Below are 85,128 nucleotides of genomic sequence, written 5' to 3' on the forward strand. Positions count from 1 at the left end.
GCAACCGCAACGGCACCTGGACGGCGGCCAACCTCAACCTGACCCCGTACTCCGGCGGGGGCGACGGCCGGCCACGCCGAGGACTCTTGACACCGGGGGAGTCCGATGCCCTACCATCCATGATCCTGAAGGCCATTGAAGGCCGTCGTTCGACCGTCGGAGGGCGACCGACCGCATGCGATCAGCCGATGAGACACCGTTGGAAGAAGACGGACCGGGCCTCGACCGCCGACACCTGCTCGGCCTCGTCACCGCGGCGCTCGCCGCCGGCATCATCCCCGAGGCCTGGCTCGCGGAAGCGGCGTACGGCGCCACACCGAGATGGAACCGGCCGTTCGACCGGTGGGTGCCGATCACCTCGACGTTCGGGCCCCGCCGAGACCCGATAACCGGCGAGACGAGGCAGCACAACGGCACCGACTACAGCTTCTCCGGAATCCTCGGCTACCCGATCCGTTCGATCGCGGCCGGCACCGTGAGCGGCGTCAGCTACAACGCCAGCGGGCTCGGCCACAACGTCACCATCACCCACGCCGACGGCTGGCGGAGCGTCTACGGACACATGCGGGCGGCTCCCGTGGTCGGGACGGGCACCCAGGTCGCCGCCGGCCAGCACGTCGGCAACGTCGGCTCGACCGGCCGTTCGACCGGCCCGCACCTGCACCTCGAGGTCGTCCACCCCAATGGCGGGAGAGTCGATCCCGAGTCGGTTCTCGCCGGAGCCCCGTTAGCCGGGGCACCCGGAACTCCCCCTGAAATCCTCACCAAGGACGGACTCATGTACCTCATCTGGAGCACCGGCGGCACCGGCTACCTGGTCACCCCGAACCGTGTCATCGGGCTGCGGTCGATGGCGCACTACAACCTGTTCAAGCGGATCATCAACTCCAACCAGGCCGCCGACCAGCCGGAGGTCTTCAACGCGCTGGAGATCGACCAGATCAAGGCGTACCTCGCCGGGACGGTGCCCGCCTGACACCACCCCCGGCACCCGAGTGCCGGCGGCGGGCCTACCGCCCGGGCGCGGGCACCTCGTGCAGCGCGCCGTTGTCGGAGCCGGCGAGCAGGGACCGGCCGTCGGGAAACCACCACACCCGGTGGACCAGTGGTGGGGTCGGCAGTTCGTGGACCATCTTGCCGGCGTCGAGGTCCCACAGGCGGATCGCGTCGAGGTGCGGGGCCGCGAACACGCCCTCGGCGGACAGGTCGCCGCATCCGGTGAACTCCGGCGTCTCGATGCGGTCGTGCCGGACCGTGCCGTCGGACAGGTCGGTCACGGCGAGCCAGTGCCGGCACGACGGGTCACGCCTGTTCGGGTACGAACACATCTCGACCAGCGTCGACCGGCGCGGGTAGAGGTGGTGGGTACGGGCGTACGGCCGGCCGGTGTACGTCCGCCACCGGCCGAGGCGGTGCGCGACGGTGTCGTACTCGACGGCGCCGAGGTCGCCGCGCAGCAGCAGGCGGTGCTCGTCGAGCGGGTCGGCGGCGTGGACGGTCCACTCCAGCGCCGACCGCTCCACGACGGACAGGGTGGTGGCGTCGAGCAGGCACAACGCGCCGGAGCCCCGCTGGGCCGCGCGTACCGCCGCCAGCACCAGATCGCCGCCGGCAAGCGGTCGGATCAGCGTCACGTCGTACCGTAACGGGGCGCTCTGCGCCGCGGTCGTCGCCGGATCGTCCAGCGACCACCGTTGGACGCAGCCGCCGAAGCCGGTGTAGAGGTCGTCGCCGGCGAGGTGGACCGCCTCACCCGGCCGGTCGTGGCGGGCGCCGTCGATGACGGCGACCGGGTCGGCCCGACCGCGTGACCACACGTACGCCCAGCGGTCCCCGGCGACCGTGGCGAACCGGTCACCGTCGAAGGAGACGTCCCGCACCGGGCTCTCGTGGCCGGCCGGCGGCCGGGGGGCGCCGCCGTGTGCGCGGAGCAGTCCGACCCGCGCGTCCCAGCCGAACGCCACGAGTCGCGGCGTGACCGCGTGGACGAGCACCGGCCCCCGTACGGGCCAGGTCCGGCGGACCGTACCGGATTCCGGGTCCCGGTCCTCGACCTCCGTGTACCCGGCCCAGATCAGCCGGTCGCCGGCGAGGGCGACCCGCGACGCCCAGCTCATCTTCTCCGACCACACCACCTGTCCCGTCGCCGGGGCGACGGCGGCGACCAGGTGGCCGTCGTGGGCGAGAACGAGCCCGCCGGGTGTGACGCCGAGAACCGTGGCCCGGTGCTTCTCGAAGGTGTGGAGCACGATCGCCTTCGGCACGGCCGTCGAACGCCGGGTGCCGGTCGCCGACCCGGTCGCGGGCGGCAGGGGCCAGGCGAGGAGCCGGTTGCCGGCGGCCGCGACCACGAGATCGCCGCGTACCGCCACCGACCCCACCGCCGCGCGCGGGCCGCTCAGGGCGTACCGGACGGTGCCGGCCACGGCGTCGACGACCAGCACCCTGCCGGTCCGGCCCTGGGCGGTGCCGACGACGACGATGGCGCCGTCGTCGGAGACCGCCGCGCACAACGGTGTTCCCGAAACGTCGACGTGCCGGGCCTGCCAGGTGCCGGTGTCGAGCACGACGAGCTTGGCGGACCTGCGGCCCGGCATCGCCACCGTGCCGCCGCCGACGGCCAGCCGGTCGTCTTCGACGGCGGGCACACCGACGGGCACGGTACGCACCCGAGCCAGGTCGCGGATCCGGTACACGCCGAGCGTCGACGGGTCGTCGGCGGGCGCGGCCACGACCAGGTCGCCGACCGGCACGAAATCGAGGACCGCGTCGCCGGCCACGATCGCGCCCGTGTCGGTGTCCATGGCCTGCAGGAGCGTGCCGGGGGCGGGCGCGTATCCGTTGTGGAGCAGCAGGGTTCGGCCGTCGGCGGCGAACATCGCCCGGAACGAGCGGGACAGCGGACGGAACGCGTCCGAGCCGTAGGTGTGCATCCCGGCGACGGTAGCAACGGCGCGCCTGTCCGCTGTGGACGGAGGCTGACCGGTCCGGCTGACTGTTCGGATGCCTGACCGCCGGGTTCAGGTGGCAACTATGCGATGGGCCTGCGGGCTGCTTCGTCGACGAGTGCCTGGAGCCGGTCCCGGCAGCGCAGCAGAAGGCCGGTGATCTCGTCGATGGTCACCGCGTCCACCCGGCCGCGCTCCGACCACATAGCTCGAACGGCCCGCTGGCTCTGCGTCAGATACAGTTCTGCGGAGTCGAGCAACCTGCTGAACTCGTTGTGGTGGTCCGCGGAGGCGAACTGGACCGAGCCGCGTGCGGCCAGCAGGGACGCCCCGGGGGCGGCGAAGAGAGTGGCGGGATCGTCGCCTGCCTGATCGGCGGCAACCCGCGCGAGGACATATTCAAGTTCGGCTGCGGCCAACGTCAGCCTGCCGACCGCCAGGACCGTCTCCTCGGTGAGCCGCTGCATCGGCCCACCGTATCGGAGCGTCGGTCCATGCGTCATCGCGGCCAAGGTGCCTCTGCGGCGCGTTGGCCGGTTCCTCACCGGCTGGCAAGGTGTGTCCGGTTCGAGTTCGCCGTACGCCGGCGTTGCCGGTCGACCGCTTGGCGAGCGCGTCGCGCGCGGTTGTGAGAGGTTGGAGTGGCCCGGTGCGGCCGTAGCGGCCCGAGGCGCCGGTCAGCCGTGACCCGGGCGTCCGGACCGGCGCCGGAAATGTCTGAGCCGAGCCCCGGCAAAACTTGATTGATTCCAGAAGAGTGGGCTATGTTTGCCGCATGACGTCCGACTTCGAGGCTCAGCTGCGGGCGGTCTCGTTGCGCGTGACTCGGCCCCGGTTGGCGGTGCTCGCGGCGCTGCGCGACCACCCGCACGTCGACACCGACACGGTGATCGCCCTGGTCCGTGCGGAGCAGCCCACGGTCTCCCACCAGACGGTGTACGACGTGCTGCGGGCGCTCACCGACGCCGGTCTGGTGCGGCGGATCCAGCCCGCCGGCGCGGTCGCCCGGTACGAGTCCCGGGTGGGGGACAACCACCACCACGTCGTGTGTCGTTCCTGCGGCGTGATCGCCGACGTCGACTGCGCTGTCGGCCACGCCCCCTGTCTCACCGCCTCCGACGACCAAGGCTTCGCGGTCGACGAGGCGGAGGTCGTCTACTGGGGCATCTGCCCCGACTGTGCGACCGAACCTACCTCCCAGTGAATGGCCAGTCGGAAGGAAACAGATGAGCGACACCCATGAAAACACGCCTGCGAGCGCCCAGGGCGTGGACCAGAAGGCGGCCGCCGGCTGCCCGGTCGCGCACGACTCGGTGACCGCGCACGGCAGCGAGAGCGAGAACCCGGCGATCGACTCGCCGACCCCGAAGACCGGCGGGCGTCCGCGTACCAACCGGGACTGGTGGCCCAACCAGCTCGACCTCTCGGTGCTGCACGCCCAGTCGGCCAAGGGCAACCCGCTGGGGGAGAACTTCAGCTACGCCAGGGAGTTCGCCAAGCTCGACGTCGAGGCCCTCAAGCAGGACATCGTCGAGGTGCTCACCACCTCGCAGGACTGGTGGCCGGCCGACTTCGGTCACTACGGCGGCCTGATGATCCGGATGAGCTGGCACGCCGCGGGCACCTACCGCATCCACGACGGTCGCGGCGGCGCCGGCGACGGTGGCCAGCGGTTCGCCCCGCTCAACAGCTGGCCGGACAACGCCAACCTGGACAAGGCCCGCCGGCTGCTCTGGCCGGTCAAGCAGAAGTACGGCCAGAAGATCTCCTGGGCCGACCTGCTCGTGCTCGCCGGCAACGTCGCCCTGGAGTCGATGGGCTTCAAGACCTTCGGGTTCGGCTTCGGCCGCGAGGACGTGTGGGAGCCCGAGGAGATCTTCTGGGGCCCGGAGGACGCCTGGCTCGGCGACGAGCGCTACGTCTCCGAGAAGGAGATGTCGATTGGCGTCGGGGCGACCGAGATGGGTCTCATCTACGTCAACCCGGAGGGCCCGCGCGGTAACGCGGACCCGGCCGCCGCGGCGCACTTCATCCGCGAGACCTTCGCCCGGATGGCGATGAACGACGAGGAGACCGTCGCCCTCATCGCCGGCGGCCACACCTTCGGCAAGACCCACGGCGCCGGCGTCGCCGACGACCACGTGGGTGCCGAGCCCGAGGGCGCCCCGCTGGAGGCGCAGGGCCTGGGCTGGCTGAGCACCAACGGCAGCGGCAAGGGCGCGGACACGATCACCAGCGGTCTCGAGGTGACGTGGACCGACCTGCCGACGCAGTGGAGCAACCGCTTCTTCGAGATCCTCTTCGGCTACGAGTGGGAGCTCACCACGAGCCCCGGTGGCGCCAAGCAGTGGGTCGCCAAGGACGCCGAGGCGATCATCCCGGACGCCCACGACCCGTCGAAGAAGCACAAGCCGACGATGCTCACGACCGACCTGTCGCTGCGCGTCGACCCGGCGTACGAGAAGATCTCGCGCCGCTTCCTGGAGAACCCGGACGAGTTCGCGCTGGCGTTCGCCAAGGCCTGGTACAAGCTGCTGCACCGCGACATGGGCCCGGTCAGCCGCTTCCTCGGCCCGTGGGTGCCGGAGACCCAGCTGTGGCAGGACCCGGTGCCGGCCGTCGACCACGAACTGGTGGGTGACGCCGACGTCGCCGCCCTCAAGGCGAAGGTCCTGGAGTCCGGCCTCACGACCGCCCAGCTGGTCTCCACCGCCTGGGCCTCGGCCGCCAGCTTCCGCTCCACCGACAAGCGCGGCGGCGCCAACGGCGCGCGGATCCGTCTCGAGCCGCAGCGCGGCTGGGAGGTCAACCAGCCCGAGCAGCTCGCGACGGTACTGAGCGCCCTCGAGGGCATCCAGCGCGAGTTCAACGAGGCCGGCGGCGCGAAGATCTCGCTCGCCGACCTGATCGTGCTGGCCGGCTCGGCCGCCGTCGAGAAGGCGGCGCGGGACGCCGGCGTCGAGGTGACCGTGCCGTTCCGCCCGGGACGCACCGACGCCACCGCGGAGCAGACGGACGTCGAGTCCTTCCGGGTCCTCGAACCGCGCGCCGACGGGTTCCGCAACTACCTGCGTGCCGGGGAGAAGACCCAGCCGGAGGTGCTGCTCCTCGACCGTGCGTACATGCTCGACCTGACCGCGCCCGAGATGACGGTCCTCATCGGCGGCCTGCGCACCCTCGGGACCAACCACGGCGGTACGGCGCACGGCGTCCTCACCGACCGGCCCGGTGTGCTCACCAACGACTTCTTCACCAACCTGCTCTCCCCGGGCACGCGGTGGAAGGCGTCGGGCTCCGACGAGCACGTGTACGAGATCCGGGATCTGGCCACCGACGAGGTGAAGTGGACCGCGACCGTGGTCGACCTCATCTTCGGCTCCAACTCCCAGCTGCGGGCCCTTGCGGAGGTCTACGCCAGCGAGGACGCGCGCGACAAGTTCGTGGCGGACTTCGTCGCGGCCTGGACCAAGGTCATGGAACTCGACCGGTTCGACCTCGCCTGATCCGACCGCACCCGACGAGCCCCGGTCGATCCGTCCAGGATCGACCGGGGCTCGCCCGTGCATGGGTTCGCTGAATCGCCGGGGGCGACGCCGACCTGGCGAGGTCGCGGGAGCTACGCCGGCGCGGTTTCGCAGGAGGAAGCGCCCCGGTCGGGGCCGGTGGTGGCGGTCAGGCGCGGCGGTGCAGGTAACGGGCGCGTCGTCCGGCGTCCTGGAAGCCGAGCCGTCGATAGAGGGCGGCGGCCGGGTTGTCGTCGTTGACGCAGAGCCACGCCTCCCGGGCGCCGTCGGCGGCCAGCGACCGCAGCGCGATCGCCACCAGGTGGGCCCCGACCCGCCGGCCCCGCCAGGCGGGAACCACGCCCACCTGGTCGATCCAGTTGTCGATGACGTTGAGGAAGCCGACCGCCGTGCCGTCGGGACCGCGTGCGATCAGCGACAGGTCCGGCCGGTACGCGTCGTCCTCCCGTAGCTCGTCCAGCCACTCGTCGGCCACCGGCTCGACGAATCCGGGCCGGTCCGCGAAGGACGCCCGGTAGGTCGCGAACAGTTCCGAGTCCAGCGTCACCGGCCCGGTGGCCACGCCGTCGGGGTGGGTGACCTCCGGCAGGGCGGTGAGCTCGTGCCGTAGCACCCACTCGGTGAAGGTCCGCTCGAAGCCGCGCGCCGTGAACAGGGCGTCCGCCCCCGGGCTCCACGACTCGGTGGTCGACAGCAGGTCGGCACCGCCGGCCTGTTCGTCCGCCCAGCTCAGCAACCGGCTACCGACGCCCTGCCCGCGCCAGGTCGGATGCACCAGGCCGGTGCTGGTGGCCGGCTGTCGGTCGGTGCCGACACCCACGGCCGCGATCAGGCCGCCGTCGTACCAGGCGCCGAGGGTGCGGGCCTGGAGCAGCCGGGCCCGCAGCAGCGCAGAACCGGTGAACAGCGGCAGCCCACCGTCGACGGCCAGGCATGCCTCGGCCAGGTCGGTCAGCGCGGTGAGGTGCTCCTCGCCGAACTCTTTCCAGGTCAGCACGTCCACGTCCGGGTCCGTCATCATCCTATGCCCTTCACTGCCGCCGATTGCCCGCCGGCCGGCCCTGGCGGCTGACGCCGGGCCGGCGCGACGGCGCCGTTGGGCAGTAAGTAGGCGTCCCCACCGGTATCGCTGTCAACGCGGTTTCAGCCCGTCCGCGCCCGGGAGCGACAGCAGGAAGACGGACTGTCGGCGAGTTGTCGTGCGGCTGGCCCGTGTCTACTGTGCGGTGATGTTCTCGCGACTCTTGACGGTGACCATCGACGCGCACGACGCGACTCGCCTGGCGCGGTTCTGGGCCGGCATGCTCGGCCGGGAAGTCGTCGAGGACGCGGATGGTGCGCTGTTGCCCGGCGACGATACCCAGCTCAGCCTCCGGTTCGTTCCGAGCCGCACGGAGAAGGTGGGGTTGAACCGCATGCATCTTCACCTGACCAGCGCCAGCCGCGCCGACCAGGAGCGCATGGTGGCGACGGCGCTGGGGCTCGGCGCCGGCCACCTCGACGTCGGGCAACGCCCCGAGGAGGGGCACATCGTCCTGGCCGACCCCGAGGGCAACGAGTTCTGCGTGATCGAGCCGGGCAACGCCTTCCTCGCCGGATGCGGCCTGCTCGGAGAACTCGCCTGCGACGGCACCCGGGAGGTCGGCCACTTCTGGAGCGAGGCACTGGGCTGGCCGCTGGTGTGGGACCAGGACCAGGAGACCGCGGTCCAGTCACCGCACGGCGGCACGAAGGTCGCGTGGGGAGGCCCACCCGTGGCCCCGAAGGAGGCGTGGAACCGGCAGCGCTTCGAACTCGCCCCGGTTGAGGGCGACCAGCAGGCGGAGGTCGACCGGCTGGTCTCCCTCGGCGCCACCCGGCTCGAGGTGGGTGCGGACGGCGCGGTCATGCTGGCCGATCCGGACGGCAACGAGTTCTGCGTGAAAGGGAACTGATCTAGCGTGGCGCGGGTGCTGACGAGGGCAGTTCGGCGGCCACCGTTCCCAGCAGTGCCAGGGCCTGGGCCGAGTGGCTACCGGCCTCGGCCTGATAGACGATCAGTTGCGGTGGCGCGCAGCGCGCCGAGGCTGGACTGCGCGACCTGCGCCCATCGGGGGTAGAAGGAACGAGCTGCGGGGCTGAGGAAGACGAACCGGACGAGATTGGGTTCGTCCGCCTCGAACGCCTTGGCGAACAGCGCACGCCCAGCCGGTTACCGGCCAACACGTCCATTCTGCGGTCAATGATCAGCGCGGGGGTGTGCAGCCAGCCGTCCATCAGGCGCAGCAGGCTCGGCCGTACGGTCTCCCGGGTTCCCCTGTGGACGGGGCCGCGGCTGTTCCGGGCCAGCAGGTGCAGGTGCGCCATCTCCTCGGGATCGAGTCCCAGGGTGCGGGCCAGGGCGTCCAGCACCTGTTCTATCGCGAGGGCAGCGCGGCCCATCGGCGGGCTGTCGCCACGCGCGAATCCGCCCGGCCTTCTCCTTCGTGAGTCCGTGGCGACTGCCCGGCTCCATGGAGGTGCCCCTGAGGGCGGGGTGTGGGGTGACCTGGTGAGCCTGTGATCGGGAGGCCGTGGTTACCGCAGCGCATTCGGCAGACGATCGACGGGGTAGCCCGGGGAGCCGGACATCCAGAAGAGGGAGCAGAGCCGATGCCACGTAAACCGATCGACATCACCCTCCCCGGCCTGTCCGGGAAGCGCGCCGTCGTCACCGGCGCGAGCGACGGGATGGGGCTAGGGATGGCCGTACGGCTGGCCGCGGCCGGCGCCGAGGTGATCCTGCCCGTCCGTAATCCGGGCAAGGGCGAGGCCGCGATCAGCACGGTCCGGCAGGCCGTGCCCGGGGCGAAGGTCTCGTTGCGCAGCCTCGACCTGTCCTCGCTGGAGTCGGTCGCGGCCCTGGCCGACGCCCTGCGCGGGGAGGGCAGCCCGATCCACATTCTGATCAACAACGCGGGCGTGATGCGACCGCCGAACCGGCAGACCACGGCCGACGGGTTCGAACTGCAGTTCGGCACCAACCACCTCGGCCACTTCGCGCTGGTCGCCCGGCTGCTCCCGCTGTTGCGCGCCGGCGGTGCCCGGGTGACCTCGCAGGTCAGTGTCGCCGCGCGTCGTGGCCGTATCAACTGGGACGATCTGAACTGGGAACGTTCGTACGACGGCATGCGTGCCTACAGCCAGTCGAAGATCGCGTTCGGGTTGTTCGGCCTGGAGTTGGACCGCCGCAGCAGGGCGCACGGTTGGGGCATCACCAGCAACCTCTCGCACCCCGGGGTTGCCCCCACCAGCCTCCTGGCCGCCCGCCCCGAGCTCGGCCGCAGCCAGGATACCCCCGCGATACGCCTGATCCGGGCGATGTCCGCTCGCGGCATCCTGGCGGGCACCGTCGAGACCGCGAAGTTGCCCGCGCTCATGGCCGCGGCCGACCCGGGTGCCAAGCCCGGTGTGCTCTACGGGCCCAGCGGCCCCGGCAACCTGGGCGGTCCGCCGGCCGAGCAGCGGATGTACACGCCGCTGCGTAGCACCGAGGAGGCCCAGCGCGTCTGGCAGGTGTCCGAGCAGCTCACCAGGACGTCGTTCGTCACGGTCTGACCAACCGGTCGCCCGACCTCTCCCGAAAAGCCACACGGGTCCTCGTGGTCGGCGCGACCCCGTCGCCACCCTCGGCCGCTACACGTCCCGGGCTGTCACCACTGCCCAGGCCAGGGATGAACCCTGAACTGGGTCGGGGGGATACCGCACCGGAGGTCGGCACTCCACCCGCGGCTACCTCAGCCTTGCCGCTCTCATGGGCGCACCGTCACGACTCCTGCCGGAGCCCCGGGCGTGGCGCCGCGATCAAGGCGACCGTCTCCATGGGCAGCTCGGCCCTCCGTTCGATCTCCAGGCCGGCCCGGTTCAGCAGCGCGGTGATCCGGTCAACGGTGCGGTGCCCGCCGCCGGTGGTCATCAGCAGGTGCAGATCCCACAGCGCGGGCAGGACGGTGGGGGCCTCATCGTCGACGAAACGGTCGAGGAGCAGCAGTCGCGACGAGGAGTCGACCATGGCGCGACGGCAGTTCTCGAAGACCTTGACGACCGCATCGTCGTCCCAGCCGGCCAGAACCCGACAGAGGATGTAGACGTCCCCGCCCTGGGGGACGCCGGTGAACATGTCGCCCCCGACCAGTTCGACACGGTCGAGTCCGACGGCGGCGGCTAGATGCTCACCCGCCTGGGGCAGCATGTGTTCGCGGTCGAAGAGCGTGCCCCTGGCATCCGGTGTGGCGCCGAGGATCGTGGCGAGCAGTTGGCCGCCTCCGCCACCCACGTCCACGACCATCTTGCCGGAGAAGTCGAAGATCTCGGGTACCTGGTGGAAGAACATGCTTGCGGCGTTCAAGGTGTGCTGGAATCGCCGGGCGGTGGCCGCGTCCTCACCGAGGTATTCGTAGAACGGTCGGCCGTAGGCGGCCTCGAAGCCCGAACTGACCGTGCTAATCGCGTTATGGGCGTGCCCCCAGGCGGAGTAGAACTCCTCGCCGTAGAGCAGGCACATGCCGCGCAGGGACTGAGGGCCGTCGAGCAGTGCTGCGCTTACGTCGGTGTTCCTGTAGCCGGTCGACTCATTGCCCTCGAATACGCCCATGGCCACCAGAAGGCGCATCAGGCGGTGAATGCCATCTTCATCTGCCCCGGTTGATTTGGCCAGTTCGCCGCGAGTGGTGCGGCCGGCCTTGATGTGATCCGGCAACCCGAGTTTGACCGCGGTGTAGAGGGCCTGTGCCCGCCAGCCGCCGGTGATCATTTCGATTACGTCTCGAGTGGCCTGCAAGTCGACTGTCATTCCGCCCCGCAATAGCTGGTATCAACGTTCATCACTGTATCGCAATGGCGAGCGCCGGCGGAAGGGTCTCACCGCCCGGGGTGAACCCGACAAGTAATCCGACCGTCTACTGTGAACACCTGGTGACACTGTCTGGGTGCAGGGTTGGACGACGATTGTCGTAGGGCTTCGTCGTGAGCTGCCAATCCGCGCAAGAAGGGTCATCGCGTGACGACTGCTGACGCACGCGTCGGGCTGGCCGACCCTACGGCGTTGGTGGCTGCCGCCGCCGCGGAGCAGACGGTCCAGTTGATCGGGCTGCCGGAGGCTACCCGCACCGCACGCCTGATGGAGTCCTGGAGCAGCGGTACCCGCCGGATGTGCTGGTGGGTAAGGACTACGTCCGCCCCACGAAGCGTGGTGCGGGAATGCACTATGCGTACAGCGTTCCCCGGGCGACGACGACGGCGGACCCCGCCACCTGGACCGACTCGATCCGTTCCGGAGTTCCCGTGGCCCGAGCCCGCATTGTCGAAGGACGGCCGATCTCGACGCCTTGACGGATCTCGATCCATTCCCCGAAAGGGATCAGACCGTGCCGGGCCAGGTGCACCGCGAGCGAACCGGCGGCCGAGCCGGTGGCCGCGTCCTCCACCACGCCATAGGCGGGCGAGAACATCCGCAGTCTCCATCGCGTGCCCGATCCCGCGAAGCAGTTGGCGGCCATGTCGGGCAGCCTGGCGAGAATCCGTTGGTCCGGCTCCACAGCGGAGAGCGTGGCCACGCTACCCAGGCCGACGAACACGTGTCGCGGCCCGTTTCGGTAGACCTCCACCGGCAGGGTGCAGGCGGACGCCGCCAGGCCGAGACCGGCGAGCAACTCGTCCGCGCGGTCGTAGGGCTCCCACGTGGGGATGGGTTGCCACATGCTGGCCGTACCGGCCCGGCCGCCGCCGGCACGCTCGAGATCGAACGCCACGGTGCCCATGGCGGTCTCCATCCGGATCCTCGGCGCCGGGTTCGACTCGCCGAGCACAATGGCAGTGCCCAGGGTCGGGTGCCCGGCGAACGGCAGCTCGTTCACCGGGGTGAAGATCCGGACCCGCACGTCACCGTCGTCTTCCGCCGGCAGGACGAAAACGGTCTCCGACAGGTGCATCTCCTGCGCGATCTGCTGCATGCGCTCGGGAGAGAGATCGGCGGGATCCACGAAGACCGCGACCGGGTTACCTTCCAGCGGAACTTCGGTGAAGACGTCGGCCACGACGTACTCGTACGTACCCATAGGTCCCCTTCTCGAAGGTCAGTGGGTGTCGGGCAGGGTGGTATGCCTGCCTCCGGTGTTGCCGCGGCCGGTGCGCACCGGCAGGCCGGCGAAGACAGCGACGCTCAGTTCGGTGTTCTTCGCCGGGTCGACCGTCCAGAGCAGCGACATGCCTTCACTTCTTGGGTAGGTGATTGGGCGGCTTTCAGGTAGGGATCCCGCCACGCCTGATCACTGGCACCTCGATCCCCAGTGCACGCAACTGCTGGAACGGGTTCATGAACTCGCGGTTCTGCTTGATCTTTCCGTTCTCGAGCAGAAAAGAATGGATGAAGTGGTTCCTGTAGTAGCCGGGCGGGTAGTCGGGATAAAGGATCTGGCCTTCTCCGTCACACTCGACCCAGAACCTGTTGGGGTCCTGCGTGTCGAAGATCTCCACGTTCTTCCATTCCCAGTCGGGGAACATCCGCAGTGACCATTCGCCGTGCGCCTTGAGTTTCTCGTGGCCCTGGGAGGCGACCGGTTTGCCGGTATCGCTTGTCCACAGGCCGGCGCTGCCGTCCTCGGTGAAGAGCAGGTATCGCGTCAAGCGGTTCTCGCCCTTGCGGCTCATGTAGTCCGCGACGACGGCACGGTTGCGGTCTCTCAGGTCGAGGTCGGTGGCGAACGCCTCGGACTGGGTGTGGTTCGTCGTCAATTCTGGATCCTTTCGGCTCGTGAATGCGTGGATCGGTGTGCTGGTTATCGTCCGGCGTTCGGTGTCGGAGCCGGAGTTGGAGCCAGGAGATGGTGCGCTGTCCCGGGGCGCGGTCAGGGCTGCAGCCGGCCGGTACGCCAGCCCGTTCCGTCGCGTTCGTACAGCAGCCTCTGGTGCAGGCGGCCGGGGTCGGCCTGCCAGAACTCGACGGATCCGGGTTCGAGCAGATAACCCAGCCAGGCGGTCGGGCGAGGCAGCGGCAAGCCAGCACGGGCCAGTTCTTCGGCCCGTCTCCTCAGTTCGTCCTCGTCCAACAGGGGTGCGCTCTGGTGTGAAGCCACCGACATCGGGTGCGTGCTGACCGGCCGGGCGGCCCACAAGGCATCAGCTTCCTCGTTGGGCAACGCATAGGCCGGACCGGTCACGATCACCTGGCGGCCGGCCTCGCGCCAGTAGAAGACGCCGGAGGCCCAGCCGTTCTCGGCCAGGTCCCGGCCCTTGCGGCTGTTGGCGTGCGTGGCGAACACCAGACCCGTGTCGCGGACCTTGAGGACCTGCACGATCCGGTTGGAAGCGTGGCCACGGGCATCTGCGGAGGCCAGCGCCAGCGCACCCGGCTCACGGACGCCGTCCGCGACCGCGCGGTCGAACCAGGCCCGGAGCAGGCCCATCGGTTCGGCGGGCGGGATGGAGAACTCATCGGTGCTCAGGGGGTGGGTAGATGTGCTCACTACGACTTCTTCACCGGCTCGAAGGCCAGGCCGCGGTCGAGCAACCCGCCGGAGTGGACACCTTCGATGATGGCCTCGACGTCGGTCTCCATCCGGTGATTCGGCGGGTGTCCGATGAGCTCGGTGGCCCGGTTCGGGGGCATCGGCGCCGTCAGGTCAGCTGTGGACTCCCACAGCGTCACCGCACCCCAGCGGTTGGCCTGCCGGTCGGAGATCCAGAACTTCAAACGCAGTCCGTGGATCCGCTCCCACGGCTGCACGCCCTCTTCTCGCAGGTAGACGCGCAGGGAGTCGATGGTCTGGCCGGACCCGGACAGGTCCCACCAGGAAATGCTTGCTTTCATACGTTCAGTACCTCCTCGGTCTGCGTCAGCGGCGCCAGCAGCTCACCCAGAACGCGTTCGCCGTCGCGGGTGAGTACCGACTCAAGGTGGAACTGCACCGAAGCAAAGTGCGGCCCACGTAGGGCATGCACCTCGCCCGTGCCGGCGTCCAGGCTGGCCTTCACCTCGCCGATGCCAGGACACTCCAACTGCTCGGCTCGTCCGTAGGCCTCGTAGGAGTTGTAGAAGCCCACCTGTTCCCGCGAGCCGAACAGGTCGATCTCGCGCTGGGTGCCCTGGTTCGGGACCGTCCGGCGCCTCAGCCGGAGACCGAGGCGCCGGCACAGCAACTGGTGGCTCAGGCACACCGCAAGGAACGGGATGCGCCGGGACAGCAGGTGCTCGATCGCCGACGTGAGGTGGGCCATCCTCGGCTCATCGGCGTCCCGCGGGTCGCCGGGACCGGGGCCCAGGACGACAAGATCGTGGTCGTCGAAGCGGTGGGGCGCGTCGAAGCGGTCGAGTCGCACCGTCAGCCCGATGGCCCGCAGTTGGTGGGCCAGCATCGAGCTGAAGGTGTCCTCGGCATCGATGATCAGCGCCCGGCGGCCGCTCAGCGCCGGGTGTGGCTGTGCTCGCGAGCCGGCGTCGCTGAGCCAGAAACGCGCGATCGTCGCGTTGCGCCTGCCCAGCGCCTCGCGGATCCGCGGGTTCCCGTTGAGACGCTCGTTGGCACCGAGCGCCGAGAGCAGGCCGGCGGCCTTGGTGCGGGTTTCGGCGACCTCGGCGGCGGGGTCGGAGTGCCGGACCAGGGTTGCCCCGACCCCGACCTCGACGCGAGCGCTGTCATCGAGCTCCGAGGTGCTGATGTCGGCGGTGCGGATGAGAATGGCGGAGTCCATCGTCCGCGCGCCATCGGCGTCACGGCCGATGAGGGCCGCGACGCCGCCGTAGTACCCGCGGCCGCGCGGCTCGTAGCGGGCGATCACCCGGCAGGCGTTCTCCAGCGGACTGCCGGTCACGGTGGGCGCGAACATCGTCTCCCGCAGGATGTCCCGGGGATCGAGGTCGCTGCGCCCCTCGATGACGTACTCGGTGTGCGCGAGCCAGGCCATCTCCCGCAGGAACGGACCCACCACCCGGCCACCGCCCTGGCAGACCCGGGCCATCATCTTCAGTTCCTCGTCCAGGACCATGTACAACTCGTCGGTCTCTTTGCCGTCGGCGAGGAAATCCATGACCTCCGACAGGACCGGCCCCGTCGGCGGGTAACGGTAGGTACCGCTGATCGGGGTCATCGCCGCGACGCCGTTTCGCAGGCTGACGTGGCGCTCCGGTGTGGCGCCGACGAAGGTCCGGGTGCCGGTGTGCACGAGGAACGTCCAGTAGGTACCGGTCTCCCGGGTGAGTAGCCGACGGAACAGGCTCAGCGCGCTGCGCGTGGAGTAGCCGGTGATGGTGGTGACGAACGTGCGTTTGATGACGAAGTTCGAGCCCTCTCCGGCGCCTATCTCGTTGTCGAGGACCGCGCGAACGATGTCAGCGTAGGCGTCGTCCTCGGTGTCGAACCGTCCGCCGGTCAGGGCGATCGGCTCGTCCGGGAGGTGTCTCAGCGCCTCGGTGGTGGAGATCTGGCCCTGGTCCGTCACCGACATCGCGAGCAGCGGTGAGCCGTCCGCGGTGGCGGCGAAGCCGCGCTCGGTGATCTGCCGGTGAGGCACCAGGACCAGCGCCTCCTGACGAGCCTCGCCGGGCCGTCCGGCCTGGTCGGCCAGCGGGATGTCAGCGAGCCGGGCCGGGGTGCTGACCCGGCCCAGCAGGATCTCCAACCGGTCCGGGCCCAGGGTCTCCGGGCGGTGCAGCAGGGCGAAGGCGCCCGGATCGGGTCTCAGCACGTGCTCAAGCAACCGCTGCGGCTTCATGCGAAGACCTCCCCGGTGGTGGTGACCACCGAACAGCGGGTGGCCGCGTAGTCGAGGGCCAGCCGGTGATAGTCGGCGGAGAAGTCGCCGAGAGCGTCGGCGACCAGGAACGACTGGATATCGTTGGTGAACGCGTCGAGGGCCGTCGCCAGTACACCGACGTGTGCGTACACCCCGCAGACGATCAGCTGGTCGCGGTCCTGCTCGCGCATCTGTGCCAGCAGGTCCGAGCGGAAGAACGCGCTGTAGCGCCACTTGGTGAGCACCCGGTCCGGTGGCCGCGGTGCGAGCTCGGCGACGATCGACCGATCGAGGGGGTCGACGCTCATCCCCGGGCCCCAGATGTCCTTCAGCAGGCCGCGTTCCTGCTCGGTCATGCCACCGGGCTGCGCGGTGTAGAACACCGGGATCCCGAGCGCGGCGCAGCGCTTCCTCAGTCGCACGCAGTGGCGCACCAGCGTGTCACGCACCGCCGGGGGAAAGGGCGCGAGGAAATAGCGCTGCATGTCGTGCACGAGTAGTACCGCCCGGCGTGGGTCGGGGGTCCACTGTGCGGTGCTGACGGGCAGCTCACCGCTCGTGGGAAGTGGGTAGGCGGGGATCGGCGCTATGCCCGGCACGGTGTCTCCTCGGCCTGCTTCAACATCATCGCGTCTGCCAGGCCGAGACCACCGCTACCGCCTGGCGAGGGTTGAGGCGCGGGTCGCACAGCGTCGTGTATCTCTCGTCGATCCGGTCGGTGTCGTGGTGGACGTCGACGCATTCGGTCACGTCGTCGGGGCTGGTTTCGAGGTGTATTCCCCCCGGTGTTCCGCCGGCTGCGCGAACCGCGTACTGGAACGCCGTGACCTCCCGGATGATCGCCTCCACGACTCGGGTCTTGCGTCCCTCGGCGGTGGTCACGGTGTTGCCGTGCATCGGGTCGACCAGCCAGATCGCCGGGTGTCCAGCGGCACGCACGGCGCGGACCAGTGGGGGTAGCAGATCCATGGCCGCGTCAGCGCCCATCCGAGCGATCAGGGTGAGCCGGCCCGGTTCCCGTTCCGGATCCAGTCGCGTACACAACGCGAGCAGGTCGGCGACCGTTGTACGCGGCCCGATCTTGCACGCAACGGGGTTGATGACATTCGCGAGTAGCGAGACGTGCGCTCCCTCGACCTCGCGGGTGCGTTCACCGATCCACGGCCAATGGGTGGAAGTGAGCGCGGCCCGACCCTGCCGGTCCCGGCGTAGCATCGGGATCTCGTAGTCGAGCAGCAGAGCCTCGTGACTGGTCCACACAGCCGGCTCGATCCGCGCCTCCGGCGTCGGGGCGAGGTGGCCCATGAGTTGGCTCGCCGCCCAGTATCCCGCCAACATGCGTAGTGGATCGGGCCGCCGCACCTGTGGGTCCGGCTCGGGGCCGTTCACCATGTGCCCTCGGTACACCGGGATCTCGACGCCGTCGACCCACTCGGTGCGCGCCGACCGGGGCTTGGCGTACTGGCCCGCGATCCGGCCCACCCGTACCACGGGCTGGTGCGTGACAGCGCTCATGACGCCGGCGAGCACGTTGAGGAGCCGGGTCTTCCGTTCCACGTCGCCCGCGGTGCGTTCGGCGGGGTCCTCCGCGCAGTCACCCGCCTGCACCACCTGCGCCTGGCCGGCGGAAACTCCGGCGAGCAACCCTCGGAGCCTGCTCAGGGATTCGACCTCGACGAGTGGGGGAAGGGTCGCCAGCACCGCCCGGACGTGCTCGACCTGTGCCGGGTCGTCCCATTCAGGCTGCTGCCGCGCAGCCAGGGGGTGCGAAACCTCGAGCGAGGTGGCGTTCAACTTTTCTCCAAACCACGAACATGCCGGCAACTCGTTATTCGCGCATCAATGGGGTGGCCCGCCGGCGATGGCCTCCGGCCGGTCCATCAAGGTGGCATGGATGTAATGCCGCATACCGTTCGGTTGTTCACGAACGATGTCGCCGAAATTACCAGTGCGTTTCTGAACCGTCCCGGTCGACGATCGCTGCTTCGGGATCCTGGAGGGCGACGATCCCGTCCCGGTCCTTGGCGGCGATCCTTTCGCTCAATAGTTTGAGCAGCGCCTCCGGGTTGGCGGCGCCTTTTGCGAGGGTGTCGGCCGGGGTCGTGATGGCAGTCGAGCCGCTCGTGGCCGGCGACATCTGCGCGTGATGATGCCGACCGCGAACGTGCGGGTGACTTGGTTCATGACATCTTCCCTGAACTGGAGATGGCAGTCAGGTGAATGCGGCACGTTTATCCAGTGCCGCCCTGTTTGCCATCCCGATCTCGTTACGGGATTCATATAACAGCGCGTAACCGGCTCGTGTCAAGGTCCGGAGAGCTATGACGAGTGTCAATGTCTTCCTTTATTTGGTAGAGAGTCGAAGCCTAATGCCCGCATGGCGACTCCCACCTGCGGGAACGCGGTTCCGGAAAGTTCTGCCCCAGCGTGGGGTCCGCGCCCCGGCGCCATGTGGCTCGGGTTCCTACAGTTGCGGATCTTCACGGCTCGAATGGCTTCTGGGCGCTTTTCCTGTATGCGCAGTGTCGACAATCCGCCTAAATCGCAGGCAGTTGCACGGTCTGTGCGAGCGGATCACGCAAGTCGGCGATGGTCGCGTGGGTGGGCAGGGGAAGGCTCGGTCACCCGGGCCTGCCGGCTGTTGAAGGCCTGCCCGTCCGGGCTCGTCAGCTCGGCATCCGCCGTGATGTCGAGGACGGTCGCGGCTTCTGCGTGCAGAGCCGCGCGAAACGCGTGGGCGAACATGCATGCGGTGACGGTGTGATGCCAGGCGGTCCATGTGCGGACCTGATGCTGGTCGATGCCGATGAGGCCCTTGCCTCGCCCGTCACCCTCCTTGATCCTCTGTGGGGTCTCCGCGATGCGCCGCAGGACAGGCGCGGACGCGCGGTGGCGGGCGTGGGCGAGGAAATACGTGACTTCGCCCGGATCGCCGACCGAGCGCCGTACCAGCAGGGTGTGCGTGAACCCGTCGGCGGGGATCTCATCGCCGACCCGCAGGTTTCCGTCGAATCTGATCAACGCCCAGTCGTAGGAGCGATCGTCTTCACCGCCCCGCACGCGGGTTCGGGGCTGCCAGGCGCTGTCGGCGATCCGGGTGAGCAACTGGTCGACACGGGTCACCGGGACGTTTCCGGGTGCGACGCTGATCTGCGTCAGCGGCAGGGCTGCCGACACGGCTACCACGTACGGCAATGACCGCTGCGCACACCAGTTGCGGACCCGCGGATGCTGCCCGTACCCGTCGGCCATGGTGACCCACCCGAACGGGACGGCCGCGTCGGCCGCCTCGGTCAACAGCTCGACGGCCTGGTCGTGTTTCGTGGCGAACCCGACACCCACCGGAATGCCGGCCTCGCGGCAGCGCCCCGGATCGTCGGTCCACTGTGTCGGCAGATGAAGGCGACGACCGATGTACGCGTGCCCGGCCCGGCCGGCGTACGACAGCATGACCGCGACCTGGCAGTTCTCGATCCGATTGGTGGCGGCGCAGTACTGCGGGGCCACCCCCACCGACTTGTCACCCTTCTTCGGCAGCTGGGTCTCGTCGATGATCAGAACCCCGTTCGGATCACCGAGACGCTCCACCACATAGGCGCGGACCTCGGCCTCAAGAGCGTCGGCGCTCCACGCGCCCCGCGACAGCAACGCCTGCATCCGGCCCGGCTGGGTGTGCCCGGCCCGCTGGGCCAGGGTCCAGCAGTTCTTCCTGTCCAGGTCCGACAGCAGTCCCTCGATCAGATCATGGAACACCTCTCGAGGCTCCGGCCGGGCGAACAAGTGCCCCACCTTGCCCGTCAGCTCCCGTAGCCGCAGCTCCCAGCCCGACATCAGACCAGCCATCCCGCGAAAGTGCCACCCCGGCGGCGCCCAGACGTGACGCCAGCGCGCCGTAGTGCGTGATCAGTTTATCTGTATCGATGGCGTAGGCGTTGAGGTGGACGAGGTTTTCCAGGGACATGCCGGCCGCGGTGGACACGGCCTGCCTCGGGGCGCCTACACCGTCGCGGTGGGCGGCGTAACGGTGTCCTCGCGGGTGGGCAGGGTGCGCGAGGTGCCGTAGGTGGTGCCGGCCCGGTCGCGTTCCAGCCAGCCGGCGTCGACCAGCATCCGCCGGGCGCCGGCCACGTCGTCGGTGACCGCGGACAGCCGCCGGTTGATCTCCTCCTCGGCGCACGGGCCGTCGAGGTCGAGGAAGCGGGTGAGCATCTCGGACAGCAGCTCCCACCGCTCCGACAGGGGCGGTGGGAAGGTGGTCAGCCGGCCGTGCGAGAAAAGGTTGCGCACCTCCGGATACACCACGAGCAGGCGGCTGATGGGCTGCTGACGGTCCAGGTCCGCGGCGGCCTCGCGCAGGGCGTCGAGCCGGGCCCGGTAGGCGCCGGTCCCGGTGCCGGTCACCACGCCGATCGCCTTGAGCCGGGCGAGCGCGTGCCCGGCCTTCGGCACCGGGACGTCGAGGGCGTGCGCCAGTTCGGCGACGGTCGTGCCGTCCTTGCCCCGGCGGACGAGTTCGGCCAGCGCCCGCAGACGCCCGGGGTCGGACAGCTGGGCGAGGACCTCCGCGGCGTGCGCGGCTTCGGCGGACATCCGGTCATTCTGCCCGGCCTCACCACGGCCGGCGACCACGTTTCATACCGGGCGGGGCAGCGCGACCGCCCTCCACGGTGAGCCCCAGGGCGGGGTCACCGCGGCCCGTACGGGTCGGAAGGTCCTTCGAGCGCGAAGACCGCCAATGGTCTGACCTGCCGATACGACGGTCAGGGCGCTTGCTTGTTTCGTCCCCTGTGGTTGGTCGGGCGTTCGGCGGGTGCGACGAGCATCCTCCTGCTGCCGTCTGTCGGTGGAAGCGTCAGGGTGAACACCGCGCCGGCACCGGGCGTGCTGCTCACCCTGAGATCGCCGGCGTGGGCCTGCGCCAGCTTCCGGGCGATGGCCAGTCCGAGTCCGCTGCCGCCGGTGGTACGGCTGCGGGAGGCGTCGGCTCGCCAGAATCGGTCGAAGACGCGTGGCAGATCCTTCGGCGCGATTCCCGTTCCGGTGTCCGCCACCTCGGCGCCGTGTGGGACGGGCCGCAGGGTGACGACACCGCCCGGGGGAGTGTGCCGGATGGCGTTGGAGACGAGATTCCCGATGATCTGTCGCAGCCGGTCCGGATCGGCCGCGACGTACGCCGGTGGCCCGTCCGGAAGGGACAGCGTGACCCCGGCGTGCGCGGCCGTTCCGCGATGGGAATCGGCGACCTGTCTCAGCACCTCGTGCATGTCGCAGGCGACCATGTGCAGCCGCAGGTCGCCGGCGTCCGCGGCGGCCAGGTCGCGCAGGTCGTCGATGACCCGCTGAAGCAGCACCGCCTCCTCGAGGAGCAGGTCGACCAGGGTCCGATCGATCAGGGCCAGCCCGTCCTGGGCCGCCTCCAGCCAGCTGCGGATGTTGGTCAGCGGCGTGCGCAGTTCGTGCGCGACGTCGCCGACCATCTCGCGTCGGCGCCGCTTCACCGCGATCCGGCGGGCGTCGAGGTCGTTCAGGGCGGCGGCGAGGTGGCCGATCTCGTCCCGGCGGTCGACCGCGACGACCGGGAACCCGCCGGTGTGGGCCGCGGCCTCGGTGAGCCGGGTCAGTGGCCGGACCAGCCGTCGCCCGGCCACGATCGTGATCAGCACGGCGGCGGCCAGCACGGCCGCGGTCACGGCGACGATCCGGGCCGCGTTGGCGGGGGAGAGGTCGAACGCGGGCGGTGGGGCGGCCGAGGCCGGATCGGTCACGAACAGGAGCGCGGCCGGTGCCACGTACGGGCGCAGCTGCGCCTGCCGGGTCTGGAACGCGCATTCGCGTAGCCGCTGCCCGGCCGGCGGGGCGGCGGCGGTGAGGCCGAAGTCGTCCGGGCTGAACCAGATGCGGATTCTCGATCTGGACGCACCACACCGCCGACGCGACGAACTGTTCACGCGGGATGCCGCCCGGTGGTCGGCGTTGTGGAGCGAATGGACGGCCTGGAACCTGTCACCCAGTTCGCTGTTCGTCTATGCCTGGAATCCGCGCCTCCGGGACGCGGTCGACCCGTTCTCGGCGACCGGGGCACGCACCGTGGAGATCGCCAGGTCGGCGGCTTCGGACGACTTCGTGGGCGGGGGTTGAATCGGCCCGTCGCGACCGCGCCCGGCCCGGTCCGGGGCATCCGGCCGGAGACCTTCTCCCTCGAGGTAGGCGAACAGCGCCGACGCCGCCCGGAGACGGCGCCAGCTCAGCTCGTCCAGGTTCCGCAGGCGGGCCTCCAGGGCCGTCCGGGTACGGGTCGAGTCGCCCTGGTCCATGGCGTCCATGACGGCCTTCGCGGCCGGCAGCGGATAGCCGGAACCGCGTAGCATCGCGATGACCCGGGCCCGGACGAGTTGCTCCCGGTCGTAGAGGCGGTATCCGGTCGACGGTTCACGCGCCGGTGCGAGAAGGCCGAGTTCCTCCCACACCCGCAGCGCCGACGGCCGTACGCCGGCGATCGCGGCGGTGTCCCCGATGCGTAGCGGTCTGGACGTCCGCAGCACCGCCGGTGGCTCCTGGTCGAACGTCCTGAGCAGTGCCTCCGCCGCGGCGCGTTCGTGATCGAGTTCGGCGTGCCCGCGGTCGACGGCGGCCAGCGCGCCGGCGGTGTCACCACTGTGTACGGCGCTCAGCACGGCGATTGTGGTGTGCCAGCCGTATCCGTCGAGCAGGATCCGCGCGACCGTCAGCGCCCGCGCGTGCCGGCCGGTGAAGACGCGGTAACCGTTGGCGGCGCGTTCGGCCGGCGGGAGGAGTCCGACGTCGACGTAATTGCGGATCTGCTGCACGGACAACCCCGCCGAGCGGGCCAGGTCGACGCCGCGCATTCTGGATTCGCCAATTGAGGGTTTCATTCGCTCGAACCGGTGACCGGACCGCTGTTTAAGTGGATTGTCATTGTGGTCATTCGGTAAAAGTATCAAACGGTACTTGAATGATATCGTCGATGTTCCTGGTCGTTGTCGAACAGGAGGTCCGACGGGTGTCGTCGGTTGTTGTCGAGGATCTGTCCATGACCTACCGGGTGCCGGTCCGGCAGGCCGGATTGATGTCCGCCCTGCGGTCGGTGGTCCGGCGGCGTTACCGGGATGTCCACGCGGTGCGTGACGCGTCGTTCCGGATCTCCAGTGGCGAGGTCGTCGGATTCGTCGGCCCCAACGGGGCGGGGAAGACGACCACCATGAAGATCATGTCGGGACTGCTGCATCCGACGGCGGGTGAGGTGCGGGTGCTCGGCTTCACGCCGTGGCAACGCAGGACCCCGTTCCTGAAGCAGATCGCGCTTGTCCGCGGTAGCCAGCCCACCGGCGGCTCCCAGGAGTTGACGCTCCTCGACGCCCTGCAATACCAGCGCGTGCTCTACGAGGTTCCGGCCGCCGACTTCCGCCGAAACCTCGACGAGCTCTGCGAACTGCTCGCACTCGGCCCGTTGCTCGAACGGCAGCTGCGTGCGCTGAGCCTGGGCGAGAAGATGCGGGCCGGACTCGCACTGTCCCTCTCGTACCGGCCGAAGGTGCTGTTCCTCGACGAACCGACGCTGGGCCTGGACGTGTCGGCGGCGACCACGATCCGTCGGTTCCTCGCCTCCTACGCGACACAGACCGGGGCGACGATCCTGCTCACCAGCCACTACATGGCCGACGTCGAAGCCACCTGCCGTCGCCTGATGCTGATCGACCACGGCAGCGTGCGGTACGACGGTCCGCTCGGGCAGCTGTCGGCCCGGCTGTCCCCGTACAAGCTGGTCCGGATCAGCGCGGCGGACGCGACCACGGAGGTCCTCGCCGAGATCGCCGAGGTCGTGTCGACCTCCGGCATGAGCTGGACGCTGCGGGTGGCCCGCGCCGACGTGGCGAGGGTGACGTCGGTCCTGCTCGCCACGTTCGAGATGGCGGACCTGGCGGTCGAGGAGCCCACGCTGGAGGACGTGGTCGATCGCGCCTACCGGGACGGCGTATGACCCGCCGGCTGCGGCGCCTGGTCCTCCTGCGGATCCGCAACCAGTTCCTCGACTGGTCCGGCGCCTGGTGGTTCACCGTGACCCTGGTGGCCAGCGAGGCGGTCGGCCCCCTGCTCGGGCTGGTCGTGTGGTCCGCGGTGCTTCCGGGCGACCCGGCGGTCGCCGGCTACTTCGTCGCGCTGGTCGCCGTGCAGCTGCTGACCGCCTCGTACGAGAACCACACGTTCTCCGAGGCGATCTACGAGGGCAAGATCAGCCACGACCTGCTCCGGCCGCAACCCGTCATCGTCGCGCCCATCGGCGAGAACGTGGCGATCCGGATCTGGCTCGGCATCTTCGGGCTGCCGCTCACCCTCGTGACCGCGCTGGCGGTCGGCGTCTCGTACGACTGGACGGCGCTGGCGGCGGCGGTCCCGCTGCTCGTCGGCGCCGCGGTGCTGCGATTCCTGTGGACCTGGCTGCTCGCGCTGGCCGCGTTCTGGACCGGGCGCGTACATGCGCTGGTGACGTTGGGAGGAATGATGATCTTTCTTCTCGGTGGCGGTGCCGCCCCCGTCTGGCAGCTACCGGACGCCTGGCAACCCGTCGTCGGTGCCCTGCCGTTCTACGCGATGCTGGGCCTGCCCGCCGACGTCGCGACCGGATCGGTGCACGGCTCGGCCCTCGCCGTGGCGTACCTCGTCCAGCTGGCCTGGAGCGCGGTGTTCGCCGGTGTCGCCGTCGTGGCCTGGCGTGCGGGCGTACGACGGTTCACCGCCGTCGGGGCGTGACCCGTGCGCGTGCTGGTCAAGATGGTCCGCCTGCTGGGCATCGGCTTTTCGATGTCGCTGCGCAGGACGTTGGCGTTCCGGGTGGACCTGCACTTCGACGTCATGATGTCCGGTATCTCGTTGGCGTCCACGCTCGCCGCCGTGTTGATCATATTTGGCCGCACCGACCATCTCGGCGGATGGACGCGACCGGAGACGTTCGTGCTGGTCGGCACCTTCGAGCTGCTGACCGGTGTCAAGGCGGCGTTCGTGGACCCGAATCTGTCGCTGCTCGCGAACCGTGGCATCCGGGAGGGACGGCTCGACCATCACCTGCTGGCGCCGGCGCCCGGTCTGTTCCTCGCCACGTTGGGTACGGCGGCGCCGTTGTCGTGCATCCACGTCCTGCTCGGACTCGGCGTCGTCGGAGTCGGGGTCGGCATGACCGGCCGGGCTCCGGAGCCGGTGGCGGTCGCCGTCTGGCTGCTGCTGCTCCTCCTCGGGACGGCCGCCACCTGGGCCGTCGGGACACTGATCGGCTGCATCGCGTTCTGGGCGCCCAAACTCGATCTGCAGAGCATCTACGGCACCGCGTGGCAGTTCGGCCGCTATCCACCGGACATCTACGCCCGACCGTTACGGTTCCTGCTCTCCTACGTCCTGCCGCTCATGCTCGTCGCCGCGTTCCCGGCTTCGGCGTTGCTGCGGTCCCCGGACTGGACCACGGTGGCGGCGGCGGCCGCCACCGCCACGACAGCGGTCCTGGCCGCGTCGGCGGCGTGGCGGGCCGGGTTGCGGCGGTACGTCGGGGCGACCAGTTGACCCCGGCCGGGTCTCCGGTCCCGCGCTACCCGGTCCGGCGCCAGTAGATCGAGTACGGGTCGATGAACCGGATGGGGTCGGTGATCCGGTGCCGGTCCCGGAACTCGTGCACGGCGGCGGCGCAGGCGGGTATGCCGTAGTCGTCGACGATCACGAAGCCTCCCGGCGACAACCTCGGGTACAGGTGCACAAGAGCGTCGGTCGTCGAGCGGTGCAGGTCGCCGTCGAGCCGGATGACGGCCAGGCGCCGCGAACTGTCAGGCTGCTCCAGACACCACCCAGGCGGCGACCGGGACGTTCAACGGGCTTTCAGTGCCGCGATGCCGGTCCTGAGGGCGAAGAGAACGAGCTGCACGCGGTCGCGTGAGCCGGTCTTGGCGATGAGGTTCCCGATGTGGGTTTTGACCGTGGGCATGGACAGCCACAGCTCGGTGCAGATCTCCTGATTCGTACGACCTTCGGCGATCAGGGAGAGGATCTCGCGCTCGCGCGGGGTGAGTTCCGCGACGGCTTGCGTATCGCTGCCACGGAGCGGGGTCCGGCTTTCGGTGGGACGGCGCCGGAACGTGGCGAAGAGCCTGCGGGTGGGGCCGGGCGAGATGACGGCATCACCGCTGTGCACGGTGCGGATCGCGGCGATGAGCTGATCGGGTGGGATGTTCTTCACCAGGAACCCGGCGGCGCCGGCCTCGACCGCGGTGAGTACGTACTCGTCGCTCTCGAAGGTCGTGAGAATGATGATCCTGCTGGCGGTGCCCGCGGCGATGAGCCGCCGGGTCGCGGCGAGACCGTCGAGCGTGGGCATCTGGATGTCCAGGAGGAGGATGTCGGGCTGTGCGCCATCGTGCTGCCGGATCGCGTCGGCGCCGTCGATCGCCTGCCAGATGACGCTGATGTCGGGCTGGGCGTCCAGGACCATCGTGAGGCCGGCGGTGAAGAGCGGTTCGTCGTCCGCGAGCGCGACGGTGATCATGCGCGGCTCCGCGGCAGCGTCGCCCGCACGCGCCATCCGCCGGTCGCCGGATCGGGGCCGGCCTCCACGGCCCCGCCAAGGGCACGCGCGCGCTCTCGCATCCCGATGATCCCGCGCCCGCCCGCTGCGGTGCCGGGGAGTGGGACAGCGGGTGCGCGAGGGTTCAGCACAGCGACCTCCACGTGCCGATCCTGGACGGTGACGCGCACCGTGATCGGGACGCCGTCGGCGTGCTTGAGCGCATTCGTCAGACTCTCCTGGACGATCCGGTACGCGGCCAGGCCGACATGGCCGGGTACGGCGTCGACGTCACCGTCGAACTGAAGCCTGATGGCCGCCTTGGTGTATCGCAGGGAGGCGATGAGTTCGGGCATGTCACCGAGCGACGGAGTCGGGAGCACGGACGTTTGCGCGGCGTCGGTGGTGAGGACGTCGATGAGGTCGCGCACGTCGTCCACGGCGCGTCGGCTCAGCCACCCGATGTCGGCCAGCGCCTGATCGGCGCGGTCGGCGTCGGAACGCAGGACATAGCGCACCCCTTCGGCCTGCGCCGCGATCGCGTTGAGGGAGTGACCGAGGATGTCGTGCATCTCGCGGGCGATGCGGGTGCGCTCCTCGACGGCGGCGAGGCGCCGATCGGCGTCCTGCTGTGCTTCGAGCATGTTCGCGCGCTCGACGGCGAGCGTGTAGCGCGTGCGTCGCTGACGACGTATCACTCCGGTGAGGGCTGCCAGGGTCAGCAGCGTGAGGACGACACCCGTGACGATGAGCCGTCCGCGTACGTCGACAGCGGGGATCGGTGACGTCATGATCGCCGCGACAGTTCCACCGTAGATGGCGGCGAGAAAGACCCAGCGCCAGGGCGGGGTGAGCTGGGTCTGCGTCGTATAGGCGGCGATCAGGCAGATCAGGGCGACGCACAAGCCCGGCTCGATGGCGGCGACCAGGTGCCCGAGCAGCAGGATCGCGATGACCGTGAGCCCGGGGCGCGGGAAGAGCCGCCGGAAGACGAGGGCGGCGGCGCATCCCACCACGATGAGGGTGTAGACCGTTTGCGACCACGTTATGAAGGAAAGGGTGGGTCGGCTGATCGCGCCGACCACGACGACGAGCACGGCGACGGCCGTATCGAGAAGCCAGGGCCGGGTACGGAACACGGTCTGGAGCCGTTCGGCGGCAGGGGCGAGCGCGAAGGGTTCCATCCCTTCTCATGCTATTTCGCCGGAGTGTCGAAGAAATCATGCCGTGGTATGAACGGCCGCTCCATGCCACGGCACGATCTGCGCCGCCGTCGCAGCGGGAATCGTGGAAAGCATGAACACGATCGAGGCGAGGTGCCGATGAGCGCGGTCATCACCACCCACGGACTGACCAAGACCTTCAAGAGTCACACCGCCGTGGACTCCCTCAACCTGCATGTCCCCCAGGGGGTCGTGTACGGGTTCCTCGGCCCGAACGGCTCGGGCAAGTCGACCACCATGAAGATGCTGCTCGGCCTCACCCAGCCCACCAGCGGCGACATCAAGGTGCTCGGACAGCCCCTCACCCGGGCCTCCCGAACCGAACTGCTGCCGTCGATCGGGTCGATGATCGAGGCTCCACCCGGCTACGGGCACCTGACCGGGCGGGAGAACATGCGCATCGTGCAGGACATGCTCGACCTGTCCGCCGCGCAGGTCGACCGGGCGCTCGCGACCGTGCGGCTCACCGAGCACCAGAACAAGCTCGTGCGCAACTACTCGCTCGGCATGAAGCAGCGCCTCGGCATCGCGATGGCGCTGGCCCGCGATCCCGCCCTGCTGGTGCTGGACGAGCCGACAAACGGGCTCGACCCGGCCGGCATCGAGGAGATCCGCACCTTGCTGGTCCAGCTTGCCGAACGCGGAATCACGGTCATGGTCTCCAGCCACATGCTCGATGAGATCGACAAGATGGCCAGTGTCCTGGGCATCCTCGCGAACGGGAGGATGATTTTCCAGGGCACCCGCGATGAGCTGTTCGCGCATTCCATCCCTGATCTGATCATCGAGACCCCTGACCCGCAGAAGGCGCTCGTCCAGGGCATCACCGCGACCCCGATCCGCCAGGGCATCAGGATCAGCGGCATCGACAAGGATCAGACCGCGCAGGTCGTCCACCGGCTCGCCGTCGCCGGCGTTCCCATCCACGAGGTGCGCCGGGTGCAGCAGAGCCTGGAGGACGTGTTCATGGACCTCACGGGGCGCGGAGGCATGTTGTGAGACGTGCCGTCACACTCGAATTCCGCAAGATGCGCCGCCTGCGCACCGGGTTGGTCACCGCGATCCTCGTGGTCGCTGTCGCGGCCCTGTCCAGTGCCTCGCTGTTCTCCGGCTGTACGCGCGACACCTTCGACGACCCGAGCGCGGCACCGTGGGCAGCGCTTCTGTTGACCTACACGTTGATGGCCGCGATGACGTCGCCCATCCTCACCGCTGTGCTCGCCAGCCGTCAGACCGACATCGAGCATTCCGGTGTCGGCTGGACCCTCGCGTCGACCGCCGGCTATACGCCCGGCACGCTCTGTCGGGCCAAGCTCGCCGCGCTGAGCCTCGTGCTGCTTCCTGGCGTCATCGGGCAGACGCTGCTTGTCATCGGCGCGGGCATGCTCGCCGGCATCCGGGTGCCGCTCGATCCGGGGCCGTGGATCGGCTACACGGCGCTGCTGTTCCTCCTGGACATCGCGTTCCTGGCGCTGCACATCTGGCTGGCCTCGATCGTGGAGAACCAACTCGTCAGCGTCGGCGTCGGCATGCTCGGCGCGTTCCTGGCAGTGTTCACCCTCCTCATGCCCGGTGTCATTTCCCGCATCATCCCGTGGGGCTACTACGCCATGATCTCCCACGCCGGACAGCAGGGCGGCAACGTCGACTACATCACTCCGCCATACGCCTGGATCGCGGGCTTCCTCATCCTCGTCGGCGTGGTCTTCGCCGTGGTCACCCGTCGTCTCGACCGGATCGAGAGGTAACCCCCCGTGTTCCGTGCAGAACTCGTCAAGCTCAAGCGCTCGACCACCTGGCTCATCGCACTCATCCTGCCCCTGCTGGCCGTGACCACCGGCACCATCAACCTCGCCAGCAACCCCGACACGCTCGACGCGGGCTGGGCGTCCTTCACCTCTCAGGTCACCCTGTTCTACGGGCTGTTGTTCTTCTCCATCGGCATCGGCCTGCTCGCCGCGACCGCCTGGCGCATGGAGCACCGCGGCACCAACTGGAACCTCCTGCTCACCACCACCAGACGCCCGGTGAGGCTGGTGCTGGCAAAGATCGCCGTCATCGCCGTACCCGTCGCCTTCATGCAACTCGTGCTCGTCGTAGGCACCCTCGTCTCTGGCGCGCTCGTGCTCCGCCTGGACGGGGCGATCCCGTGGCAGTTCGCTCTCGTCGGCGCCATCTCGGTCGTCGCCGCGCTTCCGCTCATCGCGATCCAGTCGCTGCTGTCGATGCTCCTGAAATCCTTCGCCGCGCCCGTCGCGATCTGCCTTCTCGGCTGCGTCGTCGGCGTCGCCACCGTCACTTCGGTCGCCCTCCGGCCGCTGAGCTACGTTCTGCCCCAGGCCATCAACACCCGTGCCCTGAACCTGGGCTCCACAGCCCTCGCGGGCTCCGGCGGCCTCACCGCCGGCGATGCGCTCCCGCTCCTTTGCACCGCACTCGTCCTTGCCGGCGTGGTCGTGGTGTCGGCCCTCGGCGCGATTCGCGTGTTCAAGCTCCGATAGGGCAGCACGACGTCCGATTGCCGCGAGCAACCGGGGTGACGACTGGGCAGGATCGTCGCCATGCATGTCACCGTTGATCTGAAAGTTCTGTACTTCGGAACCCCGGTGGTGCTCATCGGCTCGCGCAATCCCGACGGCACCGCCAACCTCGCCCCCATGTCGTCGGCCTGGTGGCTGGGCCACAGTTGCATGCTGGGCCTGGGCAACAGTGGGCAGACGACGGCGAATCTGCTGCGTGAGCGTCAGTGCGTGCTCAACCTGCCGTCGGCGTCGATGGTCGACGCCGTGGACCGGCTCGCGCTGACCACCGCGGCACCGGTCGTGCCCGCCCACAAGGCGGCGATCGGATACCGGTACGAGCCCGACAAGTTCGCTGCCGCCGGGCTGACCGAACAGGCCGCGGAGTTGGTCGCGGCACCGCGGGTGGCGCAGTGCCCGATCCAACTGGAGTGCGAGGTGGACGCCGCTCACCAGTTCGGGGGACCGGAACCACACGCCACCGCGTTCCAGGTGCGGGTGGTCCGGGCACATGTCGCGCCGGACCTGCTCGTGCCCGGGACACACTACGTCGACCCGGTGCGGTGGGATCCACTGATCATGAAGTTCTGCGAGTTCTTCGGCGGCGGGGACAACGTGTATCCGTCCCGGCTGGCCGAAGGCTGGCAAATGCCTCACCAGCTACGACCGACCATGGCGTAGCCGCCTGCGATAGGTTGCCCGTCATGACCGAACTCGGACCGGTCGCCTGGCCACCCGCCCCGATCAGGACCGAGCGGCTCGTGCTCCGCGAGTCCGAGGCCCGGGACCGTCCGGCGGTCATTGAACTGTTCGCCTCGCCGCAGGTGGGCACCTACATCGGTGGCGCCCGACCGCGTGCCGAACTCGAGCGGGCGGTGCCCGAGGTGCCCAGGCGACGCCCCGGCCAGTTCGTGGTCGATCTCGACGGAGCGATGATCGGCATGATCACGTTCGATCGGCGCGCCGCGGAGCGCCCGGGCCACGTCGTTCCGGGGGCCGGGAAGGCCGGGCTCGGCTACCTGTTCCTGCCGGGGGTGTGGGGTCGCGGATACGCCGCCGAGGCGTGCGCGGCGGCACTCGACTGGTTCGCCGGCGCGCTGCCCGACGAGCCGGTGGTGCTCTGCACCCAGAGCGCCAACGACCGCTCGATGCGCCTCGCGGCGAAGCTGGGGTTCGCCGAGGTGGAACGGTTCGAGGAGTACGGCGCCGAGCAGTGGCTCGGCACGTGGTCCTCGGTCACCCCGCTGTAACCGACTTCGACACAGGCTGGTCCGCCTCCGCCGCGGCATCCGTCAGAGCCTCGATCAGGGCACGCGGTACGGGCTGCGCCAGTGCGACCTCCCGTACCGCGACGCAGATCGCCCTGACCGGCTCCGGGTGGCGTACCGGGCGAACGGCGACGCCCGGATGGCGGGTGCCCAGTCCGAGCCGGGGAATGAGGCTGACGCCGAGGCCGGCGGCGACGAACCCCTGCGCCGTGGCGTAGTCCTCCGACTGTGCCACGAAGTCCGGGGTGAAGCCGGCCGCGGCGCAGCCGTCCATGATCGGTTCCAGGCAGGGGCCGGACGGTTCGCTGCCGACCCACGGCTCGCCAGCGAGGTCGACCAGGTCGATCACCCGTCGGGCGGCGAGCCGGTGTCCGCTGGGCACCACGGCCCGGTACGTGTCGTCGCGCAGGTGCACCACGCGGATGCCCGGGGGAGGGGCGTCACCGGTGCGGTGGACCACGATGGCCAGGTCGGCGTCCCCGCGTTCCACGTCCGGCAGCGGATCGCCCGAACCGATCAGTCTCGGGTCGATCGTCACCCCCGGGTGCTCGCGCCGGAGGTGGGCGAGAGCGGGTGCCAGCAGGGTCGGCCCGACCGAGGCGAAGTAGTGGATCGTCAGCCGGCCGGTACGCCCCGCCCGTAGGTCGGCCAACGCGGTTTCCGCCTCGGCCACGTACCGGCCGATGACGGCCGCGTGCCCGGTGAGCAGCCGACCCGCGGCCGTCGGCCGTACGCCCCGGCCGACCCGCTCGAGCAGCGCGATCCCCGCCTCCCTCTCCAGCGCCGCCACCTGCTGACTGACGGCGGAGGGTGTGTAGCCGAGGTGGGCCGCCGCGGCGGTGACCGACCCACTGGTGACCACCGCCCGCAACACCTGCATTCGTCGTACGTCAAGCATGTAGCAGAGCTTAATCGTCGTGCAGAATCTTTTGCTTTTTCTTTCGGGTCGGATCCGGCACGGTGGGCACCGTGAGCAGGCTACGTACGTGGACCCAGGTGGGCGGGCTCGCCCTGCTGTGGGGATCGACCTTCCTCTGGATCGACCGGGCCCTCGAGGCGATGACCCCGGTCCAGGTCACCCTCAGCCGGTGTGCCCTCGGATCGGCCGCGCTGCTGGTCGCGTGTTTCGCCTCCGGGCGGCGGCTGCCCCCGTGGGGGGCGACCTGGGGACACATCGTCGTGGCCGCCTTCTTCTGCAACGCCCTGCCGTTCGCCCTATTCAGCCTCGGCCAGCAGACCGTCGACTCCGGGGTGGCCGGCGTCCTCAACGCGACCACCCCGCTGTGGGCGGCGCTCATCGGCGTCGTCGCCGGCACCGAACGCGGCCTGCGGCCGGTACGCCTTCTCGGACTCCTGCTCGGCTTCGCCGGGGTCGTGCTGATCTTCGCTCCGTGGCGGTCGACCGGACCGGTGGGCGGCGGCGCTCTCGCCATCGTCGCCGCCGCGGCGAGCTATGCCGTCGGCTTCGCCTACATGGGTCGCCACCTGGTCGGCAAGGGCGTCCCCACCATCTCGCTCGCGGCGGCGCAGCTCGTCGCGGCGACCGCCCTGACCGCGCTGCTCCTGCCGGCCGGCGGCCTGGCACCGGTCGTCCGGGTCGGCACGCAGACGCTGATCGTCGTCGTGATCCTCGGTGTCGTCGCCACCGGAGCCACGTTTTACCTCACCTACCGGATCATCGCCGCCGAGGGCGCCACCAACGCCGCCGCGGTCGGCTATCTGCTGCCGGTGGTCTCGGTGGCACTGGGCGTCGTCGTGCTCGGCGAGGGCCTCAACCCGTGGATCGTCGCGGGGATGGTGGTCGTGCTCGGCGGGGTCGGTCTGATCCGCCGGCATCAGCGGCCGCCGTCGACGCCCGCACCGGCACCGGCCGCGACGAGTGGCTGACCAGTCGTCTTCGGGCGCGTCCCGGCCCGGGGTGACCCGGGCCGGGACGGCGTACGTCAGCCGGTCCGCTCGGCGGCGCTGCGCTCGACGCAGAACTCGTTGCCCTCCGGGTCGGCCAGCACCACCCAGCCGCTGCCGTCCGGCCGCCGCTGGTCGGCGACCTGCGTGGCGCCGAGGCCGATCAGGCGTTCGACCTCCTCGTCCCGGGTGCGGTCGGTCGGTTGCAGGTCGACGTGCAGCCGGTTCTTGACCTGCTTCGGCTCGGGTACCCGCAGGAAGAGCAGCACCGGACCGGTGCCGCCGCCCGTCGGGGAGAGCAGCACCTCGGGATCGCCGGGGTGGTCGTCGTCGCCGAGCCGGTAGTCGAGCACGGCGGCCCAGAACCCGGCGAGGGTGTACGGATCGGCACAGTCGAAGTCGACGTGCCGGATGAGCGAGGTCATGGTGATCCTCCACGTATGGATGGAGCGCCTCGCCGGATGGGCAGGTGTCAGCGTGGGTGGCGAGGCGCGGGCATGGACTGACTGGACATCGACCGCACCTCCCTTCGCCGATCATGGCTGACCAGCCATGATCATTGCACAGCCGTCGTCCTGGCCACGATCCGGGTCTGGCCCGCGACCGCCGGCATTCCCCGCCCGGGCCGGACCAGTCCGGCCATCGCCGTCGTGCCGCGACGGCTCGAACGGTCCGGGCGCGTCGGCGGGGTCGACCTCGCCCACTCAGAATGGACCGATCGGTACGTTGCTGTGCGGAGGATGGTGCGCGGCCCGGTCGTCCCATGCGTTGTCGCCACACCTGGGGCGACGGGCGATTCGTGTGCCCTCGCGGGTGTGCCCTGTCCTGGCGAACGAACCTGTGGTCACCTCTGGGGGGAGGCGTGTCGGGTTCGCGCCAGGCGTCCGTCGTCGCCGGACCCCTGCCGCGCGGGGCGAGGTGATCTTCCCCTCGTTCTTGACTGACTGGACGGTACAATGCACGATGGCTGAGTTCAGACATGGTGTCGTAACACGCTTGTCACGGCACGGGCACAGCAAGGAGTTCGATGCGCAACGTAGTGATCAGGTTGCTCACGATGATCCCGCTCGTGCTTCTCGTCGTGAGCGGGACCTTCTTCCTGTCGCTGGCCTCCAACGTCGACCCGGCGGAAATCATCCTCGGCGGCAACGCGACACAGGAACAGATCGACGCCCTGCGGCAGCAACTCGGACTCGACCGGCCGGCCCTCGAGCAGTACTGGACCTGGCTTGCCGGCCTGCTGCGGGGAGACCTGGGAACCTCCCTCTACACCGGGGCCTCGGTGACCGACCTCTTCCTCGCCGCGCTGCCGGTCACGCTGTCACTGACCGCGGGCGGACTCGTCATCGGCGTCGTGCTCGGCGTCGGGATGGGCCTGCTCGCCTCGGTGGTCGCGGGCACCCGACTCGACCGCGGCATCATCCTCCTCTCCACGGTCGGACAGGCGGCGCCGAGCTTCTTCGTCGGAATGCTCATCATCTACTTCCTGGCCCTGCAACTCGGCTGGTTCCCGGCCACCGGCTACGTCCCCCTGACCGACAGCGTCGGAGGCTGGCTGCACTCCCTGGCCCTGCCGTCGCTCGCGCTCGGTATCGGTGTCGCGGCGGCGCTGTCGCGGCAGGCGCGTTCGAGCATGATCACCGCACTGCAGCGGGACTACACCCGCACCGCGCTCAGCAAGGGGCACTCCCGTCGGCGCGTGGTGTTCAAACACGCCGGACGTAACGCGGCCTCACCCGTGGTGACGTCGATATCGTTCCAGGTCGCCCACCTGCTGGGCGGCGCGATCGTCGTCGAGCGGCTCTTCGCCCTGCCAGGGCTCGGCTCGCTCACGATCGACGCGGTATTGCGCTACGACCCGAACATCATCCAAGCCGTCGTGCTCTTCGCGGTCGTTGTCGTCGTCCTGGTCAACCTCTTGGTCGACGTGTCTTATGTCTGGCTGAACCCGAAGGTGCGGACAACATGAGTGACACAGCCCCCGACGGCCCGCGCCTGCCAGCGGTCGACGTCACCAAGGGGAGCGTGCGATCCAGCCGGTTCCTCGGCCGGCTGCTGCGGCAACGCTCCCTGCTCGTGTGGGCCGCGATAGTCGGGCTCATCGCGCTGAGCGCGGTCCTCGCCCCGCTGCTGTCTCCCTTCGACCCGGACGCCGGCATCCTGGCGGACAGCCACGCCCCGCCGTCGGCGGAGCACTGGCTCGGTGCCGACCGGTACGGACGCGACGCACTCACCCGCGTCCTCTACGGCGGGCAGGTCGCGCTGCTGGCCGCCGTAGAAGCCGTCGCCATCGCCCTCGGCATCGGTGTCCCGGCCGGACTGGTGATCGGATACGTCGGCGGATGGCTCGACCGGATCCTCATGCGGCTCGTGGACGGCGTGATGTCGGTTCCCTTCCTCGTGCTCGCCATCGCGGTGATCGCGGCGGTGGGACCGGGGCTCCGCAACGCGATGGCGGTCGTCGGCATCGTCTACGCGATGTCCGTCCTGCGACTCGTACGCGGCGAGGTCCTCTCCGCGAAGGAGGAACTTTACGTCGACGGGCTGAAGGTCTCCGGTGCCGGCGGCCCACGCATCCTGTTCCGGCACATCCTCACCAACATCGCCCCACCGATCATCGTGCAGGCGACGCTGATGTTCGCGACCGCGATCGTCGCCGAGGCGACCCTGTCCTACCTCGGTCTGGGTGTCACCCAGCCGACGGCCAGTTGGGGATCGATGCTCTCGGAGGCGCAGTCGACGATCCGCCAGAACTTCTTCCTCGCCGTGCCACCCGGGGTGGCGATATTCGTGACGGTCCTCGGGATCAACCAGATCGGGGAAGGACTGCGTGATCTGTTCAGCCGCGAGATCACGGTCGGGCGGCTCGGGCTCAACGTGGTCCGCAAGGCCGCTCCGGTGACCGCCGCGCCCGAGGCGGTCACCGACAAACCCCGGCGGCCGCTCGCGCTGGAGGTCCGCAACCTCAGCGTCTCGTTCCCACAGGCGGGCGGCGACCGCGTCGAGGTCGTACAGAACGTGGATCTTCGACTGCGGCGTGGTGAGCTGCTCTGTCTCGTCGGCGAGTCAGGAAGCGGGAAGAGCGTCACGGCGATGTCGATGCTCGGCCTGGTCTCGCACCCCGGCGTCGTCACCGCGTCCAGCATCCGGCTTGCCGACGAGGAGATCAGCGGCCTGGACTTCAAGGCGATGCGGGCGATCCGGGGCAACCGGATCGGGGTCGTGTTCCAGGATCCGCTCGCCAGCCTGAACCCGACCTTCACCGTCGGCAACCAGATGTGTGAAGCGATCATGGAACATCGTGACGTCTCACGTGGCGAGGCGAGAGCGCTGACCGTCGAACTCTTCGACCGGGTCGGCATTCCGCACCCCGAACAACGCCTCGACGACTATCCGTTCCAGTTCTCCGGCGGCATGGCACAGCGGGTCATGATCGCCATGGCGCTCTGCTGCGATCCGGACGTGCTCGTCGCCGACGAGCCCACCACCGCCCTCGACGTCACCGTGCAGAAGCAGATCCTCGAGCTGCTGGTCGGGCTACGCGACGAGCGGGGACTGTCGATCTTGTTGATCACGCACGATCTCGGCGTGGTCGCCGAGGTGGGGGACACCGTGGCGACGATGTACGCGGGCCAACTGGTCGAGTCGGGGCCGGTCGCCGAGGTCTTCGCCCGGCCGCGGCATCCGTACACCCAGGGCCTGCTCGACTCGATTCCGCGCAACACCGCGACGTCCGGCGCGCTGCCCTCCATCCGCGGGACGGTTCCGCAGCCGGTCGACTGGCCCACGGGCTGTCACTTCGCCGACCGGTGCGACTTCGCCGCCGACGTCTGCCGCAGTTCCCCGATCCCGTTGACCCGCGCCGCCGGGGCCAGCCGGGACGTCCGGTGCGTTCGCGCCGACGAGTTGAGCCTGACCGGCATCGGCGGTCATCAGCCGCAGGCCGCGACGGTTCCGCTGGTGCCGGCCTCCGCGCGGAAGGGACAGGCATGACGACGAAAGGGCAGGCGCCGCCGGAGAACGTGCTCGAGGTCGACGACCTGTGGATCGAGTTCCGGGGTGGACGCCGGCGCGCGTGGTCCAGCCGGTCGGTGGTCCGCGCGGTCTCCGGCGCCAGCCTTCGCCTCGAACGGGGCCGCACCCTCGGGCTGGTCGGCGAGTCAGGATCGGGCAAGACGACGATCGGCCGCGCCGTGCTGCGGTTGAACACGCCGAAGCAGGGGTCGATCACCGCGGCCGGTTTCCGGGTCGACCACTTCCGGGGCGCGCCGCCGGCCGGGTACCGCAGGGCGGTGCAGGCGGTGTTCCAGGATCCCCTGGGATCACTGGACCCTCTGATGGAGGTGCGGCAGATCCTCGCCGAGCCGCTGCGGATCCACTTCGACCTCGATGCCGGACAACGCCGGGCGCGGGTGCGTGAACTGCTGGAGATGGTCGGCCTCAGCTCCGCCCATCTCACCCGCTATCCGTACGAGTTGTCCGGCGGCCAGCGGCAACGGGTCGCCATCGCCAAGGCGCTGGCCGTGGACCCGCAACTGGTCGTGCTCGACGAACCGGTCAGCGCCCTCGACGTCTCGGTGCAGAGTCAGATCATCAACCTGCTGGACGACATCCAGCGCGACCGCGGCATCTCCTACCTCTTCATCGCTCACGACCTGGCCGTGGTCCGGCATGCCAGCCACGAGGTCGCGGTGATGTACCGCGGTCGCATCATGGAGAGCGGCCCGGCCGACCGTGTCTGCGGCTCACCGCGGCACCCCTACACCCGGCTGCTGTTCGACGCCGCCCCGAACCCGGTCCCGCGATCGATGCGTCCCGCCCACCGGGCGCGGCGGTTCGACCTCCCGCTGCCCGAGATCGGCGTCGACCCGACGCCGGCCGGGTGTCCGTTCATCACCCGATGCCCGCTGCGTACCGCCGAGTGCGCCACCGGCTTCCCCACGCCGACACCGGTTCCGGCCGGCGGCGAGATCGCCTGTTTCGCCGCCGACCGCGTGCTGAAGACAACCGAAATCCCCACCGCTCCGACAAAGGACGCCACATGAAGCGGACAGCAGAGTCAATGACAGGAGTACGGGCACGAGTCGCCGGTGGACGCGTCGGGACCGCGGCGGTCGCCGTAGGCCTGGCCCTCGTCCTGGCCGCCTGCAGCGGTAGCAACAACTCGTCGACCGACACCGACGCCGCCGTGCTCGAGCACACGAGCGGCGAGGCGCTCGCCGCGATGGTCAAGACCGACGGGGCGCCGACCGAGCCGACCGGCACCCTGCGCATCGGCTCCTGGATCTCCAACGGATCGTTCGACCCCGTCGCGCTCACCGTCATCCAGGGGCAGAACCTGCACGCGGCCTACGATCCGCTCTTCCAGATCAACGACAGGTACGAGCCGCTGCCGTGGCTGGTGTCGAAGTGGGAGGAGCCGACCCCGACCAGTTCGCGACTCACCCTGCGCGAGGACGTGGTCTTCCACGACGGCACCCCGTTCGACGCCGAGGCGGTCAAGGTCAACCTGGAACGGGCGGCGGCCACCACCACCAGCCCCAACGCCAACATGTACGCCTCGATCGATTCGGTGACCGTCGAGAGCGAGTTCGTGGCGCTGGTCGAGTTCGAGCGCCCGTACCCGGACTTCTACTACAACATGGCCACCCCGGCCGGGATGATGGTCAGCCCCGCCGCCATCGCGCAGGGCAAGGACCTGTCCCGTGAACCGGCCGGGTCGGGCGGCTGGCTCTGGAGGGGTGACGAGTTCGCCGAGGGCTCCAAGCAGGTGTACACGGCGAACCCGGGCTACTGGAACCGGGACGCGGTCAAGGTCTCCAGAGTCGAGATCAACATCTACACCGATCCGGCCGCCCGGCTGAACGCGTACACCAGCGGCCAGATCGACATGATCACGTACGTCCCCGACGCGAACAAGACGCTGGTGGAAACCCAGGGCTCGCGGGTCTTCTCCGACCTGTCCATCGCGACGACCGTCGTCATCCTGGACCGCGCGGGCACCGTGGTGCCGGCGTTCGGCGACCAGCGGGTACGCGAGGCGATCGGGCTGCTGATCGACCGTGACGGCTTCAACGTCGCGGTCCTGGGTCGCAGCGGATACCCCGCCGGCGGCTTCTCGTCCCCGGCCACCCCCTGGTACGACGAGTCCCTCAACCAGCGCGCCCTCGACATCGAACGGGCCAAGGGGTTGCTCACCGAGGCCGGCTACCCCGACGGGTTCAGCTTCCAGTTCCCGAGCACGACCTCGATCGCGCCGGCCGTCGTCGCCGTGCAGCAGATGCTGGCGGCCGGCGGCATCACGATGAACATCGTCGACCTTCCCCCGTCGGAGTACACGGCCGCGCAACGCAAGGGCGAATACCCGGCGTCGTACCTCATCCCGACCGCCGTCGACATCGACCAGTGGTGGACCCGCACCGTCTCCAACAACGGACCGCTCAACCCCTTCAAGCTGACCGACCTGGAGGACCTGGAGAAGCGGTACGTCGACTCCCTCGCCCTGCCGACGGCAGAACGCGCCCCGATCCTCAAGGAACTGCAGGCCGAGGTGATCAACCGGGGTGTCATCTTCCCGCTGAGCCTCCGGTCGCGCATCGCCGCCGCCAAGGAGCAGGTGGTGGCGACCCAGCAACCGGTCCTCGCCCCGGAGGACTGGGCGCTGCGCCCGCACTACCTGTGGCTGACGCAGTAGCCGCACCAGCGTCACGACCCGAGGGCAAGAAAGAGAACGGACGAACCTTGACACTCACCGCGTTCCTGAATCCCCGGTCCATCGCCGTGGTCGGTGCCTCGCAGAAAGCGGACTCTGTCGGCGGGCGGATCATGGGCCAGCTCACCACCAGCTTCGACGGACCGATCTATCCGATCAACCCGAACTACGACACCGTACGCGGCCTGCCCGCCTTCCCCACGATCGGCGCGGTCGGACAACCGGTCGACCTGGTGCTGGCCGCGGCGAGCAGCAAGCTGATCCCGTCCATCCTGCGAGAGAGCACGCAGTCGGGCGCGCAGGGCGCGGTGGTCTACTCGTCGGGCTTCGCCGAGGTCGGCGGAGCCGGCGAGGCACTCCAGGCCGAACTCGACCGCCTCGTCGCCGAGACCGGGCTACGCCTGCTCGGCCCGAACTGCCTCGGCTTCGCCAACTTCCGGCGCGGGTTGACGGCGACCTTCACCCGGGTGCCCTTCGACGTCCGGGACGGAAACATCGCCGTCCTGGCCCAGAGCGGGTCGATGGGCATCGGTACGGCCAGCCTGCTGCGCGCCGACGGCGCCGGCGTGGGCTTCTGGGCTGCCACCGGCAACGAACTCGACGTCTCCACCGGCGAACTGGCCATGGAACTGCTCGCCAGCGACGAAGACGTCCCCGACGTCATCGCCATGGTCGTCGAAGGGGTGAACAACGCCGAGACGGTCATGAAGGCCGGCCGACAGGCGGCCCGGGCGGGCAAGCAGGTCGTGTTGCTGAAGCTGGGGCGCACCGAACGGGGCAGGCAGGCGGCGATCAGCCACACCGCCGCCCTGGCCGGCTCGTACGCGAGCTTCGCGGCGGCGTGCGAGCAGAACGGCATCGTCATGGTCGACACGATCCGGGAACTCGTCGACGTGACCCGGGGCTTCGCCGCCGGTCGCCGGCCGCGCGGCAACCGGGTCGTCGTCATCAGCAGCAGCGGCGGCAACGGCGCGCTGATGGCCGATGCGACCGAGCAGGCCAGGCTCGCGCTGCCACAGCCGAGCGCGCAACTGCGGGCCCGGCTCGCGGAAGTCCTGCCGTCCTTCGGGTCCGCGGGCAACCCGATCGACATCACCGGCAACCTCGTCAACGACCTGCGCCCGGTCGCGGCCGTACTCGAGGAGATCGGCTCCAGCGACGAGTTCGACATCGTCGCGTACGGCACCGTGGCACGCACGCTGCCGGAGACCCACCGCGAAATCCTCCTGCGCGCCGCGCAGGGCACCGACAAGCCGTTCCTGGCCCTGGCCCACCAGCCGGACGTCCTGGCCAGGATGGCGGAACGCGGCCTGACCTGCTTCGCCGACGCCGCCAGCCTGATCGGCGTCGCGGGCAAGCTGGTCCAGGCGCAGGAGGCCGGCGCCTTCCTCGACGTCACCGACGCCCCGGCCGCAGGCGGGGCAACGGTCACCGCCACGACCGGAACGCTGTCGGAGTCCGAGTCGAAGGCGCTGCTCGTGCGCTACGGCGTACCGGTGCCGACCGAGACGGTCGTCGACGAGGAAGACGCGGCGGTGCGTGCCGTGGAGGAGCTTCCGGGACCCGCCGTATTCAAGATCGACGCGGCCTGGCTTCCACACAAGTCCGACGTCGGCGGCGTGATCATCGGTGTGCGGGGGAGGGAGGCGGCGGCGGCCGCCTTCGCCCGCCTCGGCCGGGTGGCGCGACAGCACCGTCCCACCCCCGACGCGCCCTACCGGATCCTCGTGGCCGAACAGGTGCCGCCCGGGATCGAACTCATGCTCGGCCTGACGCGGGACCCCGTGCACGGAGCGGTCGTGACGCTCGCCGCCGGCGGTGTCGCCGCCGAGATCATCGCCGAGTCCCAGGTCTCGGTCGTCCCGTTCAACCGGTCCCGGGCACAGGCCATGGTCGACCGCCTCTGGGGCGGACGACTCGTCAGCCACCACCGGGGGCTCACCGCGGCGGCGCGGGAATCGCTCGTGGACGTCCTCATGGGCGTCCAGCGGCTCGCCCTGGCCGAGCCGACGGTCGCGGAGGCCGACGTGAACCCACTGATCGCGACAGCGGACCGGGTCGTCGCCGTCGACGGCCTCGTGGTGCTCGACGGAGGAGAAGGGTGAACGCGGTGACGACCGGAAGCGGCTACTCGGTATCCGACCGGATCGCCCAGGTGATGCGGATCGACCCCGCCGCCGACGCCCTCGAGTTCAGGGGGCGGTGGGTCACCTGGGGACGGCTGCGGGAACTCGGCGACACGCTGCAGGGCATCCTCGCCGACTTCGGCCTGCCACCGCGGGCCCCGGTCGGCATGCTCATGCGCAACCGTCCGGGTACCGTCGCGGCGATCCTGTCCCTGCTGACACACGAGCAGACCCTGGTCACCGTCTCCAGCCTGCAGCCGGACGCGAAGCTCGCCGCCGAACTGGGCCAACTGCCCGCGACGGTCCTGCTCGCCCACCCCGACGACTGGGCCAGACCCGGGGTACGGGAAGCCGCCGCCGCCGCGGGCTGCCTGGTGATCGCCGTCGACGACACCCGGGTCGAGGTGCTGGAGCCGCTGCGCCGCGACGACGCGGCCGACCTCGCCATGCCGGGCACCGCCATCCTCATGCTCACCAGCGGCACGACCGGGCCACCGAAACGCGTCCCCCTCACGTACGCGGGATTCGACGCCGGCTACGCCGGCGCCTCGCACTACGAGAGCGGTTCGGCGGCGGTGCGGCTGCGCGACAGCGTCGCGATCGTGATGGCACCGCTGGTGCACGTCAGCGGGATCTTCACACTGCTGCTGAACGTTCAGGCCGGACGCAAGATAGCCCTGCTGGAGCGATTCGCGGTCGACGAATGGCTCGAGCTGGTCACCGAACACCGACCGAAGGCCATCACGCTCCCACCGACGGCGCTACGGATGGTGATGGCCGCCGGTGTCGAACCGGAGCGGCTGTCCTTCGCCCGCAGCGTTCTCGTGGGCACCGCACCGATCAGCGTCGAGGACCAGCTCGCCTGGGAGGACCGGTACGGCATCCCCGTCCTGGTCGTCTACGGCGCGACCGAGTTCGCGGGCGGGATCGCCGGCTGGACGCTCGACGACCACCGCCGGTTCGCCGCCACCAAGCGCGGCTCGGTCGGCCGCGCCCACCCGGGCGTCGAGTTGCGGGTCACCGACGAAGTGACACGGGAGCCGCTCGCCGCCAGCGAGGTCGGTCTGCTCGAGGTCAGGGCACCGCAACTGGGCAGGCGCGGGTCGCAGTGGGTACGGACCACCGACCGGGCCCGACTCGACGAGGACGGCTTTCTCTGGATCGTCGGCCGTGCCGACGACGTCATCATCCGCGGCGGATTCAAGGTCTCGGCCGGGACCGTCGCGGAGACCCTCAAGCTTCACCCCGCCGTACGCGACGCCGGCGTCATCGGCCTCGACGACCCGCGGCTCGGTCAGGTCCCCGTGGCCGCGGTCGAGGTCGCGCCGGGGGAGGACGTCGACGAAGAGGCGCTGAAGCGGTTCGCGCGTGAGCGCCTGACTCCCTACCAGGTGCCGGTGCGGATCCACGTGGTCGACGCGCTGCCCCGCACCGCCGCGCTGAAGGCCAGTGGACCGCTGCTGCGCGAACTGCTCGAGCCACTCGCGGCACAGGAGCGCTGAACCATGCGACTGCAGCTCAACGCCCGGGAACGGGAGTTCCGGGAGCGCGCGGCGGACTGGCTGTCGGACAACGTACCGACCCACGACCGCCCGCCATCGGGACAAGGCATGGTCGACTTCGACCGCGCGTGGCAGCGCCGCCAGTACGACGGCGGCTGGGCCGGGGTCTCCTGGCCGGCCGAGTTCGGCGGCGCCGGACTGAGCCTCACCGAGCAGATCCTCTGGTACGAGCAGTGCGCCCAGTTCGACGCCCCGGAGCCCGGGGTGTTCAACATCGCGCTGGGGCACGCCGGCCCCACCCTCATCGTCGAGGGCAGCGACGAGCAGAAACACGACCATCTCGGACCGATCCTGCGCGGCGAGGAGATCTGGGCACAGGGCTTCTCCGAACCCGGTGCCGGCTCCGACCTGGCCAGCCTGCGCATGCGCGCCGTACGCGACGGGGACGACCTGGTCGTCAACGGCTCGAAGATCTGGACGACGAAGGCGTCGGTCAGCAACTGGCAGGAACTTCTCGTCCGGACCGATCCGGAGGCGGCCCGGCACCACGGCCTGTCGTTCCTCATCGTCGCCCTCGACACCCCCGGGATCGAGGTGCGCCCGATCACCACGATGGACGGTGACACACCGTTCGCGGAGGTCTTCTACGACGACGTACGCATCCCGCTCGCCAACGTGGTCGGCCGGATCGGTGACGGCTGGAAGGTCGCGATGACGACCCTCGGCTTCGAGCGCGGCACGATGACGCTCGGCATGGTGATCCGGCTGCTGAAGCTCATCGACCGGGTCAGGGAACTCGCGGCGACCCGGGTCGACCGGCGGGGCCGGGCCATGCTCGCCAACGACGAGGTGGCGGCGGCGATCGCCGACATCGAGGCCGAGGGGGTCGCGCTCTACGCCCTCGCCCTCGCCTTCGTCTCCGAGGTCGTCCGCACCGGGAAGACCGGACCGAAGGGCTCGATGGTGCGGCCGTTCTACGCCGAACTCAGCCAGCGGGTCAAACGCCTGGGCGCGGACCTGCTCGACCGGGAAGGGCTCACGGTCGACGGCTCGGCGGCCGCCGCCGAGTTCGTCCCCTCCTACCTCTACTCGTTCGCCCACACGATCGGGACGGGCACCTCCGAGGTACAACGCAACGTGATCGCCCAACGGGTACTCGGACTGCCGCGCGGCTGAGCCGGAGAACAGGGGACAGGCAATGGATCTGTATCCGTCGGACGAGCAGCGGGAGCTTGCCGCGGCCGTACGCGACGTACTCGCCGGGGCCGTGCCGCCGGACGGCGCGACGGTGAACGGGGACGCCTGGTCGGCCGCGGCCGACCAGGGCTGGTTCGCCCTCGGCCTCGACGAGGCCGACGGCGGCCTCGGTGGGACGCTGGCCGACGAGGCGCAGGTCTTCGCGCAGATCGGCGCCGCCGCTGCCGCCGGACCGTTCCTCGCCACGAATCTCGCCGCCAGGGTCGCCACCACCGTCGGTGACCGCGCACTCGCCGAGGGGTTGGTGTCCGGGGTGCTCCGGGCAGCCCACGCGTTCGGCCCCCACGACGGCACCGATCGGGTCACCGCCTTCGACGCCCGTGGTGCGGCCGTGCTGCTCCTCGTCGACGAGCAACGGTCCCGGCTGCGTCTGTGCCGGCTGGCGGACCGGGACATCGTCGACGATCTCTCCCCGATGGACCCGGCGGTCACCGTGGCCAGGATCAGCCTGGACCGTGCCGAGGTGCTCGCCGAGATCACCGGAGCCAGGGCCGGAGCCGTCCTCGTACGCGCGTCCGTCCTGGTCGCCGCGATGCTGTCCGGGGTGGCGACGGCCGCCACCTCGATGTCGGTCGAGTACGCCAAGATCAGAGAGCAGTTCGGCCGGCCGATCGGCGCGTTCCAGGCGATCTCCCACCGCTGCGCGGAGATGGCGATCCGCTCGAACGCGGCGTCGGCGGTCGTCGACCTCGCCGCCGTCAGCGTCGACGAGGAACACCCGGACGCGCGGCGCCGGGTGGCGGCCGCCCGACGGTTCACCGAGTCGTCCGCGTTGGAGAACGCCCGGGTGAACATCCAGAACCACGGGGCGATCGGCTTCACCTGGGAGCACGGCGCTCACCGGCTGCTCAAGCGTGCGCGGTTTCTCGGGCTGGGTATCCAGCCCCGTGAGGCGCAGACCGAGGTGCTCGTCGGCGCCGGCTGACCTTCGCCACCCCTGGGTTCGCGTGTCCGGACGCGGCTGAGGGCAGAAAGTAAGTCAAGCCTTACTTTCGGTCTTCTTCCTTCGCATACTGCGATGACTGGCGGGGGAGGAGACATCGCGTATGCGGGTGGGCGGCGGCGGGACCGAGCGTGTTGATCGACAGGTCAGGCTCGAGCGTCGGTTGGTCGATGCGATGTATGCCCGGCTCGACTCCGCGGTCGCTGATGGACTCGCGGCGCGCGATCGGGTGCTCGCCGCCCCGGTCGAGGATGCACAGGACCTGTATGTGCGCGATGTCGAGATCGCCCGGCTGACACGTACCGTGCACGAACTGCGGGCGGCGGAGCGTTCGCTGTGCTTCGGGCGCATCGACAGTGCGGCGGGCACGTCCGCGCACATCGGTCGGATCGGGCTTCGCTCCCAGGACGGCGCCCTGCTGTTGCTGGACTGGCGCGCTGAAGCCGCGCGTCCGTTCTATGCGGCGACAGCGGCATCCCCGCTGGGGTTGCGGCGTCGCCGACACCTACGACTCGACGGCCGCAAGGTTGTGGATGTCAGCGACGAGATTCTCGATGGTTCATCGCCCACGCCCGTGGATGTCGTCGGAGATGGCCCTCTCATCGCCACGCTGGGCAGCGCACGGACCGGTCGGATGCGCGAGGCGGTGGCGACGCTCCAGGCCGAGCAGGATGCGATCGTCAGGTCACCGCACAGTGGTGTCAGCGTTGTGGACGGCGGTCCTGGAACCGGGAAGACGATCGTGGCGCTGCATCGCGCCGCGTATGTGCTCCATGCCTTCCCGGCTCTCGCCAAACGCGGCGTGCTCCTGTTCGGCCCGAATCGGCGGTTCCTCGACTACATCTCCGACGTGCTGCCCTCACTCGGCGAGAACGACGTGCAGATGGCGACCATCGCTGATCTGACCGGCGTCGAGCCGTCCTCGATCGAGTCCGATGCCGCCGCGCTGGTGATAGGGCAAGCGCAGGTGGCCGTGGCGCTTGCCCGGTGGGTGCGGAACCACCAGCCGCGCGGCGTGCCCCTCGACATCCGGGTCGGACAGGAAACGCTCGTGCTGGACCCGGAGACGGTGGACGACGCCCACCGCCACGCAACTCAGGGCGGGCTCGCCCACAACCCTGCCCGCGAACTGTTCAAGGAGCACCTGGTCGACGACCTGGTGAACCTGCTGGAGAGGCGCACGACCGAGACGCTCACCGAGATGGACGACGACGTGGCGACCTCGCTGGGCATAGACCTCGACCGGGCCGTCGCCGAGGACCTTCGCGCAATCGGCCTCGATGACACCGTCGCGACCACCGGTGATGCGGAAATCGACTGGGAAGGCGTTCGCGACGGACTCCTCGACGACCCGGGAGTCGACCTCGCCGTCGAGCGGGTGTGGCCGCGTCTTCGCGCGGCAGACGCGCTGCAGGGGCTTCTCGGCGACCGCGCCGCGCTCACCGCTTTGCTGCCGGCCCTGTCCGGCGACGAGATCGCGGTCCTGGCTCGTTCCCGTGCCGGGGGAAACACCAGTTCTGATCTCGCGTTGTTGGACGAGGCGCGGGCGCTGATCGACGGTCCTCCGGAGCAGTTGTACGGGCACATCGTGGTCGATGAAGCGCAGGAGCTCTCCGAGATGCAGTGGCGGATGCTGATGCGCCGCTGCCCGACCCGTTCCATGACCGTCGTCGGCGACTTCGCCCAGGCGGGATCGGCGACAACCATCCGGTCCTGGACGGAGGCCGTGGGGCCGTTCATCGGAGAACGATTCGCGCACCACACGCTCACGGTCAACTACCGCACCACCGCCGAGATACTGCACGCCACCACCGCCCTGCTGGCCCGGATCGCCCCGGAACAGCAGCCCTCACGCTCGATACGGCACGGCGAACACCCGCGCACCCTCCTCGTCACCGACGCCCGCCTGGACGCGGCCCTCCGCGAACTGGTCGAGCAGGCAGCCGCCGCGCACCCGGGCGAACTGATCGGCATCATCGGGCCGTCGGATCGCGTCGCTCGGCTCACGACAGCGCTCGACGGGACCGGCGCCGTGACCGTCGCCGCTGCGGAGGCGCGAGGACTGGAGTTCGACACCGTGTTCGTCATCGACCCGGCAGCGATCGAAGATGCCCGCACCGGCGGTGCCCGCGACCTCTACGTCGCCCGGACCCGCGCCACCAAACGCGTCATGACAATCGAACTCTCATCCGACCCGTAGGATTCCGCCCGGGTTCGGGTCGTCGGCTGCGTCGACTCGCGCCGCCCGTCCAGGGCCTACTATCGCCCCTTCCAGACCGGGCTGCGTTTCTCCGCGAACGCCGTCGCCCCCTCCCTGGCATCCTGCGAGGCGAACACGACCTCGCTCAGGCCCCGCTGCCGCTCGAACGCCTCGGACAGCGGCCAGTCGGCCGACCCGGTCGCGATCGACTTGGAGGCGGCGACCGACAGGGGAGCGTTCGCCGAGATCCGCCGGGCGAGGTCGTACGCGGCGTCGAGGGCCTGTCCGTCGGCGACGACCGCGTTCAGCAGCCCCAGACCGCTTGCCCGCTCGGCGGAGATCGGGTCGCCGGTCAGTAGCATCTCCAACGCGATCGCCTGCGGCAGGCGGCGGGGAAGCCGGAACATCCCGCCGCCCCTGGCGAGCAGTCCCCGTTTGACCTCGGGCAGACCGAAGCGGGCCGAGGCGCCGGCGGTCACCAGATCGCAGGCGAGGACCATCTCGAAGCCGCCGCCGAGAGCCCAGCCCTCCACGGCGGCGATGATCGGCTTGGTCGGCGGCGCCTCGACGAGCCCGGCGAACCCGCGCTCGGCGGTCGCGGCACGCTCGCCGGCGGCGAAGCGCTTGAGGTCCATTCCGGCGCAGAAGTGGCCGCCACGGCCGGTGAGGATCGCGACGCGAAGGCCAGGTTCGGCGTCCAGCCGGGTGAGGGCGTCAGCTATCGCCCTGGCCGCGCTCCTGGTCATCGCGTTACGTTGCCGTGGACGGTTGATCTCCAGGAGCAGGATGCCGTCGTGTTCGGAGGTGACCACCTCCGGTTCGGGGTTCGCGTCGGGTTCGTCGCTCACCGGGGCGCCATCCTGATCGCGCCGTCCAGCCGGATCGTCTCGCCGTTGAGATACCCGTTCTGCAACAGGGTGACCGCCAGAGCGGCGTAGTCGTCCGGGTCACCCAGCCGCTTCGGATGCGGCACGGTCGCGGCGAGACCCTGGCGGATGTCGTCGCGCAGGCGGGCGAGCATCGGTGTGTCGAAGATGCCGGGCGCGATGGTGTTCACGCGGATCGCCCAGCTGGCCAGGTCCCGTGCCGCGACGATGGTCATCGCGTGGACGGCACCCTTCGAGGCGGAGTAGGAGGTCTGGCCGATCTGTCCTTCGAACGCCGCGGCGGACGCCGTCAGGACGATGGCGCCACGGTCGCCGTCCTCGATGCTGTTGCCGCTCATGCGGGCCGCGGACAGACGCAGCACGTTGTATGTCCCGATCAGATTGACCTCGAGGACGTCGCGGAAGCTTTTCAGCGGAGCCGGCTGGCGTTCCTTGTCGATGATGCGCAGGCGGTCACCGCCGCGGCCGGCACAGTGGACGACCGCACGCAGGACGCCCATTTCCTGTGCGGCGTCGAGCGGGGAGCGCAGGGAGTCCTCGTTGGTGATGTCGGCGGCCGCGAAGCGTGCGTTCGGACCCAGGCGCTCGGCGACGGCGGGGCCGTCGGAGCTCGCGAGGTCGGTGATCACGACCTTGGCGCCGGCCTCGACGAGTGCGGCGGCGGTGGCGGCGCCGAGCCCGGACGCCCCGCCGGTGACCAGCGCTGAAGCGCCGTTGAGGTTCATGGTTCTCCTGTGGTCGGTCCGCGACGCGGACGCGTTCGGGTCATCGGTCGGATGCGAGCTCGCGCCCGATGATCTCTTTCATGATTTCCGTGGTCCCGCCCACGATGGTCTGCACCCGGCCGTCGGCGAAGGCGCGGGCTATCGGGTACTCCTCCATGTAGCCGTAGCCGCCGTGCATCTGCAGGCATGCGGTGACCACGCGTTGCTGCAACTCGGTCGCCCACCACTTGGCCTTGGCCGCCGTGGTGGCGTCCAGGCGTCCTTCGTTGAGTTCGCGTACGAGCGATTCGAGGTAGGCCCTCGTGACGTCGACCTCGGTGACGAGTTCGGCGAGCCGGAACCGGGTGTGCTGGAAGTCGATGATGCGCTGGCCGAAGGCTTTTCTCGTCCTGGTGTAGTCAACGGTCCAGGCGAGTGCGGCCTCGGCGCCGGCGAGCCCCCGCCAGGCGATCGACAGGCGTTCCAGGGGGAGTTGTCGGGTCAGGTGGTGGAACCCACGCCCCTCCTCGCCGACGAGGTTCTCGCCGGGTACGGCCACCTCGTCGAAGTACAGCTCCGCGGTGTCCTGGGCGTGCAGACCGAGTTTCCGTAGCTTCGGGCCCCGGGTGAAGCCGGGGGTGTCGGTGGGAACCAGGATGAGGGAGAAGGTGGGTCTGCCCTCCCGCTCGCCGGTCCTGGCGGCGACCAGGACCACGTCGGAGCTGGAGCCGTTGGTGATGAAGGTCTTCGAGCCGTTGATCACCCACTGGTCGCCCCGGCGGTTGGCGGTCGTCGCGATGCCCCGCAGGTCGCTTCCGGCGCCGGGCTCCGACATCGCGATCGAGGTGACCACCTCGCCGGCCGCCATGCCGGGAAGCCAGCGACGCTTCTGTTCCTCGGTGCCCAGGGCGATGAGGTATCCGGCGACGATGTCCTCGTTGATGGCCAGCCCGGAGGCGAAGGCCGCGGCGCCGACCCGGGCCAGTTCGTCGGTGAGGACGCACCGGAAGCGGTAGTCCGTCGCCCCGCCGCCGCCGTACCGCTCCGGTGTCCTGAGCCCGAGCAGGCCGAGTTCGGCGGCCGCGTGCCAGACCCGCCGGTCGACGAGTCGATCCCGCTCCCAACGGTCCAGGTGCGGCGCGACGTCGCGCGAAACGAAACGGCGGGCCAGCGCACGGAAATCTTCGTGGTCGGCTTCGTAGAATCCCCGGCTCACCTGCGGTTCGTCCTTTGCTGTCCGAGTCGACTGTTGCGGTGATTGTTTTGTCACGTTGTTTTGTACGGTCCGGTCGGTACATTGTATGAGTCCGTGCAGACGTTGGGAAGGCGGGACAAGTCACATGGCAGGGCAGCTCACCGGGATAAGGGTCGTGGAGTTCCTGGGGCTCGGGCCCGCACCGTTCGGCTGTCTGTTCCTGGCCGATCTCGGTGCCGAGGTACTGACCGTCACCAGGCCCGGACAGTCGACGGCGGCCATGGTGCGCAACCGGTCCCTACTCGAGCTGGACCTCAAGGACCCGCGGAGCGTCGCGTTCGTACGCGAGGTGATCGACAAGGCCGACGTCGTGGTCGAGAGCTTCCGACCCGGCGTCGTCGAGCGGCTCGGGCTAGCCCCCGAGCGGCTCAGGGAACGCAATCCGGGGCTGATCGTCACCAGGATGACCGGCTGGGGCCAGACCGGTCCGCTCGCGCCGAGAGCCGGACACGACATCAACTACATCGCCATCACCGGGGCGCTCGATCTGGCCAGGCGTCCGGGGCACGCGCCGATGCCGTCGGCGAACCTCGTCGGCGACTTCGCCGGCGGCGGCATGTACCTGGTGATCGCCGTGTTGTCGGCACTGGTCGAGCGCGCCCGCACCGGCGCCGGCGCCGTGATCGACGTGGCCATCGTGGATGGCACGACGTACCTCACCACGATGCTGCACGAGTACCGCAACCTCGGGATGTGGTCGGACACCCCGGGCACGAACCGGCTCGACACGGGTGCGCCCTACTACGACAGCTACGAGACCGCCGACGGCGGCTACGTCGCCGTCGGCGCCCTCGAGGACAAGTTCTTCGAGCAGCTGGCAGACGTGATCGGACTGACCGCCGAGGAGCGGGTGGGTCGGGAGGACAAGGAGAACTGGCCGCGGCTACGCGGGCGGATCGCGGCGGCGATCCGGAGCAGGACCCGGGCCGAGTGGACGGAGATCGCCGAACGGGTCGACGCCTGCATCGCACCGGTGCTCTCCCTGGCCGAGGCCGGGACGCATCCCCAGCTCGCCGCGCGTGGGGTCCTGCGCACGACATCCGGCGGCTGGATCCCGGCGCTACCCCTCGGATACACCGACGCCCCGACGGAGGCCGGTGAGCTGCTCGAGCGTTGGGGGGTCGGCCACCCCACGGGGTCGGATCAGGACGTGTCGCCGCCGAAGGGGGCCGTGCCGGAACAGTTCGGCGGTGCACTGGCCACGGAAGCCGGGGGAGTGCGAATCCAGGGCACGTGAGGCGCGACGGAACCGGCTGCCGGCGGTGACGGCAGCCGGTTCAGAAGGCGTCGACGGCACCGGCCCGGCACGAGACCGCGTGCCGGGCCAGCGAGGGAACCTGGTCCTAGTCGCCCTTGCGTACCCGCAGGCCGTCGAGGAACAACGACACGTACAGCTCGGAGATCTGCTTCGGGGACAGCGACCCGGCGGGCTCGATCCAGCGGTAGCTGCTGGTGAACATGCCGACGATGGCTCGCCGCTGCATCGGATGGACCGGCCGGAAGAGGCCGGCCTCGGCACCCTCGTCGAACAGGGCCTGCCAGTACTGCTCGTACTCGTCGCGAAGATGGCGCACGTGCGAGCGGTGGGGCTCGTCGAGCGCCTGCCAGTCGCGCATCGAGGTGATCCAGGCGCTGCGGTTGGTGGACAGGTCCGTCAGCAGGTGTTCGGCCATGCGGTGCAGCCTGTCCTCGGCCGAGCCGCCGCTGGCGAGGATCCGCCGGGCCTCGCGATTGGCGTTCTCGAGCAGGCGAAGGGCGATGCTGAGCAGCAGCTGCTGCTTGTTCTTGATGTGGTAGTACAGGGCACCGCGGCCCAGCCCGGTCGACTCCGACAGTTCCTGGACGCCGGTCGCGTCGTAGCCCTTCTCGGCGAAGAGTTCGGTCGCGACGCGCAGCACCCGTTCGCTGGTCGTCTCCTTGTTCGACTTCTTAGCCATGTCGTCAATAGTCAATTCTGGGACCAGAGTTCGAAGATCGTCGCGTTAGCGGTCCCGCCACCTTCGCACATCGACTGGAGACCGTACCGGATTCCGTTGTCGCGCATGTAGTGGATCAGCCGCGTGGCCAAGATCGCGCCGGAGGCGCCGAGGGGGTGCCCGACCGCGATGGCGCCCCCGACGGGGTTGAGACGTGCCGGGTCGGCACCGGTCTCCGCCTGCCATGCGAGCGGCACCGGCGCGAACGCCTCGTTGATCTCGAAGGCGCCGATCTCGTCTATCGAGAGCCCGGCCGAACGAAGGGCGCGTTCCGTCGCGGGGATGGGCGCGGTGAGCATCTCCACCGGATCCGCGCCGGCCACCGCTCCGGCGTGGAAGCGGGCGAGTGGTCGCAGACCCAGGCGAGCGGCGTTGTCCGGCGTGGTGACCAGCAGCGCGGCCGCGCCGTCGGCGATCTGCGAGGAGTTGCCCGCGTGAATCCGACCGTCCTCGAGGAAGGCCGGCGTGAGCCCCGCCAGTGTCTCCACGGAGGTGCCTCGCCGGAGCCCCTCGTCCACATCGAGTGTGCCGCCGTCGAGCGGCACCGTGACGAGTTGTCGATCGAAGGCGCCGGCGTCGATGGCCGCCGCGGCGCGCTCGTGCGAGAGCGCGGCGAACTCGTCGAGCCGGGTCCGGCTGAGTCCCCACTTCCGGGCGATCATCTCGGCGCCGACGCCCTGGCTGAGGTCGTCGACACCGAAGCGGTCCAGGACCGTGCGGCCGTACGGTTCGCCGAACTTTCTCGCCGAACCGATCGGAACCCGGTTCATGGTCTCCACACCACCGGCGACGATGACCTCGGCCCGGCCGGACATCACCGCGAACGCGGCGAACTCCAGGGCCTGCTGGCTCGAACCGCACGCGCGGTTGATGGTGACGGCCGGGATCGTCTCGGGCCAGCCGGCCGCCAGCACCGCGAAGCGGCCCACGTTGCTCGACTGGTCGCCGAGTTGGGTCACGCAGCCCCAGTAGACGTCCTCCACGACCTCGGGGTCCAGGCCCGTGCGCTTCAGCAGTTCGTTGAGTACGACCGCGGACAGGTCGACCGCGTGCACGTCGGCCAGTGAGCCCTTCTTGCGCCCGATCGGAGTGCGTACGGCCTCGACGACGACCGCCTCGCGCAGCCCCATGGCTTCCACCCTTCCCGGCGGATCAGGGCCCGTGGTCGGACCGCATGCCGCCCAGCGATGGTACACTGAACCAACCGATCGGTACACTTCTGCGAGAGTGGCGAGCAGCTGGCGGCACCGACTGCGCCAACCTGGCGCCATTGGAAAAGTGGAGGAAGTGCATTGAGGATCGGTATGCCGCTGTCATACAGCGGCGGTTTCAAGGAGACCGTGGGCCGTATCCGTGAATACGAGGCGGTCGGTGTCGACGTGCTCTTCGTTCCGGAGGCGTACTCCTTCGACGCGGTGAGCTTGCTGGGTTTTCTGGCCGCGTCGACCGAGCGGATCACGATCGCCTCCTCCATCCTCAACGTCTACTCCCGCACACCGGCGCTCATCGCGATGACCGCCGCCGGGCTGGACCACGTATCCGAGGGCCGGTTCATGCTGGGTATCGGCGCGTCCGGGCCGCAGGTCGTCGAGGGATTCCACGGCGTGCCGTACCGGGCACCACTCGGCCGCGCGCTCGAGGTCACGCGGATCTGCCGGATGCTGTGGCGCAGGGAGGCACTCCAGCACGACGGCGAGCACTTCCAGTTGCCGCTGGGCCCGCAGCGTGGCGGCTCGGGGCTCGGCAAGCCCTTGAAGATCATAAACAGGCCGGTACGCGAGCGGATCCCGATCATGCTCGGCGGGATCGGCGACCGTGCGGTCGCGATGGCGGCCGAGCACTTCGAGGCGTGGCAGCCAATGTTCTTCCTCCCCGAGGTCGCGGACCCGGTGTTCGGTCCGCATCTGCGCGAGGGCAGCGCCCGGCGGGACCCGACCCTCGGGCCACTCGATGTCATCGCCCAGAGCTACCTGGCGGTCGTCGAGACCGGGGAGGAGGAACACGCGGCGCTGCGCCAGGTCCGGGAGCACCTTGCCCTCTACATCGGTGGGATGGGAGCGAGGGGCAAGAACTTCTACACCACGCTGGTGTCGCGGTTCGGATTCGCCGACGAGGCGTCGCGGGTCCAGGAGCTGTACCTGGCCGGCAGACGCGAGGAGGCGATCGACGCCGTACCGGAGGCGCTCGTCCGGGGACTGTCGTTGATCGGGAACCCCGAGCGGGTCGCCGAACGGATCCATGCGTTCTCCCGGGCAGGTGTGACCACGTTGAACCTGCGTCCGGTGGCACCGGACCACACGCGGCAGGTCCACGACTTCGCGATCGTCAGGAAACTCGCCGGCTGATCGTCAGCCGACCCGGCGCAGGCCCGACGGCTCGCCGCCGTCGAGCAGTTCCACGAGCAGATCAGCGAGCGGGCCCGGGCGATCGAGCTGCACGTGATGATGCGCGGCCGGCACGAGCCCCCACCGGATGGGACGGCCGAGCCGGCCCGCGACGTACCGGGCCGAGACTTCGGTGACCGCGGGGCTCAGTGCCCCGCCGACGAGTGTCACGGGGCAGTCGATCCGCCCCAGCCAATCGTGGATCGCCGCATCGGTGAACCGCTGGAACACCGCGGGGTCGAAACGTACCCGCCAGCCCTGCGGAATCCGTTCGTACGAGCGGCTGGCGAGGTCACGGACGAGTCCGGCGGACGCGGTGCTGCCCGAGGGCACGAGGCGAAACCGGCTGATCGCCGTGTCGATGTCGACATGGACGGTCCGCTCCCGGCCGGGCCGGCCCCGGGGCTGGTGCGCGGTATCGGCCCGCGGCGGCCTGATCCCGACGTCGAGCAGGACGAGTTCGTCGACCATCTGTGGGTACAGGGCCGCCGTGGCGGCGCCGACGAGGCCACCCATGCTGTGGGCGACGAGGGTGGCCGACCCGCTGCGGGCGCCGTACCGGATCACCGACGCCACCTCGGAGGCCCACGTCTCGCCGCCGTACCCCTGCGACCGGTGCCCGCTCTCACCATGACCACTGAGGTCGAAGACGGTGGCCCGCCACCGCCGCCCGACGTGGCCGAGCATCGCGTCCCACCAGTGCCCGTGGGCGCCGGCGCCGTGGATGAGGACCACATCCCGCCCGTTCTCGTCGCCGGGCAGCACGCGTCCCCGCACCGGGGTACCGCGGTGCTCGAGGACGAACCTCGTCCCCTCCGGGCCGCGCGGCGTCGTCATCGCGTGGCGGTGGCGTCACGGGGTACGCCGATCCGGCGTACCTTGTGGACGGTCTCACCGGACGCGATCAGTTTCCCGGCCCGGGTCCGTATCTCGACGGCGGCATGCACCACGGACCGGCCGACGTGGGTGGGCCTCGCGGTGACGACCAGCGCGGAGCGGTGATCGGCCGACGACAGGAACCGGTAGGAGGCATGGATGTGCGGCGCGCCGACCCCGACCGGTTGCTGGGAGTGGGCGGCGGTCGCCGTCGCGCAGTCCATCAGCGCGGAGAGGTAGCCGCCGTGGAGCCGCCCGGCGGAGTTCGCGAACTCCGGACGGGGGACCGCGTCGCCGACGATGCCGCCGTCGTCGTCGACCGATCGGAGGCGGAATCCCAGGAGTGTCTGGAACGGCTGTGTCGGGATGACTCCGTCGGCGATGGCCCGTTGGTATTCCAGGCCCGACACCACCCCGAAGGCCGGTAGGAGGGGATCTTGCTGGGGCATCGTCTCAGTTCCCCTCGAAGGACGGCGGGCGGCGCTCGATGAACGCGGCGATTCCCTCTTTGAAGTCGAGTGACCTGGTCGCGATGTCCTCGACGAGGCTTTCCGTGCGCAGCGCGTCCTCCAGCGTCCCGACCGAGTTCCGGTCCAGCAGCCACTTGACGAGGCCGAGCGAGGTGGTCGCGCCGCCGGCCAGTTCACCGACGATCGCCTCGGTGGCCGCCGTCAGGTCCTCGTCGGGAACGAGCCGACTGACCAGACCCCATTCGAACGCCTCGCTCCCGGTCACCTGCCGGCCGAGCATCAGCATCTCCCGTGCCCGGGCCATGCCGACCAGTCGCGGCAGCAGCCAGGTGCTGCCGGAGTCCGGGGTGAAGCCCTTACGGACGAACGGTACGGAGAACAGCGCGGTGGGGCTGGCGACGCAGAAGTCCGCGACCAGGGCCAGCGAGCAGCCGAGACCTGATGCGTGGCCGCGGACGGACGTCACGACCGGTACCTCGATGCGCGCGAGCGCACCGATCAGCCGGTGTGGCCCGGTGTCGATGCTCCGGTGTGTCGCGGTCGGCCTGGGCCGCTCGCCTTCCTGCCGCCGGTCCCGCTTGAGGTTCATCCCCGAGCAGAAGTGGTCTCCTTCAGCCGTGATGGCGATGACCCGTACGACGTCCTCCCGTCCGAGGTCCGGCAGTAGTGCCGCGACCTCGCGGGCGCACTCCGAACCGAGTGCGTTCCGTCGCTCGGGCCGGTTGAGGGTGATCCGCAGGATCCGGCCGTCGAGCCGGATCGACATCCCATCCAGGTGGACGTCCGCGAAGCTTGTCATCCGACGGTTCCTCCGTCTTGGGCAGCGCCCCGGTCGGTCTGCGGCCGGGGGTGGGTGGGTTTTCGGTCGGCGGCGTTGTTTCCGGGCTGGCGGGCCGCGACCCAGGGTAGTCGACGTGCGGGTTGTATGGACCGACCAGTCTATCAGTTTGGATGATCGTGAAGGCTGGTTGTCCGGGGGTGTGCGGTCGGCCCCGGGTCGACCGGTGTGAGCGGCTGCGAGGTCAGATCCGGGCGCGTCGCGTCGCTGGTGCGGCGGATCGCGGAGCAGGTTCCGGGGTGCAACGCTTGATCGCTAACATACCGATCGGTACACTCGTGGCGTGCCTGATGACGGAGAGCTGCCAGCGGAGACCATCCGCTATGGCGTCGAAGACGGGATCGCCACGATCACCTTCAACCGCCCGGAGCGACTCAACGCGTTCGCCGACGACATGGCCTCCCGTTATCTCGGGGCGCTACGCAGGGCCGACGACGACCCCACGGTGCGCGTCATCGTGATCACCGGCGCGGGCCGCGGCTTCTGTGCCGGCGCCGACTTCACCCGCCTCGAAACCCTCGACATCGACGAAGTCAGACGGCGGGCCTTCGCCGAACCCCGAGACGTCGCGATGCGGGTGAACAAACCCGTGATAGCCGCCGTCAACGGGGCGGTCGCGGGGATCGGCCTCGCCCACGCGTTGATGGCCGACGTGCGCTTCACCGTGCCGGACGCCAAGTGGACCACCGCCTTCGCGAAGATCGGACTCGTCGCGGAACTCGGCACCGCATGGCTGCTGACCCAGCTCGTCGGGACCGGCCGCGCACTCGACCTGCTACTCAGCGCCAGGACCATCACCGGCACCGACGCCTACGGATACGGTCTCGCGCAATTCGTCTCGGAGCCCGGTTCACTCGCCGCCGACGTCCGGGCCTACGCCCGCTCACTCGCCGCCAACGACGCCCACTCCCTGGCCGAACTGCGCCGCCAGGTCAGGCTCGACGCCGGGCGGTCCTTCGAGCAGGCCTGGCACGACGGCTACGACCGCGTCTTCGCCGCACTCGAACGAGGTCGTTTCCGGGACGCGAGAACGCGGGTCCATGGCGCATGAGCATTCCCACCGAGCTGCGCCGCTCGCTCAACCTGCCGGTGATCTGCGCGCCGATGTTCCTCGTCACCGGCCCCGAACTCGTCACCGCCGCCTGCCGCAACGGCTTCGTCGGCGCGCTTCCGAGGCAGAACGCCCGCAGCATCGAAGAGTTCGACGCCTGGCTGGGCACCATCAGGCGAAGCCTGCGGGATCATCACGACCGCCACCCCGAGGCCGTCATCGGCCCGATCGCGGTCAACATCTCCCGGGCGATCATGGCCGAACACCTCGACGAGCATCTCGACGTCTGCCGGCGGCACGACGTCGAACTGATCATCTCCGCGCAGGGCGACCCGACCGAGCTGACGAAAAGGGTCCACGACTGGGGTGGCCGGGTGTTCCACGACGTGACGTCGCTCCGTTTCGCCGAGAAGGCGATCGCCGCCGGCGTCGACGGACTGACCTGTATCGGAGCCGGTGGCGGGGGACACTCGGGACCGGTGTCCCACCTCGCGCTGGTGCCGAAGGTGCGCGCGATGTTCGACGGCACCGTCGTCCTGGCCGGCGCGGTCGCCACCGGTGCGGCAATCCGCGCCGCCGAGGTCCTCGGCGCCGACCTCGCCTACGTGGGCACCAGGTTCATCGCCACCCGGGAGTCGTCGGCACCGCCGGAGTACAAGCGGATGCTGGTCGACGCCGCGGCCGCCGACCTGCTCTACACCGACGCGGTCGCCTCGGTTCCCGCGAACTGGCTCGTGCCGTCCCTGCGGCGCGCCGGCCTCGATTCCCGCAACCTCCCGGTTCCGGCGGTCCGCGGTGACCACAGCCACCTGCCGCCCGACGTACGCCCTTGGCGGGACATCTGGTCGGCAGGCCAGGGGGTCGAACTCATCGACGACATCCCCTCCGTGGACGAACTCGCCACCCGACTGACGAACGAGTACCTCGAGGCGTGCTCGACGCCGGCCTGGCCGGCCCGCCGACCCGACCACCCGTACTGATTGAAGGCATCGAACATGAGCGAAGAGACCCGCGGCGGAGCCGAACCGAACCAGGCGTTCGAGGAGGCGAGCGACTTCGACATCGACGAGGCCGACATCGAGCGGGACCGGGCGGCCGCCGGTGCGGTCGCCGCCGTGCGGGACCTGGCCCACCTCGGCACCGCGACCCCTGAGGCGATCAGGAACTTCGCCTTCAGCTACGGCGACGACAATCCGCTCTACACCGACCCCGACCACGGCGCGGGCACCCGTTGGGGCGGGCAGATCGCTCCCCAGATCATCGCCGCGATCCTGAACACCCCATTGCTAGGGGACCGGCTGCCGAAGGAACTGCGCGGCGGCAGCTATCGCGGAATCCATGCCTTCGTCTCCGGCGGCACCTGGGAATGGTATCGGCCGGTGCACGCCGGGGACCGGCTCCACTCCTTCAAGGGCCTGGAATCGGTCGAGGTCAAGAAGTCGGAGTTCGCCGGCCGGAGCGTGATCCGCGTCAACCGCGAGGTGAAGTTCAACCAGCGGGGAGAGGTCGTCGGCGTTTACCGGACCCTCATCATCCTCACCGGCCGGAAGAAGGCCAGAGAGGCCGGCAAGTACAAGGACGTACCCACACCGTCGTACACCCGGCAGGACATCGCCGAACTCGACGAGATCTACGCCGCCGAGACCGTACGTGGCGCGCGGGTCCGCTACTTCGAGGACGTGACGATCGGCGAACCGCTCGGGACGATGGCCAAGGGCCCCCTCACCACCACCGACATGATCGTCTTCCATGCCGGCGGCTACGGCTTCGTGCCGTACGGTCTGAAGACCTCCCGCCTGAACTGGCGCAACCGCCAGCGCATCCCGGCGTTCTACGTCGACAACGAGTACGGCGTTCCGGACGTCGCACAGCGGGTGCACTGGGACTCCGCGTGGGCGCAGGCGATCGGCAACCCGCGAGCCTACGACTACGGCGTGCTGCGCGAATGCTGGCTACACCACCGGCTCACCGACTGGATGGGGGACGAGGGATTCGTGGTGCGCCAGCACGACGAGATCCGCAAGTTCAACTACCACGGAGACATCCAGTACCTCTCCGGCACGGTGACCGGCAAGCGGCGCGACAACGGCATGAACCTCGTCGAGATCGAACTCCGGGCGGTCAACCAGCGCGGCGAGGAGACCGCCCGGGGGGAGGCGACCGTGGCGCTGCGCAGCCGCGAACACGGTCGTTCGCTGCTTCCGCAGCCGCCCGCCGAACTGCAGCAGAAGGTGTGGGAGATCATGGAACGTCATGCCGAACTCGCCACCGGGCGACGGGCACCGCACCCCGGTTCGTGATGCGGCTACGACGTCTGCGGACGCTCCCCGTCTCGGCCATCGGCCTCGGCTGCATGGGGCTGTCCGAATACCATCCGGGCCGTGACGCGAAGCTGTCGGCGCCGGCGCTCCACCGGGCCCTGGACCTCGGCATCACCCTGTTCGACACCGCCGACTCGTACGGCGATCGCGTCAACGAGCATCTGGTCGGAAAGGCGCTGGCCGGCCGACGTGATCAGGTGGTGGTGGCGACGAAGTTCGGCGTCGAACGCAGCCCCTACGGCACCGGTACCCGGGTCAACGGCCGCCCCGGCTACGTACGGGCCGCCTGCGACGCGTCCCTGAGAAGGCTCGGCATCGACGTCATCGACCTGTACTACCAGCATCACGTCGACCCCGACGTACCGCTCGAGGAGACCTGGGGCGCGATGGCCGAACTCGTCGCGGTGGGAAAGGTCCGCCACCTGGGCATCGTCGATGCCCGACCGGAGATGATCCGGCGTGCCGACGCGGTGCACCCGGTCACCGCCGTACAGACCGAATACTCGGTCGGCACCCGGACGCCGGAGGTGAACGGCGTCCTCGACACGTGCCGTGAACTCGGGATCGGACTGGTGGCACGCTCGCCACTCGGCCGCGGACTCCTCGCCGGAAGGAGCCGTGACCTGCCGGGCCTCGCGGCCCGCGACAGCCGCCGCGCCGATCCGCGGTTCGCCGCCGGCAACCTCGACACCCATCGTGCGCTCGCCGAACGGCTGGCGTCGATCGCCGACGTGCGCGGCTGCACGGTCGCTCAACTGGCCATCGCCTGGTTGCTGCACCAGGGGTTCGACATCGTCCCGATTCCCGGCACCGGCCTGCTGCACCACCTCTACGACAACGCGGAGGCGACCACGGTGTTTCTCGACACCATCGATCTCGGCACCATCGACCACGCCGCACCCGCTACGCCGGCCGGCCGGCACCCGGACGCGGTCGCCGCCGCCTCCCGGTAGCGGCGGTCCGAAGACACGCCCGGCGCCAGCACCTGACCGGTGCCGGCGCCGGGGATTGCGCGGGTCAGGACTGGTGAGACGCCTTCTGCACCAGTCTCATGTGGGTGACGAAGTCGCTGACGGCGGTCAGCCCCTCCTGGTACGCCCCGCTGGCCAGCCGGGCCGACTCGGCGGCGTACTCGGCACGCAGCGCGGAGAGCCGGGCCGCGCCGGCGAGCCGGACGCAGTGGGTGACCGGGTCGGCGAGGGTGGTGTCGTACGTCGGCTGACCGCACGTCTTGCCGAACGCGCCCGGTGCGCCACCACGCGGGTCGTACCAGGTGCCGACCGGGCATCCGCCGGCCGGGTCGAGCGTGCAGTGGCCGTACGCGGTCAGTGCGCCGGTGAACGCCTCCCGGAAGTGGTCCGAGTAGCCGGTGCCCGGAAGGGTGAAGCGGCCCGGCAGGTGGTCGCCGCCGAACAGCAGCGCCCGCAGCGACTCGTTGTGCTCCAGCGCCTTGGACCAACCGACCTGCGTGTACGCCTGGAGCAGCATCAGCGTCTCGTCGAGCCGGTCGAGTGCCTTGCGTAGCGGGCTGGTCGGGTCGTCCATCCGCTGCAGCACGGTGGCGTAGTAGACCTTCTGCCTGGCGTGCAGCGAGCCCATCGCCCGCATCCAGGCGTCGTCCTCGGCGACCGCGACGTTGCCGATCGACGCGCGGTCGGCGAACTGCTCGCGCAGCGTCGGCCAGAGCTGGCCGACCTTCTCGTTGGTGTCGATGGTGCGCTGGTAGCCGGTCTTGTGGTTCACCCATTTGATCCGGTCCGCGTACGTGGTGTGGGTCAGCCGGCGGGCGTCGGTCCAACTGCCCTGCGGCCACTTCACCTGGAGCTTCACCGTGATCGTGATGTCGGCCGTCGTCACCGTCTCGACCCGCCCGTCGGTGGTGTCCTCGTTGCTGTACACCGCCTCGTAGCAGGTCCGGAACTCTGGCCGTTGTCCTTCGGCGCGCAGTACGTACGCGGTGTGGTACGCGTTCGGCAGGTGGCGGGTCGTGGTGTTGGCCGCGATGGGCAGGGTGCTGCCGGGGCCGCCGACCGTCGTGCTGCACGGCGCCATCGTCTCGACCTCCGGCACCCGCGCCGGTGGCGGCTGGCTCGCGTCGGTGAACGGGTTGTAGGCGCCGTCGAGCGCGACCTCGTGGCGTACTCCTTCCAGTTCCTTCGAGACCGCGCCCAGCTTCGACTCGTAGTCGTTCACCAGGTTGGTGAACAGCTTGTTGGTGGTGCCGTTGTGCGGCGCGCTGAACGTCGCCGCCGTCTGGTTGACCTTCGTGCCGACGGACACGATCTCGTCCCAGACCGATCCGCTGACAGACCTGGCGAACTGCGGGTTCTCCGCGGCGAGCTGGGTCCAGGCGTGCGCCGAGACCGACCAGACACCGGCGTTGGGCACGCCCCGTCCGCTGCTCACCGACGGCATCGGCAGGTCCGGGTCCCAGCCGCGGCTGCGGGCGAGCCACGCCAGGTAGTAGAGCGAGCCGAGCGGGGTGTGCTGGCGTACGGCGTCGGGTGTCACCGACGGCGCCATCCCGTCGGTGATGGCCAGCGGCGCCGAGGCCGCGGTGGTCTTGGCGGTGAGGGAGAACGTCGACGCGCCCTGCCAGTACTCGGTGAAGTTCGGCACCGGCTGCCCGGTGCGGCCCTGGTAGTCGAGGTACCGCTCGGCGGCGAGTTCGAAGTCGTGCATGGCCTGGGCCTCCAGGGCCGCGTGGGTCGACGCGGAGAGGGCCACCAGCCTGGTGTCCAGCGACAGCAGTTGGCTCTGGATGTCGCCCAGCTCGCGGCGTACGTCGTCGATCGCTCCCTGCAGGCGGGTGAACTGCGTCATCATGTCCGCGTAGACGGTGCTCAGTGCCTTCTCGATCGCGTCGAACCGCTGGTGCATCTCCGTACGCAGGTTCTCGATGTCCTCACGCACCTTGGCGATCTCTTCGAGGATCATCTGCTCCGGCGACGGGCCTGATCCCATGAAGATGCTGGTCAGCGTCATGACGGCGCCGAGGATGTTGCCGGTCATGACCACGGTGCCGATCGAGGTCAGTGCCTCGGCGACACCGAGCCCGGCGATCTTGGGGATGTAGTCGCTGATCGACTTGGCGATCGTGATCGCCGCGGAGCCCACGGCCTGGATCTCCCGGGCCGCCTTCGGGTCGGCGAACCCGATGAACGTGGTGAGCACGGACAACCCGGATGCCAGGCCGGCGAGGACGACATCGCGTTGCGCCGCCTCGGCCAGCGCCCGCGTGTACGCCTCCGGCGTCGGCTTCGGTCCCGGTCCGACCGGGTACTTCAGCGACTGGCGGGCGAGCTCCGCCCGGATCTCCTCCTCCTTCGCCTGGATCCGCCCGAACGCGTCCTCGGCCATGCGACGGGCCTGCGCGAGATAGGTGGTCTGGTTCTGCGTGTTGGCCATCAGCGCGTCGACGTTGACGTACGTCCTGAGCAGTGGGTCGGCCATCAGTTGGTCCAGCGACGCGTTCAGCCGTACGCCCACGTGGGTGCCGACGAGGCCGTCCCAGGCGTCGGCGAACGTGGAGTCGTTCACCCCGGCCGCGGCGACCAGCGCCCAGACCCGGTCCTGCACGCCGTAGAAGCTGTTGGTGAAGACGTAGTTCTGGTAGGCCCCGGTGACCTGGTTGCGGAACGCCTCCCGCGCCAGGACGTCGTTGCCCCACAACTCCTTGAGCAGCAGCTTGGCCCCCGGCGCCGCGAGGTTGACGAAGGGCAGCGCGCTGATCGCCTCCACGCCGTTGACGACCAGGGAGTAGGGGCTGGTGTTCTTGACCGACCGGTACCTCGCCAGGACCGCGTTGTCGAGCATCACCCCGGCCTCGATGATCTCCTCACGGGTGGCGTTCGGGTGGGCGGCACGCCAGTCGGTCAGCGACGCGGAGACCACCATCGCCCGGATGCCGTCGGCCCCACGGCTGTGCATCCGCATGTGCGCCGCGAACAGGTGTTGCCGGGCCGTCTCCTCGTCGTAGTCGACGGCGGCCGAGGCCTTGACCGCGTTGCCGAGCACCAGGGCGGTGACCGTGACCAGGATGACGGCCAACCTGCGCGGCCACCTCCGGTCGGGCGGGTGTGTGAACACGGGTCGATACCTACCTCTCTCTGAAGTGGAAAGCAGCACGGTGTCGGAGACGACTGGTGTCCGGCTGGTGCCGGGGCGTACCCCGGACGACCAGCCGGATTCCGCTCCCGGCAGGGGCTAGTCCATGCACGGCTGCTCGGGGTCGGGGTTGGAGAAGCTCGACGCGCCGGGTGCGGGGGCGAACTCGCCGGAGTTGATGCCGCCCACCAGCTTGTCCGAGAAGCGGGCGTTCTCCTTCGTCATGACGTAGAACTTGTAGAACGTGGTGTGGTCGAGGTTGCCGATGGTGTGGCTGTAGCGTTCCCGGCCGGCCTGTGCGGGGACATCGACAGACTCGCTGAACGTGCCGGTCTCCCAGTGGCCGACCTCACGTTCGCAGTCCCACTTCCACTTGCGTCCCACCCAGTCGTAGGTGATGCGGAAGCCCTCCTCGTTGTCCGAGGGATCGGTGAACTCGACGGTGATCCGGTGCTCGTCGCCCACCTTCCACGGGGTGAGGACGAGACCGGTCGGCGTGGCCGGCTTGATCACGTACCACTCCGGATAGAAGGTGATGTCCTCCGCCGCCGGTGCCGTGCCGTTCGACACGTTCGCCACCACCACCTTGAGTTGGTGGCTGCCGACCGTCGCCGGAGCGGGGAACGAGATGCTGAACCCGTGGTTCCCGCCCTGTCCGGTGTGCGGCAGGTTGGCCTGCACCGTGCTCTTCGGCAGGGCGTTGGAGTAGGCCCTGACCGTCACGGGACCCCCGTCGGCGTCACGCGCCCAGCCGGTGATCCAGATGACGCCGCCGTAGCGGGAGTAGTAGTCGATCTTTCCGGTCGGTGCCGCGTCGTCGAGCGGGGTCGGATCCTCCGGGAATCCTCCTCCGTTGCAGATCGGTCGCGGGTCGCCGAGTTGGCAGCCGGGATCGGCCGGAGCGCCGCTCGGCGTGGCGAGCGTGAAGGCGGTGAACAGTAGCGTCGCGGCGACGGCGGTGCTGAGTCGTCTCATGCGCACCAGCGTCGGGTTGCCCGCTGCAACCTGACTGGCAAGCGCCGACGGGGGCGCGCCGAGGTGCGACCGCACGCTGTGCGGCAGGCGGTACCGGCACGGCGGACGGCCGGGATCGGCGAGCACCAGGGAGTGGCGGATGAGTTCGACAAGCGGGGTCGTGGCGGCCGGCCCCCCGCCGACCCGCTGCGCGTCGGCGAGGGTGAAAGAGCCGTCGAAGACCCGGAGCCGGTGCAGCAGGCGGCCGCCGGCAGCGGTCAACAGTCGACGGCTGGCCTCGATCTCGTCGTCGAGCAGCCCCTCGTCGAGGGTCGCCCAGACGTCGGTGGGAGCCAGCGCCGCGCAGCGCGCCGCCACCCGCTCGATCCCGAGCGGGAACGCGTCGAGCCGGCGGCAGATCCGTGCCGCGAGCGCCGGCTCCAGAGCCGCGCCGCCCGCGGCCGTCACCCGGTCGCCGAGCAGGCGTACGGCGTCCGGCTCGGACAGCGCGGTCACGGCGACGACCCGCTCGCCCGGTGTCTCCAGCGCGCGCCGGCCGGTGACCAGGACCCGCAGCGCCGGGCAGCGGGCGAGCAACCCGGTCAGCACCGGTACGGCCTCGGCGCGCAGGTGGTCGGCGTTGTCGACGACGACGAGCGCGGCCCGGTGGCCGACGCGGTCGGCGAGCGCCGGGACGGTGGTCGCGGGTACGCCGATCGCGTCGGCCAGGGCCGCCACCACGGGCGTGCCGTCGGGCAGCCCGGACAGGTCGACGTACCAGGGGCCGTGCCGGTCGGGCCGGTGCCGGGCCGCCTCTTTCGCCAGTCGGCTCTTGCCGACTCCGGGCGGTCCGGTCAGCGTGACCAGACGGTCGGCGTCGAGGGCGGCACCCACCTCGGCCAACTCGGTGCCACGGCCCACGAACGACGAGATCGCCACGGGGAGATTGCCGGCGCCCACCTCCGGTCGCCCACCGAGGACGGTGTCGTCCTGGCACAGGATCGCCATCTCCAGGCGACGCAGCTCCGGTCCCGGGTCGATGCCCTGCTTCTCGGCGAGGTGCGTACGGGCCCGCCGGAGCGCCGCCAGCGCGTCCGCCTGCCGTCCGGCCCGGTAGAGAGCCGTCGCCAGCAGTTGCCACCCGCGCTCCCGTAACGGTTCCTCGGCGGTGTGGGCCTCCAGCTCCCCGATGGCCGTGTCGTGCTGCCCGACCGCCAGCAGCGCCGCCATCCGCCGCTCCACCGCGGTCGCCCGCAGCACGTCGAACCGGGCCCGTTCGGCCACCACGAAAGGGGCCTCCCCGACATCGGCATATGCGGGACCGCGCCACAACGCCAGTGCCTCGCGCAGGACCGACTCGGCCCGCATCGGCAGGCTCTCGTCCAGCAGGATGCCGCCGCGGCTCACCAGCGCGGCGAACCGGTCGGCGTCCAAACTCTCCGGCGGGACCCGCAGGGCGTACCCGGGGCCGTCGCGGACCAGCAGCCGGCCCTGCCCACGGTTCGGGCGCCCCGGTTCCAGCGCGCAGCGCAGCCGGGCCACGTACCCGTGCAGGGTGGCGCGGCTGGCCGTGGGTCGGTCGGCTCCCCAGACGAGGTCCTCGATCCGGTCCGCCGGGACCATCCGTCCCCGGGCGGCCAGCAGCACCGCGAGTACGGACCGCTGCCGCCTCCCGCCCAGCGGGACCGACTGGCCGTCCCGCTCGGCGGCGAGTGGGCCCAGCACGGACAGCCGTAGTCCCTCCATTGTGTCCTCCCCGTCGGCACGGAGGTCAGGATCCCCACGCCGCACCCCCAGATGCCAGGGACCACCGTCCCGGCGGGCCGGGACACCGTCGGCTCGGGCGAACGGTGGAGCCGCACTGCGTATCCCGATCAGTCGGGATGCCCGGCTCTGGTGCCCGGGCCGTCCCGGTCGGCAAGCTGGGGCGCCCCCACCACAAGAGGAGACCGCATGGAGCCACGACCGCCCGCCGACCGGGCCCGCCCGGTCGCGGCACGCGCGGTGCTGGTCGTCACGGGTGTGCTCAGCGCCGGTTCGGTGGCCGCGTGGTTGGCGGCCGCGCCGCCGTGGCACCCGTGGATGCTCTACTCGCTGGTCGATCTCACGGTCGGCGCGATCTACGGCGTGGTGGCGTGGCTGACCCTGTCGCGGCGGGCCCACCCGGCGGCCTGGATCATGGCGGCGGCGGGCATCGGTGGTGCGGTCTCGGCCGCCGCGGCCGCCTGGGACATGGTGCGCTACCGCTGGCCCGAACTGGACCTGTCGGTGCCGCTGGCCGGCGTCGCCTACTGGGCCTGGGTGCCGGGCTTCTACGCGTTGATCGTGGTGATGCCGTGGCTGCTGCCGGTGCGTCCGCTCCGGGCGGCGGCCCGGTTCACGATCGGGGCCGGCGTGCTGCTCGTCGTACTGGCCCAGCTGTGCGCGGTCACCGTACCCGCAGCGCCCTGGGCGCTGCCGCTGGGCGGGCCGGCGGCGGCGGTCCGGGCAGCGGTCGACCCGTGGCTGGAACCGGCACTGGTGATGCTCGGGATGGTCGCCGCCGCCGGGGTGCTGTGGCGGCGGCACGCCGCGCCGCCGGCCCGCCGGCACGGGCTGGGTTGGCTGGCGGTCGGCACCCTGCTGCTCGCCGGGGCCTTCGTGCCGCTGGCGCTCGACCCGCTGCTGCCGGTACGGGTACCGACCCCGGCCGCGCCGCTGCTGATGCTCGGCGCCCAGGCGTTCTTCCCGGCGTCGGTGCTGGTCGTCGTGCTGCGCCAGCGCCTGTGGGGACTGGATCTGGCGGTCCGCCGGACGCTGGTGTGGGCGCTCATGACGGCACTGGTCATCGCGGCGTACGTCGGGGGCGTCCTGATCCTGCGGGCCGTGCTTCCGGCCCCCTCGGCGGTGCCCGAGGTGGTGGTGACGGCATCGCTGGCCGCGGCGTTCCAGCCACTGCGCCAGTGGGTGCAGCGGCGGGTCGACCGGCTGGTGCACGGCGACACCGGGCAGCCGCTGATCCGCCGGGTCGCCGACGGGCTGCGTGACACCGATCGCGGCACGCCGATGCTCGACGCGGTGGCCGACGGGATCGCCGCGTCGCTGCGGCTGGCCGAGGTCCGCATCGTCCTGCGCGGCGAGCCCGCCCACCTGTCGCCGACATCGATCGCCCTGGTCAACGGGGACCGCACCGTGGGTACGCTGCACGCCTGGCCCCGCCCCGGCGAGAAGCTGGACGGCCGCGCCTCCACCGCCCTGACCGACCTCGCCCCGGTGGTGACCGCGCTCGCCGAACTCGCCGCCGCCCAGCGGGATCTGGAGCGGTCCCGGCAGGGCCTGGCCCGTGCCCGCGACGAGGAGCGCCGTAAGCTGCGTCGGGACCTGCACGACGGCCTCGGCCCGGCGCTCGCCGGCGTCTCCCTGGCGCTGGCGGCGGGCCGCAACATGCTGCACGCCCATCGTCACCTGCCCGAGATCGCGGCCGCCGACGACCTGTTCGACCAGTTGGTGGCGGAGGTGGACCGCCAGGCGGCCGGGGTGCGGGAGATCGCCCGCGACCTCCTGCCACCGGTGCTCGACGACGGTGACCTCGGCCCGGCGCTGGATCGGCTGCGCGAGCGGTATGCCGCCGCCGGGCTGACCGTCCAGGTCCGCGCACCGCACCTGCGCCTGCGAGAGGAGGCGGCCATCGCCGTGTACGGCATCGTGGCGGAAGCCGTCCGCAACGTCCACCGGCACGCCGGCGTCGACCGCTGCTGCGTCGACGTCCGCGCCGTGCCCGAGGGCCTGACCGTCAGCGTGGCCGACCACGGGGTCGGCATCGGCGCCGGGGCGGGCACGGGCGTCGGCACCCGGGCGATGCGCGAACGCGCGGAGGCGATCGGTGCCGGCCTGACGATCGGCCCGGCGCGTACCGGTCATCCCCGGCCCGGGACACGCGTGCGCCTGTTCCTGCCGGCGGCCGCCCGATGACGGCCGCGATGGCCGGCGGCCCAAACCGCGGCGTGATCCGGGTCGCCGTGGTGGACGACCATCCGGTGTTCCGGCTCGGGATGACCGCGCTGCTGGGGACGCTGGACGGGATCGTCTGCGTCGGTGAGGCCGTCGACGTGCCGTCGGCACTCGCGCTGGTGGAGACCCACCAACCCGACGTCGTGCTCATGGACCTGCACCTCGGCGACCGCTCCGGCGTGGAGGCGACGCGACTGATCCGGTCCCGGCACCCGGCCGTCGCCGTACTCGTGATCACGATGCTCGACGACGACGACTCGATCTTCGGCGCGTTGCGGGCCGGCGCGTCCGGCTACCTCCTCAAGGGGGCGTCACCGCCGCAGGTGGAGCGGGCGGTACGGGTGGTCGCCGACGGCGAGATGCTGCTCGGACCGGGGATCGGGACGCGCACGGTCAGCTTCCTCACCCGGGGAGCCGGCGTGGTGCCACCCTTCCCGCAGCTGACCGACCGGGAACGGGAGATCCTCGACCATGTGGCGCGCGGGCTCGACAACCGCGTGATCGCGCAGCGGTTGGCGCTCAGCCCGAAGACGATCCGCAACCACCTGTCGAACGTGCTGGTCAAGCTCGGGGTCAGTGACCGCGGCCAGGCGATAGTGCGAGCCCGGGAGCAGGGCCTCGGCCGGGGCTGACGTGGCCTCACGCCGTTGGGGCGTCCGGCGTGCCGTTCAGGCCCTTCGCGGGCGGCGGGTCCGGGCCAGGGCCGACCCGCCGAGTACGGCACCGGTCAGCCCGAGGACCACGGCGGCGTAACCGCCGACGATGCCGTTGCCGGTCCCGGGACCACCGTCGGCGGTCACGATCACGAACCCGCCGGCGACGACGCCGATCACCGCGGCCACCAGCGCGGCAACCGCCCCTCGGCTGCCGGCACCGGCGCGGCTGGTCGGGCGGACCAGGGCCAGGCCGCCGATGATCACTCCGGCGAGAGCCACGACGGCGGCGGCGGTCGCGATGACCCGGTCGGTGGTCGGCGTACCCGCGCCGACGGTGGACGTGGCGAGCAGGTGGGCGGTCAGCATGGGACGGTCCTCGGCTTCCTCACGGTGGTGCACGGGACGGTGGTGTCGTCGATCGTGTCCGCCGCACCCCGGACGTGTCGTCGGGCCAGCGTCGACATTCGACGCTGCCGCGTACGGGCGATCCCGCTGCCACGGACGCGGGCGCGTCGCGGAGGACTACCACGTACGCGGTACCCGACCACTGCCGCGCTGGTACGACTCGCCCGCGCCGGGGTGCGGCTAGGGTGCGCGCATGAGCAGCGCACGGATCGGTGCCCGGGACTGGCTGGTCGCCGCCGGTGTCGCGGTGATCCTGCTGGCCATCGGAGTGTCCGGCCACCGTGATACGACAGGCGGACAAGGCGTCGAGGATCTGCTCGGCCTGCTGCTACTGGCCGCCGGCGGACTGGCGCTGGCCTGGCGTCGGCGGGCACCGGTCGCGGTTCTGGCCGCCACCGGGCTCTGCGCGCTCGGGTATCAGGCGGCCGGATTCGACGTCTTCGCCGTGGCGTACCTGATCGCGGTGTACGCGGCGGTCCGGGCGGGGCGCCGCACGGTGACCGTGGCGGTGAGCGTGGCCATGCTGGCGGCGCTCCCCGCCGTCACGATGATCACGGGCCCGTACGACACCGCCGCGGCGTTCGCACGGTCCCGAGGTGTGCTGGAACTGGCCTGGCTGATCGCGGCCGGCGCGGCGGGTGAGGCACTGCGGCAGGCCGAGCGCCGGGCGGACGAGGCCGAGCGCACCCGGGAGGAGAACGCGCTGCGGCGGGCCGGGGAGGAACGGCTGCACATCGCGCGGGAACTGCACGATTCGCTCACCCACCAGATCTCGGTGATCAAGCTTCAGGCGGAGGTGGCCGTGCACCTGGCCCGGAAACGGGGCGAGCCGGTGCCCGAGGCACTGCTGGCGATCCGCGACGCGGGCCGCGAAGCCGCCCGCGAGTTGCGCGCGACGCTCGAGGCGCTACGTGACGACAGCACGGCGGCACCCGGAATGGACCACGTACCGCAGCTCGTGCAACGGGCCCGCACGGCCGGCCTGGACGCGACCCTGACCATCGCCGGCGACCGCGCGGACATACCGGCGGCGGTGGACCGCACCGCGTACCGGATCGTGCAGGAGGCGCTGACGAACATCGCCCGCCACGCCGCGGCCGCCACCGCGTCGGTGCGCATCGACTGCCTACCCGGCAAGGTCGTGGTGCAGGTCGACGACGATGGCACCGCCACGCCGGACTCCGCCCCGGCCCCCGGCGTGGGATTGCTCGGCATGCGGGAGCGGGTCACCGCGCTCGGCGGCCGGCTGCGTGCCGAACCCCGCGACAGCGGCGGCTTCACCATCCACGCCGAACTGCCCGTGGAGCGGACGCCGTGATCCGGATCCTGCTCGTCGACGACCAGCCGCTGATCCGCCGTGGCTTCCGGGCACTGCTCGACGCCGAGGACGGCATCCAGGTCGTGGCCGAGGCCGCCGACGGCGCCGAAGGCGTGGCGCTGGCCCGCCAGCACCTGCCCGACATCGCGCTCATCGACGTACAGATGCCCGACGTCGACGGCATCGAGGCGACCCGGCGTATCGCGGCGGACCCCGCTCTGGCCGGGGTCCGCGTCGTCGTCCTCACCAACTACGGCCTGGACGAATACCTCTACCGGGCCCTACGCGCCGGAGCGGCCGGCTTCCTCGTCAAGGACATCGAACCGGAGGACTTCCTGCACGCCATCCGCGTCGCCGCCCGCGGCGACGTGCTGCTGGCCCCGTCGATCACCCGCCGTCTCGTCGAGAGGTATGTCAGCCAGCCGCCGGTCCGGCAATCGGGCATCGCGCTGAAGGAGCTGACCAACCGGGAACGTGAAGCGGTCGTCCTCGTCGCGCGGGGCCTGACCAACGAGGAGATCGCCGATCGAATGGTGATCAGTCCGGTGACCGCGAAAACCCACGTCAACCGCGCCATGACCAAACTGCACGCCCGCGACCGCGCGCAACTCGTCGTCATCGCCTACGAATCCGGGCTCGTCACACCGCAAACCCGGTGATCGGTGCGGTCGCCCCTTCTAACTGCCGGTGGCCGGACGTCGTAACGACGTGTCCAGGGTCCGCAACAGTTCTCCTACCCGGCCGCGACCGCCCGGGGCGTCCGGATAGCGCGTCAGGACACTGATCACGGTGGGGCTGGCCAGACCGCGTGCCTTCTCGATGTAGTCGGCGCCGACGTTCCGGTCGTCGCCGGCATCGAGTTCGAGGGCTCGACCGGCGTGCGCGGCCGGGCCGAGGATGTGCAGGACCTGAGTCGCTTTCGCCAGCGGGTGGAGGAAGGCGGCACTGGCCGCGGCAACGGCCGCGCGTGCGGCGTCGCTCGCCGCGGCCTGCCCGGCGTCGCGTGTCTCCTGGTACGCCCGCTGCGCGGCCCAGGCACTGTCACGGATCACCTTGCTCCGCCTGCCTCCCTCCGCGAACGCCCGCGCGGCGTCGACCGCGGCTCGTGGGCGTCGATCGTCAGGGCGCTCACGCTCGAAGATCGCCATTGCGGGCTGTGCGCAGGCCACGGCATAGCTCGTGATCTCGCGCAGCTCGGCCATGGTGAGTTCGATCCTCAGATTCTCGTCAGTCACCGTCACGCCATGAACGGTATCGTTGAACCATCGGTGAAAACTTGTTCGCGATATTCGTAGGATGACGCGGCAAAACCTTCAAAGCGATGGGCGACCGCTGGCGTCCGGAACCGGTTCGGGCCGCGGTGAACGGAGCCCTGCGTGACGAACTCGAGTCGAACGGGAAGTCGGCGGCCGAGCCCAGCTCGGACAAGGGCACCTGGGCGCGACGCAGGAGATCGACGGTCATCCCGTGCCGGAGTTGTGAACGCGCAGTGACGGTAGCCGGAGTGCGGGGCGACCGATGCCGGGACGAGGATGCCGCGCTCGGCGTACAGGCGCAGTGCCTTGGCCGACAAGCCGGTGATGGCCTGAAACTCGCCAGCGGTCAGGTCGTCCTTCATCGTCCTCCTCGCGTCCGAGCGAACCGTGCCGTCCCAGCATGGAACCGGCCCCTTGGGCGAGGTCAAGCCGATGCCGAAGGCCCGCACCCGCGATCCGGTGGGACGGCCACCGCGCCGAACAATCAGCTGTTCTCCAGGTGCAGAGACAGGACCAGCGCGGCGGAGACCGCCAGCTCTCGGTCGAGCAGCTCGTCTCGAGGAACGAACACCATGGCTTGTCCTTCGCCGAGTATCACGTCCTCCTGCCGTGCCCTGGTGGAGCCACTGAACGCGTGGACCGTCACGGTGTGCGGAAAACCGGCCTCGTACGGGCGCGGACCGCTCCACAGGAGGCGCAGCTCATCCGCTGTCAGACCCGTCTCTTCCAGCAGCTCCCGGCGGGCCGCCTCCTCCGGTGACTCGCCCGGCTCGATGTGGCCGCCCGGCAGGCTCCACTGATTCGGCGAGACGGCCGTGTACTCGTCGCGGTGCTGCAGGAGCACCGCACCGGACGGATCGACAAGCAGCACGAGTGCGACGTCGTAGGTGGCCACCGTAAGAGGGTGCCACTTCCACAAGCGCTCTCACCACGAAACGCGGGCCGCCCACCGGTTACGGTGGACGGCCCGGATCGGCCCCGGTCGCCTACGGCCGGTAGACGTACAGGTCGTAGGTGTAGTAGCCGTTGAACCGGCAGTCGTAGTTCGTCCAGAGTCCCTGGACCATGCCGACCTCGCCGGTCGCGATGCAGGCGCCACGCGCGACCGAGGGAGCTTCCACCGAGGTGAACGTGTCCCACCATTGCCAGTAACCGAGCGCGGAAACGGCCGTGTCGGCCGGAGCCGGCCGTTCCGGAGCGGCCGCCTGCGCGGCTACGGCCGAACCGAAGGTCAACATCCCGGCCAGTGCCAAACCAGCCAGGATCCGTATGGCAGTACGCATCGACAACCCTTCAGCTTGATATTGCCCCACGGCCCCCCTGTCACAGAAGGACCTTCTGGCGATCGGCCGATCCCGCGGTCAATGTTGCCGTCCCACGCTGTATCGACCAACGAAAATCCGATACGGATCCGTGCCCGATCAATGCAGAAGCGGTTATCGGTACGGCGTAAGGCCTCGCGCCGAAGCCGTCGGACCGAGCCGGCGCTAGCGGCGAGGCCCACCTCGGTCCGCCTCAGCGATTCCGCGGTAGGCGTCGGCGACGGCGTGGAAGGCCTGTTTGCGCTGGTAGGTGCCATCGGATCGGGCAGCCATCACCCCGAAGCCGGCCTTGTCGAGATCAAGGTGCGGATCGTCCTCGTGGAGAAAGTCGGGCATGGCGAACGTGAAGACGAAGCAGCCGTGTACCCCCTGGGTGTCGTAGAGGTCGATGAGGTCTGTCAGGTAGCGGGCCTGGACGCTTTCGTCGCGGGGATGGTCGCCGGAGATGCGGGGCGGTTCGGTGAACCAGTTGACGATTTGAAAGGAGCCCGCGCCGCGCTGTTCGGCTCCGGTGAAGGCACCGCACCCGAACTCGGTGATCACGACCGGTCTGTCGTGGCGGCGAACGAGGTCGTGGACGCGATCGGCATAGGTGGCGGCGTTGCGGCGAGACCGGTAGAGGCTGACCCCGACCACGTCGAAGAGAGTCCAGTCGACGCGCTCCCAGGCGGCCGCGGAATAGGTGATCGGCCCGTTGAAGCGACTCCGGGCGACGGTCACGGCGTCGGCGAGCAGCGTGTGGAGCCGTCGGTCGATACGGCGTCGCATCAGACTGCGAAACCGGATGATCAGTTGCAGCCGTAGGAACGACCGTGGTCCGGGGACGATGCCGGGCGCGGTGTGCGAGAACTCGCTGCCGACCACGAGCGTGACGCGGTCAGGGTGCTCACGACGAAGAAGTTCGGCCGCGTCGGCTGCCGCGCCCAGTCGCGCCAGCATCGTCGTCCGAGGCAGGTCGGTGGGATCGGGGCGCAGGTAGACGTTCAGGCCGAGGTCGAGCGCGTGGCCGGCGGCCGCCACCAGCCGCGGCACCTCGCCGCTGATGAGCATCACGGTGTCGCAGCGCAGGTCCCGGGAGATGATCTCCAGGTCTCGTCGCAGATCGTCCGGGTGCGTCTCGCCGACGAGGTAGGAGATGCCGCGCAGCTTCAGCACGCGTTCGGCCTTTCTCGGCGCGGTCGTCGGTTGGCCAGCCGGAGCAGGGTGATGGCACCTGCGAGGTTCACGGCGTTGACCACGTCCTTGGTGGTGTGGTCGACATAGCCGAGCGGTACGACCGGAAAACGATGCGCCGTCATCGCTTCGTCTTCCGTACGGCCAGTTCGAAGGTCGTGGCGAGTGCGTCCGGGTCGTGACCACCGCGTAGGAGTTGCTCGACGTCGACGATCGACCGCTCCCGCGCCTCCGTGGCCCAGCCCTCAGCGTTCCCGATCTGCCCGACGGCGAAAATCCCGGCCGGCCGTTCGGCGCAGTACCGGACGAACCCTTCGATCTGCGCGTGCCGGGCTGTTTCGATGAACGATCGACCATCCTGGGTGTTCGAACGATTTTTTGTTCGCACGACCAGTAATTTACGCGCTTTCTGCGAAACCGAACCGCTCACGGCCGCGTCGGTGTGGACCAGCGAGTCGGCGGTGACGTCGAGTGAAGAGTCCGGGTGCGGCAGGTGCCGATGGCGGCGCAGTACCGCCCACCTGGGTGCGAGGAGTCGTCTTCGTGGGTGTCGAGATGCCTTCAGCGCGGTCGGCGGGCCCAGAAGAGCTGGTGGCCGCTGTTCCCCTCGGGTACGAAGTGTTCGGACTCGACGCTCAGGCCGGCTTCGGTGATCCACGTGTGGTAGGTGGCCGCGTCGGGATGGCTCCACCACATGGTGGCGGTGCCACCGAGCCAGTTCTCCTCGGTTCCGGTCCATTGCCGGGCTCCGGTCGTTGCCAGGAACGGCCCGCCGGGTCGGAGCCAGGTGGCGATGCGGTGGAGGAGGTGGGGCTGTGCGTCGATCGGCATGTGGATGAGTGCGTAGAGGCAGACGACCGCGTCGAACGTGCCTGCGGGGAAGGCGACCCGCGTGGCATCGGCGTGCAGGAACGTGGCGTGGGGGACGAGTCGGCGGGCGCGCGTGATCTGGACCTCGCTGAGGTCGACGCCGGTCACCCGGTGGCCGCCGTCGGCAAGTGTCTTGGCGACCGGGATGCCGCAGCCGCATCCGAGGTCCAGCACGCTGGCCCCGGCCGGGAGTTGCCGTCGCAGGTCGGTGAGCCATGGTGCGTACTCGGCGGGGGCGTCGTGGTCGCCACGGTAGCGGTGGGACACGCTGTCGTAGCCGCGTCGGACGATTTCGGTCGGATCGGGAACGTTCACAGGTACCACCCTGGTCCAGGCGACAGGTGTTCGTCGATCCGGTTCGGCGCCACTCGGCTTCCGCTCCTGCCGGGTAGCGGACGTCCGGTCCGGCATGTTCCTGTTGACGTCAACCGAGGTTCAGGTGCTGCACTGCGGAGCGTGAATTTCGACGGACTTCGGGTCGCCGTGACCGGCGCCGTACGTGACACCGGACGACTACTCGCCGAGGCCTTCGCCGACCGTGGCGCGTACGTCTGTCTCTCGGCCCGGAACCTGGCGGCGGCCGAACAGGCCGCCAGTGTGATCAACCAGCGCGGGCCAGGGCGGGCCGACGCGTTCCGGTGCGACCTGGCCGAGCCGGACTCGGTGCGGGCGTTCGCCGCGGCCGTGGCCGACCGTACGGAGCGCATCGATGTGCTGATCAACAATGGCGCCGCCTACATCGAGGGCGACGACCTCACACATGCCCCGGACGACAAGATCGAGAACGTGATGGCCGCCGGTGGCACCGGCACCCTGCTGTTGACCAAACATCTACTGCCGCTGTTGCGGGCGTCGGCGAGACCCGACATCGTCAACATGATCTCCGCTTGCGGCGAGACCGGGCATCGCCGGTCCGGGGCGCATCCCGCCTTCTACGCGGCCAAGCATGCCCACGCCGGGCTCGCCGAGATCCTGTCGCACCGGCTCCGGCCGGAGGGTATCCGGGTGATCTCGCTGTTCCCGCCGGACTTCGTGCAGGATGGGCCACGGCAGGCCAGCGGCGACCTCACTGCACGCTCGGTCGTCGACTGCGTGCTGTTCGCGGTCGGCCAGCCGCGGGACTGCTTCATCCGTGAGTTCCATTTCGAGCAGGTGCAACCGTCCCGAGGCTGAAGCCCGCCCACCGGGTAGCCGGCGGGGTGCGGGTGTTCACGGCACAGGGCCGGCGCGCCTCCCAGTGTGCTGACGGGGAGCGCGCCGGCCGGATCGTCGATGCTGCCCGGGTTGTCCCGGGCGGGTCGGTCACGCAGGTTCTACGGGTAGCCACAGTTCGCAGGTCGCGGTGCTGAAGTCGTCCGCGCGTTCGAGGACCGCGACGATCGAGGGACCTGGCCGCAGCCGCCACGGGTTGGAAGGGAACCACTCGGTCGCGGTCGCGGCCCAGGTCGTCTGCAGGGCCTGCGGATGGGGGCCGGTGGTGCGGAAGACCGCCCATCTGCCGGCAGGTGCCTCGATGGCGTCGAGGTCGTCGGGTGCCGGCGTGTTTCGGCCGACGGCGACCCCGTGCAGGTAGGTCAGTTCGCTGCCCTCGATGTCATCGGGGTCGACATCGTCGCAGACCTGGAGGAGGCCGGCCGGCTCGGTGTCGCCGAGGGCCCTGAGCCGCAGGTGCTCCTCCTGCGGCAGCGCGGTGATGTGCTGCTGGATATGCGGGCTGATGCCCTGGTGGATCAGCGGAACCCGGGCGGCGTGTCCGACGAGCCGGAACGCGGGGCGGTCGACGATGCGGGTGTCCATGGGGATGCTCCCTTCGACGGTCAGGCGGAACCTGAGCTGTGGTTGTGTGCGAAGGGGGCCTCCGTCACGGCGGACGTCACCGGGGCCGGCGCCGTGGACGGCCCGGAACGCCCGTCCGAACGCCTCGGTCGAGCCGTACCCGTGCCGTACGGCGATGCTCAGCAGATCGTCCTCGCCCTTGACGACGTCGGCGGCGGCGACGGTCATGCGGCGCCGGCGTACGTACTCCGACAACGGCATACCGGCCAACGACGAGAACATCCGGCGCAGGTGGTATTCGGTCGTGCCGAGCGTCATGGCCAGTCCGCTGACGTCGAACTCGCCGGTGAGGTGCTTCTCGACAAGGTCGATCAGCCGGTTGAGTGCCGCGATCACGAGGCCTCCCTTCGACGTCAAGCCTGGCCGAAGGACCGCCGGCGGCGCCCGACCGCCGCGGTCCGGTTCGATCAGGTGCCTGGACGGTGCGGCGTCGTCCGCGCCGGGCACGGACGTCGGCGACCTCGATGCCCTTACTTCGAGTGGGAAAGGACTGTCGGACCGTGACACTAGCCTGTCGACCATGGCGATTCCCGACCGTGTGCCGATCGCGTACGAGCCCGACTATCGCACCGACACCATCGGCCGGTATGACGGTGGGCTGTTCTTCGGCTCCGTCACGGCGACCCTCGAAGACGGCGCGGCGCGCAACCCCGACTGGCACCGCTTCAAACGGTGGTACGCGGTACTGCACCGGTTCGACGACCAGGGCGGCCACATCGACTCGCAGATCTGGTTCGCCGGCACCGGTGAGCACAGAGACGACTCGGTCGAGAAAGCCCGAAGCTGCCTCGCCGGCTGGCTCGACGCTCTACCCGGACGCGTCTTCGGCGACATCAGCATCAAACCGTTCCAGGTCGAGGTAGGCGGACACGTCTTCGGACTCGTCGACCAGTCCGAACCCCACGACGGACGGGACCATGCCGAGTTTCTCCCCGACGGCCTCGGTTTCGCCCCGCCCTGGGACGGCTTGTACGACACCTGACCCCGACGCCTGCCGCTGGCGGCGTTACCCGGTGTCTTCCGCCAGCGCCTTGAGTCTCAGGAGGCTGGCCTGCCAGGTGGTCGCGACGGCTGACATCCACTGTGCGGTCTCGATCAGTCGGGACGGGTTCGCGCTGTAGAGCACCTCACGCCCGAGTCGGCGACTGGATACCAGTTCGTGCTGCTGCAGTGTGATGAGGTGTTTGATCACCGCCGGTCGGCTGACCGGTAGCGAGCCGGCCAGCCGGGTGGCCGTCTGCTCGCCTCGTTCTGCGAGCAGTTGCAGAACGTGCCAGCGGGTGGGGTCGGCCAGTGCCGCCAGCACCTCAGTTCGTGGTCGGGGCATCGTCACGGGCGCTGACCATAGCCGCGTGCTCCTGCAACGCCGACAGGCCGCCGGACCATCCGTCGGCCGTGCCCTGGATGTGGATGCGCCGCTGCTCGGTGTCCATGGCCAGTTCGTCGAACCCGCTCTCGACGACAGTGAGGCGGGTGCCGTCGCCGTCGGCGGCAAGGTTGAACGTCACCAGGGTCTGGTATCCCGGTCGGGGCTCCTCGTCCGGCACCGACGAGTACCGGTAGGAGAAGACCGTGGGCGGGTCGATCCGCTCGATGACGCCGCGGAAGGAGCCGTGCTCTTTCCAGGTGTGGACGAGTGTCCCGCCCGGGCGTAGGTCGACCTGCGCGCCATCGAAGGCGAACCAGACCTGGATGTGCTCGGCCTGCGTGATCAGCTCCCACACTCGCTCGACTGTGGCGTTGATGGAGATTTCGCGCTGGATACGGTCCACGACGCCTCGTTTCCTGATCGGTAGTGTCACCCGGAGGTTACACATGCGCCCGGGTAAGTGCAACCCGAGGGTTGCACTTCTGGCTGTCGCGTCCTGGGTTGAACGACGAACCTCTCCGCTGCCGGCAACGTGCGGCCTCCTGTGGCGCGACCGCGCGCATTCATCCTGGACGCGCCGCCAAAGTCCCGTTTAACGATTATTGAAAGAATGCGAACGCATTGACAGTCATGAAATTGATCTGAACAATTTGCGGCCATGGATTCTCTTTTGACACACGGACGACGTATGGCTGGACTGGTCGTGTCGGTGATCGCGGCGACCGTTCTGACGACAGGAGTCGCGGCACCGGCGACGGCCATGGGGGAGGGGCGAGGTGTCGGGCAAATGGGCGCTGTCGCCGACAGCGGTTCGGGCACCGGTTCGCAGGAGCGCCTGCTGCTGGCCGACACTGCGCCGCTCAGCCGGTACTGGTGGCTGAGGCGCGACCACACGAGTTCCATCTTCCACCCCGGCGAGGGCTACCAGGCCGAGTTCGTCCTCGGGCAGATCCACACCACCTGGACGGCCGGCACCCACCCGCTCTTCCAGTGCGCGAAGGGCTCAGACCGGTTCACCTCACCCCAGTTCAACTGCGAGGGATGGTCCAGACTCGGAGAGATCGGCTACGCCTACAGTGCCCCGCCGGCAGCACCCAACCGGGCGTTCTACCGGTGCCTGGTCCGCAGCAACGGGGAGCACTTCGACTCCGTCGATCCGAACTGCGAGGGCCAGCGGCCCGAAGGACTGCTCGGCTACCTGCTCCTCTGACGGGCAACGGCTGCGGCCGGGGCGCTCCGGAGTCGCACCGCCACCGGCGTCACCGGCGCACCGCCTCGACCGGGGCGGTGCGCCGGGCCGACCGGCTGAGCGCCACGCGATGGACCGGCGCGGAAGCCGCGCGAAAAATTTCTCGGTGGGATGTCGAGAACGCGCGCCCGGCTCCGTCCCCGGTGCGAACTCGGCCACAATGGCCGTACCGCATCGAGGAGAACATGATGGCCAAGTACCTGCTGCTCAAGCACTACCGTGGCGCGCCCGCGGCGGTCAACGACGTGCCGATGGACCAGTGGACGCCGGACGAGGTCGACGCGCACATCCGGTACATGCGTGACTTCGCCGCTCGGCTGGAGGGCACCGGCGAGTTCGTCGACGGCCAGGCGCTCTCCCCGGAGGGCACGTTCGTCCGTTACGACGGCGAGGGGCGGCCGCCGGTCACGGACGGCCCGTTCGCGGAGACCAAGGACCTGATCGCCGGTTGGATGGTGATCGACGTGGAGACCTACGAGCGCGCGTTGGAGTTGGCCGGCGAGCTGTCCGCGGCTCCGGGGGCGGGTGGCAAGCCGATCCACGAGTGGCTCGAGGTGCGCCCGTTCTACGGTGTGCAGTCCACCGCCACCGAGTGAACGAGTCGCTGCTGCGGGAGCTGGTGCCCGCGGTGATCGGTGTTCTCGTCCGTCGCGGAGCCGACTTCGCGACGGCCGAGGACGCCGTGCAGGACGCCCTGGTCGAAGCCGTACGCGGGTGGCCGGACGACTCGCCGCGCGATCCCAAGGGCTGGCTGGTCACGGTGGCCTGGCGCAAGTTCCTCGACGCCGTCCGCGCCGATGCCTCCCGGCGGCGGCGCGAGGAGCTGGTCGAGGCCGAGCCGATGCCCGCCCCGGGCGAGGCGGTGGACGACACGCTCGCGCTGTACTTCCTGTGCGCGCACCCGTCCCTGACACCGGCCTCGGCCGTCGCGCTCACGCTGCGCGCGGTCGGCGGTCTGACCACCCGACAGATCGCGCAGGCCTACCTTGTCCCGGAGGCGACCATGGCCCAGCGGATCAGCAGGGCCAAGCGGACCGTCTCCGGCGTCCGGTTCGACCAGCCCGGCGACGTCGCCACGGTGCTGCGCGTGCTCTACCTGGTCTTCAACGAGGGCTACTCCGGCGACGTCGACCTCGCCGCCGAGGCCATCCGGCTCACCCGCCAACTGGCGGCCAGGGCCAACGACGAGGAGGTCACGGGCCTGCTGGCGCTCATGCTGCTGCACCACGCGCGGCGCCCGGCACGCACCGGCCCCGACGGCCGGCTCGTGCCACTCGCCGAGCAGGACCGCAGCCGGTGGAACACCCGACTGATCGTCGAGGGCATCGACATGCTCCAGGCCGCCCTCGCCCGCGACCGCCTGGGCGAGTTCCAGACCCAGGCGGCCGTCGCCGCGCTCCACGCCGACGCCCGGACGGCCGAGGAGACCGACTGGGTACAGATCGTCGAGTGGTACGACGAACTGGTGCGCCTCACCGACAGCCCGGTGGCCCGCCTCAACCGGGCCGTCGCGGTCGGCGAGGCCGACGGCCCGCGGGCCGGCCTGGCCGCCCTGGCGGGACTCGACCCCTCCCTGCCACGGCACGCCGCCGTCGCGGCATACCTGCACGAGCGTGATGGTGATCCAGTGACCGCGGCAGGGCTCTACGCCCAAGCCGCCCGATCCGCGCCCAACATCCCCGAACGGGATCACCTGACCCGACAGGCCGCCCGCCTCAACGCGCAACTGCGCGGTTGAGCGGCCATTCCTCCGGAACCGTGCGGTGGGCTATCGTATTGACGAATGGCGATTCGAATAGGTAATCCGGTGATCGCCGTCCGTCAAACGAGCTTCGGGAGGCTCCGATGTTGCGATCCACCTCTGGCACCGCTCAGGTGGCGCTCGGGCTGTTCATGACGCTGGTGCTTGCGCTGATCGGCGGCCAGCCGGCCGCTGCCGCGGATACCACCACGTCGGCGGCCAGTTGGCGGCTGACGGACATCGGGCAGCGTATCTGCATTCCAGCCGGCCAGTCCTGGTGGACCTACTTCTGGATCACCATCGACGGGGAGTGGTCGACGCCCATCGAGGTCGGAGCGCGCAACCTGCCCTCGGGCACGACCACGAGCCTGCCGCATCCGCCGATCCCGCCCGGTTCGAGCGACGGCCACAACGCGCTCAACCTGATCGCGATGACCCTGCCGCCGCTACCGTTCGGGGTGTACCGGCCGGAGCTGACGGCGTCGGACGGGGTGCAGACGCAGAGCGTCCCGGTCACGATCCAGGTGCAGGAGACCTGGGGCTGCGCCTGAGCTCCAGCGGATCGGCCGCGAGGCAAGGCCCCACGACAAGCCCTCACGGCAAGGCCCGGCGGCCGGCATGGCGGCCGCCGGCCGCCACTGTCGGCTAGCCGTCGTATCCCCGGCATGACCGGGACCCTCATGTTGTCGACACTCCGCGCCGAGACCACGGATGAGGTACGACACCATGACATCTCCACTGCAGGCATTCCCCGCCGTAGCCACCGAACTGCTCGTGCAGCAGGGCCCCTCCTGCTGGCTCTTCGTCGTCGAGGCGGTCGCGCACGCCAGGGGAAAGGGGACCCGCTACCTGCGGGCGGTCATGAACTCGTACCCGAGCAGCGACGCCGTCGAGGAGGCGATGAAGGTTCACCCGGCGCCGAAGCCGAACCGGCGTACCCTCGCTCTCCGGCTGACGGAGCAGAACCTCGACGCCCTGGTGAGGAAGCTGCTTCTGTGGGACGCCGGCCCGGGTGGCCACCACGACCGCAGCCTCATCGACCGGACGGTCGTGGCGCGGTACGCCCGCGACATACTCGGCTCGACCGGTTCGGTCGACGTCCTGCTGCCCGACCCTGGCCGCTACGAGGTCCCGTACGTCGTCGCCGAATACCACCAGGCGCACCAGCGGGCGGTGAAGCTGGTCCAGTTGGCCGCCCAGGACACCAACGAAGTCGCCGCCCTGCTCAATACCGGCTGGTCCGAGATCGGCGGTGGCCAGGCGGCCGACGACGCGCACGTGGCCCTGTGCGAGCAGAGTGTGCCCGCGTACGCCGGCATCCGGCGCCGGTTCAAGCTCCGGAGCACCGACCTGGGCGACGTCCTGGACTGCACCGGACGGGCGGTCGACGAGATGGAGCCGACGGTCCATGCCGTGCTGCTCCAGGCGTACGACCCGAAGACCAGGGTCGTCTCCTACAAGGATCCGAACTACGGCAACGTCGAGATCCGGGTCTCGCTCACCCAGTTCCTCGCCATGGCCGGCGACGAATCCGTCAGGCTGCGCCCGTTCTTCTCCGACGGGGCGCAGAAGTCCCGTCTCGCCGACGTCCTCGACTGACTGTGAGCATGGCGGGGTCGGTTCATCAGTGGTGAGCTGATGCTGGCGGTAGTGGGCGTGACCCTTCGCCTGACTGGCTTCGTGCC

Annotated in this window: 84 protein-coding genes and 1 pseudogene; 40 read left to right on the top strand and 45 right to left on the bottom strand. The window is 70.0% G+C overall.

The window, feature by feature from the left end; all coding sequences use genetic code 11:
- Nucleotides 1-199 precede the first annotated feature (199 nt).
- A complete protein-coding gene (locus AB0I42_RS29585) occupies nt 200-976 on the top strand; it encodes a M23 family metallopeptidase (RefSeq protein ID WP_357542345.1) in 777 nt (258 codons plus the stop codon).
- Nucleotides 977-1,010: 34 nt separating this feature from the next.
- On the opposite strand, the gene AB0I42_RS29590 is transcribed toward AB0I42_RS29585, so the two are convergent.
- Complete coding sequence (locus tag AB0I42_RS29590; protein WP_357542347.1) at nt 1,011-2,933, bottom strand: hypothetical protein; 1,923 nt, start codon at nt 2,931-2,933, stop codon at nt 1,011-1,013.
- Between the two features lie 98 nt (nt 2,934-3,031).
- On the bottom strand, nt 3,032-3,415 hold the full coding sequence (locus AB0I42_RS29595) for a hypothetical protein (protein WP_357542349.1): 384 nt from the start codon (nt 3,413-3,415) through the stop codon (nt 3,032-3,034).
- A gap of 308 nt (nt 3,416-3,723) precedes the next feature.
- Between AB0I42_RS29595 and AB0I42_RS29600 the strand changes: the two genes are divergently transcribed.
- Together AB0I42_RS29600 and katG are read left to right on the top strand one after the other, a co-directional pair.
- The gene (locus tag AB0I42_RS29600) at nt 3,724-4,152 is read left to right on the top strand and encodes a Fur family transcriptional regulator (protein ID WP_357542351.1); all 429 of its coding nucleotides are present in this window, start codon (nt 3,724-3,726) and stop codon (nt 4,150-4,152) included.
- 22 nt (nt 4,153-4,174) lie between these two features.
- Complete coding sequence (gene katG, locus AB0I42_RS29605) at nt 4,175-6,451, top strand: catalase/peroxidase HPI (RefSeq protein ID WP_357542353.1); 2,277 nt, start codon at nt 4,175-4,177, stop codon at nt 6,449-6,451.
- Nucleotides 6,452-6,620: 169 nt separating this feature from the next.
- Here katG and AB0I42_RS29610 read toward each other — a convergent pair whose 3' ends face one another.
- Complete coding sequence (locus AB0I42_RS29610; RefSeq protein ID WP_357542355.1) at nt 6,621-7,493, bottom strand: GNAT family N-acetyltransferase; 873 nt, start codon at nt 7,491-7,493, stop codon at nt 6,621-6,623.
- 208 nt (nt 7,494-7,701) lie between these two features.
- Between AB0I42_RS29610 and AB0I42_RS29615 the strand changes: the two genes are divergently transcribed.
- The gene (locus AB0I42_RS29615) at nt 7,702-8,406 is read left to right on the top strand and encodes a VOC family protein (RefSeq protein WP_357542357.1); all 705 of its coding nucleotides are present in this window, start codon (nt 7,702-7,704) and stop codon (nt 8,404-8,406) included.
- A gap of 77 nt (nt 8,407-8,483) precedes the next feature.
- Here AB0I42_RS29615 and AB0I42_RS29620 read toward each other — a convergent pair.
- Nucleotides 8,484-8,893, bottom strand: a pseudogene (locus AB0I42_RS29620) (hypothetical protein).
- Between the two features lie 210 nt (nt 8,894-9,103).
- Here AB0I42_RS29620 and AB0I42_RS29625 point away from each other — a divergent pair.
- Nucleotides 9,104-10,048 (top strand): SDR family oxidoreductase, encoded by a 945-nt coding sequence (locus tag AB0I42_RS29625; protein WP_357542359.1) that lies wholly within the window; start codon nt 9,104-9,106, stop codon nt 10,046-10,048.
- 208 nt (nt 10,049-10,256) lie between these two features.
- On the opposite strand, the gene AB0I42_RS29630 is transcribed toward AB0I42_RS29625, so the two are convergent.
- The 14 genes from AB0I42_RS29630 to AB0I42_RS29695 form a co-directional block, all read right to left on the bottom strand.
- Nucleotides 10,257-11,243, bottom strand: a complete 987-nt coding sequence (locus AB0I42_RS29630) for a methyltransferase (protein ID WP_357542361.1) — start codon at nt 11,241-11,243, stop codon at nt 10,257-10,259.
- A 451-nt stretch (nt 11,244-11,694) separates the two neighbouring features.
- Nucleotides 11,695-12,525 carry a PhzF family phenazine biosynthesis isomerase gene (locus AB0I42_RS29635; protein WP_357542363.1) on the bottom strand — a complete coding sequence of 277 codons (831 nt, stop codon included), beginning with the start codon at nt 12,523-12,525 and terminating at the stop codon, nt 11,695-11,697.
- Between the two features lie 39 nt (nt 12,526-12,564).
- Nucleotides 12,565-12,696: a hypothetical protein gene (locus AB0I42_RS29640; RefSeq protein ID WP_357542365.1), complete on the bottom strand. Its 132-nt coding sequence runs from the start codon at nt 12,694-12,696 to the stop codon at nt 12,565-12,567.
- Between the two features lie 34 nt (nt 12,697-12,730).
- On the bottom strand, nt 12,731-13,222 hold the full coding sequence (locus AB0I42_RS29645) for a PhzA/PhzB family protein (protein WP_357542367.1): 492 nt from the start codon (nt 13,220-13,222) through the stop codon (nt 12,731-12,733).
- 113 nt (nt 13,223-13,335) lie between these two features.
- On the bottom strand, nt 13,336-13,953 hold the full coding sequence (gene phzG / locus AB0I42_RS29650) for a phenazine biosynthesis FMN-dependent oxidase PhzG (protein WP_357542369.1): 618 nt from the start codon (nt 13,951-13,953) through the stop codon (nt 13,336-13,338).
- Nucleotides 13,953-14,297, bottom strand: coding sequence for a hypothetical protein (locus AB0I42_RS29655; protein WP_357542371.1), 345 nt, complete (start codon nt 14,295-14,297; stop codon nt 13,953-13,955). The genes phzG and AB0I42_RS29655 overlap by 1 nt, the downstream gene beginning before the upstream one ends.
- The gene (locus AB0I42_RS29660) at nt 14,294-16,198 is read right to left on the bottom strand and encodes an anthranilate synthase family protein (RefSeq protein ID WP_357542373.1); all 1,905 of its coding nucleotides are present in this window, start codon (nt 16,196-16,198) and stop codon (nt 14,294-14,296) included. The genes AB0I42_RS29655 and AB0I42_RS29660 overlap by 4 nt, the downstream gene beginning before the upstream one ends.
- The gene (locus tag AB0I42_RS29665; protein ID WP_357542375.1) at nt 16,195-16,818 is read right to left on the bottom strand and encodes an isochorismatase family protein; all 624 of its coding nucleotides are present in this window, start codon (nt 16,816-16,818) and stop codon (nt 16,195-16,197) included. The genes AB0I42_RS29660 and AB0I42_RS29665 overlap by 4 nt, the downstream gene beginning before the upstream one ends.
- Nucleotides 16,819-16,843: 25 nt before the next feature.
- Nucleotides 16,844-18,013 (bottom strand): 3-deoxy-7-phosphoheptulonate synthase, encoded by a 1,170-nt coding sequence (locus AB0I42_RS29670; RefSeq protein ID WP_357542377.1) that lies wholly within the window; start codon nt 18,011-18,013, stop codon nt 16,844-16,846.
- A gap of 148 nt (nt 18,014-18,161) precedes the next feature.
- Nucleotides 18,162-18,356, bottom strand: a complete 195-nt coding sequence (locus tag AB0I42_RS29675) for a hypothetical protein (RefSeq protein ID WP_357542379.1) — start codon at nt 18,354-18,356, stop codon at nt 18,162-18,164.
- A gap of 437 nt (nt 18,357-18,793) precedes the next feature.
- Nucleotides 18,794-20,062: an IS701 family transposase gene (locus AB0I42_RS29680; RefSeq protein ID WP_357542381.1), complete on the bottom strand. Its 1,269-nt coding sequence runs from the start codon at nt 20,060-20,062 to the stop codon at nt 18,794-18,796.
- A gap of 153 nt (nt 20,063-20,215) precedes the next feature.
- Nucleotides 20,216-20,809, bottom strand: coding sequence for a DUF2087 domain-containing protein (locus tag AB0I42_RS29685; protein WP_357542383.1), 594 nt, complete (start codon nt 20,807-20,809; stop codon nt 20,216-20,218).
- 170 nt (nt 20,810-20,979) lie between these two features.
- Nucleotides 20,980-22,167 (bottom strand): HAMP domain-containing sensor histidine kinase, encoded by a 1,188-nt coding sequence (locus AB0I42_RS29690; RefSeq protein WP_357542385.1) that lies wholly within the window; start codon nt 22,165-22,167, stop codon nt 20,980-20,982.
- Nucleotides 22,168-22,242: 75 nt separating this feature from the next.
- Nucleotides 22,243-23,085: a MerR family transcriptional regulator gene (locus AB0I42_RS29695; RefSeq protein WP_357542387.1), complete on the bottom strand. Its 843-nt coding sequence runs from the start codon at nt 23,083-23,085 to the stop codon at nt 22,243-22,245.
- 119 nt (nt 23,086-23,204) lie between these two features.
- Between AB0I42_RS29695 and AB0I42_RS29700 the strand changes: the two genes are divergently transcribed.
- Genes AB0I42_RS29700 through AB0I42_RS29710 form a run of 3 tightly spaced genes read left to right on the top strand, consistent with a single transcriptional unit; the run spans nt 23,205 to nt 25,789 of the window.
- On the top strand, nt 23,205-24,218 hold the full coding sequence (locus AB0I42_RS29700) for an ATP-binding cassette domain-containing protein (protein WP_357542388.1): 1,014 nt from the start codon (nt 23,205-23,207) through the stop codon (nt 24,216-24,218).
- Nucleotides 24,215-24,988: an ABC-2 family transporter protein gene (locus AB0I42_RS29705; protein ID WP_357542389.1), complete on the top strand. Its 774-nt coding sequence runs from the start codon at nt 24,215-24,217 to the stop codon at nt 24,986-24,988. Before AB0I42_RS29700 ends, AB0I42_RS29705 begins: the two co-directional genes overlap by 4 nt.
- A 3-nt stretch (nt 24,989-24,991) precedes the next feature.
- Nucleotides 24,992-25,789, top strand: coding sequence for an ABC-2 family transporter protein (locus AB0I42_RS29710; RefSeq protein ID WP_357542390.1), 798 nt, complete (start codon nt 24,992-24,994; stop codon nt 25,787-25,789).
- A 25-nt stretch (nt 25,790-25,814) separates the two neighbouring features.
- Here the strand turns inward: AB0I42_RS29710 and AB0I42_RS29715 are convergent, their stop codons facing one another.
- The 3 genes from AB0I42_RS29715 to AB0I42_RS29725 are packed head-to-tail and all read right to left on the bottom strand — an operon-like array spanning nt 25,815 to nt 27,964.
- Nucleotides 25,815-26,060: a TylF/MycF/NovP-related O-methyltransferase gene (locus AB0I42_RS29715; protein WP_357542505.1), complete on the bottom strand. Its 246-nt coding sequence runs from the start codon at nt 26,058-26,060 to the stop codon at nt 25,815-25,817.
- 27 nt (nt 26,061-26,087) lie between these two features.
- Complete coding sequence (locus AB0I42_RS29720) at nt 26,088-26,762, bottom strand: response regulator transcription factor (RefSeq protein ID WP_357542391.1); 675 nt, start codon at nt 26,760-26,762, stop codon at nt 26,088-26,090.
- Entirely contained in the window at nt 26,759-27,964 is a 1,206-nt protein-coding gene (locus tag AB0I42_RS29725) for a histidine kinase (protein WP_357542393.1), read from the bottom strand. The genes AB0I42_RS29720 and AB0I42_RS29725 overlap by 4 nt, the downstream gene beginning before the upstream one ends.
- 48 nt (nt 27,965-28,012) lie before the next feature.
- Here AB0I42_RS29725 and AB0I42_RS29730 point away from each other — a divergent pair, with 48 nt between their 5' ends.
- From AB0I42_RS29730 to AB0I42_RS29750, 5 genes are read left to right on the top strand one after another with little or no spacing between them, the layout of a single operon-like run.
- Nucleotides 28,013-29,002: an ABC transporter ATP-binding protein gene (locus AB0I42_RS29730; protein ID WP_357542395.1), complete on the top strand. Its 990-nt coding sequence runs from the start codon at nt 28,013-28,015 to the stop codon at nt 29,000-29,002.
- Complete coding sequence (locus AB0I42_RS29735) at nt 28,999-29,751, top strand: ABC transporter permease (protein ID WP_357542397.1); 753 nt, start codon at nt 28,999-29,001, stop codon at nt 29,749-29,751. The genes AB0I42_RS29730 and AB0I42_RS29735 overlap by 4 nt, the downstream gene beginning before the upstream one ends.
- Before the next feature lie 6 nt (nt 29,752-29,757).
- The gene (locus AB0I42_RS29740; protein WP_357542399.1) at nt 29,758-30,504 is read left to right on the top strand and encodes an ABC transporter permease; all 747 of its coding nucleotides are present in this window, start codon (nt 29,758-29,760) and stop codon (nt 30,502-30,504) included.
- A 60-nt stretch (nt 30,505-30,564) separates the two neighbouring features.
- Nucleotides 30,565-31,203: a flavin reductase family protein gene (locus AB0I42_RS29745; protein WP_357542401.1), complete on the top strand. Its 639-nt coding sequence runs from the start codon at nt 30,565-30,567 to the stop codon at nt 31,201-31,203.
- Nucleotides 31,204-31,226: 23 nt separating this feature from the next.
- On the top strand, nt 31,227-31,772 hold the full coding sequence (locus tag AB0I42_RS29750) for a GNAT family N-acetyltransferase (RefSeq protein ID WP_357542403.1): 546 nt from the start codon (nt 31,227-31,229) through the stop codon (nt 31,770-31,772).
- Here AB0I42_RS29750 and AB0I42_RS29755 read toward each other — a convergent pair.
- A complete protein-coding gene (locus tag AB0I42_RS29755) occupies nt 31,759-32,688 on the bottom strand; it encodes a LysR family transcriptional regulator (protein WP_357542405.1) in 930 nt (309 codons plus the stop codon). The two genes, AB0I42_RS29750 and AB0I42_RS29755, sit on opposite strands and share 14 nt — an antisense overlap.
- A gap of 71 nt (nt 32,689-32,759) precedes the next feature.
- On the opposite strand from AB0I42_RS29755, the gene AB0I42_RS29760 reads away from it, so the two are divergent.
- Complete coding sequence (locus AB0I42_RS29760) at nt 32,760-33,677, top strand: DMT family transporter (RefSeq protein ID WP_357542407.1); 918 nt, start codon at nt 32,760-32,762, stop codon at nt 33,675-33,677.
- Between the two features lie 56 nt (nt 33,678-33,733).
- On the opposite strand, the gene AB0I42_RS29765 is transcribed toward AB0I42_RS29760, so the two are convergent.
- Nucleotides 33,734-34,120 carry a VOC family protein gene (locus tag AB0I42_RS29765; RefSeq protein ID WP_357542409.1) on the bottom strand — a complete coding sequence of 129 codons (387 nt, stop codon included), beginning with the start codon at nt 34,118-34,120 and terminating at the stop codon, nt 33,734-33,736.
- Between the two features lie 602 nt (nt 34,121-34,722).
- On the opposite strand from AB0I42_RS29765, the gene AB0I42_RS29770 reads away from it, so the two are divergent.
- From AB0I42_RS29770 to AB0I42_RS29810, 9 genes are all read left to right on the top strand, one after another.
- Nucleotides 34,723-35,664: an ABC transporter permease gene (locus AB0I42_RS29770; RefSeq protein WP_357542411.1), complete on the top strand. Its 942-nt coding sequence runs from the start codon at nt 34,723-34,725 to the stop codon at nt 35,662-35,664.
- A complete protein-coding gene (locus AB0I42_RS29775; protein ID WP_357542413.1) occupies nt 35,661-37,688 on the top strand; it encodes a dipeptide/oligopeptide/nickel ABC transporter permease/ATP-binding protein in 2,028 nt (675 codons plus the stop codon). The genes AB0I42_RS29770 and AB0I42_RS29775 overlap by 4 nt, the downstream gene beginning before the upstream one ends.
- Nucleotides 37,685-38,740, top strand: coding sequence for an oligopeptide/dipeptide ABC transporter ATP-binding protein (locus AB0I42_RS29780; RefSeq protein ID WP_357542415.1), 1,056 nt, complete (start codon nt 37,685-37,687; stop codon nt 38,738-38,740). The genes AB0I42_RS29775 and AB0I42_RS29780 overlap by 4 nt, the downstream gene beginning before the upstream one ends.
- 17 nt (nt 38,741-38,757) lie before the next feature.
- On the top strand, nt 38,758-40,389 hold the full coding sequence (locus AB0I42_RS29785; protein WP_357542417.1) for an ABC transporter substrate-binding protein: 1,632 nt from the start codon (nt 38,758-38,760) through the stop codon (nt 40,387-40,389).
- A gap of 47 nt (nt 40,390-40,436) precedes the next feature.
- A complete protein-coding gene (locus AB0I42_RS29790; protein WP_357542419.1) occupies nt 40,437-42,512 on the top strand; it encodes an acetate--CoA ligase family protein in 2,076 nt (691 codons plus the stop codon).
- A 5-nt stretch (nt 42,513-42,517) separates the two neighbouring features.
- The gene (locus AB0I42_RS29795; protein ID WP_357542421.1) at nt 42,518-44,035 is read left to right on the top strand and encodes a fatty acid--CoA ligase family protein; all 1,518 of its coding nucleotides are present in this window, start codon (nt 42,518-42,520) and stop codon (nt 44,033-44,035) included.
- 3 nt (nt 44,036-44,038) lie between these two features.
- A complete protein-coding gene (locus AB0I42_RS29800; protein WP_357542423.1) occupies nt 44,039-45,211 on the top strand; it encodes an acyl-CoA dehydrogenase family protein in 1,173 nt (390 codons plus the stop codon).
- Nucleotides 45,212-45,233: 22 nt separating this feature from the next.
- Entirely contained in the window at nt 45,234-46,217 is a 984-nt protein-coding gene (locus AB0I42_RS29805) for an acyl-CoA dehydrogenase family protein (protein ID WP_357542425.1), read from the top strand.
- A 121-nt stretch (nt 46,218-46,338) separates the two neighbouring features.
- On the top strand, nt 46,339-48,435 hold the full coding sequence (locus tag AB0I42_RS29810) for an ATP-dependent DNA helicase (protein WP_357542427.1): 2,097 nt from the start codon (nt 46,339-46,341) through the stop codon (nt 48,433-48,435).
- A 59-nt stretch (nt 48,436-48,494) separates the two neighbouring features.
- On the opposite strand, the gene AB0I42_RS29815 is transcribed toward AB0I42_RS29810, so the two are convergent.
- Genes AB0I42_RS29815 through AB0I42_RS29825 form a run of 3 tightly spaced genes read right to left on the bottom strand, consistent with a single transcriptional unit; the run spans nt 48,495 to nt 51,242 of the window.
- Nucleotides 48,495-49,283, bottom strand: a complete 789-nt coding sequence (locus AB0I42_RS29815; protein ID WP_357542429.1) for a crotonase/enoyl-CoA hydratase family protein — start codon at nt 49,281-49,283, stop codon at nt 48,495-48,497.
- On the bottom strand, nt 49,280-50,047 hold the full coding sequence (locus AB0I42_RS29820) for an SDR family NAD(P)-dependent oxidoreductase (RefSeq protein WP_357542431.1): 768 nt from the start codon (nt 50,045-50,047) through the stop codon (nt 49,280-49,282). The genes AB0I42_RS29815 and AB0I42_RS29820 overlap by 4 nt, the downstream gene beginning before the upstream one ends.
- Before the next feature lie 40 nt (nt 50,048-50,087).
- The gene (locus AB0I42_RS29825; RefSeq protein WP_357542433.1) at nt 50,088-51,242 is read right to left on the bottom strand and encodes an acyl-CoA dehydrogenase family protein; all 1,155 of its coding nucleotides are present in this window, start codon (nt 51,240-51,242) and stop codon (nt 50,088-50,090) included.
- A gap of 124 nt (nt 51,243-51,366) precedes the next feature.
- Here AB0I42_RS29825 and AB0I42_RS29830 point away from each other — a divergent pair, with 124 nt between their 5' ends.
- Nucleotides 51,367-52,518, top strand: coding sequence for a CaiB/BaiF CoA-transferase family protein (locus AB0I42_RS29830; RefSeq protein ID WP_357542435.1), 1,152 nt, complete (start codon nt 51,367-51,369; stop codon nt 52,516-52,518).
- Nucleotides 52,519-52,624: 106 nt separating this feature from the next.
- Here AB0I42_RS29830 and AB0I42_RS29835 read toward each other — a convergent pair whose 3' ends face one another.
- Nucleotides 52,625-53,218, bottom strand: a complete 594-nt coding sequence (locus AB0I42_RS29835; RefSeq protein WP_357542437.1) for a TetR/AcrR family transcriptional regulator — start codon at nt 53,216-53,218, stop codon at nt 52,625-52,627.
- An 11-nt stretch (nt 53,219-53,229) separates the two neighbouring features.
- A complete protein-coding gene (locus AB0I42_RS29840) occupies nt 53,230-54,381 on the bottom strand; it encodes a thiolase family protein (protein ID WP_357542507.1) in 1,152 nt (383 codons plus the stop codon).
- A 180-nt stretch (nt 54,382-54,561) separates the two neighbouring features.
- Between AB0I42_RS29840 and AB0I42_RS29845 the strand changes: the two genes are divergently transcribed.
- Nucleotides 54,562-55,602 carry an LLM class F420-dependent oxidoreductase gene (locus AB0I42_RS29845; protein WP_357542439.1) on the top strand — a complete coding sequence of 347 codons (1,041 nt, stop codon included), beginning with the start codon at nt 54,562-54,564 and terminating at the stop codon, nt 55,600-55,602.
- Between the two features lie 3 nt (nt 55,603-55,605).
- Here AB0I42_RS29845 and AB0I42_RS29850 read toward each other — a convergent pair whose 3' ends face one another.
- The 3 genes from AB0I42_RS29850 to AB0I42_RS29860 are packed head-to-tail and all read right to left on the bottom strand — an operon-like array spanning nt 55,606 to nt 57,786.
- A complete protein-coding gene (locus AB0I42_RS29850; RefSeq protein ID WP_357542441.1) occupies nt 55,606-56,478 on the bottom strand; it encodes an alpha/beta hydrolase in 873 nt (290 codons plus the stop codon).
- On the bottom strand, nt 56,475-56,966 hold the full coding sequence (locus tag AB0I42_RS29855) for a PaaI family thioesterase (protein ID WP_357542444.1): 492 nt from the start codon (nt 56,964-56,966) through the stop codon (nt 56,475-56,477). The genes AB0I42_RS29850 and AB0I42_RS29855 overlap by 4 nt, the downstream gene beginning before the upstream one ends.
- Nucleotides 56,967-56,970: 4 nt before the next feature.
- A complete protein-coding gene (locus tag AB0I42_RS29860; protein ID WP_357542446.1) occupies nt 56,971-57,786 on the bottom strand; it encodes an enoyl-CoA hydratase-related protein in 816 nt (271 codons plus the stop codon).
- Between the two features lie 322 nt (nt 57,787-58,108).
- Between AB0I42_RS29860 and AB0I42_RS29865 the strand changes: the two genes are divergently transcribed.
- From AB0I42_RS29865 to AB0I42_RS29880, 4 genes are read left to right on the top strand one after another with little or no spacing between them, the layout of a single operon-like run.
- On the top strand, nt 58,109-58,876 hold the full coding sequence (locus tag AB0I42_RS29865) for an enoyl-CoA hydratase-related protein (protein WP_357542448.1): 768 nt from the start codon (nt 58,109-58,111) through the stop codon (nt 58,874-58,876).
- Nucleotides 58,873-59,856, top strand: coding sequence for a nitronate monooxygenase (locus AB0I42_RS29870; protein WP_357542450.1), 984 nt, complete (start codon nt 58,873-58,875; stop codon nt 59,854-59,856). Before AB0I42_RS29865 ends, AB0I42_RS29870 begins: the two co-directional genes overlap by 4 nt.
- Nucleotides 59,857-59,871: 15 nt before the next feature.
- Entirely contained in the window at nt 59,872-61,176 is a 1,305-nt protein-coding gene (locus tag AB0I42_RS29875) for a MaoC family dehydratase N-terminal domain-containing protein (RefSeq protein WP_357542452.1), read from the top strand.
- The gene (locus tag AB0I42_RS29880; RefSeq protein ID WP_357542454.1) at nt 61,176-62,150 is read left to right on the top strand and encodes an aldo/keto reductase; all 975 of its coding nucleotides are present in this window, start codon (nt 61,176-61,178) and stop codon (nt 62,148-62,150) included. The genes AB0I42_RS29875 and AB0I42_RS29880 overlap by 1 nt, the downstream gene beginning before the upstream one ends.
- A gap of 64 nt (nt 62,151-62,214) precedes the next feature.
- On the opposite strand, the gene AB0I42_RS29885 is transcribed toward AB0I42_RS29880, so the two are convergent.
- Both AB0I42_RS29885 and AB0I42_RS29890 read right to left on the bottom strand, forming a co-directional pair.
- The gene (locus tag AB0I42_RS29885; RefSeq protein ID WP_357542456.1) at nt 62,215-65,247 is read right to left on the bottom strand and encodes a hypothetical protein; all 3,033 of its coding nucleotides are present in this window, start codon (nt 65,245-65,247) and stop codon (nt 62,215-62,217) included.
- 156 nt (nt 65,248-65,403) lie between these two features.
- Nucleotides 65,404-68,004 carry a BTAD domain-containing putative transcriptional regulator gene (locus AB0I42_RS29890; protein ID WP_357542458.1) on the bottom strand — a complete coding sequence of 867 codons (2,601 nt, stop codon included), beginning with the start codon at nt 68,002-68,004 and terminating at the stop codon, nt 65,404-65,406.
- A 207-nt stretch (nt 68,005-68,211) separates the two neighbouring features.
- Here AB0I42_RS29890 and AB0I42_RS29895 point away from each other — a divergent pair, with 207 nt between their 5' ends.
- Together AB0I42_RS29895 and AB0I42_RS29900 are read left to right on the top strand one after the other, a co-directional pair.
- Nucleotides 68,212-70,209 (top strand): histidine kinase, encoded by a 1,998-nt coding sequence (locus AB0I42_RS29895; RefSeq protein WP_357542460.1) that lies wholly within the window; start codon nt 68,212-68,214, stop codon nt 70,207-70,209.
- Nucleotides 70,210-70,217: 8 nt separating this feature from the next.
- Nucleotides 70,218-70,880: a response regulator transcription factor gene (locus AB0I42_RS29900; RefSeq protein WP_357542462.1), complete on the top strand. Its 663-nt coding sequence runs from the start codon at nt 70,218-70,220 to the stop codon at nt 70,878-70,880.
- Between the two features lie 36 nt (nt 70,881-70,916).
- Here AB0I42_RS29900 and AB0I42_RS29905 read toward each other — a convergent pair whose 3' ends face one another.
- Nucleotides 70,917-71,270 carry a DUF6223 family protein gene (locus AB0I42_RS29905; RefSeq protein ID WP_357542464.1) on the bottom strand — a complete coding sequence of 118 codons (354 nt, stop codon included), beginning with the start codon at nt 71,268-71,270 and terminating at the stop codon, nt 70,917-70,919.
- A 232-nt stretch (nt 71,271-71,502) separates the two neighbouring features.
- On the opposite strand from AB0I42_RS29905, the gene AB0I42_RS29910 reads away from it, so the two are divergent.
- Both AB0I42_RS29910 and AB0I42_RS29915 read left to right on the top strand, forming a co-directional pair.
- Nucleotides 71,503-72,627 (top strand): histidine kinase, encoded by a 1,125-nt coding sequence (locus AB0I42_RS29910; protein ID WP_357542466.1) that lies wholly within the window; start codon nt 71,503-71,505, stop codon nt 72,625-72,627.
- Nucleotides 72,624-73,286 carry a response regulator transcription factor gene (locus tag AB0I42_RS29915; protein WP_357542468.1) on the top strand — a complete coding sequence of 221 codons (663 nt, stop codon included), beginning with the start codon at nt 72,624-72,626 and terminating at the stop codon, nt 73,284-73,286. The genes AB0I42_RS29910 and AB0I42_RS29915 overlap by 4 nt, the downstream gene beginning before the upstream one ends.
- Before the next feature lie 18 nt (nt 73,287-73,304).
- Here AB0I42_RS29915 and AB0I42_RS29920 read toward each other — a convergent pair whose 3' ends face one another.
- The 8 genes from AB0I42_RS29920 to AB0I42_RS29955 form a co-directional block, all read right to left on the bottom strand.
- Complete coding sequence (locus tag AB0I42_RS29920; protein WP_357542470.1) at nt 73,305-73,868, bottom strand: putative immunity protein; 564 nt, start codon at nt 73,866-73,868, stop codon at nt 73,305-73,307.
- Nucleotides 73,865-74,245: a MerR family DNA-binding transcriptional regulator gene (locus tag AB0I42_RS29925; protein WP_357542472.1), complete on the bottom strand. Its 381-nt coding sequence runs from the start codon at nt 74,243-74,245 to the stop codon at nt 73,865-73,867. The genes AB0I42_RS29920 and AB0I42_RS29925 overlap by 4 nt, the downstream gene beginning before the upstream one ends.
- A 122-nt stretch (nt 74,246-74,367) precedes the next feature.
- The gene (locus AB0I42_RS29930) at nt 74,368-74,778 is read right to left on the bottom strand and encodes an NUDIX domain-containing protein (RefSeq protein WP_357542474.1); all 411 of its coding nucleotides are present in this window, start codon (nt 74,776-74,778) and stop codon (nt 74,368-74,370) included.
- Between the two features lie 91 nt (nt 74,779-74,869).
- Entirely contained in the window at nt 74,870-75,166 is a 297-nt protein-coding gene (locus AB0I42_RS29935; protein ID WP_357542476.1) for a hypothetical protein, read from the bottom strand.
- A gap of 204 nt (nt 75,167-75,370) precedes the next feature.
- Nucleotides 75,371-76,360 carry a hypothetical protein gene (locus AB0I42_RS29940; protein ID WP_357542478.1) on the bottom strand — a complete coding sequence of 330 codons (990 nt, stop codon included), beginning with the start codon at nt 76,358-76,360 and terminating at the stop codon, nt 75,371-75,373.
- A complete protein-coding gene (locus AB0I42_RS29945; RefSeq protein ID WP_357542480.1) occupies nt 76,354-76,503 on the bottom strand; it encodes a hypothetical protein in 150 nt (49 codons plus the stop codon). Before AB0I42_RS29945 ends, AB0I42_RS29940 begins: the two co-directional genes overlap by 7 nt.
- Nucleotides 76,500-76,808 carry a hypothetical protein gene (locus AB0I42_RS29950; RefSeq protein ID WP_357542482.1) on the bottom strand — a complete coding sequence of 103 codons (309 nt, stop codon included), beginning with the start codon at nt 76,806-76,808 and terminating at the stop codon, nt 76,500-76,502. Before AB0I42_RS29950 ends, AB0I42_RS29945 begins: the two co-directional genes overlap by 4 nt.
- 131 nt (nt 76,809-76,939) lie before the next feature.
- Nucleotides 76,940-77,563 (bottom strand): class I SAM-dependent methyltransferase, encoded by a 624-nt coding sequence (locus AB0I42_RS29955; protein WP_357542484.1) that lies wholly within the window; start codon nt 77,561-77,563, stop codon nt 76,940-76,942.
- A 141-nt stretch (nt 77,564-77,704) separates the two neighbouring features.
- On the opposite strand from AB0I42_RS29955, the gene AB0I42_RS29960 reads away from it, so the two are divergent.
- Entirely contained in the window at nt 77,705-78,421 is a 717-nt protein-coding gene (locus AB0I42_RS29960; protein WP_357542486.1) for an SDR family oxidoreductase, read from the top strand.
- 129 nt (nt 78,422-78,550) lie between these two features.
- Here the strand turns inward: AB0I42_RS29960 and AB0I42_RS29965 are convergent, their stop codons facing one another.
- The gene (locus AB0I42_RS29965; protein ID WP_357542488.1) at nt 78,551-79,420 is read right to left on the bottom strand and encodes an AraC family transcriptional regulator; all 870 of its coding nucleotides are present in this window, start codon (nt 79,418-79,420) and stop codon (nt 78,551-78,553) included.
- Nucleotides 79,421-79,604: 184 nt separating this feature from the next.
- On the opposite strand from AB0I42_RS29965, the gene AB0I42_RS29970 reads away from it, so the two are divergent.
- Nucleotides 79,605-80,066, top strand: a complete 462-nt coding sequence (locus AB0I42_RS29970) for a hypothetical protein (protein WP_357542491.1) — start codon at nt 79,605-79,607, stop codon at nt 80,064-80,066.
- Between the two features lie 24 nt (nt 80,067-80,090).
- Here AB0I42_RS29970 and AB0I42_RS29975 read toward each other — a convergent pair whose 3' ends face one another.
- Complete coding sequence (locus AB0I42_RS29975) at nt 80,091-80,411, bottom strand: metalloregulator ArsR/SmtB family transcription factor (protein WP_357542509.1); 321 nt, start codon at nt 80,409-80,411, stop codon at nt 80,091-80,093.
- On the bottom strand, nt 80,392-80,856 hold the full coding sequence (locus AB0I42_RS29980) for an SRPBCC domain-containing protein (protein WP_357542493.1): 465 nt from the start codon (nt 80,854-80,856) through the stop codon (nt 80,392-80,394). The genes AB0I42_RS29975 and AB0I42_RS29980 overlap by 20 nt, the downstream gene beginning before the upstream one ends.
- A 384-nt stretch (nt 80,857-81,240) precedes the next feature.
- Between AB0I42_RS29980 and AB0I42_RS29985 the strand changes: the two genes are divergently transcribed.
- The 5 genes from AB0I42_RS29985 to AB0I42_RS30005 all read left to right on the top strand — a co-directional run bounded on the left by AB0I42_RS29985 (nt 81,241) and on the right by AB0I42_RS30005 (nt 85,042).
- Complete coding sequence (locus AB0I42_RS29985; protein ID WP_357542495.1) at nt 81,241-81,663, top strand: hypothetical protein; 423 nt, start codon at nt 81,241-81,243, stop codon at nt 81,661-81,663.
- 227 nt (nt 81,664-81,890) lie between these two features.
- The gene (locus AB0I42_RS29990) at nt 81,891-82,298 is read left to right on the top strand and encodes a YciI family protein (RefSeq protein WP_357542497.1); all 408 of its coding nucleotides are present in this window, start codon (nt 81,891-81,893) and stop codon (nt 82,296-82,298) included.
- Nucleotides 82,295-83,440, top strand: coding sequence for a DUF6596 domain-containing protein (locus AB0I42_RS29995; protein ID WP_357542499.1), 1,146 nt, complete (start codon nt 82,295-82,297; stop codon nt 83,438-83,440). Before AB0I42_RS29990 ends, AB0I42_RS29995 begins: the two co-directional genes overlap by 4 nt.
- Nucleotides 83,441-83,547: 107 nt before the next feature.
- Nucleotides 83,548-83,994 (top strand): DUF5980 family protein, encoded by a 447-nt coding sequence (locus AB0I42_RS30000; RefSeq protein WP_357542501.1) that lies wholly within the window; start codon nt 83,548-83,550, stop codon nt 83,992-83,994.
- A gap of 175 nt (nt 83,995-84,169) precedes the next feature.
- Nucleotides 84,170-85,042 carry a hypothetical protein gene (locus AB0I42_RS30005; protein ID WP_357542503.1) on the top strand — a complete coding sequence of 291 codons (873 nt, stop codon included), beginning with the start codon at nt 84,170-84,172 and terminating at the stop codon, nt 85,040-85,042.
- The last annotated feature ends 86 nt before the right edge of the window (nt 85,043-85,128 follow it).

The organism is Polymorphospora sp. NPDC050346 (assembly GCF_040655695.1).
Taxonomy (GTDB): Bacteria; Actinomycetota; Actinomycetes; order Mycobacteriales; family Micromonosporaceae; genus Polymorphospora; species Polymorphospora lycopeni.

What these genes read in the sequence shown, in the direction of transcription:
- AB0I42_RS29705 (WP_357542389.1), top strand. Translation starts at nt 24,215, where the DNA reads ATGACCCGCCGGCTGCGGCGCCTGGTCCTCCTGCGGATCCGCAACCAG.
- AB0I42_RS29695 (WP_357542387.1), bottom strand. Translation starts at nt 23,085, where the DNA reads ATGCGCGGCGTCGACCTGGCCCGCTCGGCGGGGTTGTCCGTGCAGCAG.
- AB0I42_RS29615 (WP_357542357.1), top strand. Translation starts at nt 7,702, where the DNA reads ATGTTCTCGCGACTCTTGACGGTGACCATCGACGCGCACGACGCGACT.
- AB0I42_RS29895 (WP_357542460.1), top strand. Translation starts at nt 68,212, where the DNA reads ATGGAGCCACGACCGCCCGCCGACCGGGCCCGCCCGGTCGCGGCACGC.
- AB0I42_RS29925 (WP_357542472.1), bottom strand. Translation starts at nt 74,245, where the DNA reads ATGAAGGACGACCTGACCGCTGGCGAGTTTCAGGCCATCACCGGCTTG.
- AB0I42_RS29820 (WP_357542431.1), bottom strand. Translation starts at nt 50,047, where the DNA reads ATGAACCTCAACGGCGCTTCAGCGCTGGTCACCGGCGGGGCGTCCGGG.
- AB0I42_RS29975 (WP_357542509.1), bottom strand. Translation starts at nt 80,411, where the DNA reads ATGCCCCGACCACGAACTGAGGTGCTGGCGGCACTGGCCGACCCCACC.
- AB0I42_RS29785 (WP_357542417.1), top strand. Translation starts at nt 38,758, where the DNA reads ATGACAGGAGTACGGGCACGAGTCGCCGGTGGACGCGTCGGGACCGCG.
- AB0I42_RS29805 (WP_357542425.1), top strand. Translation starts at nt 45,234, where the DNA reads ATGGATCTGTATCCGTCGGACGAGCAGCGGGAGCTTGCCGCGGCCGTA.
- AB0I42_RS29890 (WP_357542458.1), bottom strand. Translation starts at nt 68,004, where the DNA reads ATGGAGGGACTACGGCTGTCCGTGCTGGGCCCACTCGCCGCCGAGCGG.
- AB0I42_RS29800 (WP_357542423.1), top strand. Translation starts at nt 44,039, where the DNA reads ATGCGACTGCAGCTCAACGCCCGGGAACGGGAGTTCCGGGAGCGCGCG.
- AB0I42_RS29770 (WP_357542411.1), top strand. Translation starts at nt 34,723, where the DNA reads ATGCGCAACGTAGTGATCAGGTTGCTCACGATGATCCCGCTCGTGCTT.
- AB0I42_RS29680 (WP_357542381.1), bottom strand. Translation starts at nt 20,062, where the DNA reads ATGGCTGGTCTGATGTCGGGCTGGGAGCTGCGGCTACGGGAGCTGACG.
- AB0I42_RS30005 (WP_357542503.1), top strand. Translation starts at nt 84,170, where the DNA reads ATGACATCTCCACTGCAGGCATTCCCCGCCGTAGCCACCGAACTGCTC.
- AB0I42_RS29835 (WP_357542437.1), bottom strand. Translation starts at nt 53,218, where the DNA reads ATGGCTAAGAAGTCGAACAAGGAGACGACCAGCGAACGGGTGCTGCGC.
- AB0I42_RS29675 (WP_357542379.1), bottom strand. Translation starts at nt 18,356, where the DNA reads ATGTCGCCGGCCACGAGCGGCTCGACTGCCATCACGACCCCGGCCGAC.
- AB0I42_RS29780 (WP_357542415.1), top strand. Translation starts at nt 37,685, where the DNA reads ATGACGACGAAAGGGCAGGCGCCGCCGGAGAACGTGCTCGAGGTCGAC.
- AB0I42_RS29725 (WP_357542393.1), bottom strand. Translation starts at nt 27,964, where the DNA reads ATGGAACCCTTCGCGCTCGCCCCTGCCGCCGAACGGCTCCAGACCGTG.
- AB0I42_RS29750 (WP_357542403.1), top strand. Translation starts at nt 31,227, where the DNA reads ATGACCGAACTCGGACCGGTCGCCTGGCCACCCGCCCCGATCAGGACC.
- AB0I42_RS29730 (WP_357542395.1), top strand. Translation starts at nt 28,013, where the DNA reads ATGAACGGCCGCTCCATGCCACGGCACGATCTGCGCCGCCGTCGCAGC.
- AB0I42_RS29870 (WP_357542450.1), top strand. Translation starts at nt 58,873, where the DNA reads ATGAGCATTCCCACCGAGCTGCGCCGCTCGCTCAACCTGCCGGTGATC.
- AB0I42_RS30000 (WP_357542501.1), top strand. Translation starts at nt 83,548, where the DNA reads ATGTTGCGATCCACCTCTGGCACCGCTCAGGTGGCGCTCGGGCTGTTC.
- AB0I42_RS29970 (WP_357542491.1), top strand. Translation starts at nt 79,605, where the DNA reads ATGGCGATTCCCGACCGTGTGCCGATCGCGTACGAGCCCGACTATCGC.
- AB0I42_RS29775 (WP_357542413.1), top strand. Translation starts at nt 35,661, where the DNA reads ATGAGTGACACAGCCCCCGACGGCCCGCGCCTGCCAGCGGTCGACGTC.
- AB0I42_RS29875 (WP_357542452.1), top strand. Translation starts at nt 59,872, where the DNA reads ATGAGCGAAGAGACCCGCGGCGGAGCCGAACCGAACCAGGCGTTCGAG.
- AB0I42_RS29910 (WP_357542466.1), top strand. Translation starts at nt 71,503, where the DNA reads ATGAGCAGCGCACGGATCGGTGCCCGGGACTGGCTGGTCGCCGCCGGT.
- AB0I42_RS29755 (WP_357542405.1), bottom strand. Translation starts at nt 32,688, where the DNA reads ATGCTTGACGTACGACGAATGCAGGTGTTGCGGGCGGTGGTCACCAGT.
- AB0I42_RS29655 (WP_357542371.1), bottom strand. Translation starts at nt 14,297, where the DNA reads ATGAAAGCAAGCATTTCCTGGTGGGACCTGTCCGGGTCCGGCCAGACC.
- AB0I42_RS29830 (WP_357542435.1), top strand. Translation starts at nt 51,367, where the DNA reads ATGGCAGGGCAGCTCACCGGGATAAGGGTCGTGGAGTTCCTGGGGCTC.
- AB0I42_RS29945 (WP_357542480.1), bottom strand. Translation starts at nt 76,503, where the DNA reads ATGACGGCGCATCGTTTTCCGGTCGTACCGCTCGGCTATGTCGACCAC.
- AB0I42_RS29860 (WP_357542446.1), bottom strand. Translation starts at nt 57,786, where the DNA reads ATGACAAGCTTCGCGGACGTCCACCTGGATGGGATGTCGATCCGGCTC.
- AB0I42_RS29985 (WP_357542495.1), top strand. Translation starts at nt 81,241, where the DNA reads ATGGGCGCTGTCGCCGACAGCGGTTCGGGCACCGGTTCGCAGGAGCGC.
- AB0I42_RS29660 (WP_357542373.1), bottom strand. Translation starts at nt 16,198, where the DNA reads ATGAAGCCGCAGCGGTTGCTTGAGCACGTGCTGAGACCCGATCCGGGC.
- AB0I42_RS29630 (WP_357542361.1), bottom strand. Translation starts at nt 11,243, where the DNA reads ATGATCACCGGCGGCTGGCGGGCACAGGCCCTCTACACCGCGGTCAAA.
- katG (WP_357542353.1), top strand. Translation starts at nt 4,175, where the DNA reads ATGAGCGACACCCATGAAAACACGCCTGCGAGCGCCCAGGGCGTGGAC.
- AB0I42_RS29625 (WP_357542359.1), top strand. Translation starts at nt 9,104, where the DNA reads ATGCCACGTAAACCGATCGACATCACCCTCCCCGGCCTGTCCGGGAAG.
- AB0I42_RS29590 (WP_357542347.1), bottom strand. Translation starts at nt 2,933, where the DNA reads ATGCACACCTACGGCTCGGACGCGTTCCGTCCGCTGTCCCGCTCGTTC.
- AB0I42_RS29685 (WP_357542383.1), bottom strand. Translation starts at nt 20,809, where the DNA reads ATGTCCGCCGAAGCCGCGCACGCCGCGGAGGTCCTCGCCCAGCTGTCC.
- AB0I42_RS29720 (WP_357542391.1), bottom strand. Translation starts at nt 26,762, where the DNA reads ATGATCACCGTCGCGCTCGCGGACGACGAACCGCTCTTCACCGCCGGC.
- AB0I42_RS29990 (WP_357542497.1), top strand. Translation starts at nt 81,891, where the DNA reads ATGGCCAAGTACCTGCTGCTCAAGCACTACCGTGGCGCGCCCGCGGCG.
- AB0I42_RS29900 (WP_357542462.1), top strand. Translation starts at nt 70,218, where the DNA reads ATGGCCGGCGGCCCAAACCGCGGCGTGATCCGGGTCGCCGTGGTGGAC.
- AB0I42_RS29765 (WP_357542409.1), bottom strand. Translation starts at nt 34,120, where the DNA reads ATGACCTCGCTCATCCGGCACGTCGACTTCGACTGTGCCGATCCGTAC.
- AB0I42_RS29880 (WP_357542454.1), top strand. Translation starts at nt 61,176, where the DNA reads ATGCGGCTACGACGTCTGCGGACGCTCCCCGTCTCGGCCATCGGCCTC.
- AB0I42_RS29905 (WP_357542464.1), bottom strand. Translation starts at nt 71,270, where the DNA reads ATGCTGACCGCCCACCTGCTCGCCACGTCCACCGTCGGCGCGGGTACG.
- AB0I42_RS29935 (WP_357542476.1), bottom strand. Translation starts at nt 75,166, where the DNA reads ATGCGTACTGCCATACGGATCCTGGCTGGTTTGGCACTGGCCGGGATG.
- AB0I42_RS29810 (WP_357542427.1), top strand. Translation starts at nt 46,339, where the DNA reads ATGCGGGTGGGCGGCGGCGGGACCGAGCGTGTTGATCGACAGGTCAGG.
- AB0I42_RS29745 (WP_357542401.1), top strand. Translation starts at nt 30,565, where the DNA reads ATGCATGTCACCGTTGATCTGAAAGTTCTGTACTTCGGAACCCCGGTG.
- AB0I42_RS29600 (WP_357542351.1), top strand. Translation starts at nt 3,724, where the DNA reads ATGACGTCCGACTTCGAGGCTCAGCTGCGGGCGGTCTCGTTGCGCGTG.
- AB0I42_RS29640 (WP_357542365.1), bottom strand. Translation starts at nt 12,696, where the DNA reads ATGTCGCTGCTCTGGACGGTCGACCCGGCGAAGAACACCGAACTGAGC.
- AB0I42_RS29850 (WP_357542441.1), bottom strand. Translation starts at nt 56,478, where the DNA reads ATGACGACGCCGCGCGGCCCGGAGGGGACGAGGTTCGTCCTCGAGCAC.
- AB0I42_RS29595 (WP_357542349.1), bottom strand. Translation starts at nt 3,415, where the DNA reads ATGCAGCGGCTCACCGAGGAGACGGTCCTGGCGGTCGGCAGGCTGACG.
- AB0I42_RS29700 (WP_357542388.1), top strand. Translation starts at nt 23,205, where the DNA reads ATGTTCCTGGTCGTTGTCGAACAGGAGGTCCGACGGGTGTCGTCGGTT.
- AB0I42_RS29845 (WP_357542439.1), top strand. Translation starts at nt 54,562, where the DNA reads ATGCCGCTGTCATACAGCGGCGGTTTCAAGGAGACCGTGGGCCGTATC.
- AB0I42_RS29610 (WP_357542355.1), bottom strand. Translation starts at nt 7,493, where the DNA reads ATGATGACGGACCCGGACGTGGACGTGCTGACCTGGAAAGAGTTCGGC.
- AB0I42_RS29855 (WP_357542444.1), bottom strand. Translation starts at nt 56,966, where the DNA reads ATGCCCCAGCAAGATCCCCTCCTACCGGCCTTCGGGGTGGTGTCGGGC.